The sequence below is a fragment of the Methylobacterium oryzae genome (assembly GCF_021398735.1).
Lineage (GTDB): Bacteria > Pseudomonadota > Alphaproteobacteria > Rhizobiales > Beijerinckiaceae > Methylobacterium.
Window position 1 is genome coordinate 1445791 of the sequence record NZ_CP090349.1, and the last position, 112626, is coordinate 1558416.

Below are 112626 nucleotides of genomic sequence, written 5' to 3' on the forward strand. Positions count from 1 at the left end.
CGGCGAGGTAGACCGAGAAGATCATCCCGATCACCGCCTGGCTCAGCGCGTAGGGCGGCTCGAGCAGGCGAAAGCCGATGTAGTTGTAGATGCAGACGAAGCCGCCCATCAGCAGGAACGCCTCGGCGAAGAGCCAGGGCAGGCCGGCGTCGCGGAAATGATGGGCGAAGCTGCCCGGGACTTCCGCCCAGGCGAGCCGGCGCGGCACGAAGCGGCGCGAGGGCGGCAGCCAGCGCCAGAACGCCAGCGCGGCGGCGAGCGCGAGGCCGCCGATGACCGCGAGCCCGGCGCGCCAGCTGACGAAGTCCGCCATCACGCCGCTGATCAGGCGGCCCGACATGCCGCCCAGCGCGTTGCCGCCGACGAGCAGGCCCATCGACAGGCCGATGGCCTTGGCGTCCATCTCCTCGGCGAGATAGGCCATGGCGACGGCCGGGAGTCCGCTGGCCGTCAGCCCGGTGAGCGCGCGTAGCGCCAGGAAGCCGTACCAGCCGGGGACCAGGGCGGCCACGACCGTGAGCACCGCCGAAGCGACCAGCGAGGCCAGCATCACCGGCTTGCGCCCCCAGATCTCCGAGAGCGGGCTGACGACGAGCAGCGCCACCGCCAGCAGCCCGCAGGGCAGCGACAGGGCGAGGCTGCTCGCGGCCGGCGAGACGCCGAAATCCTCCGCGTAGATGGGCAGGAGCGGCTGGACCGCGTAGAGCACCGCGAAGGTCGAGAAGCCGGCCGCCGCCAGGGCCAGAGCCGTGCGGCGGAAGACCGGTGTGCCCGACCGGATGAGCCCGTCCTCCGCCTCGCTGTTCATGACCGTCCCGCGCCGCTGTCCTCAACCGGTGGTGAGGCGCTGTGGCCGCACGGTCAACTGCCGCGCAGGACAGGCCCGCGCGGCGACCGCCCTAGCGCGGCGGCGGAGGCGGCGGAGGCGCTGCCTGGCCCTGCCCCTGACCTTGCCCCTGCTGCAGCAGCGGCGTGATCCGCTGGACGACGACGCGGCGATTCTCCCGCGACGGGCCCTGCGTGTTCACTTTCAGGTACTGCTCGCCGTAGCCCTGGGTGGTCAGGTTCTCCGGCGGCACGCGGAACTGCTCGGTCAGCACGGTCGCCACCGACTGGGCGCGCCGGTCGGACAGCGACAGGTTGTCAAGCGCGGAGCCGACGGCGTCGGTGAAGCCCTCGATCAGAAACACCTCCCGCGGGTTGGCCTGGATGGCGCGGTTCATCGCGCCGGCGATCACCGACAGCTTGGCCGCCTGATCGGGCGTGACGGTGAACGAGCCGGTGTCGAAGGTGATCGTGTTGATGTCGACCGAGCGCAGGCGGGCGCGGAGGTCCGGGCTGTAGCGGATCTGGTCCAGCGTGTACCGGCGGTCGACCTGCACCACGGGCGGCGCCGTCAGCGCCTCGTAGACCTCCGCCTCGTCGGCCTGGGCGTAATCCACGATGTAGCGGTCCCGCGGGATGCGGATCTCCGGCGGCGGCAGCACCACCACGTCCTCGTAGATCGGGCGGAGCGGGCCGGCGTAGCTGTTGTCGATCAGGACGAGCTCGCGACCGTCGCGGTAGCGGAGGTAGCGGCGCAGCATCCGACCGTCATCGTTCGTGACGGTGACGATCTGCTCGCCGCCGGGCCGGTCGACGTAGCTGTAGAAGTCCGCGCCCTGCCGCTCGAACCGGTAGCCGCGCGGGTCGAGGGTGCGGAAGCGCTCGTTCTCGTCGTGGCGGATCAGGTAGCCGTCGCGGTCCTGCACGATGATGCGGCCCGGCTCCCGGTAATAGGTCCGGCCATCCTCCCGGAACTCGCGCCGGTCTGTGCGGACCTGATCGAAGTCGCGCACGCCGTCGTTCTGGCGGAAACCGCCGGGGACGTAGCCGGGCTGTCCCGGCCGGTTGAAGGCGTTCGGGTCGGCCGGACCGCCCGGGCCGCCCGCGGGCGGCTGTCCCGGCTGTGCCGGGGCCGTCCCGGGCTGCGGTCCGCCGGGCGGTGGGGCCTGTCCGGGGGCGGGCGCCTGGCCCGGCGGCACGAACGGCCGTCCCGGAATCCCGGGGGCCATGTTGGGCGGCACCGGCCGTCCGGGCTCGGCGCCGGGAGCACCGTTGGGCTGGGCCGGCGCCCGTCCCTCGGGCTGGGCTCCCTGCGGCTGGAACGGCCGTCCCGGAACGCCCGGAGCGGCGTTGGGCGCCTGCGGCCGGCCGGACTCGGCGCCGGGACCGCCATTCGGCTGGGCGCGGTTCTCGGGCAGGCGGTTGTCGGGCTGCGCGTCTGGGCGCTGGGCCGGTCGACCGGGTGCGCCGGGGGGCGCGTTCGGCGGCTGAGACCGGTCGCCGGGCGCACCCGGACCGCCCGGACGCTGACCCGGCGGTCCGCGATCCGGCGCGGACCGGTCGGGGGCCGCGTCGCGCTGCGCGGGACGGTTCGGCTGGTCGTCGGGACCGGGGCGATCCCGGTCGGGCGCCTGGCGCTGCTGCGGCGGGGCCGGCGGACGCTCCGGCGCGGGCCGCCCCTGGGGCGGCGGAGCCTGTTCGCGATCCGGCGCCTGCTGACGCTCGGACCGCCCCGGGCCGGGCCGATCCTGCGGCCCGCGGTCCGGACGGTCCGGCTGCTGATCCCGCCGGTCTTGCTGTCGGTCCTGCTGCCGCTCCGGTTGGCGGTCCTGCCGGTCCGGCGCCGGGGGACGGGCCGCCGGCGGCTCCGGCCGGCGCTCGGGCGCGCGCTCCCGCGGAGGCGGTTCGGCCTGCGGCTGGCGCTGGGCGGGCGGTTCGGGCCGCTCGCGCGGGGGCGGCGGCGCCCGCTCCGGCCGGGGTTCGGGCCGCTCGCGCACGGCCGGTGGGCCCGGCGGCGGGCCGGGACGCTCCTGCGGCGGCCGCTCGGGGCGCGGGCCGCCGTGCGGGGGTTCGCCGCCGCGGGGGCCGCGCTCCTCCGGTCCGCCCTGCGCCACCTGGATCCGGCCCGGCGCGGCGTCTGCGAGCTGCACGAGCGTCAGGCCCGGCAGCACCGTGCCGGTGAGGAGGATCAGGCGGAGCAGGCGCATCGCGGTCTCGTGTCGGTTCAGGCCGAGCCGAACACCGGACGTCGCGTATGGTTCCGCGCCCGTCGGCGCGAAACAAGTCTCAGGGGGTGAGGCGCTGGGGCACCGCGATGACGTCGGGCGCGATGATGCGCACGGCAACGTGATCCGGCTTGGCTTCCGCGGCCTCCGCGGCCTTCGTGCCGTCGGCCGCGGCAGGTTGGATCTTCGCCGCATCGTCGCGGCCGGGTCCCGCGCCGCCCTTCGTGTCGACGCCCGCGCGGCCGGCGGCGTCGGCGGCGAGCTCCGCCGCGGTCCGGTCGGCCCGGCCGACAAGGGTCAGGCGCACCTTCGGCCGGGACAGGGCCTCGGCCTGCATCGGCGTGACGAAGATGTCGCCCTTGTGCCGGACCAGCATGCTCTCGGCCTTCACCAGAGACTGCGCCCAGGACTTGCCCTCCGGCTTGCAGGAGCAGTTCGGCACGAATTCCTTGCGGAATTTGAAGGCGTTGGCGAGGTTCGTGTAGGCTCGGCTGCCCTTCACCGTGGCGGCGTGCTTCAGGGCGTCGTCGCCGTACGGCATGGAATAGGCCTGCGCCTCGGTTCCCGGGCAGAGCGCCTGACACATCTCGTCGGCGCCGCCGCGGCCCTCTGGCAGGTTCTTCATCGGGAAGTAGCCGCCGTCGCAGGTCCGCACGCAGACCATCTGCGGGCCGCCCCGGCCGTAGGCCTCACCGGAGCCGGCATAGGCCTCGCGCGGCGGGCAGGTGGACGCGACCAGCCCCTGGAGCTCCCGCTTCCGGGCGCCGCTGTCGTCGATCACGGCGCCGCCGTAGGTGGCCTTGAGCGCGCGGATGCGCTGCTCCACCGCGCCGCACTGGGGCGGCCGGGTGTCGAAGAACAGGAACTTGCCGCCCTCGCAGTTCAGGCCGCGGAAATAGGCTTCGAGCCGACCGATCTCGTCGTTGAGCGCGCGCGTCGTGCTGGCGCCGCTCTGGAGCGAGGCCAGTTCAGCCCGGTAGCGCCGGCACTGCGGCGACGGCAGTTGCGGCGCCGGCCGCGCCTCGGCGGGCGCCGGGGCGGGCGCGGCCTCCTGCGCGCTGGCGGAGGTCGCGAGCGGAGAGGACAGTCCGAGGGCTATGGCCGCGCTCAGGATGAGGCGGCCGAGCGTACGGACGATCGGGCGGTGAGGCATAGGCTGCATCGCGTTGATCGGGTGCGCGGCGATCCGGAGTATCCGGAGCCCGCGCGCATCCGCGCTTCGGGACGGAAGCGGGGCCATTCTACGCCCCCTCGCAAGACCGCGACACCCCTCCTACATCCGGCCCGCAAGCGTGAGGGGGAATTGACCGGCGATGTTGTTTCGGAGTCTCACCTATGTTGGGCTTCTCGCACTGGGCCTGGCAGCGGCCGGTCCGGCCGCGGCGCAGGAGCCGGACCGGATCTTCGACAAGTCGACGGTCTGGCGCCCGCTGACGCCCAACGACAAGCTCGTGGTCTACGGCGTCGACGATCCGGCGGTCTCGGGCGTGTCGTGCTGGTACACCCAACCCGAGAAGGGCGGGATCAAGGGCACGCTGGGGCTGGCCGAGGATGTCTCGGACATCTCGCTGGCCTGCCGGCAGACCGGCCCGATCGCCTTCAAGGGCAAGCTCAGCCAGGGCGAGGTGGTGTTCAGCGAGCGCCGGTCGCTGATCTTCAAGTCGATGCAGATCGTCCGCGGCTGCGACGCGAAGCGCAACACGCTGATCTACATGGTCTACTCGGACAAGGTCATTCAGGGCTCGCCGAAGAACTCGACCTCGGCGGTGCCGCTGGCGCCCTGGGGCACCGAACCGGCGCAGAAATGCGCCGACTTCATGAAGTGAGCGGCACCCGGTGACGCGAGCTTTCCGCGCGGCGGCCCGGCGACGGGCCGTCCGCGGTCGGCTCAGTCCTGGCAGGTGATCCGGATCGGGCGCTCGGACGGCGCCGGGACCGGCTGGCTGATCGCGCCGGTATACTCGTCGGCGGCGGCGACGCCGTAGGAGTTCGCCGCGGCGTAGCCCTGGGCCTCGCACCACGCGTTGGCGACCACCTGGCCGCAGGCGCTGCCCGGCGTCGTCAGGCACTCGCCGACGCCGTAGCCGTCGCTCGACGGGATCAGGAAGGTCTTCTCGACACGGACCGGCGCCTTCGCGGGCGTCTCGCCGTCGGTGCCGGCCAGCGCGGCGTGGGTCAGGCCCGCGCAGGCGAGAACGGTGGCGAGAGCGAGGGAACCAACGGCCGAGCGTCGCATGGATTGTCCTTGGGCACAGGATCTGTGGCGTGAGGATCGTGGCCCGGACGGTCCGACGGCGCGGTTAAGGAAGCCTTACCCGCATGGCGCGCAAGCCATCTCGAATTCCTCACGCTTTTGGGTTAGCCCCATCGCGCGGGCCGCGCCGTCGCCGCGATGCAACAGGGTGCCGTGCCGGGGCTGGCCGATCCGCCACGTTTCGGCCGCTCTTCGCCGCGCGGGGCCCTCAGGTCGTTGAAGGCAGGGCCGGATTTCCGGCCACGGCTCCGGGCCGGACGTCATCCCCGGCGCCGGAGAAGGGAAGGGTTTCATGGCGCCGATGTTGCGGCTCTACAACACGCTCACCGGCGCCAAGGAGGCGTTCGCGCCGATCGACCCGCAGCATGTCCGCGTCTACGCCTGCGGACCGACGGTCTACGACGCCGCCCATATCGGCAACGCCCGGCCGATCATCGTCTTCGACCTGCTGTTCCGCCTGCTGCGCCACCTCTACGGGCCGGAGCACGTCACCTACGCGCGCAACGTCACGGACGTGGACGACAAGATCAACGCCCGGGCGGCAGAGCGCGGCATCACCATCCGCGAACTCACCGACGGGACGCTGGCGCAGTTCCACCGCGACGTGCGTGACCTCGGCGTGCTCATGCCGGAGGACGTGAACGTGCCGGGCGCGCGAGCCCGCTTCGTCGAGCCCCGCGCCACCGACCACATCGCCGAGATGGTGACGATGATCGAGGCCCTGGTCCGGGCCGGCCACGCCTATGTGGCGGAGGACCACGTGCTGTTCGACGTCCCCTCGATGCCGGATTACGGCGGCCTGTCGAAGCGGCCCCTCGACGAGATGGAGGCGGGGGCCCGGGTCGAGGTCGCCCCCTACAAGCGCTCGCCCCTCGACTTCGTCCTGTGGAAGCCGGCGAAGCCCGGCGAGCCGTCCTGGCCGTCGCCGGCCGGCATCGCCGCCGCCGGCCGCCCGGGCTGGCACATCGAGTGCTCGGCCATGTCGGCCAAGCATCTCGGCCGGACGTTCGACATCCACGCGGGCGGCATCGACCTGATCTTCCCGCACCACGAGAACGAGGTGGCGCAGTCCCGCTGCTGCTTCGGCACGCCGGTGATGGCCAACGTCTGGCTGCACAACGGCTTCCTCCAGGTGGAGGGGGAGAAGATGTCGAAGTCGCTCGGCAACTTCATCACCATCCGCGACGTGCTGAAGGACTGGCCGGGCGAGGTCGTGCGCCTCACCATGCTCAAGACCCAGTACCGGCAGCCGATCGACTGGACCCTGCGCGGCCTCGAGGAATCGGCCCGCGTGCTCGACCGCTGGTACAACGCCGCCGGGGACGCGCCCGCCGCGCCCGACATCCCCGCCGGGGTCGTCGAGGCGCTCTGCGACGACCTCAACACGCCGGCCGCGATCAACGAGTTGCACCGGCTCGGGAGCGGTGCGGAGGCGCAGCCCGGGGCGCTCCGCGCCGGCGCGAACCTGCTGGGCTTCCTCGCGCGCACCCGCAGCGACCGCGAGCAGGATCAGGTCGCGGCGTCCGGGGTCGACGTCGCGGCGGTCGAGGCGCTGATCGCCGAGCGCCGGGCGGCGCGGGCCGCCAAGGACTGGCCCGCCTCGGATCGGGCGCGCGACGCCCTCGCGGCGATGGGCGTCGCCGTGAAGGACAACAAGGACGGCACCACGACCTGGACGGTGGCGCGCTGATCGCTGAGGCGGCCGTCGATGACACGGACGTGACGGCGGCCGCGTCCTCGCGCCCGCTTGCGCGGCGCGGCGCGGGCGGCATCTGTGGTCCGGGGGCTCGCGGCGGAGATGAGCAGCACGTGACCAGCTTCGGGACCACTTTCGCGACCATCGGGGCGCGACGCGCCGCCGCCGCGTCGGCGCTCACCCTCGGTCTTGGCCTGTCGGGCCCGGCCGCCGCGATCGACGGCGGCTCGGCCGCCGGCCGGGATGCCCTGGCGCAGGCCACCGTGGCGATCGGCACGATCACCCAGCCCGAGGAGGCGCTGAAGCTGACCCGCTGCACCGGCGTGCTCATCGCGCCGGATCTCGTGCTCACCGCGGCCCATTGCGTGAACGGCGATCCGCTGGGCGCGCTCGTGGTGTTCTTCCGGGGCAGCGAGCCGGCGCGGCCGGTCTACGGGGCGCGGGTCGCGGCCCGCTACAGTCCCGATCCTGGTGAGATGCTGCCGAATGAGGCGTCGGGCGTCAGCCTCTCCGACCTCTCCCTCGACCTCGCGGTCCTGCGCCTGACCGAGCCGGTGCGCGACCGGCGGCCGGTTCCGTTGGCGGCGGATCCCGGCCGGGTCCCCAAGAGCCTGCGCATCGCCGGCGCCGGCCTCTCCGGCCGGACGGTCGGGCGCCTGCGCACCGCCACGCTGACGCCGGTGGCGGCGAGCAGCACCGGGCTGACCATCGCGCGGGCCAACGGTGCCCGGGTCTGCTTCGGCGATTCCGGCGGCCCGGTCGTCGCGCAGGATCGCCGCGGCACGTACATCTGGGGTGTCGCCAGCGCGGTGATCAGCCGGGCCGCGCCCTGCGGCGGCTACGTGGTGATCGCGCCCGCCGCGCAGGTCTTCTCGGCCACCGGGACGCGGTGAGGGCTGCGGACACCGCCGGAACGCGAAAACCCCGCGCGGCCGGACCGCGCGGGGTTTTTCACGAGACGGTGCGACCGGCGGATCAGACCGCCATGCGCTCCTCGCCGTCCATCGGCTCGCGCAGCACGTAGCCGCGGCCCCAGACGGTCTCGATGTAGTTCTTGCCCTGGCTGGCGTTGGCAAGCTTCTTGCGCAGCTTGCAGATGAAGACGTCGATGATCTTCAGCTCGGGCTCGTCCATGCCGCCGTAGAGATGGTTCAGGAACATCTCCTTGGTGAGCGTCGTGCCCTTCCGGAGCGAGAGGAGCTCCAGCATCTGGTACTCCTTGCCGGTGAGGTGCACCCGGGCGCCGCCGACCTCGACGGTCTTCTGATCGAGGTTCACGATCAGGTCGCCGGTGGTGATGACCGACTGGGCGTGGCCCTTCGAGCGGCGCACGATGGCGTGGATGCGCGCCACCAGCTCGTCCTTGTGGAACGGCTTGGTGAGGTAGTCGTCGGCGCCGAAGCCGAGGCCCTTCACCTTGTCCTCGATGCCGGCCATGCCGGAGAGGATCAGGATCGGGGTCTTCACCTTCGCCACGCGCAGCGAGCGGAGCACCTCGTAGCCCGACATGTCGGGCAGGTTCAGATCGAGGAGGATGATGTCGTAATCGTACAGCTTACCGAGATCGACACCCTCTTCCCCGAGGTCGGTGGTGTAGGTGTTGAAGTTCTCGGACTTGAGCATCAGCTCGATGCTCTGCGCGGTCGCGCTGTCGTCCTCGATCAAAAGTACCCGCATCGTCGGTCCCCAGCCCCGCCGGCCGCATCAGCGCGCAGACACGTCCCAGCCTTCGCCCGCCACCGGCCTGTGGACGGGCGCTCCGTCGCTCTTGACGTGGAACGCTATGGATTAATCGTTAACAAAACCTGATTCCTGCCCGCAAGCGTCTCGTTCGAAGTTCCGCGAGCTTGACAGGAGAAACACCGTTCCTCCGGCCTCGCCCTCGGCCCCGATTCCGATCCGCCCCCGTCCAGGCCGCTCGCCCCCTTCGGCGTAAGTACTTCCTGCGCAACGGTTCGATCCCCGGTGTTGTCCGTCGGACACACCGGTACGACTTCGTCGGGCGCGATTGTGGTCGCGCCCCGGATCGAGCCGCTACGAGCCCGTGACCCGCAGTGTTAAGGAGGCCGGTAAACGAAGCGTTGAGAGCCAGGCCGATGACACAGGATCCGGCAAGATCCGTTGCTTCGCTCGCGTCGGCGCAGGCCGCCCTCGAGCGGATCGAGGTGCTGGAGACGTTCGGGCGGGTCGTGGCGATCCGCGGCCTGCTGGTGGAGGTCGCCGGACCTGTGGCCGCGATGCGACTCGGTGGCCGGGTCGACGTCGAGGGTGCTAACGGCCACGGGCTGGTGCCCTGCGAGGTCATCGGGTTCCAGGGCGATCGGGCGCTCGCGATGCCGTTCGGCTCGCTCGAGGGCGTGCGGCGCGGCTGCCCCGCCTATGTCCGCGACGAATCGGCCGGCGCGATCCGGCCCTCCGGCGCTTGGCTCGGCCGGGTGATCGACGCCCTCGGGCGGCCGGTCGACGGGCTGGGCCCCCTTGTGCAGGGGCCCGACGTCTACCCCCTGCGCGCGGACCCGCCCCCCGCCCACGCCCGCACACGCGTCGGCGGACCGCTCGATCTGGGCGTCCGGTGCATCAACACCTTCCTGACCATGTGCGCGGGCCAGCGGATGGGCATCTTCGCCGGGTCCGGCGTCGGCAAGTCCGTGTTGCTGTCGATGCTGGCCCGCTACACGGCCGCCGATGTGGCGGTGATCGGCCTCGTGGGCGAGCGCGGCCGCGAGGTGCAGGAATTCCTCCAGGACGATCTGGGCGCCGCGGGGCTCGCGCGCTCGGTGGTCGTGGTGGCGACCTCCGACGAGCCGGCCCTGATGCGCCGGAACGCGGCCTACGTGACCCTGTCGGTCGCTGAGCACTTCCGCGATCAGGGCGCCAAGGTCCTGTGCATGATCGACTCGATCACGCGCTTCGCCATGGCCCAGCGCGATATCGGCCTCGCCGCCGGCGAGCCGCCCACCGCCAAGGGCTACACGCCGACCGTCTTCTCGGAGCTGCCGCGCCTGCTCGAGCGCGCCGGTCCAGGGGTGGGGCAGGGCACGATCTCGGCCCTGTTCACCGTCCTGGTCGAGGGCGACGACCACAACGAGCCCGTGGCCGACGCGGTGCGGGGCATCCTCGACGGTCACATCGTCATGGAGCGCGCCATCGCGGAGCGCGGGCGCTACCCGGCGATCAACGTTCTGCGCTCGGTCTCGCGCACCATGCCGCGCTCCTGCGACCCGGCCTACCTCCCGGTCGTGCGGCGGGCGCGGCGGCTGCTGTCGACCTACGCCGACATGGAGGAGCTGATCCGGCTCGGCGCCTACCGGGCGGGCTCCTCCCAGGAGGTCGACGAGGCGGTCGCGCTCATGCCCGATCTTGAGGCTTTTCTGGGGCAGGGTAAGGAAGAAGCAACGTCCATCGGCGATGGTTACGCACGGCTCACCGAGATCGTCGGCAGGGCCTAGGCACCATGGGCCGGGGCGTTAACGCTTCGGCGCGATCATGGTGCACGTGGGGGATCCGGGCGGGTTTGCCGTGGGCAGGCTCGCACACAGGCTCGGTCCGGGCACGATCCCGGGCGCGGCCTCAAGCGTTGCGTGGAGTGAGCGTCCTGATGAAATCGCGTGACACGCTGATCCGCCTGCGCCGCTTCCAGGTCGACGAGAAGCGCCGGCGCGTGACCCAGATCGAGATGATGATGGCCGACTTCCAGCGCATGGCGGTGGAGCTCGATCGCGAGGTCGCCGTCGAGGAGGCCCGGGCCGGAATCACCGACGTCGGTCACTTCGCCTACCCGACCTACGCCCGGGCCGCGGCGACGCGCCGGGACAACATGATCCAGTCCGCCCAGGCGCTCGAGGGTCAGCTCGCCGAGGCGAAGGCCGAGCTGGGCGAGGCGTTCGAGGAGCTCAAGAAGGTCGAGATCCTGAACGACCGCGAGCGGACCGCCGAGCGCGCTGCCGAATCGGCCCGCGATCAGGCCGCCATGGACGGGATCGGCCTCAACCGCGCCCGGGGCTGACGCGGCCCGTCGGACCGCTCGGCCGGCTTCCGCGGCACGAAACCGTCACGATCACCTGACAAGGGGGATCGCGGCGGCGCCATGCCGCTTGCAGCGCGTCGCGTGCCGGCGCATCAGGGGCTCTCCCCAGGGCGTCGGTGTTCATGAAGAAGATCAGCGAGTTCATCTGGCCCTTGATCGGCCTCGCGGCCGTCGTGATATCGGGCTACTTCCTCTACCAGGAATTGAAGACGACCTCGCTCGCGGCGATCTGGGCCGCGATCCTCGCGATCCCGCCCCACCGGATCCTGCTGGCGGCCCTGTCGACCCTGGTCGCCTACGCGGCGCTCGCCTGGTACGACCGGATCGCCCTGCTGCATCTGGGCGTGCGCCACATCTCGTGGCTCTTCGTCTCGCTCTGCTCGTTCACGACCTACGCGCTCTCGCACAATATCGGCGCCTCGGTCTTCTCGGGCGCCCTGGTCCGCTACCGGGCCTACACGGCCAAGGGCCTGACGGCGGCGCAGGTCGCCGTGCTGGTGGCGCTCTGCTCGTTCACGTTCTTCCTCGGGACCGTCCTCCTCGGCGGCTTCACGCTGGTGGTCGATCCGAACCTGCTGACGCGCCTCGAGGGCAAGCTCCCGGGCTTCCTCACCGATTCCAAGACCGCGCTGATCGTCGGCATCGGCATGCTGGGCTTCGTCGGGCTGTACGTGATCGGCTCGATCCTGCACCTGCGGCCGCTGCACATTCGGTCGTTCAAGCTCGAATATCCCCGGCCCGGCATCATGGGGCGCCAGCTGCTCGCGGCGCCGCTGGAGCTCCTGGGCGCGGCGGGCATCATCTACTTCGCCCTGCCGGAGGCGATGAACCCGGGCTTCATCCCGGTCCTGGCGATCTTCCTGGCCTCCTTCTCGGTGGCGCTGGCCTCGCACGCGCCGGGCGGCCTCGGCGTGTTCGAGATCGTGTTCATCACCGCGATGCACATCACCGACGAGGCGCAGAAGGACGCGATCATCGCGGCGGTGATCATCTTCCGGATCTTCTACTTCTGGCTTCCGGCCCTGGTCTCGGTGATCGTGGTGATCGCCTTCGAGCGCTCGCGGCTGGCCGCGGCGATCGGCTCGGCCGCGCACGGGCCCAAGGCGGCCGCCGTGCCGGAACCGCCCGTCGTCGTTCCCGGTCTCGACGCGCACGAGTTGGAGCGGGAGCTCAAGCAGAAAGCGATCTGAGGGCCTGACCGCCGTCTCGACGCGGGGGTGACGCCGCCGCCTCGGCCCCCGCGCGCCACACCGCGAAACCCGGGATCGCTTCGCCCGCGCGCTTCGTCTGCGCGCGGCGCGCGCCGATCCCGTAATTGCTCCCTCGGCCCGTGCGCCGGCACGAGTCTGCCCACGCCGGTGTCGCGGCCCCTGGGTCCTCAGATCGAGTTCACCGTCCGCAGCCGCGCCCGCGGGTGGATCTCCGCCTGGCTCATCACCGGCGTCTCGCGGCGGAAGCGCTCGATGATCGAGCGCACGAAAGGCCGCGTCTGGGCGGAGGTGACGAGCACCGGCATCTCGCCCTGGCGCGCCGCCGTCTCGAAGCGGTCGCGCACGGTGTTGACGAACTCGCTGAGCTTCGAGGGCTGCATCGCGAGGTAGCGCTCCTCGCGCTCGCCGACGATCGACTCCATGAACGCCTGCTCCCAGGCCGGCGACAGGGTGATGATCGGCAGCATGCCGTTCGGGTCCTGGTACTGTGCGCAGATCTGCCGGCCGAGGCGCGCCCGGACGTGCTCGACCACGTCGCGGGGGTTCTTCACCGCGCCCGCCACCTCGGCGATCGCCTCCACGATCGCCCCTAGATCGCGGATCGAGACCCGCTCGGCGAGCAGGAACTGCAGCACGCGCTGGATGCCGGTGGTGGAGATCTGCGACGGCACGATCTCCTTGAGCAACTCGGCGTGCTCCTTGGGCAGCTCGCGCAGCAGCTTCGAGACCTCGACGTGGTTGAGGAGCTCGGAGACGTGGGCCTTGATGATCTCGGTCAGGTGCGTCGACACGACGGTGGCGGCATCGACCACGGTGTAGCCTTTGAGCTGCGCTTGGTCGCGCAGGGCCGCGTCGATCCAGGTTGCCGGCAGGCCGAAGGTCGGCTCCAGCATGTGTTGTCCGGGCAGCTGGACCTGACCGCCCATCGGATCCATCGCCATGAACTGGCCCGGGAAGATCCGGCCGGTGCCCGCCTCGATCTCCTTGACCCGCACCACGTAGGCGTTGGCGTCGAGCTGGACGTTGTCGAGGATGCGCACCGACGGCATCACGAAGCCGAGTTCCGCGGCGAGCTGGCGGCGCAGGGCCTTGATCTGGTCGGTGAGCCGGTCCTGGCCCTCGCCGTTGACCAGGGCGAGGAGCGCGTAGCCCATCTCGAGCTTGAGGTCGTCGAGCTTCAGCAGGTCGGTGACCGTCTCCTCCTTGGCGGCGCTCGCCGCGGCGACCGCGGCCGCATCCATCGGGGCGCCCAGGGCGTCGAGCGGCGGCGCGAGCTTGGCGGTCTTGTTGATGCGCCACGCTGCGTAGCCGGCCCCGCCGCCCAGCAGGACGAAGGGCAGCATCGGCATGCCGGGCAGGAGGGCGATCAGCAGCATCACCGCGGCTGACATGCCCAGCGCCTTGGGATAGTGCGCGAGCTGCTTGCCGAGCGCCTTGTCGGCGGCGCCGCGCACGCCGGCCTTCGAGACCAGCAGGCCCGCCGCCGTCGACACGATCAGCGCCGGGACCTGGCTCGCGAGGCCGTCGCCGATCGTCAGCAGGGTGTAGCTCTTGGCGGCCTCGCCGAAGCTCAAGCCCTGCTGCGCCACCCCGATGATGATGCCGCCGACCACGTTGATGAAGGTGATCAGCAGGGCCGCCACCGCGTCGCCGCGCACGAACTTCGAGGCACCGTCCATGGCGCCGAAGAAGGAGGATTCTTCCTCGAGCGCCGCGCGCCGCGCCTTCGCGGTCTTCTCGTCGATCAGGCCGGCCGACAGGTCGGCGTCGATGGCCATCTGCTTGCCGGGCATCGCGTCGAGGGTGAAGCGGGCCGCGACCTCGGCGATGCGGCCCGAGCCCTTCGTGATCACCACGAAGTTCACGATGATCAGGATCGCGAACACGATGATCCCGATGACGAAGTTGCCGCCCATCACGAAGTGGCCGAAGGCCTCGATGACGTGCCCGGCCGCCGCCGTGCCCTCGTGCCCGTGCCCGAGGATCAGGCGCGTCGAGGCGAGGTTGAGGGCGAGCCGCAACATCGTGGCGATGAGCAGCAGCGTCGGGAAGACGGTGAATTCCAGCGGGTTGTCGATCGACAGGCCGGTCATCATGATCAGGACCGACAGGATGATCGACACGGCCAGCAGCAGGTCGAGCAGGATCGCCGGCAACGGGAAGATGAGGACCGCCAGGATCCCCAGCACGCCGGTCGCGAACAGCAGGTCCGACCGCTTCGACAGCGCCTGGAGATCGCCGCGCGTCGGCAGCGCGAGCTGGCCGAGGACGGCCGCCGCTCCTGTCTGTGCCGGCACGCTCGCCGTCTCTGCCATCGCTGCCATCCGCTGCCGTTCGCCCGGGACAGGCCCGGGACGTACCCGGCAAGATCTGCCGAGCGGATGGTTAGCGCGGCGTTAAGATGGGGCCGGCGCTCGCGGGAACCCGGGCCGCCGCGATCGCTTGATCGGTCGGCGAGAGCGTCGATCCGGCATCCGACCGCGCCCGCGTCCGGGCCGCCCGCGCCGCCGCCACGTCTCCGGGCCCAGGCCCGGACATACCGGGAGAGCTCGATGGCCCTGCGCGCCCTGACCGCCCTGTTCGACGATTACGACGCCGCCGCGGGGGCGGTGGACCGGCTGGAGGCCGCCGGCATCCCCCACGCGGACATCAGCATCATCGCGAATCGCAACGAGCCCGCGGTCCCGCCGCGGGCGCCCGGGACCGCCGTTCCCCGACCGGTGGACGCGGCGGATTCCGCCGGCACCGGAGCCACGGTCGGCACGGTCCTGGGCGGCGGCGCCGGCCTGCTCGCTGGGCTGGGCCTCCTGGCGATCCCGGGGCTCGGGCCGGTGGCGGCGGCGGGCTGGCTCGTCGCCACCGTGACGGGCGCCGGCGTGGGCGCCGCGGCCGGCGGCCTGATCGGCGGCCTGACCGCCGCGGGCCTCAGCGCCGACGAGGCCGAGACCTACGCCGAGGGCGTGCGTCGCGGCGGTACCCTGGTGACGGTGCGCGCCGACGAGTCCCGGGCCGAGCGCGTCCTGTCCATTCTCGACCAGGCAGGGTCGATCGATCTCGACCAGCGCGCCGAGGGCTGGCGCGCCCAGGGCTGGACCGGCGGCACCATCGGCCCGGCGGCGGATGACCGGGGCACCGGGGCCGGCCGCTGAGGATACCGGACCGTCCCGGGCGAACCCGGCGGGACGCGCGTTAGGTCATCATCTTCCGGGCGAACATCGCGGCGCCGAACAGGACGCCGGCGCCCGCGGTGATCAACGCGATCATCAAGAGCCGCCGCGGTTCGGTGGAGGATTCGGCCTTCACCGGCTCGACGATCGGGCTGAAGAACTCGATCTGCCGGGCCGCGATGATGCGCGCGCGCTCGTGGGCGGTCAGCACCTGCTGATAGTACTTCTCGGCGTTCTTGCGGTCGTTCTCCAAGACCTCGAACTTGGTCAACGCGTCGGAGAGCAGGCGCTTCTGCTCCGGATCCTGGCTGGCGGATTGCCGCTCGATCCGGGCGATGTTGTCGTCGAGGTCCTTCATCTGCTGCTTGATGTCGATGATCCGGCGGGCGTCGGGACCGAGGTCCCGCTGCCCGATCGCGAGCTGGAGCGCGAGGTTGATCCGCGAGGCCCGCATCTCGGCGATCATCTTGACGTTGATGTCGTTCGTCTTCTGCGCGTCGAGCACGCCCTCGCGGTTGCGCAGGTCGCGCGTCGCGAGGCGGATCTTGGTCATGCGCTCCTCGGCGAGCCGCAGCTCCCGCGTGCTCTCGGCGACGGCATCCTCGCGCGACTTGACGCTGAGGTCGTTCACCTTGCGCTCGGCCTCCTTCATGATGGCCTTGGCGATGGCGAGGGATTCCTGGGGATCGAAGGCCTCGACCTCCACCGACAAGATGCCGGATCCGGCCTCGACCTCGACGCCGACGCGCCGCTTCCAGTAGCGGACGAACTTCTCGATCGGCTTCTCCGGATCGAAGCGCGAGAAGTAGTCGATGGACTCGCTGCTGAACCACTGGCGCAGCGGAAGCTGCGCCTCGAGGAGCTCCAGCATCGGACGGCTGAGGATGAACTCGCGCGTGATCAGCGTGTCCTGCGCCACCATCTGGTTCGCCATGCCGGAATTCGTCCCGCCGGTCTCCGAGGACGTCTTCTCGGCGGAGCCGATGGCCGGCCGGATCGCGAATCGCGCCTCGCTGACGTAGCGGTCCGAGGCGATCAGGCCGTAATAGGCCGCCCCGGCGAGCGTCGGCAGCAGGAAGCAGACGACGAACAGGATCGGGATCCAGGGATCGTTCTTGGCGTCGGCCTGAAAGGACCGGATGCCCTTCTTGCGGTCGGCGAAGCGCGACATGCGCGCGATCTGCCGCAGCGACTCGCTCACCGCCTGCTGGCGGTCCGCGGGCGTGACCGGCTGCCCCTCGGCCTTCCGGATCTCCATGTTCATGGTCTGATTCCCGGCCTCCCCGGCCTCGAAGGTCGACCCGTTACCGGGATCCCGCGCGCGCCGCACCCGGCGCCGCGACCGTCTCTCGCACGGCGAGGCGGCAAAAGCATGTCGTCGCGGTCCGGCCGCCGCCGGCGCGGTCAGGCGTTGAGGCGCCGGTACACCTCGATGGCGTCGTTCACGTCCTCGTAGATGATCGCGCGACCGTTCAGCAGGACCAACCCCTGCGTGCACCACTGCCGGATGGTCTCCATGGAGTGCGAGACCATGATGATGTCGGCGTTCTTCCGGCGCTGCGAGAAGACCTCGTCGCAGCGCTTCGAGAACCGCGCGTCGCCGACCGAGGTGATCTCGTCGATCAGGTAGCAGTCGAACGGGATCGCCATGCTCATGCCGAAGGCGAGCCGCGCGCCCATGCCCGACGAGTACGTGTAGATCGGCACGTCGAGGTAGCTTCCGAGTTCCGAGAAGTCCTCGACGAAATCGAGCACCTTGCGCGGGTCCTCGCCGTAGATGCGCGCCACGAAGGTGACGTTGTCGCGCCCGGTCATCTTGGGATGGAAGCCGCCCGCGAAGCCGAGGGGCCACGAGACCCTGAGGCCGCGGTGGATCCGGCCGCGCGTCGCGTCCTCGGTGCCGGCGATCAGCCGCATCGTGGTGGATTTTCCGGCGCCGTTGATGCCGAGGATGCCGTAGGACACGCCCGGCTTCAGGGTGAACGACACCTGTTCCAGGATGGTCCGCCGGTGGCCTTCCGTCCGGTAGACCTTGCTGACTTTCTCGAAACGGATCACCGAAATGGTCTCCCGGGCGGTGTGCCGAACCGCCGGTCCGAGCTGCCTGACGGGCGGAGTCCTGCTCGCTGAAAGCGGCAAATCTGAGAAGGACATGAGCGCCTTGCCGCGTCGCGCGGCGGCGGTCGAACGGCGCGCGTCGGCCGACGGCTTCGCCCGGAAAGCTCCACCGGCCGCTTGAAGAAAAGTGCCACCTGTCACCCCGTCGGTTGACGCCATTCTCCATTTGGCATACCAAATACCAACCGAAGAGGGCGGGTGACAGCCCTTCAAGGATGCGGGACCGGAATTTTACCGCCGTTTCCGCGCGTGACGTTCAGGAAGGGCCGCCCCATGACAAGGCGCCGGACTGCCGCGATCCACCTCTCATCCGCGCCGCCGACCGGGTGGCGCCCATGACGGCGACCGGGCCGACCCTGGCCGCGCCCGGTTCCCTCGAGATCCACGGTCTGGCCGAGGCGATCGGCGACGCGGTGGTGGTGTCCGATCCGGACGGCGCCATCACGGTCTGGAACCCGGCCGCGGAGCGCATCTTCGGCTTCACCGCCGCCGAGGCTCTGGGCCAGACCCTCGATCTGATCACACCCGAGCGGCACCGACGCCGCCACTGGGACGGCTACGCCAAGACCATGCGCACCGGCGTCACCCGCTACGGGGCAGAGACCCTGAGGGTGCCGGCGCTCCACAAGGACGGCCGCCAGCTCTCCATCGCCTTCACGGTGGGGATGGTGCGGGACGCCTCCGACCGGGTGACCGGGATCGTCGCCGTGATCCGCGACGAGACCGAGCGCTGGGCCGAGGAGAAGCGCCTGCGCCAGCGCGTCGCCGAACTCGAAGCTTCCTCGGATCCGGCCCGTCGGGCGCCTTGAGCCCGCCGGACGATCCGAAGGACCCGATCACCGAACCGCACAGGGAGAACGCCCAATGAGCAAGCCGCTGGAAGGCATCAAGATCATCGACTTCACCCACGTCCAGGCCGGCCCGGCCTGCACGCAGCTCCTCGCCTGGTTCGGCGCCGACGTGATCAAGGTCGAGCGCCCCGGCGCCGGCGACGTGACCCGCACGCAGCTGCGCCACGTCGAGGACGCGGACGCGCTCTACTTCACGATGCTGAACTCCAACAAGCGCTCGCTCACCCTCGACACCAAGACCCAGGCCGGCAAGGAAGTCCTCGAGAAGCTCATACAGGACTCCGACGTCATGGTCGAGAACTTCGGACCCGGCGCCCTCGACCGGATGGGCTTCTCCTGGGCCCGCATCCAGGAGCTGAACCCGGGCATGATCCTCGCCTCGGTGAAGGGCTTCTCGGACGGCCACCACTACGAGGACCTGAAGGTCTACGAGAACGTCGCCCAGTGCGCGGGCGGTGCCGCCTCGACCACGGGCTTCTGGGACGGGCCGCCCACCGTCAGCGCCGCCGCGCTCGGTGACTCCAACACCGGCATGCACCTCGCCATCGGCATCCTCACGGCGCTCCACCAGAAGAACAAGACCGGCAAGGGCCAGAAGGTCGCCGTGTCGATGCAGGACTCGGTGATCAACCTCTGCCGCGTGAAGCTGCGCGACCAGCAGCGCCTCGACGCGCTCGGCTACCTCGAGGAGTACCCGCAGTACCCCCACGGCGAGTTCTCCGACGTGGTGCCGCGCGGCGGCAACGCGGGCGGCGGCGGCCAGCCGGGCTGGGTGCTGAAGTGCAAGGGCTGGGAGACCGACCCGAACGCCTACATCTACTTCACGATCCAGGGCCACGCCTGGGCGCCGATCTGCAAGGCGCTCGGCAAGGAGGAGTGGATCACCGACCCGGGCTACAACACGCCGCGCGCCCGCCAGGACAAGATCTTCGACATCTTCAAGACGATCGAGGAGTGGCTCGCCGACAAGACCAAGTTCGAGGCGGTCGACATCCTGCGCACCTACGACATCCCCTGCGCGCCGGTGCTGTCGATGAAGGAGATCGCCGAGGACAAGTCCCTGCGCGAGAGCGGCACCGTCGTCGAGGTGGCGCACCCGAAGCTCGGCAAGTACCTGACCGTCGGAAGCCCGATCAAGTTCTCCGACATGCAGGTCGAGGTGAAGGCGTCGCCGCTGCTCGGCGAGCACACCGATGAGGTGCTCGCAGACCTGGGTTACACCCAGGAGCAGATCCGGGCGATGCACGAGGCCCGCGCGGTCTGATAAGGACCGCCCGACTTCAGCGACCCTGAGACAGGACGGCGCTCCCCGGGGCGCCGTCCTTTTCACGTGCGAGCCCCGGATCCGATGCGCGCATTCCTCAGCCGTTTCCTGCCGGAGCTGACCCCGGTCAGCAAGCGCGAGCGCCTGCGCTCGGCGGCCGGTGCCCTCGTGGGCATCCTGGCGACCGGCTTCGTCTGCCGGGTCTCCGTCCCGGCCGAGGCCCTGCCGGTGCTGATCGCCCCGATGGGCGCCTCGGCGGTGCTGCTCTTCGCGGTGCCGGCAAGCCCTCTGGCGCAGCCCTGGTCGATCCTCGGCGGCAACATCGTGGCGGCGCTCGTCGGTGTCACGGCGGCGGCCTGGATCGGCGACCCGTTCGTGGCGGCGTCCTGCGCCATCGGGGTGGCGATCGCGCTGATGATGGCCCTGCGCTGCCTGCACCCGCCGAGCGGGGCCGTGGCGCTGACGGCGGTGCTCGGCGGCCCGGCGATCCGGGAGCTGGGCTACGGCTTCGTGCTGTGGCCGGTGGCGGTCAACTCGCTGCTGCTGCTGACCACCGCCCTGCTGTTCAACAACCTCACCGGGCGCGCCTACCCGCACCTGCGCCCGGCCGGGCCCCGGACCGCCGATCCGCCCTCGGACGCCCGGGTCGGCTTCCGGGCCTCGGACCTCGACGCCGCGCTGGAGGATTTCGACCAGCTCCTGGACGTCGATCGGGGCGACCTGGAGCAGATCCTGCGGCGCGTGCAGATGCGGGTCTACGGCCGCCGCTCGGGCCCGATCACCTGCGCGGCGATCATGTCGCGCGACGTGATCGCGGTGGCGCCGGACGCGCCGCTCTCCGAGGCCATGCGGCTGCTGCGCCGTCACCGCATCAAGGCGCTTCCGGTCACCGACGAGGGCGCGCGCGTCCTCGGCATCGTCACGCAGACCGACCTGCTCGACAAGGCCGCCTGGGACCGGAACGGGCCGCGCCTCGGTCTCGGCCGCCGCCTGCGCCTCACCGCCGAGCGCGGCCGCGCCCCCCACGGCTGCGCGGCCGACATCATGAGCGCGGTCGAGCCGGTCGGTCCCGACACGCCCGTGGCCGCCCTTGTGCCGCGGATGTCGGAGGCGGGGCTTCACCACCTGCCGGTGGTCGACGACGACGGCCGCCTGGTCGGGATCGTCTCGCAGACCGACCTGATCCCGGCGCTCCTGTCCGAGGCCGACGCGCCCGAGGCGCCGATCCGCGCCCGCGCGCCGGCCCGGGCCGCGCTGGCCTGACCCTCAGCGCTCGGCGGGCGGATCCGCCAGGAAGAACCTGACCGCCTGCGCCACCACGGCCGGCTGGTGGGCGTGCGGTCCGTCATACTCGACGTAGGTCACGGGATAGCCGGCTTCGCGCAGGGCCGGCACGTGGACCCGGGCGCTCCGGTCAATCGGGATCTGCTCGTCCTGGGTCCCGTGCGACAGGAAGATGCGCGGGGCGCCGACCTGCAGGTGCACCGACAGGAACCCCGCCGACGAGACGATCAGGTGGCTCGCCACGTCGCCGTTCGCGAGCCCCGACGAGAGCGTGTAGCTGCCGCCGTCGGAATGGCCGGCGAAGCAGAGCCGCTGCGGATCGAGCAGGAACCGGTCGGCGACGTGACCCAGCGCCGCCGCGACGCGCTCCCGGTCGGGCCCGTGGCCGGCGATGACGATGTCCCAGGTCGGGAACAGGGATTGCGGCGCGAGGAGCAGGAAGCGCTCGGTCCGGGCGTGCGCCTCCAGCATCGGCAGGATGCGCTCGGCGCTGCCGCCGCCGCCGTGGAACAGCACCACGAGCGGGCAGGGCCGGCGCGGATCGAGGCCCTCGGGGACCACCAGCACCGCGTCGCGCTCGGCGAAGAGGCCGAGGTCGTGCCGGCCCGGGGGGAGGGGCTCCTCGGTGGGGAGCCGGTGGCGGAAGTGCAGGCGGCCGGCGAGGTCGGGATCGATCATGGATGCACCGTCACCGAACGGATGACGGATCCGGCGCCGTCACTGCGGGCGCGGCGAAGCCATCCCCGCGCTCCGCGCGGAACTGGACCGCGCCGGCCCGGGCCGCTTCGCTTCGCTCGCGATGACGGTGCGGGGAAGGTCTCCCGGGGGCCGGGAGCTTCAGCGGAACACCGTCCCGCGCGGATCCGCGACGCCGTTCTCGTCAAGGCAAAGAGCCGGGCTCGACACGCGAGCCCAGCTTCGATGGTGTGGGATCAGAGATCTCGCGAGGGGCTCGCCCTCACTTCTTCTTCTTGATCCCGCTCTGCGGGTTGAGGCTGCCGATGTTGCCGCTCTCGCTGCCGGCCGCCGGGTCGATGACGGCGTTGACGAGGGCCGGGCGGCCCGAGTTCATCGCCTCGTTGACCGCGCGGGTCAGCTCGTCCGGCGTGGTGACGTGGTAGCCGACGCCGCCGAAGGCCTCCATCATCTTGTCGTAGCGGGAATCCGGCACGAACACGGTGGTGGCCGGGTCGCGGCCGGTCGGATCCGTGTCGGTGCCGCGGTAGATGCCGTTGTTGTTGAACACCACGATGCAGACCGGCAGGCCGTACCGGCAGATCGTCTCGACCTCCATGCCGGAGAAGCCGAAGGCGCTGTCACCCTCGACGCAGAGCACTGGCTTGCCGGTCTCGACGGCGGCCGCGACGGCGAAGCCCATGCCGATGCCCATGATGCCCCAGGTGCCGACGTCCAGGCGCTTGCGCGGCTGGTACATGTCGATGATGCCGCGGGCGAGGTCGAGGGTGTTGGCGCCCTCGTTGACGAGGATCGCGTCCGGCCGCTCCTTGACGATGGTGCGCAGCGCGCCGAGCGCCGCGTGGAAGTTCATGGGCGAGGCGTTGCTCATGAGCTTCGGCGCCATCTTGGCGACGTTCGCCTCGCGCTTCGACTTGAGCGTCTCGATCCAGTCGGACGGGGGCTGCTGCCAGCCCTGGCCCATGCCGTCGAGCAGCGCCTGCACGCAGGAGGCGATGTCGCCGACCACCGGCGCCATGATCTCGACGTTCGAGTCCATCTCGCGGGGCTCGATGTCGATCTGGATGAACTTGGTCGAGCCCGGCTCGCCCCAGCTCTTGCCCTTGCCGTGCGACAGCAGCCAGTTCAGCCGGGCGCCGACCAGCAGCACCACGTCCGAGTCCTTCAGCGCCGTCGAGCGCGCCGCGCCGGCCGAGAGCGGGTGGGTGTCGGGCAGGAGGCCCTTGGCCATGCTCATCGGCACGTAGGGGATGCCGCTGGTCTCCACGAGGGCGCGGATGGCGTCATCGGCCTGGGCGTAGGCGGCGCCCTTGCCGAGCACGATCAGCGGCCGCTTGGCGGATTTCAGGACCTCGAGCGCCCGGGCGATCGCCTCGGGGGCGGGGTGCTGGGCAGGCGCCGGATCGATCACCTTGACCAGCGACTTCTGGCCGGCCTCGGCGTCCATCACCTGGGAGAACAGCTTGGCGGGCAGGTCGAGGTAGACGCCGCCCGGCCGGCCCGAGCAGGCCGCGCGGATGGCGCGGGCGACGCCGATGCCGATATCGGCGGCGTGCAGCACCCGGAAGGCCGCCTTGCACAGGGGCTTGGCGATGGCGAGCTGGTCCATCTCCTCGTAGTCGCCCTGCTGCAGGTCGACGATCTCGCGCTCGGAGGAGCCCGAGATCAGGATCATCGGGAAGCAGTTGGTGGTGGCGTTGGCGAGGGCGGTCAGGCCGTTGAGGAAGCCCGGCGCCGAGACGGTGAGGCAGATGCCCGGCTTCTGGGTGAGGAAGCCCGCGATCGCCGCGGCGTTGCCGGCGTGCTGCTCGTGGCGGAACGAGATCACCCGCATCCCCTCGGCCTGGGCCATGCGCCCGAGATCGGTGATCGGGATGCCCGGGACACCGTAGATGGTGTCGATGCCGTTCAGCTTGAGCGCGTCGATGACGAGGTGGAAGCCGTCGGTCAGATCGGGCTCGGCCTCGACCTCGGGGGTGGTGTGGACGATCTTGGCGACTGCGGTCATCACGGTATCTCCCGGAGGATCGGTTTGTACGGGCGGCTCTCGGCGCCGGCTAGCTGGAGGATCCCCCACACTCCCGAGGAGGGGGAGGGCGGGAGATCCGCGAAGGTCGGGCGTCGCTTGCGCGACGTCGTGGGGCGGGGGGCCTATCAGGCCGCCCGGATCGGCTGGGCGCCGAGCGCCGCGGGCTGGTCCTCCGAGGCGAGGTAACGGGCCCGCATCGGGCGCAAGACGAACATCGCCAGCGCCGCCGCCGTCACGTTGAGGACGATGATCAGCGTGAACACCGCCGACCAGCCGTAGGCCGCCGACAGGATGCTGGCGAAGGGGACGAGGAAGGCCGCGGTGCCCTTGGCGGTGTAGAGCAGACCGGCGTTGCTGGCGGCGTACTTGGAGCCGAACGTGTCGCCGCAGGTCGCCGGGAACAGCGAGTAGATCTCGCCGAAGACCCCGAAATACACCGCGGTGGCCAGGACGAAGACCATCGGGACGTGACCGTAGGTCAGCAGCACGATCACCGCGAGCGCCGCCGTCGAGAAGGCGATGAACATCGTGTTCTCGCGGCCGATGTTGTCGGAGACGTAGCCGAAGAACGGCCGGCCGAACCCGTCGAAGACCCGGTCGAGCGAGATCGCCAGCGTCAGCGCCGCCATCTGCAGGCCGAACAGGCTCACCGGCACGCCGGCCACCTGGAAGTCGTGGGCGATCGGGGCGATCTGCGCCGCCGCCATCAGGCCGCCGGAGGCGACCATCACGAACATCACGTACATGACCCAGAAGACCGGGGTGCGCACCGCCTCGCGGGGGCTGCGGTCGACCTTGGTCTGCGGCAGGCGGGTCTTCTTGCGCTGGACCGGCGTGTTGGTCGACGGCTTGCGCAGCAGGAAGGCGAGGGCCAGCACCACGGCGCCCTGGCCGATGCCGAAGTACAGGAACGCGTCCTGGTAGCCGCTCGACGCGATCATGCGGGCGATCGGCACCACCGTGATGGCGGCACCCGCGCCGAAGCCGGCCGCGGTGGCGCCGGCGGCGAGGCCGCGGCGATCCGGGAACCACTTGAGCGCGTTGCCCACGCAGGTGCCGTAGACCGAGCCCGCACCGATGCCGGCGACGACGGCGCCGAGATAGAGCATCGCCAGGCTGTCGGCGTAGGCGTTGATGGTCCAGGCGAGGGCGATCATCACGCCGCCGAAGGCGACGACGATCTTCGGACCGTAGCGGTCGACGAACCACGCTTCGACCGGCACCAGCCAGGTCTCCGTGGCGACGAACAGCGTGAACGCGAGCTGGATCGCCGCGCGGCCCCAATGGTAGCGCTGGTCGATCGGGTCCACGAACAGGGTCCAACCGTATTGAAGGTTGGCGATCATGGCCATGCAGATCACGCCGAAGGCGAGCTGCCACCATTTCGCCGAAGGCGAATCCTGGCGTTCCATCCCTGAGCCTCTCTCTTGGGCGGCGCGGCCTTGCTCTGGCGGCGTCTCTCGTGCCCCGACGATCATGCACATCCGTTCTAGGTATGCAATATACCAGGGTGAGACGGACCGGGTGAAGTGTCAGGACGGCGATATTATTCCGTTTGCCCGGCCGGAGGAATCGGTCCCCAGGCACCGAGCGTCGGTGCCTCCGCGGGGCTCAGAATCTCGTCGAGGGCGGGGATCGAGGCCGGGTCGGCCGGGAAGCCGATGAGGGCGCAGGCGGCCTCCCAATCGGGCCCCGACTTCACCGCCGCCAGGGTTCCCGGATCCAGCGCCGTGATCCGACCGCGGTCGAGACGCATGAAGGCCCGGCCGGTCTCGGCCTGAACGAAGCGGACGACCGCCATCCGGCGCAGGCATTCGCGCAGGAAGCTGGTGTTGGCGGAGGCCGAGAGGTCGGCGCCGTCGAACACCGCGTCGGGCCCGGGGGCGAAGATGTCGACCTTGCGGAAGCGGTCGATGTCGATCAGCCCCTTCACGTCGAGGATGTTGAGAGTTCCGTCCGCCCAGAACGCGATGGTGCGCGGGCGCTCGCCCAGCGGCACGCTGTTATCGAGGAACTCGCAGACCACCTGCTTGTCTCGTGCAAGCGCCCAGTTGAAGAACAGGCGCGGCATGCCGGTATAGGCCTCGACGTTGTGGGCCAGCAGGTCCTCGACGGCCTTGTAGCGGCCGAACAGCTCGCCGCGCTTCCAGGCGCGCTCCACGGTGTCGGCCGGAGGCGTGACCATGAACTGCATGTAGACGCGGTCGCCGAACCGGGTGAGCAACTGGCCGCCGCCGTCCGAGCCCGCGTCGGCCTGGAAGCTGTCGAACCGGAACCGGTCGATCAGCAGGTTCGAGATCCGCCGCTCCGCCGCCTTGCGGGTGACGTAGCGGTCGAGCTTCATGTCGATGATCTCGACCTCGTAGCCGGTCAGCGTCCCGGCGTACCGCGAAGCTTCGCCCAGGCTGTCGTAGTCGAGGAGGTACTTGCGCCAGACGTCGGGGGTGATCACCGCGAAGTCCGACCACGCCATGCCCAGCCGCCTGGCGAGGCCGAGCTGGTAGGGGCGGATCGTGCTCTTTCCGGACGCCGAGGCGCCCTTCACGTTCATCACCACCGGATGATCCTGCGGCGCCAGCCGCCGGTAGCGCTGCGCCTCGACGACGGCGTCGATCCAGGGCTCGATCTGCTCGCCGACGCGCCGGCTGCCGTAGCCGTTCGAGACCAGCGTCCCCGCGATGGTCCGCAGCAGCGCGGCGTCGCGGATGACCGCATTCTGCCGCGCGATGAGGCCCGACACCACGGCGCGCAGGGCCTCGCAGGCGGCCATCTCCAGGGCGTCGCCGGCTTCGGCAGCGCGTCGCTGCCAGCTCTCGAGATGGCGCAGGGCCCGGGTCGCGAGATCCTCGCGCGGCGCCTGGACCGTCGGCGGGCGGCGCCCGAGCAGGCGGTCGAGCCAGCGCGGCTCTGGCGGCGGCGGGGGAGGTCTCTCCTGCAGGATGGCGGCGATCTCGCGGGCGAGCACCGCGTCGGCCTCGGCGCGGATTCGGTCGAGGGCGGACTCGACCTCGGCGAGGCGGGGCTCGATGCCCTCGCGCAGGATGGTCGCGACGATGGCGCGGAAGTTCACGCCGAGATCGGCGTAGACTTCGCCCACCGGCACGGAGAGATCCGACATCACCCGGATCAGGACCTCGTGGACGACGAGGCGCCCGGCCCGGAACCGGGTGAGCTGGCGGGCGGGCAGCCCGCAGAGGTCGCTCAGGTCCAGGGCGTCGCGGAGCGGCGTCTCGACGTGCTCCGGCCGGTAGACGGTCACGAGGGGCAGGAAGGCGGACGGCAGATCGGACCGGACGACCGGGTTCCAGGGGCCGATGGGCGGCTCGGGAGAGTGGACCGACGCGTCCGTCACGCGCGCGGCAGCCGTATCCGTCACCGCGCGCCCCGCTGAAGACCGCCCGAAACGTCCGCAACGCCCGCCGCGACCTCGGGACGAGGGCGTGGACCGGGCAGACGCCTGCCCGGTCCTCGCGGCGAACCCGGCAGTCCCGACCCCGACCACACGGCCGCGGGCGGACGCCGGTTCTCAGAAGATCTTCTGGAACCAGCCGTGGGCGTCATTGGAATTGCCCCGCTGGATGTCCACCAGCAGGCTCCGCAGCCGCTGGGCCACGGGGCCGGCCTTGCCGTTCCCGATGGTGAAGCTCTCCTCCCGGCCCTTCACGGTGCCGATCGGCGTGATCACCGCGGCGGTACCGCAGGCGAAGGCCTCGGTCAGGCGCCCCTCCCGCACGTCGGCGCGCCACGCGTCGATCGTGTAGGGCTCCTCCTTCACGGTCAGGCCCGCCTCCCGCGCCAGCGTGATCACCGAGTCGCGGGTGATGCCGGGCAGGATGCTGTCCGAGAGCGGCGGCGTCACCAGCGTGCCGTCCTCGAAGACGAAGAAGACGTTCATGCCGCCGAGCTCCTCGACGTAGCGGCGCTCGGCCGCGTCGAGGAACACCACCTGCTCGCAGCCCTGGGACGCCGCCTCCGACTGCGCCGCGAGGCTCGCCGCGTAGTTGCCGCCGCACTTGGCCGCGCCCGTGCCGCCCGGGGCCGCGCGGGTGAAGTGCTCCGAGACCCACACCGTCACGGTGCCGGTCGGATCCTTGAAGTAGGAGCCGACGGCCGAGGCGATCGTCACGAACAGGTATTCCGAGGCCGGCTTGACCCCGAGGAAGGCCTCGCTGGCGATCATGAACGGGCGCAGGTAGAGGCTGCCGTCCGGCGTGTCGGGGATCCAGGCGCGGTCGATCTCGACGAGCCTGCGCATCGCCTCGACGAAGGCGTCCTCCGGGAAGGGCGCCATCGCCATCCGCTCGGCGGAGCGGCGGAAGCGCAGGGCGTTGGCCTCCGGCCGGAACAGGGCGGCGCCGCCGTCCGCGGTACGGTAGGCCTTCAGGCCCTCGAAGATCTCCTGCGCGTAGTGCAGCACCGCGGCGGCGGGATCGAGGGGGATGGCCTCGCGCGCCTGAATCCGCGCGTCGTGCCAGCCGCGGCCGGCGGTGTAGCGCGCCACCACCATGTGGTCTGTGAACACCTTGCCGAAGCCAGGATTCGCCATCAGCGCGGCCCGCTCCTCGGCGGTCCGCGGGGCCGGATGACTTTGGATCTCGAACGTCAGGTCGCTCACGGTGTGGTCCTCATCGACTGAGGCCCTTATGGCGCGCTCCGGCGCGCGAATCTACGGAGCCGGCGCATGACGGCGTCGCCGCACATGCGAGTCACTCGGCGAGTCACTCGGCGCCTCACTCGGCGGTCGCGGGCTCCGACAGCTGCAGACGGTGCAGGCGCGCGTAGGCGCCGCCGGCGGCGAGCAGGTCGTCGTGGCGCCCGGTCTCGATCACACGGCCCGCCTCCATCACGGCGATCTGATCGGCGTCGCGCACGGTCGAGAGCCGGTGGGCGATCACCAGGGTGGTGCGGCCGCGCATCAGCCGGGTCAGCGCCTCCTGGACGAGCCGCTCCGATTCGGAATCGAGGGCCGAGGTCGCCTCGTCGAGGAGCAGGATCGGCGCGTCCTTGAGGAAGGCGCGGGCCAGCGCCACCCGCTGCCGCTCGCCGCCCGAGAGCCGGCCGCCGCCCGGGCCGACCCGGAACCCGTAGCCTTCCGGGAGGGCCGAGACGAAGGTGTGGGCCGCGGCGGCCTCGGCCGCCGCCTCGATCTCCGCGGGCGTCGCCCCGGGTCGGCCGAAGCCGATATTGGCGGCGATCGTGTCGTCGAACAGCACGACCTCCTGCGAGACGACCGCCACCGCGGCGCGCAGGGAAGCCAGCGTCACGTCCCGGACATCCTGGCCGTCGATGGTCACGGCGCCGCCGGTGACGTCGTAGAGGCGCGGAACGAGGTTGAGCAGCGAGGACTTGCCCGAGCCCGAGCGCCCGACGAGCGCCGTCACCGATCCGGCCGGGACCCCGAGGTCGATGCCCTCCAGCGCCGGCGCGTCCGGCCGGTAGCGGAACCGGACGTCGGCGAAGCGGATCGCGCCGCCGGTCACCGCCAGCGGCCGGGCCTCCGGCGCCTCGCGGATCGTGGCACTCTCGTCCATGACGTCGAAGTAGCGCCGCAGCGCGGCGGCGGCCTCCTGCAGGATGGCGTTGAGGTTGCCCAGCGCCCGGGCCGGCTGGGCGGCGAGGAGCAGGGCCGCCACGTAGCCGGTGAAGTCGCCGACGGTCTTCTCGCCGGCCAGGACCCGCTGGCCGACCAGCACCAGGACGCCCGCCACCGCGATGCCGCCGCCGATCTCCAGCAGCGGGTCGAGGCGGCCGCGGGCATTGGCGGCCTTCATCTTGAGGCGCCGCACCTCGTCGAGGGCCTCGGCGGCGCGGCCCTTGAGGTATGTCTCCATCGCGTAGGCCTTGGCGACCCGGGCCCCCTGCAGGCTCTCGGAGATCAGGCTGGCGGTGGCGCCCATCTGTTCCTGGGTCGAGGTCGAGACCCGCCGGAGCTTCCGGCCGATCCGCCCGATCGGTCCCGCCACGAACGGGACCGTGACGCCGGCCACGAGGGTCAGCACCGGATCCATCCAGATCAGCGCCGCCACGAGCCCGATCAGCATCGCGATGTCTCGGAGCAGGACCGTCGAGATGCGGGTCAGCGCCTCCTTGATGAAGGCGAAGTCGGTGGTGAAGCGCTGGGTGAGCGCCGCCGGGCTCTCGCGGTTGAGCTGGGCGAGGTCCGAATCGATGAGATGCCCGTAGAGCGCCGCCTGCATGTCGGTCTCGACCCGGGTCACCACCCGGTTGGTCAGCACCGTCTGGCCGTAGAGGGCGAAGCCGCGCGTGGCCGTGACGACGATCACCACCAGCGGTCCGTACGCGATGGCGACAGCGTCCTTGCGGTCGAAGGCGTCGAAGGCGGCCTTGATCAGCGCCGGGTAGAGCCCGGTCGAGCCGCCGACCAGGGCGATCAGCACCAGCACCACCGCCAGGGTGGCCCGGTGCGGGTACAGCCACGTGCGCCAGAGCCGGGCGAGGAGGGGAGCCGTGTCGCCGGGAAGGCGCGCCATGAGACCTACCGGGTCGGATCAGTGCCGCCCCGGGGCAGGATGCGCGGCGGCTGCGGTTTGCCGCCGCCGCCGCCGCGGATCAAGGCTTTTGCTCAGCGGCCGTCGCCGCGCGGCCCGTGATCGTCGCCGCGATCGTCACCGCGGTCCCGGTGCCAGCCGCCCCGCATGCCGTGACCGCCCATCGGGCCCATCGGTCGGGCGAGGATCATGGCGCGCCGCTTCTGGTCCTGGTCGAGGCTGGCGTAGAGCGGCTGGGACGCGTCGGCGAGCTTGCGCAGGGCGTCGCCCCGCGCGCTCGCCGCGTCCGCCATCGCCCGCAGCGCCGCCGGGGCGTCGTCGCTGAATTTCGGCCGGTCGCGCATCGCCTCGCGGCGCTGCTGGCGCAGCTTGGCCATGTCGCGGATCGCCGTCTCCACCGGCGGCCACAGCTTCTCCTGGTCGGCGTTGAGCTTCAGACCGGCATGCAGGGCGGCGATGCGGGCATCCGTGAAGGCCGCGCGGTCCTCGGGGGTCAGCGCGCTCCAGCGGCCGTGCCCGCGGAAGCCCTCAGGTCCGTGATCGCGCGCGACCGCCGCGCCGGCGAGCCCGAGGCCGAGCGCCCCGGTCACCAGGATGGCCGCCGTCAAAGGTCGGGTCATGGAAATCTCCGTCTCACGCTCGGGACGTCGCCGCGGCCCGCGGCGGCGCCCAACGCCGCGCATAGGGCACCTTCCGTGTATCCCGCTTGTGTATGTAACAATGTTACATTAGTGGCAGGCGCGACGGGGTTGCGGCAGGTGGAGCGGTGCGGCGCGTGGCGAGAACATTCCGGATCGCGGCGCTCGCGATCCTGTCCCTGTGGTTCGGGTCGGCGGGGCCGGTCTCGGCCGCACCGCAGGAGCGGCCGGTGCGGGCGGTGGCGACCTTCTCGATCCTGGGCGACCTCGTCCGGCAGGTCGGCGGATCGCACGTGACGGTGGCGACGCTGGTCGGTCCGGACTCCGACGCGCACGGCCTGAGCCCGTCCCCGGCCGACGCGCGCAAGCTCGCCGAAGCCGACATCGTGTTCGTCAACGGCCTCGGGCTGGAGGGCTGGTTCGACCGGCTGATCCGGGCCTCCGGCACGCGCGCCCCCGTGGTGGTGGCCTCCGCGGGCGTGAAGCCGATCCCCGCGCAGGACGAGCACGCCCACGAGGACGGCGACCACGGACACGGACACGGCGACCACGCCGTGGACCCGCATGCCTGGCAGGACGTCGCCAACGTGCGGACCTACGTGGCGAACATCCGGGACGGCCTCGCCAAGGTCGATCCGGCCCATGCCGACGCCTACCGGGCGGCGGCGGCCGCCTACCTCGCCGAGCTCGACGCGCTGGAGCGGGACGTCCGGGCGGCGATCGCCCGCATCCCCCCGGAGCGGCGGCGGATCATCACGACCCACGACGCCTTCGGCTACTTCGCGGCGGCCTACGGCCTGCGCTTCATCGCGCCGCAGGGCGTGTCGACGGACAGCGAGGCGAGCCCGCGGGACGTGGCCGCGATCATCCGCCAGATCCGGAAGGAGCGCGTGCCGGCGGTGTTCCTCGAGAACATCAGCGACCCGCGCCAGATGCAGCAGATCGCCCGCGAGAGCGGCGCCCGCGTCGGCGGCAAGGTCTATTCCGACGCGCTCTCGGCGCCGGACGGCCCGGCCGCGACGTATCTCGACCTGATGCGGTCGAACCTGAAGGCGTTCGACGCCGCGCTGATGCCGGGCTAACCCGCCGGGAGGGCGCGCCGCCGCGATCCTTCGCCTTCACGGCGTCGGACATGACATAGCGTAAACCGCCGGTTAAGAGGCCCCCACTAGCCTTACGAAACGGGTGCCAGCCGATCCTCGTGCGCGAGGGCTCAAGGCCTTGGGGCCTTCAGAACGCGTAGCTCGGAGATCGCGTGGCTTGGGGGCCTGACCGCTGGCGCTTCTATCGGCTCGTCGCGCGCGAGACCGCGCGCGCGGTCCGCGCCGCCGGCGCCAGCGTCACAGCCCCGCCCGACATCCTCGCCCGGATGCGGGTCGCCGGCTTGGTGATCGCGCCGCAGGACCTGCGCACCTCCGACGCGACCTTCGCGGACGACATCTACGCCGGGTTGTTCGTCTTCGCCGGCCGGTCGCTCGCGGCGAGCGGCGGCTCGCCCTTCGACTACGCGGCACCGTCGCCGGAATGGGCCGACGAGCTCTACGGCTTCGGCTGGCTGCGCCACCTGCGCGCCGCCGACACCGCGCTGGCCCGCGCCAATGCCCGCGCCTTCGTGGCCGATTTCATCGCCGGCCGCGGCGACGCGGCGCTCGCCCGCCAGACGCCGGTGGCGGCGCGCCGGCTGATCTCGTTCCTGTGCCAGTCGCCCCTCGTTCTGGAGGGTGCCGACCACGGCTTCTACCAGAACTTCCTCAAGGCGATCGGCCGCAACGCCCAGCAGCTCGAGCGCGACCTCCGGCGCGGTGTGCCGCCGCAATGGCGCCTGAACGCCGCGGTGGCGCTCTGCTACGCCGGCCTGTGCTGCGACGGCATCCAGCCGATCCTGCGCCGGGCGACCCGCATCCTGACGCGGGAGCTCGACCGGCAGATCCTGACCGACGGCGGCCACCGCTCCCGCGACCCGCGCTACGCCATGGAGCTGCTCCTCGACCTCCTGCCGCTGCGGCAGAGCTACCTGAGCCGCAGCGTCGAGCCGCCGCTGGCGCTCCTGCGCGCGGTCGACCGGATGCTGCCGCTGCTGCGACTGCTCCGCCACCCGGATGCCTCGCTGAGCCACTTCAACGGCATGGGCGCCACGGACGCGGACCATCTCGCGACCCTGCTGGTCTACGACGGCGCGCTCGCCCGCCCGCTGATGCACGCGCCGAACTCGGGCTACGAGCGCCTGGAGGGCGGCCGGGTGGTGATCGTCGCCGATGTCGGTGCCAGCCCGCCGCTGCCCTACGCGGTGAATGCCGGTGCGGGCTGCCTCGCCTTCGAGATGTCGAGCGGGCCGCAGCGCATCGTGGTCAATTGCGGCCTGCCGGCCAGCGGCGCGGATCTGCGCCTCCTTGCCCGCTCGACGCCGGCCCATTCGACGGCCTCGGTGGCCCACGCCTCATCCTGCCGGTTCCTCACCCGCACCGGGTGGTGGGGCGAGCGGCTGCTGGCGGACTGGCTGATCGGTCGGCGCGGGCCCGTGGTGCTGAGCGGTCCATCTGCGGTGGCGGCCGAGCGGGCCGAGGAGGCCGACAGCGTCGTCCTCGCTGCCCGGCACAACGGCTACGCCCCCGAATTCGGCATCGTGCACGAGCGCCGCTGGCAGCTCTTCCACGCGACGGCGCGCCTGGAGGGCCGCGACGCCTTCCTGCGCCAGGGCAAGGGGCTCAGCCGCGGGCGGCGGCTGCGCCCGCAGGACGTGGCGATCCGTTTTCACCTGCATCCCGGCATCGCGGTGCGCAGCGTCCCGGAGGGGCTGGAACTCGCCTCGGCGCTCGGGGAGGTCTGGGTGTTCAGCGCCGAGAACGCCGAGATCGCCATCGAGGAGAGCGTCTACTTCTCGGGCCTGACCGGACCGCGCCGGACCGACCAGATCGTCCTTCATCTGCGGGTATCCGACGATGTGGAAGTCCGGTGGAACTTCGAGCGTCGGGCCTCCGCGCCCCTGCGCGGCGTGGCGCCCTGACGGGTCTCCGGACAGGGCCGGCTGGCCGGGCTCACCGTTTCCATGCTACCGCGCCGGAAAATCTCGAACTTTCGGCACGAAGCTATGGCGCACGATCAGGTGCGGGTCTCCCGCGCGCTCCTCTCGGTCTCGGACAAGACCGGCCTCGTCGACTTCGCCCGGGCGCTCCACGCCCGCGGCATCGCGCTGGTCTCGACCGGGGGCACCCACCGGACCCTGCAGGAGGCCGGCCTGCCGGTCACCGAGGTCGCCGACCTGACGGGGTTCCCGGAGATGATGGACGGCCGGGTCAAGACGCTGCACCCGGCGGTCCACGGCGGCCTGCTCGCCATCCGCGACAACCCGGAGCACCAGGCCGCGCTCGCCGCCCACGGCATCGGCGCCATCGATCTCCTCGTGGTCAACCTCTACCCGTTCGAGGCGACCATCGCGGCTGACCGGTCCGACGCCGACTGCATCGAGAATATCGATATCGGCGGCCCGGCGATGATCCGCGCGGCGGCCAAGAACCACGCGGACGTCGCCGTCGTCACCGACGTTTCGGACTATGCCGGCGTCCTCGCCGCCCTCGAGGCGCAGGACGGCGCACTCGGCGCGGATCTGCGCCGGAGCCTGGCGCAGAAGGCCTTCGCCCGCACCGCGTCCTACGATGCCGCCATCGCCAACTGGATGGCGGGCCGCTTCGGCGCCGAGGCGCCGGCCCGCTTCCGGGCCTTCGGCGGTTCCCTGGGCCAGGAACTGCGCTACGGCGAGAACCCCCACCAGTCGGCCGCCTTCTACCGCGCCCCCGGTAAGGTCCGGGCGGGCGTGGCCACCGCCCGCCAGCTCCAGGGCAAAGAGCTGTCCTACAATAACTTCAACGACACGGACGCCGCCTACGAGTGCGTGGCCGAGTTCGACCCGGCCCGGACCGCCGCCGTGGCCATCATCAAGCACGCCAACCCCTGCGGCGTCGCCGAGGGGGCGAGCCTGCTCGAGGCCTACGAGCGGGCCCTGAGCTGCGACCCGACCTCCGCGTTCGGCGGCATCGTCGCCCTGAACCGGACCCTCGACGCCGAGGCGGCCCGCCGGATCGTCGAGATCTTCACGGAGGTGATCATCGCCCCCGACGCCACGCCCGAGGCGGCGGCCATCGTGGCCGGCAAGAAGAACCTGCGCCTGCTGCTGGCCGGCGGCGTGCCAGACCCGCGGGCCGGCGGGGAGACCGTGCGGACCCTCGCGGGCGGGCTGCTGGTCCAGAGCCGGGACGCGGCGGTCGTCGACGACATGCCGCTCACGGTCGTGACCAAGCGCGCGCCGACCGAGGCCGAGCTGGCCGATCTCCGGTTCGCCTACCGGGTGGCCAAGCACGTGAAGTCGAACGCCATCGTGTACGCGAAGGCCGGCGCCACGGTCGGCATCGGCGCGGGCCAGATGTCCCGGGTCGATTCCTCGCGCATCGCCGCCTGGAAGGCCGCCGAGGGGGCGAAGCGTCTCGGGCTGGCCGAGAGCCTCGCGGTCGGCTCGGTGGTGGCGTCGGACGCGTTCTTCCCGTTCGCGGACGGCCTCATGGCGGCCGCCGAGGCGGGCGCCACCGCGGTGATCCAGCCCGGCGGCTCGATGCGCGACGCGGACGTGGTCGCGGCGGCCGACGAGGCCGGTCTCGCCATGGTCCTGACGGGGCACCGCCACTTCCGGCACTGAGCCGGCGGGCCGTCTCCCGCCCTCCGGGACGGCGCGCCACCTCGGGGGCGGCCGCACCGGTCAAGACGCCCCGGAACGCCCGCGCTCGCGCCGCCGCGCCGCGTTAACGATACGCCGCGATCGGATCGGCCGGGTCGATTGTTTGCCGAGCGGCCGCTTCCGCCCAGCATTGCCTTGAACAGACGCGGTGCTCGACCAAGCTCGGCAATGAATGGTCGGCGTCCGGGAAAACTATCTTTGGTGCAACATTACGGGTGTAATATTCCAAACTTGTCGAATAGGCGCGGTGTCTGCGCCGTGGGTTGAAATTTTCTCGGCCGCACGCCATCATCGCAGGGAAATGCGCCGGAAGCTCGCGTGAAGAACTTCCTGGAACAGCTCCGGGTCGAGTGACGAGATGGTGGTCGCAGCGCTGTTGTTTCTCGTGGGATGGCTTCTCGGCCGATCCTACTCGGTGATCATCCTCGCCCTGACCTCGTCGGTGATCCTGTTCACCGCCACGACGATCTTCGTGTCGGTCTACGGGATCGACCTGCTGCGCGTCCTGATCGTGTTGGGATATCTCACCGCGCATCAGGCGGGGTATCTCCTCGGCGCCTATCTCACCGGGTATCCCGAGAGCGATCGGGGGCGGTGAGGCGCATCACCACCACCAGACCAGCCGTCCGGCGTACCCGTTGATCAGGATCCAGAGCCCAGCGGCGACGAGGGACCAGGTAATCACAAGGAGAAGCGGTGGCTTCGTGCCGGGCTGACTGCGCAGAAGTGTCAGGACGGTGTTCACGTTCGATATCCCAGGAGCCCGGTGCGGAGGGAAAGCCGATACGGGCTCGTACCGCATCGGGTTCCACCGGGCCGATTGTCGGCAGGTTAAATCTTGTCCAGGCTCGGGTGACGGGCGCGCCCTCGATGAGCTCAGGGGCGCCGGTCAGATTACTTGCAGTTGCAATAAGTCGCCTCTCGCAACATCAAAAGTTTGAACCAGGACAATTGACGCTCCGGATCCGTTCGGTGGAGGCCTGTTTCCGCCGGGCCTCGATACTTGACACATCCGTATAGGATCAGACGAAACGCAATCCGTGAGGAACCGCACGGGTCGCTATTTCGCCCCCGCGTTGCAGGCTCGACACAAGGGGGACGGCCGCGTCGTGCCGTACGAACGAGAACGCCCAGGCAGCGCGAGCTGCCTGGGCGTCTCTGACACGCGCCGGACCTCGGTCCGGCCGGCTCGCGCCGATCAGGTGTCGGCGAAGATGTCGCGATCCTTGGTCTCCGGAACGAAGAACACGCCGATGATCACTGTCGCAACCGCGATGACGATCGGGTACCAGAGGCCGAAATAGATGTCGCCGGTCTGGGCCACCATGGCGAAGGCGGTCGCCGGCAGGAGGCCGCCGAACCAGCCGTTGCCGATATGGTAGGGCAGCGACATCGAGGTGTAGCGGATCCGGGTCGGGAACAGCTCCACCAGCATGGCGGCGATCGGGCCGTAGACCATCGTGACGAAGAGCACGAGGATGAACAGCAGGCCGATCACCTGCGCGACCTGCGGCCGGAAGATGTCGAACGGGTTCGACATCTTGACGATCTCGGGGTCGCCGGCCTTCGGGTAGCCCGCGGCCTGCAGCGCGGCGGTCGTGGCCTTGTTGGCCTCGACGTTGCCGCCCTGCGGGTACGGGATCTCGGTGTCGTTGACCCGGATCGTGGTGGGCTGGCCGGCCGCGCCGGGGGCGGTCGAGTAGCGGACCGACGACTTCGACAGGAAGTCGCGGGCGAGGTCGCAGGGCTGGGTGAACACCCGGGTCCCGACCGGGTTGAACAGGGTTCCGCAGGCGGCCGGATCGGCCGTCACCGTCACCTTCACGTTCTCGATCGCCGCCTCGAGCTTCGGGTTGGCCGTCGAGGTGATCCCCTTGAAGATCGGGAAGAACGTCGCCGCCGCGATCGCGCAGCCCGCCAGGATGATGACCTTGCGGCCGATCTTGTCGGACAGCCAGCCGAAGACCACGAAGAAGCCGGTGCCGAAGAGCAGCGACCACGCGATCAGCAGGTTGGCCGTGTAGCCGTCGACCTTCAGGATCGATTGCAGGAAGAACAGCGCGTAGAACTGGCCCGTGTACCAGACCACGCCCTGGCCGGCGACGAGCCCGAACAGGGCGATGATCGCGAATTTCGCGTTCCGCCACTGGCCGAACGCCTCGGTGAGCGGCGCCTTGGAGGTCTTGCCCTCCTCCTTCATCTTCTGGAAGGCCGGCGATTCGGAGAGCTGGAGGCGGATCCAGACCGAGATGCCGAGCAGCAGCACCGAGACCAGGAACGGGATGCGCCAGCCCCACTCGGCGAAGGCGGCCTCGCCGGTGATGGTCCGGGTCGCCAGGATCACCATCAGCGACAGGAACAGGCCCAGGGTCGCGGTCGTCTGGATCCAGCTCGTGTAGAAGCCGCGCCGGCCGTTGGGGGCGTGCTCGGCCACGTAGGTCGCCGCCCCGCCGTACTCGCCACCGAGCGCGAGGCCCTGGGCGAGGCGCAGGACGATCAGGATGATCGGGGCCGCGATGCCGATGGTCGCCGCGTTGGGCAGGATGCCGACGATGAAGGTCGACAGACCCATGATCAGGATCGTGACGAGGAAGGTGTATTTGCGGCCGACGAGGTCGCCGACGCGGCCGAACACGAGGGCGCCGAACGGGCGGACGATGAAGCCGGCCGCGAAGGCCAGCAGGGCGAAGATGTCGCGCGTGGCCGGCGGGTAAGCCGAGAAGAATTGCGCGCCGATGATCGCCGCCAGCGAGCCGTAGAGATAGAAATCGTACCACTCGAACACGGTGCCGAGCGAGGACGCGAAGATCACCCGCTTCTCGGCCGACGTCATCGGCCTCGCGGCGTCCCCTGTCCGCGCACTCGCGGTTGCCACAGCCATGAAACAGGTCCTCCCAGACGCATTTGGGCGGCCCGCGACACGGATCGCCCGCTCACCGGCCCGATTCCCGGGCGGTTCTGCGCACGGCGCAGATCACCTATGCGTTATCGCACCGATCGGAGCGGTCAACCGGTAAAGCGATCGTGAAGACCCCCATCAACATGGGCGCGTACGCAGTTGTCACCGGAACGACGAAGGGCGCGGCTCGCGCCGCGCCCTCCGCCTGTTCGATGCTTCGGAAGGCCGTCAGTGCGCGTGCGCGCCGGCCGCCCCGATGCCCGTCTCGGAGCGCACGTACTGCGCCTCGAAGGCGGCCCGCTCGCGCTGGGCCCGGCGGGACTTGTCCATGAGGGAGACGATCCAGATCGTCGCGAAGGCCAGCGGCATCGAGAACAGCGCCGGGTTGTCGTAGGGGAAGAGCGGGGCGGGATTGCCCAGCGTGGTCACCCACACGGCCTTCGACAGAACCACCATGATGACCGCCGCGAGCAGGCCGACGAGGCCGCCGGCGAGCGCGCCCCAGGTGGTGGTGCCGCGCCACAGGATCGACATGGCCAGCACCGGGAAGTTGCAGCTCGCCGCCACCGCGAAGGCGAGGCCGACCATGAAGGCGACGTTCTGGTTCTCGAACACGTAGCCGAGGTAGATCGCCACGATCCCGATCACCACGGCCGAGATCTTCGACAGGTTGACCTCGTGCTTCTCGGTGGTGCGCCCGCGGGCGATCACCTGGGCGTAGAGGTCGTGGCTGATCGCCGAGGCCCCGGCGAGCGTGAGCCCGGCGACGACCGCGAGGATCGTCGCGAAGGCCACCGCGGAGATGAAGCCGAGGAAGTACGGCCCGCCCACCGCGTTGGCGAGGTTCACCGCCACCATGTTGGTGCCGCCGATCATGTCCTTCAGCTTGTCGAACGCGCCGGCCGGACCGAGCTTGAAGTAGACCGGGTCCGACATCAGCAGCGCGATGCCGCCGAAGCCGATGATGAAGGTCAGGATATAGAAGTAGCCGATCAGGCCGGTGGCGTAGAACACCGACTTGCGGGCGGCCTGGGCGTCCGAGACCGTGAAGAACCGCATGAGGATGTGCGGCAGCCCGGCGGTGCCGAACATCAGGCCGACGCCGAGCGAGATCGCCTCGACCGGGTTCGACACCAGACCGCCCGGCGCCATGATCGCGTCGCCCTTCGGGTGGACCTGAACGGCGTTGGCGAACAGCGATTCCGGGTTGAAGCCGTACTTGTACAGAACCGCGCCGGCCATGAAGGTCGCGCCGCCGAGCAGCAGGCAGGCCTTGATCACCTGCACCCAGGTGGTCGCCTTCATGCCGCCGAAGGCGACGTAGACGATCATCAGGACGCCGACGATGATCACCGCGTAGAGGTAGGGCAGGCCGAACAGGAGCTGAATCAGCTTCCCCGCGCCGACCATCTGGGCGATCAGGTAGAAGGCCACCACCACCAGGGTGCCCACCGCCGAGATGATGCGGATCGCGGTCTGGTCGAGGCGGAAGCTCGCCACGTCGGCGAAGGTGAACTTGCCGAGGTTGCGCAGGCGCTCCGCGATCAGAAACAGCACGATCGGCCAGCCGACCAGGAAGCCCGTCGAGTAGATCAGCCCGTCGAAGCCCGAGGTGTAGACGAGGCCGGAGATGCCGAGGAACGAGGCCGCCGACATGTAGTCGCCGGCGATCGCCAGCGAGTTGGTGCCGGCCGAGATGCCGCCGCCCGCCGCGTAGAAGTCGGCGGCCGACTTGGTGCCCTTGGCCGCCCGGTAGGTGATGCCGAGCGTCAGCAGCACGAAGAACAGGAACATCAGGATGGCCGGCCAGTTCGTGGCCGATTGCGCGACGGCACCGAGATCCGGGCCGGCCGCGTAGGCGGCGCTCGCGACGATCGTGGCGAGCGTCAGGCCGAGGAGGAGGCGGTTCATCGGGCCACGCTCCGCTTCAGGGCTTCGCTCAGCGCGTCGAAGCGCGTGTTGGCCCGGGCGACGTAGACCCCCGTGAGCGCGAAGGCGAACAGGATCACGAACACGCCCGCGAACAGGCCGAGGGAGGCGGTGCCGCCGACCTTCACGGCGAGGAGCGACTTGTCGAAGGCGATCAGGCCGATGAAGCCGAAATAGACGACCAGCATCAGGATCGTCAGGATCCAGGCGAAGCGGGTGCGCTCGTGAACGAGCTGCTGGAACTCGGGTGTCCGGGCGATCCGCTCGACCTGCGGATCGGCGGCGGTCTCGCGTGGGCGTGGTCCCGGGGGCGCCGCGCGCCCTCGGGTGTTCAGTGTCGTGCCGCTCATGGGTGTTCCTCCCGCGAGGGCCTGCTCTGGCCCCCCGGTTCTTCGCGTTGAGACTCGTGGTTCTTGTTGGGAGCGGGCGCCGCCCCGGCACCCGCCCCGGTCCGAACCCGCGCCGCCGGGGCGGCGCGGGTGCGATCAGCCCCGGTTCTGCCGGTTCTCGATCAGGTCGTCGACGACGGCCGGCTCGGCGAGCGTCGAGGTGTCGCCGAGCGAGCTGAAATCGTCCTCGGCGATCTTGCGCAGGATCCTGCGCATGATCTTGCCCGAGCGGGTCTTGGGCAGGCCGGGCGCGAACTGGATCAGGTCCGGCGAGGCGATCGGCCCGATATCCTTGCGGACCCAGGTCACGAGTTCCTTGCGCAGGGCGTCGTCGCCCTCCTCGCCGTCGTTCAGGGTCACGTAGGCGTAGATGCCCTGGCCCTTCACGTTGTGCGGGTAGCCCACCACCGCGGCCTCGGCCACCTTCGGGTGGGCGACCAGGGACGACTCGACCTCGGCGGTGCCCATCCGGTGACCCGAGACGTTGATGACGTCGTCGACCCGGCCGGTGATCCAGTAGTAGCCGTCCGCATCGCGGCGGGCGCCGTCGCCGGTGAAGTACTTGCCCGGGTAGGTCGAGAAGTAGGTCTGCTCGAAGCGCTCATGGTCGCCGTAGACCGTGCGCATCTGGCCCGGCCAGGAATCGGCGATGCAGAGATTGCCCTCGCAGGCGCCCTCCAGGACCTTGCCCTCGGCGTCGACCATCTCGGGCTTCACGCCGAAGAACGGCCGGGTCGCCGAGCCCGGCTTCAGGGCGGTGGCACCCGGCAGCGGGGTGATCAGGATGCCGCCGGTCTCGGTCTGCCACCACGTGTCGACGATCGAGCAGCGCTGGTCGCCGACGACGTTGTAGTACCACTCCCAGGCTTCCGGGTTGATCGGCTCGCCCACGGAGCCCAGCACGCGGAGCGATTGCCGCGAGGTCTTCTTCACCGGCCCCTCGCCGCCGCCCATCAGCGAGCGGATCGCGGTCGGCGCCGTGTAGAAGATGTTGACCTTGTGCTTGTCGACCACTTCCCAGAACCGGGAGGTCGACGGGTAGGTCGGGATGCCCTCGAACATCAGCGTCGTGGCGCCGTTCGCGAGCGGCCCGTACACGATGTAGCTGTGGCCCGTGACCCAGCCGACATCGGCGGTGCACCAGTACACGTCGCCTTCGCGGTAATCGAAGACGTACTCGTGCGTCATCGACGCGTAGACGAGGTAACCGCCGGTGGTGTGCACCACGCCCTTCGGCTGCCCGGTCGAGCCGGAGGTGTAGAGGATGAAGAGCGGGTGCTCGGCCTCCACCGCCACGGCGGGGCACTCGTCCGTCACCTGCTCGGCGGCCTCGTCGTAGTAGACGTCCCGGCCCGCCTCCATGGCGACGCTGCCGCCGGTGCGGCGCACGACGATCACGTGGTCGACGAGGTCGGTCCCGAGACGCTTGATCGCCTCGTCGACATTGGCCTTCAGCGGCACCTTGCGGCCTCCGCGCAGGCCCTCGTCGGCGGTGATCACCACCTTGGAGCCGCAGCCCTGGATGCGCGAGGCGAGGGAATCCGGCGAGAAGCCGCCGAACACGATGGCGTGGATCGCCCCGAGCCGCGCGCAGGCGAGCATCGCGTAGGCGGCCTCCGGGACCATCGGCATGTAGAGCGTGACGCGGTCGCCCTTGCCGACGCCGCGGTTGCGCAGGACGTTGGCCATCCGGCAGACCTGCGCGTGCAGCTCGCGGTAGGTGATGTGCTTGGATTCGTCGGGGTTGTCGCCTTCCCAGATGATCGCGGTCTGGTCGCCGCGGGTCTCGAGATGGCGATCGATACAGTTATGGGCGACGTTGGTCTTGCCGTCCTCGAACCACTTGATCGAGACCTTGCCGGGCTCGAAGCTGGTGTTCTTCACCGTCGAGAACGGCTTCATCCAGTCGATGCGCTTGCCGTGCTCGGCCCAGAACGCGTTGGGATCGGCGACCGAAGCCGCGTACATCTCCCGGTACTTGGCATCGTCCACGTGCGCACCCTCGCGCCACGCGGATTGAACCTCGATCACCTTGCCTACCATGGCGTCCCATCCCTGTTTTGGCGCCCGATCGTATCGCGGTCTCCGCCGCGCAGCCAGGACTTCCAAAGTAACGTAGCCGCCAATCTACGAGGACGATATCATCGCAGTTTGGCGCGCTCCTGCGCAGCTCAATTCCCGTGAATAGATTGGGCGCAATGTAAGGGCTGATTGGGGCTTCGATGCTGCGCTGTCAAGCGCGCGCGCCCGAGCCCGCTGTCACCGGCGGCCCTCTGTTTCCGCCCCGCGGGGGTGGGGGGCGCTCACCCCTAGCCGTTGGCCGCCCGCCGCGCGGGCATGATGATCTCCACGAGCGTGCCGTCTTCCGGTCGGGCGGAGAGCTGCAGGCGCCCGCCATTGGCCTCCACGAGCGCCCGCGGCAGCGCCAGCCCGTCCTCGACATCGCCCTGCGGCGCTGCCGCCCGCGGCGCGTGGCCGGCGCCGGTCTCGCGCACCCGCACGGCGATCCCCGCCCGCTCGGCGGACCCGGTGGACACGATGATCTGGCTGCCGGCCGTGGAGCGTCGGATCGCGTTCTCGATCACCAAGCTGGCCGCGCGGCTGACCGAGCGCTCGTCGGCCTCCAGGTCGCCGATATCGGTCGAGAAGCTCGTCCGCATCACGATGCGCCCCCGCGCCGCCTCCGCCTGGAGCTGGGCGACACAGCTCGCCACGACGTCGTTGAGGTCGAGGGCGCGCGGCTCCAGGTGGAGCGCGCCGGCCTCGACGGCGGCGAGGTCCAGGAGTTTCCCGACGCGCTCCAGCATCGCCTCGCCCGAGGCCTTGATCTCGGCGAGGCAGCCCCGGTAGCGCGCGTCGCCGAGGGGGCCGAACGGTTCCTTCAGCATCGCGCCGGCCAGGTCGACGATCCCGGACACGGGCTCGCGGACGGCGCAGCCGAGCCGGTCGAGGGCATCGGCGCGGCCCGGCGCGGGCTCCGGGCCGCCCTCCGCGCTCCGCGCGAGGGCCTCGTCCTCGGCTCGGGCGATCTGGGCCACGCGCCGGCTCGCCGTCGCCGCTACGGTCAACGACATCGGAGCGCCGTCGATGCGCACGATCCGCCGCCCCGGGGCGGTGCCCCTCAGGGCATCGGCGACCGTCAGGACGCTCTCCCGGTCGAAGAGCGTGACGAAGCTGCTGCCGACGATCTCGCGCGGATCGCAGCCGAACAGGCCGGCCGCCGCGCGGTTCAGCGCGACGATGCGCCCGGCCCCGTCGACCGTGACGACGCCCGTCTCCAGCGCGTCCAAAGTCGCCTCGGCGCTGGCCGTCCGCTCGGTCTCAGCGGCGCGGGCGAGGCGCTCGGCCGTGAGGGCGTCGGCGACGTCGGCGTCCTCGACCGGGCGCACGACCAGGCACGTCGCGGTCGCGCCCGACCAGGGGAGGGCGCCGGCCCGGATTTCGACGGGACGGGCGCCGCCGTCGGCCGTCGCGACGGTCGTCCGGCGCGCGGATGGGTCGACCGTCTCCGCCGGGGGGAGGCCGGGCAGCAATCCCGGAAGACCGAGGCGCGCGAGGCTCGGCAGGTCGGGGTGGCCGGTCAGATCGAGGAAGGCGCGGTTCGTCGCGACGATCGCTCCGTCGCGATGGACCAGCACCGGCACCGGCAATCCGCCGAGGAGATCGGATTCCGGGGACGGCGGCGCGTCGGCGACCGGCTCGGCCTCCGCCGTCCCGGTCTCGACATCGGGATCCGCGGCGGTCGCGCTGGTCTCCGCCGGACCGGCCTGCGGCGCCGGGAACGGCATCACCGCCCCTCCCGCGGTCCGGGGCGACCCCGATCCGGCCTCGTCACCGGCGTAGCGGGCGCCCAGCGCGCGGGCGATCTCGCGGAACGCGGCGTGCTCGTCGTTCGACAGTGGCGCGGCGACGGGATCCGCGTCGACCGCGACAGGAATCGCGACAGGGATCGCGGCGTCGCCGGTCCCGGCCGGGACGGCAGCGGGCTTGATAACCTCGGACCTTGCCGGCTCCGGCGTCGCGGAGGGCACGGGCTCGGGAACGCGCTCGGGAACGCGCTCGGGCATGGACCCCGGGATCGGCTCCGGCGTCGCGACTGGTCTCGGGCTGCCGGGCGGGGCGCTGCGGATCAGGCCGAAGCCGCCGAAGCCCGAGAAGGCCGCGTCGCCCCGCCCGAGCGGGGCTCCGGACAGGTCGACCCGGAACGCCCCGGTGCCGGCATCGAGGACCGCCGGTTCCCCGCGGAAGGTGCGCCGGTCGCGCAGGGCCGCCAGCACGGCGTCGGCGCCGGAGAGGCGCCCGCTCTCGGCCAGATCCCGCCAGCGCTGCCCGACCAGCCCGGCGAGCGCCTCCGGGCCTGTGAGGGTCGTCAGGACACCCGCGGCATCGAGGCGCCAGAGGAAGCGGTCGTCGCGCCGGAGCGGCGTCGCCGGAGGCGATTGCGGCTCCTGGGGAAGCGCCCGCGCTGCCACCGGATGCCCGGCGGGCGCGTCGACCGGTGGATCGAGCGGGCGGATCGGACGCGCGCGGCCAGCCGCCACTGGCGCGGTCGGCACGACGAGGATCGCGGGCCGGCCGTCGTCCTGCGCGCCGCGCGCCAGCCAGCACAGGACCGGCGGCGCGATCCGGCGGACATCGAGGCGCAGGCGCGCGAGGCGGGGCGCGGCGTCGCCCGCCACCGCGGTCGCGATCTGCCGGGTCAGGTCGGCGAGGGCCGGGCCGTCCAGAACCGTGGCGAGACCCGCCGCCGCTTCGGACGCGGACAGGATCCGGGCCTCCGACGGATCGATCACGAGATGCACGGCGTCGCGCGCGCCCAGCGCGGCCGCCAGCGCGGGCAGGCGCTCCCAGGTCGCGAAGGCAGTCCCCAGCCCGGGCGGGGCTGCAGCGGCCGTCGGTGTCACTGTCGTCTCCAAAGCCCGCGACCTCGAACCCTAACGCGATCCTGACGCTCAACGGTCCCGCTTTGCCCGAGAAACGCGCGCGACCGTAGCCCTATTGTAAACTCCCCCGCGCCACGGCGCTGGACTCTCGGCGCAACCGTCACACGTTTACGTTATGTCAACCTTAACGCCGTGAGCGCGGGTGGCATATGGCGGCGAATCAGTTATTGTGCACCGCACAAAGCGCCATCCACAGGCCAATGAAGAGAGGAGACGACGTATGAGCAACCCCCCGAACTACGAAGTTCCGGCCGAGATGCGCGACTTCGCCGAGAAGAGCGTCGAGCAGGCCCGGAAGGCGTTCGACAGCTTCATCGGCGCGGCTCGCCGCACCGCCGACACCGTGCAGGGCTCGGCCGAGCTGGCGCGCTCCAACGCGCTGGACGCGTCCTCGCGCGGCTTCGAGTATGCCGAGCAGAACGTGAACGCGGCCTTCGACCTCGCCCAGAAGCTCGTCCGCTCCAGGGACATGCAGGAGGCGATGCAGCACCAGGCCGAGTTCGTCCGCAGCCAGTTCGCCGCCATCCAGGCCCAGGCGAAGGAGTTCAGCGGCCTCGCGCAGAGCGCGATGCAGCAGGGCGCCGAGCGCGCCAAGTCGGCGATGCAGCAGGGTGCCGACGAGGCCCGCAAGGCCATGGAGCAGGGCCAGGACGCCGCGAAGCAGACGGCCCAGAACGCCCAGGACGCCGCCGAGCGCGCGTCGCACTGACGCTCGCACCGACGAACGGGGCCGCGGCCCGCTCCCGATCCGGGGGCGGGCCGTCTCGTTTTCGCCGGTATTGCCGCCGAGAGCCGCCGGGCGGACGCGTTGGGTCCGCGCCGAGTGAAGGGTTCAGGGATGCGCCTCACTGTTTCCGGCCGATCCGGCCTGCGTGGACCTCTCCGTCTGGCGGTCGCCGCCCTGGCGCTCGCCGCCGTCGCTCCGAGTAGCGCGGCCTTCGCCCAGTACTACGACGATCCGGGCTACGACGGCGGTTACCGGCCGGTCCCGCGCCGGGCGCAGCGCGCCCCGGTCGGCTACAATTGCGACGCCGTCCAGCAGGGAATCACCGGCCCGAAGCCGTATTCCTGCCCGCTGCCGGGGCCGCGGCCCCTCGGCGTGCGCTGCTTCTGCGACATGCCGATCGCGTCGTTCAGCCCGCCGCAGACGGCCGTCGGCCGCGTCGTTCCCTGAGGCGCAGCCCCGCGCAGGCGACCGCACACGCGACGGGCCGCGCCCCCGGGTGGGATGACGCGGCCCGTGCGGCACAGGCGGGCTAGGGGCGCGGGTGATCCCGCGCCGCGCGCTCAGTTCAGGACGACGACCTTGGCGCCGACCTTCACGCGCTCGTACAGGTCGGTGACGTCGTCGTTGGTCATCCGGATGCAGCCCGACGAGACCGCCTGACCGATCGTGTCCGGCTCGTTGGAGCCGTGGATACGGTACTCGGTGCTGCCGATATACATGGCCCGGGCGCCGAGGGGGTTCTCGATGCCGCCCGCCATGTAACGCGGCAGGTCGGGACGACGGGCGATCATGGCCTTCGGGGGCGTCCACGACGGCCACTCGCGCTTGGCGGTGATCTTGTTGGTGCCGCTCCAGCTGAAGCCCGGACGGCCGACGCCGACGCCGTAGCGGATCGCCTCACCGTTGCCGAGCACGTAGTACAGGCGCCGCTCGGCGGTGGAGACCACGATCGTGCCGGGCGCGTAGGGCGCGTTGAACGCGACGATCTCGCGGGGGATCGGCTGGACCTGCGCCTGCGGCGCGGCTTGCACGCCCTGGCCGTAGCCCGGGGCGTAAGAGCCCTGGTAACCGTACTGTCCCTGATCGGAGTAGTACTCGTCGGCACTATCCGTGCCGAAGGGATCGTACGACGAAGCGGCGAGGACGGGCGTGGCGGCAAGAACAGACACGCCGAGGAGCGCGGCGAGTGCGGTGACCGTGGTCTTCATGAGTGGCCTACCTGTGCAATAACCTTTGCCATTACAAGCGTGAGCATAGGCTGGCAGTTCCATACTTCCGCCCGGAATTTGCTGCCCGGCGGAATACGCAGGCCGGCTTGGCCGTGCGGTGCGCGATATCACGAACGCGTGCGCGGCTCAGGGGGCCTCGTCCGTGTGGACGTCGAAGCGCGCGAGGTGGGCGTAGCCGAAGTTGGTCGAGATGGCGCAGTCGGTGGCGTCGCGGCCGCGGGCCATGACGATGCGGCCGATGCGGGGCCGGTTGTGGCGGGCGTCGAACGTGTACCAGCGCGGCCCCTCTGGGCCCGCGAGGAAGACCTCGAACCACGCGGAGAAGTCCATCGGCGCCGGATCCTTTGGCACGCCGATATCGCCGAGGTATCCGGTGGCGTAGCGCGCCGGGATGTTCATGCACCGGCACAGGGTGATCGCCAGGTGCGCGAAGTCCCGGCACACGCCCTCGCGCTGCATGAAGGCGTCGTGCGCGCTCCGGGTCGCGTCGGCGCGCTGATAGTCGAAGCGGATCCGCTCGTGCGTGTAGTCGACGATCGCCTGGACGCGGGCCCAGCCCTCCGGCGTGCCGCCGAACAGGGACCACGCGGTCTGCGAGAGCTTGTCGGTGTCGCAGTAGCGCGAGCCCAGGAGGAAGATCAGGACGTCGTCGGGCAGGTCCTGGACCGGGATCTGCCGGGCGTCCGGCACGACCGGATCGGGCTCGCCCGAATCCTCGACCGTGAAGTCGGCCGCGATGGTCAGCTGACCGGGCGGCGCGACGATGCGGTGGCAGATGTTGTCGAAGCCGTCCCGGTACGTCCGCGCCTCGAGCGGCGGATCGAACCCGATCGCGTGCGGGGTCAGCACGTCGTTGATCCGCGAGGGATGGACGCTCAGCATCAGGATCATCGGTGTCGGCTGCGACAGCGTGAAAGCGATATCGAAACCGGTCCTGATCTTCATCGGGGCCACCTTGCTCTGTCGCCGTCCGCGCGGAGTCGCCACGCACGCTCGTTCCGGGTCCGGGTGCGCGCGAACTCAACGCGCCAGGGACGTCTCCGGCCCCTGCACGGTTCGGGCCGCCGGCCCGTCGGCGGGCAGCTCCACCACGTCGACGTCGACGCGCATGCCGAGATCGTCGCTGGCGAGGCCGAAGAATGAGCCGTGCAGCGGCACGGCCTGGGCCGGATCGCGGGTCACCGCCACGCGGATCAGGTCGCGGTTGCCCACGATGCCGTTGGTCGGGTCGAACTCGACCCAGCCGGCGCCCGGCAGGTAGACCTGCAGCCAGGCGTGGGTGGAGCCGCCGCCGACGTGGCGCGCCCGGTCGTTGCGCGGGTTGTAGAGGTATCCGGAGACGAAGCGGGCGGCCATGCCGAGCGCCCGGACGCCCTCCATCATCAGCACCGCGAAGTCCCGGCACGAACCGAGCTTCGTGCGCAGGGTCGTGAGCGGGTCCTGCACGCCCTTCTCGGAGCGGGCGAGGTAGGTGAAGTTCGCCCGCACGCTGCGCGTCATCGCGGCCAGCAGCTCTTGCGTCGGGATACGGCCCTGCGGCGGCAGGAAGCTCCGCGCCCAGGCATCGACCTCGTGCCGCGGGTCCGGCCATTGCCGCTCGATGGAGCGGGCGAGGTCCGGCATGTCCTCGGCGCCGTAGCCGAACGGGTAGTGGGTCGCGTGCGGCGCCAGGGGGAAGACCGGCGCGTGCTCCGGGGTGTGGTCGAGGGTGATGCCGCAGTCGAAGGTCAGGGTCTCGGCGCGGGTGTCGAAGGTCGCGACCGCCACGCAGTTGCCGAACACGTCGAACAGCCAGCGCAGGGCGGCCGGCTCCGGGGCAATGTCGAGGGTCGCCGCGATCAGCCGCTGATCGTAGCTGTCGCGCGGCCGGAACATGATCCGGTGCTCGCCGAAGGCGACCGGACGCCGGTACCGGTAGACCGTGCGGTGGCGGACGGAGAGGATCGGCAAGTCGCAGGCTCCGGGCTCGCGCCGACGCGGTCACCGGCGATGCAAGGGCCGGGCCCGGCCGCGCGGAACGCCTCAGACCACCGGCGGGGCCGGGTCGGCGGCGGCGCGCTCGGCCTCGACCAGCACGTCGAGGGGGCGCCACGGCTTGGCGATGAAGACGGCCTCGGCCGGCAGCTCGGGGCGGGGAATGCCGTGGCCCGAGGTGATCACCAGACGGGCCCGGGGCCACAGGGTCGCCACCGCGCGGGCGAGCTGGAGGCCGTCCATCTCGCCGGCCAGCCGGACGTCGGCGAAGACGAGGGCGACGTCGCCCCCGCGCGCCTGGAGGACCGACAGGGCGGCCTCGGCGCTGTCGCACCCGACCACGTCGAGTTCGGTTTCCTCCAAGAGGGTCTCGGCGAGCGCGCGGATCTCGGGATCGTCCTCCACGACGAGCGCGAGACGCGGCGGACCGGCCTCGGCCGCCACGACGCTCGGCGCGCCCAGGGCGGCCTCGTCGCCCTCGTTCTGCCGCACGCGGCGGACCAGGGCCGCGAGGTGTTCGGGCACACCCTCGGTGACCAGATCATCGTAGAACGACGCCAGTTTCTGACCGATCTGATCGAGCGGAATACCCGGTGACAGCGTATCGGTGAGCGGCAGGGGTGCGCTCGTCTGGTGCTTTTTCAAGGACTCCCCCCGAAGTCGACTTCCGCGCCGCCCGAGGATGCGGCGCTCGAAGGAGGAAAGTCGGCAATCCGCCGCTGGTTGCGCCGGGCGTTCGGAATCCCGCCCGGCGTCACAGAGCCGTTACTGCGTGGCGAGCCCGGCGTCGGCGTCGGCATACGCCATGATTCCAGAGACTTGGCGGACGTTCTGGTAGCGCGTCCCGCGGGTGCTCATCATCGCCTCGAACTTCTCGTGCACCTGTGCGACCGACAGGCTCAGGGGCTTGCGGTGGCGGCCGCGCCCGACGAAGCGCCCGGCGGCGAAGAAGATCGAGCGGTTGGCCCGGGCCGGCCCCGGGAGCAGGGCCGCCGCGGCGGCGGCCGGCTTGTTCACGACGTTGGCGAGGAACTCCTCGGCGTCGTCCGGTCCGAGGAAGTGGGCGAGGTAGACCTCGCCGAGGGTCAGCTCGCGGCCGATGCGCAGGGCGATGCGGGCCGCGTCGCGCTTCAGCATCTCGCCGGCCATCAGCGCCGAGAGGTACGGGTCGCGGCGCAGTTCCAGCACCCGGGCGCGCTCCGCCGGATCGGTGATCACCGGCCGGTCGTTGGCGTCGGAGGTGATCAGCGCCGCGTCCTTCTCCAGCCCGTACTTGGCGCCGAAGTCGCGAACCACGCCGAGCCAGGTCCGCTCGATGAACTGGTAGAGGCCCGTCGCCGAGGACGTCTTGGCCTGGACCGCCGTGACGAAGCTCGATTCCTTGTCGGCTACTGCCATCAGCAGCACCGGATCGGTCTGGACCGCCTGGGCCGCCCGGACGATCGTCTGCACGAGGTGGCGCCGGATCTTCATCGGGCCGAACTCGAGGATGTCGTTCGGATCGCCGACGGCGCTCTCGGAGAGCAGGAAGTCGTACGACACGCGGTCGACCGTGTTGGAGCCGAGTTCGGTGTCGAGGTCGTGCACCGGGGCGAAGCTCGCGGCGGCGCGCAGCGGCGTCTGCTCCAGCGGGGTGGTGAGGGCGACGGTGTGGATGCGCGGGCGCGGCATCGGGAGCTCGGTGGCGGCCTCCGCGACCGACACGGCCGGCGACAGGCCGACCTTGGCGAGGTCCACGCCCGACCCGATCAGCGCGGCGCTGAGGCCGCCGGCGATCATCGAGACGGTGAGCAGGGAGCGGAACAGCGCGGGGCGGCTGCCATGGGCACGGCCCAGCATGGGCTGTGCGGCGATCACGTCGGCGCGGCCCGAGCCGAAATGGCCCTGCTTGCCGGTGATGGTCCTCGGCGATCCGACCGTGCGGCCCTGCATCGTTATCCCGACTCTCCACACGCCGCTGTGGCGCTACGGACTCACCATCGCTTGACAGATGTGGCGACAACACGGCCGCGCTTGTGGCCGAGTTGCGGCGTCCCGTGGAGATTTCGGGGCAGGCCGCCCGTGACTCGCGCGGCATCCCTCCTTAAGAGGGCGCCATGCGGGCGCCGGGCGGATGACGCGCGGCCGCCCTTTCCCGTCCGTACTGCCAGAGTCAGCCCCGATGAGCGGCGTCAACGAGATCCGGTCGACCTTCCTCGACTACTTCGCCAAGGCGGGCCACGAGGTCGTGCCGTCCTCGAGCCTCGTGCCGAAGAACGACCCGACGCTGATGTTCACGAACGCCGGCATGGTGCAGTTCAAGAACGTCTTCACCGGGATGGAGAAGCGCGCCTACGACCGGGCGACGACGGCGCAGAAATGCGTGCGGGCTGGCGGCAAGCACAACGACCTCGACAATGTCGGGTACACCGCGCGCCACCACACCTTCTTCGAGATGCTCGGCAACTTCTCGTTCGGCGACTACTTCAAGGACCGCGCGATCGAGCTGGCCTGGACGCTGATCACCAAGGAGTTCGGCCTCAAGCCCGACAAGCTCCTCGTCACCGTCTACGCCGACGACGACGAGGCCGCCGGCCTGTGGAAGAAGATCGCCGGCTTCTCCGACGACAAGATCATCCGGATCGGGACCTCCGACAATTTCTGGCAGATGGGCGATACCGGCCCCTGCGGCCCCTGCTCGGAGATCTTCATCGACCAGGGCCCGGCGCTGCAGGGCGGCCCGCCCGGCTCGCCGGACGAGGACGGAGACCGCTTCCTCGAGTTCTGGAACCTCGTGTTCATGCAGTACGAGCAACTGGAGCCGGGCGTCCGGAACCCGCTGCCGCGGCCGTCGATCGACACGGGCATGGGCCTGGAGCGCATGGCGGCGATCCTCCAGGGCGTCCACTCGAACTACGACACCGACCTGTTCCGCGCCCTGATCGACGCCGTGGCCCACGCGGTCTCGCGGGCGCCGGAGGCGGCCACGATGGCGTCCTACCGGGTGATCGCCGACCACCTGCGGGCGGCCTCCTTCCTGGTGGCCGACGGTGTGCTGCCGGGCAACGAGGGCCGCGGCTACGTGCTGCGCCGGATCATGCGCCGCGCCATGCGCCACGCCGAGATCCTGGGGGCCCGCGAGCCCACCATGTTCCGCCTCGTGCCGACCCTCGTGCGCGAGATGGGCCAGGCCTACCCGGAGCTGATGCGGGCCGAGAGCCTGATCGCCGAGACCCTGAAGCTGGAGGAGACCCGCTTCCGCCGCACCCTCGAGCGGGGCCTGTCGATCCTCGACGCCGAGAGCCGCGACCTCCGGGAGGGCGACAAGCTCTCCGGCGAGACCGCCTTCACCCTCTACGACACCTACGGCTTCCCCCTCGACCTGACGCAGGACGCCCTCAAGGCCCGCGGCATTGGCGTGGACACCGACGCCTTCGCGGCCGCGATGCAGCGCCAGAAGCAGGCGGCCCGCGAGGCCTGGAAGGGCTCGGGCGAGGCGGCGACCGAGACGGTGTGGTTCGGACTGCGCGAGCGCGTCGGCGCCACCGAATTCCTGGGCTACGAGACCGAGACCGCCGAGGGCATCGTGACCGCGCTCCTGCGCGACGGCGCCGAGGTGAAGGCCCTCGAGGCTGGTCAGACCGGCCTCGTCCTCGTCAACCAGACGCCGTTCTACGGGGAGTCGGGCGGCCAGGTCGGCGATACCGGCCTGATCCTGGCGCCGGGCGTGCGGGCGCGGGTGACCGACACCCAGAAGAAGCTCGGCGACGTGTTCGTCCATCACGTCACCGTGGAGGAGGGGACGGTGGGCCTCGACCAGCCGGTCGAGTTGAAGGTCGACAACGCCCGCCGCAGGGCGATCCGGGCCAACCACTCGGCCACCCACCTGCTCCACGAGGCCCTGCGGCAGGTGCTGGGCGACCACGTCGCCCAGAAGGGCTCGCTGGTCAGCCCCGACCGGCTGCGCTTCGACATCAGCCACCCGAAGCCGATTGAGGCCGACGAGCTCGGCCGCGTCGAGGACATCGCCAACGCGGTGCTGCTGCAGAACGCGCCCGTCGTCACGAAGCTGATGGCCGTGGACGACGCGATCGCGTCGGGCGCCCGCGCGCTGTTCGGCGAGAAGTACGGCGACGAGGTGCGGGTGGTCTCGATGGGGCTGCCGGTCGACGGCGACGCCGCGCAACCGCGCGCCAAGAACTTCTCCGTGGAGCTCTGCGGTGGCACTCACGCCGCGCGCACCGGCGATATCGGGGCGATCACCATCGTGGCCGAGAGCGCGGTGGGCGCGGGCGTGCGCCGGATCGAGGCGCTGACGGCCGACGCGGCGCGCCGTCACCGGGCCGAGGAGGCCCGGACGCTGGCGGCGCTCGCCGGCATCCTCAAGGCGCCGGTCTCGGAGGCGCCCGACCGCCTGACCGCGCTGATGGAGGACCGGCGCCGCCTGGAGCGCGAACTGGCCGAGACCCGTCGCAAGCTCGCCATGGGCGGCGAGGGCGGCCCGGGCTCGGGCGCGCAGCAGACCGAGATCGGCGGGGTGGCCTTCCGCCGCTCCGTCATCGAGGGGCTCGACATGCGCGACCTCAAGCCGATCGTCGACGAGGAGAAGAAGCGCCTGGGCTCCGGCATCGTGGCGGTGGTCGGCGTCGGACCGGACGGCAAGGCCGGGCTGGTGGTCGGCGTCACCGACGACCTGACCGCGCGCTACGACGCGGTCGGCCTGGTCCGGGCCGGGGCCGGGGCGCTCGGCGGGAAGGGCGGCGGCGGCCGCCGCGACATGGCGCAGGCCGGCGGCCCGAACGGAGCCGGGGCCGAGGCCGCCCTCGACGCCGTCGCGCAGGCCCTCACCGAGGCCGCCTGAGCCGCGACGGGCCGCGGAAGGGCCGCACCGTCACGGGTGCGGTCCGATCGTCCTCCGCGAGACCGGCGCGGTCGGCCCGACAGGCTCCCGCGTCCGTTCCGGCCCCGGGTGAACATCGCGGCCCCCTCGCGGGTCCTGCGCCGCTCGGGTCACCGGGGATCAGGCGAGATCACCGGCTGCCGCCGCCGCCACCGCCCTGCGGCGCGACCCGCGACGGCTGGTTGGCGTTGCCCGCTGCCGCCGAGTTGTTGGAGATCGTGTCGGCCGGCCGGCCGGTGGGCGAGTAGCTCACGGCGGCTTCGTTCCCGGTGGCGTCGATCTGCTGGCTCACCACGCCCGGCGCGCCGGGAGCGGGCGCGACGGGCCGGGCCTCGACCTGGGCGCTGGCCGGCGCGACGGTGGCGAGGGCGAGAAGGGCGGCGAGACATGTCCGGGTCATGAGAATCCTTGCTGGTTCCAGGCTCAGGCAACCTCAGTCGCGCGCGATCGATCCCGCGTTGTTGCGACGCGGCACCGCCTCGCCCCGGCGCCCGCCGCGCGCGATCACTTCACGCGCGTCCAGGTCTGCCGCTTGCAGAACACGCTCATGACGCAGCCGGAGACCTCGAGCGAGTCGGGTCCCGTGAGCTTCAGCGAACCGGAATAGGTCTTGCCGTCGTTCGGGTTGTAGAGCGACCCTGAGAAGCCGCCGCCTTCGGGCTGTCGCGCGTCGAGGATCTGGACGCCGACGACGCTGCGGCCGCGCAGGGCCGGATCCGGGTTCTTCGCGTCGAGCCCCTTCCCGGGTGCGCTGATGATCGTGCCGCAGAAGCCGCCGCCGCAGGGCGCGATGCGGACCTTCGAACTGCCGGTTTCCGTCAGCCATACGCCGGCCGGATCGGCCGCCAGGGCCGGCGCGCACGCCGCGCCCGTCGCGAGCAGGGCCAGAACCGCGCGACGAAACCTCGAACCCATACCTGTTCCTCCCAACCGAGAACGCGGCCGGGTTCTACCGCGATGCCTGCGGCAGCGCACCGCCCAGATACGTCTCGACGACCTCGCAGAACGGCTGCCCGGCCCCGGTCGACAGCACGGCGTCGATCTCGAAGAGCGGATCGTCCGGTCCGGGCGCGGCGCTCCGGACCGGCGCGCGCACCTCGACGGTGCTGCGCACCGGGGCGAGGGGACGCACGACCCGGCCGAAGGGCGTGCGGGTGGTGTCCAGCGTCGCGTTCATCTCCGGCGTGAGCCGGGCCGGCACGTACCAGTTATCCGCCTCGGACAGGACGCGGTCCCCACAGGCGAGACGGACGCGGCGGTAGCGCACCGGCTCGTCCGGGCCGATCGCGAGACGGGCGCGCTGCGCGGCCGTCAGGGGCTTGTCGGCGACGGCCACGCGCTCCGCCACGAGGTGCGGGTCTCCGGCGAGCTTGTAGTCGGCACACCAGCTCTCGAGAGCGAAGGTCGCGCTGTGCGCCGCGAGGATACGGCTCCGCAGCGAGGCGATGAGCGCCTGCGGCCCGTCGGCGGCGGACGGCGTATCGGCCGGCTTCGGCGCCTCGGCGGCATCGCGCGCCCAGCTCGGCGACCCGGTCACCGCGACCGACCCCAGCAGCACCGCGAGGGCCAGGGGCGGTACCCGGAACGCCTGTGCGGCCGTTGCGGGCCGCGGGGCCCCGCGCGCCGATTGATCCCGTGCCAGTAATGGCAAAATGCGGACGGCATGGCGGAAAGACTTTCCGGTGTGCCACAGCATCTCGGATCATATCCTCCCAGCTGAACCACCAGATCTTCGCTACGTGCCGCCGCATCGAGGCCCGGCAGAACGCTCCGACCGGACGGCTTCCCGGCCGAGCCGGCGACGCGGGCCGAGATCTATACAAGACGCGGCGATCCGTCGAGCCGCCGGGCGGACGGGCCCGGCGCCGATGTCGTGTCTACCGACGGGCGACCGGCGGCAGGTCGGTGCAGAGGCCGAGCCCGGCCTCTGCCGCGAGACCGATCGTCTCGCCGAGCGTCGGGTGGGGGTGGATCGTCCGGCCGATATCGGTGGCGTCGGCGCCCATCTCGATCGCCAGCGCGACCTCGCCGATCATGTCGCCGGCGCTCGGGCCGACGATGGCGCCGCCGACGACGCGCCTGGTCTGCGCGTCGAACAGCAGCTTGGTCAGGCCGTAATCGGCGCCGTTGGCGATGGCCCGGCCCGAAGCGGCCCAGGGGAAGCGCGCCACCTCGACGGCCCGCCCGGCCGCCTTCGCGGCCGTCTCGGTGAGGCCGGCCCAGGCGATCTCCGGGTCGGTGTAGGCGACCGAGGGGATCACGGCGGCGTCGAACCCGGCCTTGTGGCCGGCGGCCGCCTCGGCGGCGACGTGGCCCTGATGCACCGCCTTGTGGGCGAGCATCGGCTGGCCGACGCAATCGCCGATGGCGAAGATGTGCGGCACGTTCGTGCGCATCTGGGCGTCCACCGGCACGAAGCCGCCGTCCAGCGCCACGCCGGCCGCGTCGAGGCCGAGCGTCGCCCCGTTGGGCCGGCGGCCGGCGGCCTGGAGAACGAGGTCGTAGGTTCCGGGCTCGGCCCCGCCCGAGAAGGTCACGGCGATCCCGTCCGGTTTCGCCTCGGCGGAGACGACCTCGATCCCTGTCAGGACGCGGTCGAAACGGTGGGCGTTGCGCTTCGTCCAGACGCTGACGAGATCCCGGTCGACGCCCTCGAGCAGGCCGGGCAGGCGCTCGACCACGTCGACCCGCGCGCCGAGGGCGCTGTAGACGGTCGCCATCTCCAGGCCGATGATGCCGCCGCCGATCACCAGGAGCCGGCGCGGCACGGCGGGCAGTTCCAGCGCCCCGGTGGAATTCACGATCCGCGGATCGTCCGGGAGCATCGGCAGGGCCACCGGCGCGGAGCCCGCCGCCACGACGGCGCCCGTGAAGGTGACGTCCCGCGTGCCGCCGTCGTGCAGCGTCACCGAGACCGTGTCGGGCCCGGTGAAGCGGGCTGTCCCGCGGACCACCTCGACCTTGCGCTGGCGCGCCATCTGGGCGAGCCCGTCGGTGAGGCGGCGTACGGTGCCGGCCTTGAAGGTCCGCAGCTTCTCCAGATCGACCGTCGGCGCGCCGAAGCTGATCCCGTGCGCGGCCAGCCGGACGGCCTCCTCGGTGACCGCGGCCACGTGGAGCAGCGCCTTCGAGGGGATGCAGCCCACGTTGAGGCAGACGCCGCCGAGGGTCGCGTGGCGCTCGACCAGGATGACCCGCTGCCCGAGATCGGCGGCCCGGAAGGCGGCCGAGTAGCCGCCCGGTCCTCCGCCGATCACCAGGAGATCGCAGCCCGCGCCGGCCTGCGGCTTCGGCGGCGGCGCGGCGGGCGTGGGCGCGGGGGTCGGAGCCGAGGCCGGCGCAGGGGTCGGTTCGCCGCGCGCGTCGGTCGCCTCGACCGCGAGGCGGGCGACGAGGGTGCCGGCCGAGACCGTGTCGCCGAGGCCGACCAGCATCTCCACGAGGCGGCCCGCCGCGGGGGAGGGGATGTCCAGCGTCGCCTTGTCGGATTCGACCACCAGCAGGGTCTGGTCCTTGGCGACCGGCTGGCCGGGCGCCACCGGGATCTCGATGACGGGCACGTCGGCGTAGTCCCCGAGATCGGGGACGCGGATGTCGAGGGTCTCGGGCATGGCGGCGGTCACAGGAGGGCGCGGCGCAGGTCCGACAGGACCGAGGCCACGTGGCCGAGGAAGCGGGCGGCGGCGACGCCGTCCGCGACGCGGTGGTCCCAGGACAGGCTGAGCGGCAGGATCAGGCGCGGCTGGAAGGCCTTGCCGTCCCAGACCGCCTCGGTGCGCGAGCGCGCCGCGCCCAGGATCGCGACCTCGGGGGCGTTGATGATCGGGGTGAAGCCGTCGCCGCCGATGCCGCCGAGCGACGACACCGAGAAGCAGCCGCCCTGCATGTCGGAACCCGGGAGGGTTCCGGCCCGGGCCTTCTCGGCCATCGCGGCCATCTCGGTGGCGATCTCGATGAGGCCCTTGCGGTCGCAGTCGCGCACCACCGGCACCATCAGGCCCTTCGGCGTGTCCACCGCGAAGCCGACATGGACGTAGTCCTTCAGGACGAGGTCGCTGCCCTCCAGGGAGGAATTGAAGCGCGGATAGGCGCGCAGCGCCGAGGCCGCCGCCTTGATCAGGAAGGCCACCATGGTGACCCGGGCGGGCGGCGTGCGTGTCTCCGTGTTGAGGCCGACCCGGAACGACTCGATCTCGGTGACGTCGGCCCGGTCGAAATTGGTCACGTGCGGGATCGTCAGCCAGTTGCGGCTGAGATTGGCCCCAGAGAGACTCTGGATGCGCGAGAGCGGCTCGCGCCGCACCGGCCCGTACTTGGCGAAGTCGACCTCCGGCCAGGGCGGCAGGCCGGCGCCGATGCCGGACGCGGCGGCGGGCGCCTGGACCGGCGCGTTGAGGGCCGCCTTGACGAAGGCGTGCACGTCCTCGCGCAGGATCCGCCCCTTCGGGCCGGTGGCGGCGACGCGGTCGAGCCCGACGCCCAGCTCGCGCGCGAGCTGGCGGACCGACGGGCTGGCATGCACGTCGCCGCTCGTCGCCTGGATCGGGTCGGCCCGCATCGGCTCCGGCGAGGCGCGACCGGCTCCCTCTCCCGTGCGGGCGAGGGCTGGGGTGAGGGGGGTGCCGTCTCCGGACAACCCGGATCCCTCACCCTGTCCCTCTCCCGCACGGGAGCGGGGACCCGCGCCCTGCCCGGAAGCCGACGGCGCTGCGGCCGCGGCAGGCGGTGCCGCCGCGGTCTCGACCCCGCCGCCCTCGGCAGGCTCCACCGTCAGGATCGGCGTGCCCTCGGACACTTTCGTCCCCACCGACACCAGCAACTCGCGCACGATGCCGGCGACCGGGGAGGGGACCTCCATGGTGGCCTTGTCGGACTCGATGCTGAGGATCAGGTCGTCCACCGCGAGGCGGTCGCCGGGCTTCACCAGAAGCTCGATGACCGGCACGTCCCGGTAGTCGCCGATATCCGGGAGGGCGATCTGCAGCGCGGCGCTCATGCGGTCGGGTGTCCGTGGGTCGGGCGTTCGGAAAAGGGGTGGGGGCGGGCGGCGCCCCTCGACGGGGCGCCCGGCCTCAGATCGTCCAGGGCGCGGGCGCGTCGGCCGCGACGCCGTAGCGGCGGATCGCGTCCGCCACCGCGGCGCGCGGCACCGTGCCGGCCTCGGCCAGAGCGTGCAGGGCGGCGATGACCACGTGCTGCCGGTCGACCTCGAAGAACCGGCGGAGCGCGTTGCGGGTGTCGCTGCGCCCGAACCCGTCGGTGCCGAGGGTGACGAAGCGCGCGCCGACATAGGAGGCGATCAGCTGCGGGTAGGCCCGGACGTAGTCGCTCGCCGCGACGATGGGCGCCGTGCCCGGCAGCAGCGCCGCCACGTGGCTGACCGGCGCCTCGGCCTCCGGGTTGAGCATCGCCTGCCGCTCGGCCTCGCGGGCGTCGCGGGCCAGCTCGCTGAAGCTCGTCACGCTGAACACCTCGGCCGCGACGCCGAAATCCTGCGCGAGCATCGTCGCCGCTGCGATCACCTCCGGCAGGATCGCCCCGGAGCCCAGGAGCCGCACAGCGGCGCCCGTCCCTTGTCCGGCCTCCGGCCCCGACAGGCGGTACATGCCCTTCAGGATCCCGGCCTCCGCCCCCTGCGGCATGGACGGCTGGGCGTAGTTCTCGTTCATCGCCGTGAGGTAGTAGAAGGCGTCTTCGCCTTCCTCCATCATCGCCCGGGCGCCCCGGTCGACGATCACCGCCATCTCGTACGCGAAGGCCGGATCGTAGGCCCGGCAGTTCGGGATCGCGGCCGCCTGCATGTGGCTCGAACCGTCCTGGTGCTGCAGGCCCTCGCCGCCGAGCGTCGTGCGGCCCGCCGTGGCGCCGATCAGGAAGCCGCGGGCCCGCTGGTCGGCCGCCGCCCAGATCAGGTCGCCGACCCGCTGGAAGCCGAACATCGAGTAGTAGATGTAGAACGGCAGCATCGACAGGCCGTGGACGCTGTAGGACGTGGCCGCCGCCGTCCAGGACGAGATCGCCCCGGCCTCGGTGATGCCCTCCTCGAGGAGCTGCCCGTCCCGGGCCTCGCGGTAGTAGAGCATGGAGCCGGCATCCTCCGGCTCGTAGAGCTGCCCCTGCGGCGCGTAGATCCCGACTTGCCGGAACAGGTTGGCCATGCCGAAGGTCCGCGCCTCGTCGGCGACGATCGGCACGATGCGCGGCCCGAGATCCTTGTGCTTCAGGAGGTTGCCGAACAGGCGCACCACCGCGGTGGTGGTCGACATCTCCTTGCCGCCAGCCTCGAGGGCGAAGGCCGCGTAGGTGGAGAGCTCCGGAACCGGGACCGTCGGCGCCGTGCGGCGGCGGGCCGGCAGGACGCCGCCGAGCATCTCGCGCCGCTCGCGCAGGTAGCGCATCTCGGCGCCGTCCTCGGCCGGCTTGTAGAAGGCCAGGCCCTCCACCTGCGCGTCCGACAGCGGCAGGGCGAAGCGGTCGCGGAAGGCGCGCAGCGCGTCGACGTCGAGCTTCTTGGCCTGGTGGGCGGTCATGCGCGACTCGCCCGCGCCGCCCATGCCGTAGCCCTTCTTGGTCTTGGCCAGGATCACCGTCGGCCGGCCCTTGGTGGCCTTGGCGGCCGCGAAGGCCGCGTAGAGCTTGCGGAAGTCGTGGCCGCCGCGCTTCAGCCGGTCGACGTCGGCATCCGACATGTGGGCGACGAGCTCGCGCACCTCCGGATCCTCGCCGAAGAAGTGGGCGAGGTTGTAGGCGCCGTCCTTGGCACCGAGCGTCTGGTACTTGCCGTCCACCGTCTCGGCGAAGCGGCGCAGCAGGGCGTGGTTGGTGTCGCGGGCGAAGATCCCGTCCCACTCCGAGCCCCACAGCACCTTGATGACGTTCCAGCCGGCGCCGCGGAACAGGCTCTCCAACTCCTGGATGATCTGGCCGTTGCCGCGCACCGGCCCGTCGAGCCGCTGCAGGTTGCAGTTGATGACGAAGGTTAGGTTGTCGAGATTCTCGCGCGCGGCGAGCGCCAGGCCGCCGATCGACTCGGGCTCGTCCATCTCGCCGTCGCCGAACACGCCCCAGACGTGCCGGCCGGTGGTGTCGGCGAGGCCCCGGTCGCCGAGGTAGCGCATGAACCGCGCTTGGTAGACCGCGTGAATCGGGCCGATGCCCATGGAGCCGGTGGGGACCTGCCAGAAATCCGGCATCAGCCAGGGATGCGGGTAGGAGCACAGCCCGTCGCCGGCGATCTCCTGGCGGTAGTGCTTCAGCTGCTCCTCGGACAGCCGGCCCTCGAGGAAGGCCCGCGCGTAGACGCCCGGCGCGGAGTGCGGCTGGAAATAGACGAGGTCGCCGTCCGTGCCGCCCTTGAAGAAGTGATTGAAGCCGACCTCGAACAGCTCCGCCGCCGAGGCGTAGCTCGCCACGTGGCCGCCGAGCTCGCCGTAGGCCATGTTGGCACGCACCACCATGGCCAGCGCGTTCCAGCGCATGATCGAGGTCAGGCGCTCCTCGATGTCGAGGTCGCCGGGGTAGCGCGGCTGCTTCTCCAGCGCGATCGTGTTCCGGTAGGGCGAGTAGGGCAGGGCCTCGTCGAGGATGCCGATCTCCTTCGAGCGCCGCTCCAGGCGATCGAGGATGAAGCGCGCCCGGGCCGCACCCTCGGTGCGGAAGACGGATTCCAGCGCGGCGAGCCAGTCCTGGGTCTCGGCCGGATCGTGATCCACCTCGGCGGACCGCGCGATCGTGGCTTTCGGCGGTATGGCGTTCATCGGCGCGGCCTCCCTGGTCGGCGCGATCATACGAGGATCGCGGCGGCGGGACATGCCGGATATTTGCCGCGATGCCGGGGCTCGCGGATTGATATTCCGAGATGCGGGCTGTAGGCGGCAAAACATGCCGCATCCTGCGCCCCGGACCGCGCACGCGGCTCCCGACCGGAGACCGATCGCATGCCCGCCCGACCGGCCGCCCTCGACGCCGCGAGCCTGCGCATCCTCGAGTGCCTGCAGCAGGACAGCGAGATCAGCATCGCGGATCTCGCGGAGCGGGTCGGCCTGTCGACGTCGCCGTGCTGGCGACGCGTCAACGACCTGAAGGAGGCGGGGGTGATCCGCGGCTGCGTGGCGGTGGTCGACCCGCTGAGCCTCGGGCTCGCGGTCAACGTCTTCGTCCACGTGTCGCTTGAGAAGCAGACCCAGGCCGCGCTCCAGGCCTTCGACGAGGCGGTGCGCAGCCGCCCGGAGGTGATGGAGTGCTACCTGATGAGCGGCGAGGCCGACTACATGCTGCGCGTCGTCGTCGAGGATCTGGGCCAGTACCAGAAGCTCGTCCTCGACCACCTCACGCGGATCCCCGGCGTGGCCAACATCCGCTCGAGCTTCGCCCTGGGGCAGGTGAAGTACACGACCGCGCTGCCGCTCGGTCACCTGACCCGCTGAGCCGGATTGATACAGCGAGGAGTCCCGATGCGGGCCTGGTCGGCCGGGACGGGTTCCGCCTGAAACCCTCGGGCGATGTCCTCTCCGCCATCACGAGCAACGCGTGGTGACTCAGGACCGCGCGACCTCAGTCGTCGCGCCTACGGGATCGCTTCGCTGCGCGCAGGGACGGTGCTGTGGGGATCTGCCTGATAGCGCGGAAGGCCGGGACGGCCGCGTCGCGCACGCGAGGAATGGTGGAGCCTAACGGGATCGAACCGATGACCTCTTCCATGCCATGGAAGCGCTCTCCCAGCTGAGCTAAGGCCCCATATTTTTAAACGCGGTCCGCGTCCCCGACAGGGCCGCGTCGCGCGAGGGTGGGATGGTGGAGCCTAACGGGATCGAACCGATGACCTCTTCCATGCCATGGAAGCGCTCTCCCAGCTGAGCTAAGGCCCCACTTTTTACATCCACCGCGGTTTGGGTACCGCGGGGTCTCGCCGGTCCGGGTCGCGGTCGGCGAGGCCGGTTCTATAGGCGGCTCGCATCGCGGACTCAACCCCCTTTTTCGCTGCCGCCGGGGGTTTTTGGTCGGGAGAGACGGAGGCCGCCTCAGCCCTCCTCGTCGTTCTCGATATCGCCGTCGATCAGGTCGGAGACGTCGTCGTCGCCGGAATCCTCTTCCTCCAGGAAGGTATCGTCGTCGGAGGATTCCCCGTCCTCGACCGAGTCGTCCTCGGGCGTGGGATCGGCGTCGTCCTCGGCGGCCTCGACCTCGTCGAGGGAGACCATCTCCGGGCCCTTCTCGTCCGTCTCGTCCTCATCGTCGGTGTTGGCCGGGCCCCGCGACAGCGCCGGGGGGGCCGCACGGCTGGAGGTGGCCACCGCCTGATAGACCGCGCCGCATTTCGGGCAGACCGCGGGATCGCGGGCGAGGTCGTAGAACTTCGCGCCGCAGCTCATGCACTGGCGCTTCAAGCCAAGTTCCGGTCGGGCCACGGGCGGACACCTCGTCGTCAGTACTGTCTCGGGGGAGGCGCCCCGTTAGTCGCGGTGAAAGCGCCTGTCAATCGAGCCCGCGCAGGGCGTTTCGGGCGGCGCGCCCCCGCGTGCGGCGCCCGGGATCGGCGCGGGCAGCGGATGGATGACGGCGGGCGGTGCCCGTGTTAACGGCGCGGCGATTTCACCGTCCGATTGCAGCGCCGCGGCAGGGCCGCGCGACGCGCCGGATCCAGGCCCACGTCTCAGAGCCCGAACGGACGTCCCGTGTCGCACGATTCGACCCCCCAGCCCCTCACAGCCGCGCCGGGCGCCCCGCTGCGCGGACGCCTGCGCCCGCCCGGCGACAAGTCGATCTCGCACCGGTCGATGATCCTCGGCCTGCTCAGCCAGGGCGAGACGCGGGTCGAGGGCCTGCTGGAGGGCGACGACGTCCTGCGCACCGCCGCCGCCGCGAAGGCGCTCGGGGCAGGGGTCGAGCGCCTCGGGGCCGGGAGCTGGCGGGTCCGGGGCGTCGGGATCGGCGGCCTCGGCGACCCGGCCGAGGTTCTCGATTTCGGCAATGCCGGCACCGGTTCGCGGCTGATGATGGGCGTGGTCGGCGGGCAGCCGGTGACCGCGACCTTCGACGGCGACGCCTCCCTGCGCTCGCGGCCGATGCGCCGCATCCTCGACCCTCTCACCCGGATGGGCACGCAGGTCCTGGCCGAGGCCGAGGGCGGACGCGTGCCCCTGACCCTGCGGGGTCCCAGGGAGGCGATCCCGATCACCTACGAGACCCCGGCGGCCTCCGCGCAGATCAAGTCGGCGGTCCTACTGGCCGGCCTCAACGCCCCCGGCGTCACGACCGTGATCGAGGCGGCCGCGACCCGCGACCACACCGAGCGGATGCTGCGCCTGTTCGGCGCCGCGGTCAGCGTCGAGCCGCACGGTCCGGGCGGCCACGGCCGCAAGGTCGCGCTGACGGGCCAGCCGACCCTGCGCGGCACCGACGTGGTGGTGCCGGCCGACCCCTCCTCGGCGGCGTTCCCGCTGGTGGCGGCGCTGATCGTGCCCGGCTCCGACGTGGTGATCGAGGGCGTGATGATGAACCCGCTGCGCATCGGGCTGATCACGACGCTCCTCGAGATGGGCGCGCAGATCGAGCGCGTGGCCGAGCGGGAGGAGGGCGGCGAGACCGTAGCCGACCTGCGCGTGCGCGCGAGCCGCCTGACCGGCGTCGACGTCCCGGCCGAGCGGGCGCCCGCGATGATCGACGAGTACCCGGTGCTGGCGGTGGCGGCGAGCTTCGCCGAGGGCCGGACCCGGATGAACGGCCTGCACGAGCTGCGGGTGAAGGAATCGGACCGCCTCGCGGCCGTGGCGGCCGGGCTCGCCGCGAACCGCGTCCGCCACGCGGTCGAGGGCGACGATCTCGTGGTCGAGGGCGACGGCACCGCGGCGCCGGGCGGCGGGACGGTGGCGACCCACCTCGACCACCGCATCGCCATGGCGTTCCTGGTGATGGGGCTCGCGGCGCGGAACCCGGTCACGGTGGATGACGGCGCGATGATCGCCACGAGCTTCCCGAGCTTCCTTCCGACCATGCAGGCCCTCGGCGGCCAGATCGGGGCGTGACCGCCATGCCGCTCGTCATCGCGATCGACGGACCGGCCGCGTCCGGCAAGGGTACCCTCGCCAAGCGTCTGGCCGACCATTACGGCCTGCCGCATCTCGACACCGGGCTCCTCTACCGGGCGGTGGCGCTTGCCCTGATCGACGCCGGTCTGTCGCTGGACGATGCCGCCGCCGCGGCGCGGGCGGCCCAGGCCCTCGACGCCGGTCGGCTCGACGATCCGCGCCTGCGCGAGCGGGCAATGGGCGAGGCGGCCTCCCGCGTCTCGTCGGTGCCGGAGGTCCGCGCCGGGCTGCTCGCGTGGCAGCGCCGCTTCGCCGCCGACCCGCAGGGGGCGGTGCTCGACGGGCGCGACATCGGCACGGTCGTGTGCCCCGAGGCCGCGGTGAAGCTGTTCATCACCGCCTCGTCCGAGGAGCGTGCCCGCCGCCGCCACCGCGAGCTGGCCGGCCGCGGCGAGGCAGCGACCTTCGCGGCGATCCTGGCCGACATCGAGGCCCGCGACGCCCGGGACGCGTCGCGCAGCGCCGCCCCCCTGCGCATGGCCGAGGACGCGGTCCGGCTCGACACCACCGAGCTCGACGCGGACGCGGCCTTCGACGAGGCCCGGGACATCGTCGAGCGGACCCGCGGCGACGCGGCCTGAGGGTTGTCCACCTCCGTCGTGTTGACCCCCCGGTCCCGCTCACCTATTGCGGACGCGCCGTCCCCGACGGGCCGCCGCGCGGCCCGGGACGCGAGCGCGTAGCTCAGCTGGTAGAGCAACGGACTTTTAATCTGTAGGTCCTGGGTTCGAGTCCCAGCGCGCTCACCACAGATTTCACCCGCTAGGTCAGCGACTTAGCGGGTTTTTCATTGCCTGAAACACGCTGCCTGTGGACTGCAACACGCTGCAACACCACCTGAGGTTTTACAACGGGTTACCACCCAGCGTAGGCTGCTCCGAGCAACACGGATCGAACACGTCCGCATCTACCCGAGCAGCTTCCGAGAGGCAGGATGTTCAACCATTTTCCGCACTCTGATGTGGATATCGTAGCGCCCGACGGGACCGTTCGTTCTCGCATCAGTGCCATGGTTGATTCGAAGCAGGTCACCATTCCCGATCCAACAGTGGTCATTCACGCTGGCGACGAAATCAGGCGCACTATACCAAACGGCACTGAGGAGGTTTTCGAGGTACTCGAGGTAAATTATCAGGAAAAGTTCCACGTCATTCCGGCGCACCTCATAATTAAAACCCGCAGGAAGGGCGCGTTCAAGGCAAAGACGGGCGGCAATTACAGTTTTCACGTTCATGGACCGAATGCTAGAATAAATTTCAACTCCGTGGACAATTCTCAAAATTATGCAGGTGAGACAAATATCTTCAAAGATATACGCGCGGCGTTCAGGCGTGAGCTACATGATGTGGAAGAGCTACGGCGCGTCGAATTGCTACTCAGTGACCTTGAGGCTGCAAAGGGCGAAGACCGAAGGCTGAAGTTCAACAACTTTGTCCAGCAAGCAGCAAATTATATGACGATCGCCGCCCCGTTTATCCCCGCACTGACAGATTACATCAAGTAGGTTTTGTTGATGCCTGATAAAATGTTTCTCGAGTCATACCCATTGTACAGGCCTTTTAAATTTGCGGCCCCAAGTATGTTGCATCAACTCCCTAGGCCGGCCATTAATTTCGAATGCCCTCAATGCAAGTCAAATCAGACGTATAATATTCGGCACGGTCGATACGTAGGTCAAGAGCACGGCCATAGAGATTGTACAGGAACTGCCGTGCATGCAGTTTATGTATGCAATGGCTGCGGAAAAGATCTTCGTGAGTTTTTTCTGCATTTTTCTGACGACCGGAATAAAGTTACAAAAATCGGACAGTTTCCACCGAGAACTATAAAATCTAATGTAGACGTTGAGAAATTACTTGGCGAGCATCCGGAGTATTTGCGTAGAGGGCAAATTTGTGAAGAGCAGAGTTATGGAATAGCAGCATTCGCATATTATCGTCGTATTGTGGAAGAAGTCATTGACGAGCTTCTGGCGAAGGTTTCAGGCCTGATTGATCCGGCTGAGCTCGCGACATACCAGGAGGCTCTCGATCGCGTCAAAACCACTCGTGTTGCCGCAGAAAAGATTGATCTAGTAAAGGATATGCTCCCTTCGATTCTTAGGCCCGACGGCATCAATCCTCTGAGGGCGCTACACGAAGCCTTGAGCGAAGGTCTGCATTCGCAGACAGATGAGGAATGTCTCGAATTGGCGGAAATTGTTCGTGATAGCTTGGTGTTTCTTGCAACGCAGATTAATATCTCGACTGCAGCATCTGCTAATTTTACATCTGGCATGAAAAAGTTGCTTGAAAAGAAAGCAGCGCGGAATGCGAGTCAGGAAGGAGCCGCTTAGCTTAAGCCTGCGCAATGTCGGTTAGTCCCATTCTCCGCGCCGCAGCCTGAGCCTGCCGGATCATGTTGAGGTGACGGTTCCGGACGCGGGACGCTGCGGTGTCGAGCCGGGACCGGTAGAACGCGACCAACGCACGAAGGCGCGGGCCGCTTTCACCGGCCGGCATCCGCTCCAACTCCGCCACGTCGGGAATGGCCTGGTGTTGGCGCATCAGCCGAAGCTCTTCCGTGCGAGGGCTTGCCGTTCAAACTGCGTCCGGTCGCGCTCCGAGTTGCTCTGAGCCGTGACGGCAGTAGCGACCCGCGCCGCGATGTGCTCCGCGTCCGCCCGGGTCAGGTTCGATCCTCGGAAGTCGTAGAAGTGGGACACGCCGCTCGACTGGCCGCCGCTGTCGTTGGCTGCTGGAGCCGGAGTGAGCGGCGCCGGGTTGCTCGGCATCGGTACGAAGCCGCCCTCCGCGAAGCCACGCAACCCGCTGATGCCGTCGAAGAATCCGGTGCCGTACTGCCGCACGACGTGAGCGGGCATGACGTATTCTCCGGCGTGGACGATGCCTGCCGGCTGGTACTTCCCGCCGTCGCCGGTGTACCCGCCCTCCGCGAAGCCGAAGAGCGAGCCGAGGCCACCCAGGAGGCCGCCACCGCCACCGCGGAATGCCGAGCCGATGATGGAGTCCAGCGCGCCGCCGATCAGCTTGTCGCCGATCCGGGAAAGGGAATTGCCGAAGGCGCTTGCCGCCGAGGTGCCGTGGCTGAGCGCCGTGGCGAAGCCGGTTGCGGCGTCCGTGAGAGTCGACCGCGCATCGCTGAGCATGGCGTTCTGGCGGGCCTCGCCGATGAACGCCTGAGCCTGCGGGCTGGTGGTGTCTCCGAAGGCCGAGCGCGCCCGGCTGTAGGCACTCTGGTCGTACCGGTCGCGTCCGAGCTGATCCCGCTCAAATTCCAGATCCCGGCCGGCCCGGGTGCCCGCGAGGGCGCGCGTTGCGCTGGCCATCGCCGCGGCCGTCTTGGCGAATTCGTCCCGGAGCTGTGGGGTGATCTCCCGACCCTGGCTGATCGCCTCGTTCAGAAGCTGCTGCTGGCGCGTGGCGGCGTCGAGCGCCTCGCCGTTCCGGCCGAGGAACTGGCTGTTGAGTTGAACGAGCCGGTTTTCGTTATCTAGCGCCCGGGACCGGGCATCATCGCCAGCGATCTCCTGTCCGGTGGTCGGCATATTCCGAAATCGTTGGACCTCGGCGAAGGCCCTGCGCGCCGCGGCCGAATTGCCGGAGGTGCCCGGTCCGTCGTGATAGAGCCCATACGCGAGCGCCTCGTCCCCGTTGGCCTGGTCGAGCCGATCGCGGAGGTAGCGCGCACCGCCGAGCACGTTCTGGCGGGGATCAGTCGGGTCGACCCCCAATTCCCGCGCGGTCCCGGGCTGGAGCTGCATCAGGCCGTAGGCGTGCGAGGTCGGGAAATTCCGGTTGGCCGCCGCAGTCGGGTTGAAGCGGGACTCGGCGTAGGAGACACCCAACAGAAGGTCGAGGGGGACGCCGGTCTGTGACGCCGCATCGAGATAGTGCTGGCGAAGGTTCTCCGGCACCCTGTTGATCAGCCCGCTGCGCCCCGTCTCCGAGAACGTGGCCTCGCGCTGCGCGGTCTGGAGCCGGGTGACCCGCTCGAGCTCCATGGACTGCATCTGCTCGAAGCGCTTGGACGGCTCAAGGTTCTGCGCCTCGAGCATGCGCTGGCGGTTGGCGAATTCGAACTCGATCTCAGCCGAGGTCCGGCCGAGACCAGAGCGCCCGACCTGGCTGGCATCGAACTGCGCCCGCCGGAGGCTGTCTGCCATGGCTGAGCCGCCCGACCGCAGATCCTCTGCAATCCGGCGCGCCGAAGCCTCGAAGCCCTCCATGGTCCGCCGGCTCTCGCCGTTCGGGTCAATCACGCCGGCGGCGAGCTCGGTCCTGATCCGCGTGGCCGCGTCCTGGGCCTTCTTGAGCGCCTCGCTCTCGGGATTGGCGCCCTGGACGAGGCGGTTCACCGCGAGGCTGCGCTGTCCCAGATCCTTTGCACGCCCTTCCGCGGCTGCCTTGTCGATCTCGGCCTGGACCTTCGCGATGTCCGACCGGATCTGGTTTTCATCGAACCCAAGGAGCGAGTCGAACAGGCCGCCGGCCGTGCCCCTGTTCCGCTGGCGAAAATCGAGCTGCCCCTGGAGCGCCTTCAGCCGCTCCTCAGCAGCACCGCCGCCGAGTCCGCGATCGATGAAGGCGCCGATCTGGTCGAACTCGTTCGAGGTGTTGCGGCTGAATTCCTGCCACTGCCGGGAGAAGAACCCGAGGCGCGCGTCCGCCTTCTCCACGCTGCCGGCGAAGGCGTCGAACAGGGCCCGCTGTGCACCGAGTCGGTTGCCCTGTGCGTCGAGGCGCTGAATGGTCTCCTGCGATGTGGCGTCTAGGAAGCCAAGCTGCGCATTCAGTTTTTCCGCGCCGGCCGTGGGATCCGCAAACGCCGCCGCCAGCGCCTTCGTGGCGTCGGGAAGGTCCTGTCGGGTGGTGGCGGCATAGTCCTTCGCCGCACCGAGGAGGCGGGCATACATCTCCGAGCCGATGCGGCCGGTCGAGGCGAACTCGCCCGCCATGTCCCGGGCCGCCGACACGCTGAGCCCCGCCGGGCCGGCCGACGCCGCGGCGATGGCGTTGATTTGGCCGACGCTGGTCCCGCTCGCCCGGCCCATGCCGGCGAGGGACAGGGACAGTTCCTTCTGCTGGTCGCGGTAGGCGCTCAGCGCCGCGATGCCGGTCCCCACGACGGCCGTAGCCGCACCGATCGCGCCGCCAACAACACCGACCCGTGCCGCCAGCGCTGAGGCCGCCTCGCTGGCCTGTGCGAACGCGCCCCGCACGCTCGCGCCGCCCGGCCCGCCGAAGACCTGGGCGATTTGGGGGCCCTGCTGAAAGGCAACGGTGGAGAGGTTGCTGCCACTTCCGAGGGACGAGACCACATCGCTCGCCTGGAACGCGAGGTTCTGGACCTGATCGGCACGGAGTCGACGGTTCTCGTTAGCCGCGGAAGGAGAGCCCGAACCGCCAAGCGATCCGAGCCGACGACCCGCGTCGATATTCTCAAGCGCCCGAGATCCTTGATCGCCGAGCTCACGCCAAGCCTGCCGCTGCGCCTGCGCGGCTCGCATCGCCGCCTGTTCGATGCCGTTATAGCGCGCCTGTACGAGGCTCATCGTGCGCTCGTAGGCAGCCGCATCCGTCACACCTTGTTGGAAGGCGCGATCCACCGTCCGCGTGGCGCGCTCCAGCATCTGCTGCTGCCGAACCATCGGGTCGATCTTGGCGAGCAGCCGGTCATATGCGCTCGCGGCGCTCAGCGTGCGGCGGCTGGCAACCTCCGTCGTGACGCTAGCGGCCTCCGCGGCAGCGCCCAGGCGGGTCTGCGCGGCGGCAACGGAGTCCGCGTCCGAGCGCACCTTGTCGGCGCCCTCGGACCGGTACTGCACCGTGACACGGCGGATGGACTCGATCGTCGGCATCGGCGAGCCTATGCGTTGCCGGCAGCCGGACGGGCTGCAAGCGAGTGATGGGCAAGGCGGGCGCTGGCCGCCCGCTGGAAGCTGCTTAGGAAGGCCTTCACCCACGCGGGTGGAGTCCCGGCTTCGAGATAGGTTCGGCCCACGCTGGCCGCCGCGTCGAGCATGCGAGCGGTCGCGGCGTCGATCCGGGCCTCGTCCAACATCTCGACCTCGGAAAGCTCCGCGAAGTGCTTCGCGGTCGCGTCCACGGCTTCGATCGCCATGGCCCGGCCAGCGGCCTTCAGATCGGATCGGGTGCGGAGCGGGATCGTCATGGCCAGTACCGCACGAACGGCACCAGGAGCTGCTCGGCCTCTGGGGATGGCAGGCTGTCACCCGCACCCGGGACCCACCACGAGGTCTGGCCAAGGCCGTCGTTGCTCTCGCTCTTCACGGTCGGATCCCGGCCGCGCAGGCTGAGATACGTGGCCACGATCATGATCGCGGCTCGCTCGACGGAATCGGGGAGCGTCTGGGCCGGGGCATTCGCGCCGTCCTGCGGCAGCACGTAGCCCGCCCGGTAGTCCACCGTCAGGAAGCTGCCCCACCATGGCACCACGCGGCCGTCGGGCTCGATGCGCTGAAGCCGACCCGCCTCTGAGACGCGATACTCACTCGGGTCGAAGGTGACGCCGATACTGCGGACGGCGATCACTTCCACGACGGGCCCGCGGGACAGCAGCGGACCATCCTCACCGCAATCGCGGTCGCTGAACGTTTCACGATAGGAGGCGACCCCGAACGGGCGCCGGCAGTGCTCCGCAATCACGCGGGACGCCTGTCCGATCAGCACCGTGGCGGCCGCATCATCGGCGCTGCCGAAGCCGAGCAGCGCCTTTGCACGAGCGAGGGTCGTCAACGCGGTGGACGTGCCAGGAGTGATGACAGTCAGCATGGCGCTACCGGACCTTCCGCGGGCGGCCAAGCGGCTTCCGGCCGGGCTTCGCGGCGGGCGCCGGGCTCGTCTTGTTGGCCGGGGTTGGCGCGGGCTTCGTGTCCGGGATGGGGGCGGCCTTCTCGACGTCGCAGGGCTCGACAAGGTGGTTGCGGATCAGGTCCGTGGCGCGATCGTCGCTCACCGTCAGCACATCGCCGGGGCGTGCGAAGGCGTGGTGCGATCCGTTGTTGAAGGGTCGAAGGACGCGGACGTGAGGCATGATCGCCCTCCTGGCAGGATGGAGGGGCCGGCACGGAGCGCCGACCCCGTTCTCGCGGTCGGGGGCGCTACTCGGCGTCGAAGGTGCCGTGCACGAAGCTCTCGGGACGGTAGACGGCGAGCGCAAGCCGCTCTTCCGCCCGGATCGCCACCATGTTGCGGGTGAAGAAGTCCGCGTGCTCCGTCGACACCTCGACGTTGGCGATCTCGCGATCGAACACCTGCGCGGCGATGTTGAAGGCGCCGACCATGAAGTGGTCGTCCGCCATCGCGTTCGTGTCGACGACCGGCAGGCCCCAGAGGTTGCGGCCGTTGTTGATCGCCGGGTTGCTCCAGATGTACCCGCCGGTGGTGTCCTTCATGAGCTCGATGTCGGCCCAGTCGGCCGGGCTCATGACGATGCCGGAGGCGCGGAACTCCGCGATCCGCACCTGGAGGATGGCGCGCCGGATCGTGTCGATCTTGGTGTCACCCGTCTTGCGCAGGCCGGCGCTGAACGGGGTGGCCTGCGGCAGGAGACCCAGCAGGTTCTGCCCGGTGCCGTCGCCGGCCAGGAGCTGCTGCTCCTCGACGAACAGGAGGCCGTAGGTCGCCCGCGCATCGATGTAGCTCTGGAGCGCGGGCACATCGTCCAGCACCTGCTTCGACGCGGCAAACCAATGCGCGATCGTCCGCACGTTGGCGGTCTTCACGCCGAGCGCGAGATCCGACTGCGGCTTGAGCGCCATCTCGGCGACGGGCGCTGCGTTGTTCTGGAATCCGGTCTCCTGGACGTATTCCAGCGCGTTGCTCGCCGTGCGGCCCGCCGCCAGCAGGTCGCGAATGGTGAAGGGCCGCTCGGCTGGAACCAGGATGCCGGGAAGGCGGTCCGGCCGGATGGCGCTGCCCGCGGCGCCGGTGCCGGTGGTCCCGCTGTTGATCGTGGTGACGGCCTTCACCTGCATGCGGGCGACGCCGCGGCCCTTCTCGGCGAGAGCCTTGAAGTCGGCCGTGTCGGTGAACTGCTCGCCCACCGACTTCCGAGCGGGACCGTCGCCGGGGCGGCGGGCCGACTTCTGTTCCAGCTCCAGGAGGCGCGCGGCGAGCTGGCCGGACTCGGAGAGCACCTTGTCGAGAGCCGCCTTCGTGTCGTCCAGGATCTTGCCGTGCGACTTGATCTCGGAATCGGCCTTGTCGGCGAAGCTCTTGATCTCGCGATCGCGGGTCTCCAGCGCCGTCATGATCTCGCGGAAGCCGCCGGCCTCGCCGCCCTGACCGCCGCCGGCATCCTTCCGGCCGTATTCGCGGTGTCCCGCGACGATGGGGGTATGCATATTCATTGTGCTGCTCACTTCGGGAGGGAGAAGCTGCTCAGGCGCGCCACCAGGGCCGCCGCTGCAGCAGGATCCGCCTGTGGGTGGTCCGTCTCCCGACGGCTCCACGCCTTGAAGCCGCGGTCGGCGATGTCCGCGGCCTCCGAGCGCGAGAACCCCACCTTCTCCCGAAGGACGGTCTCGAACTCGCGATCTGTGATGCGCTCGCCTGCCGCGAGCTTCGCCTTCACCACGTCGACCCGGGCATCATCGTGCGCGGGGTCGGTGACGACGCTGGCTTCCCGAAGGTCCAGGGCGGTCAGCGTGCGGACGCGCTCGGCTTCGTTGAACGTGTCGGCGACGACGTAATAGCCGATGGACAGGCCGGAGATTGCGCCGGCGGCCATGCCGCGCTGTGCAATCCGGGCGTACGGCGCCACGTCGGTCCAGAGCGTGCCTTCGCCGTAGAGGCCCTTGGCATCCTCTTCGAGCTTGTCCCAGACACCGATCGGCTCGTCCATTCGGTGCTGCCAGCAGATCGGCACCTTGCGGCCGGCGGCCTTGGTCGCAGCGAGGCTCGCAGCAAAGGCCCCGGGGGCGACCACCTCGCGGTAGACGTCGGGCGTGCCGAACACGCTGACGTAGCCGGAGAAGTGGCCCTCCGCGTCGGGGGCGGCTTTGATTGCGAGCGGGAAAGCGCGGCGCTTCACGTTCACTGGTGCTCTCCGTTGTTGGCGGGCGGCACCTCGCGCGTCGGCGCGATGATCGTCCCCAGCTTCTCGAGCGGCACGAGATTCGACTGCGCGGTGAGCACATCTCCACCGGGCTCCGGCGGTAGGTTCTCCAGGCGGCGGATCTCGTTCCGCTTCATCCACCCATTCTGTGCAGCCGAGGCGTAGAGCTTCGCCCGCGCGTCGCTGTCCGCCCGCAGCAAGCCTTCGAGGCTGAACTCGGCCCACACGGTGCCGCGCTCGCCGGGCGCGATGAGCGCCTTGTTCATGCTGGCTTCGATCCGGCGCAGCAGCGGCCCCAGCGAGGTCGTGAGCCACGACAGCACGATGGTCTCGATGCCAGTACCCCAGGCCGTGACGCCGTTCGCCGCATGACCCACCAGGATGGGCGGGATGCCGAAGAGCCGGCAGATTTCCTCGATGTGCAGGCCGCGGGTGGCCAACAGCTCCGCGTCCTTCAGCGGCATTGTGATCGGCTGCCAGGTGAAGGCGTCACCCTCTAGGATGCCGATGCGCCCGGCATTTTCGGCCCCCTGCATCGGCTCCACGAGCACCTTGCGGGCCTGCGCACGCTGCGGCTCGGTGAGCTGATTCTTGGACAGGAAGAAGCCGCCGGGCTTCATGCCGTTGGCGAAGGTGCGCGCCGCCGCCTCATCGGTCGCCATGGCGAGGCCGAGCGCCTGGCGCCCGTACTGGATCGGTGACAGGCCGAGGTCGCCACCAACGCCGAAGGCCCGCAGATGCCAGATCTCGGCGGCGCTGTAGGTCTCGCGGCCGCGCGGCTCGCTGTAGATGTACTGCAGCTCGTAGGTTTCCGGATCGCGCCGGACCGTCATCCGCTCCGGTGACAGGAAGGTCAGAGCGCGAATCTGCCCCGCCGATTCCGTCTTCAGGGCGAAGGCATTGCCCCAAAGCATCAGGGCGGACAGCATCCCCTCGAGGAACTCGACGGGCGTCTGATCCGCGTTCGGCGATTGCTTGAGGACAACGGCGAGGGGGTGGGAGGGCTGCCGCTCGTGCGCCCCACCACTGCCCTCGCGATAGACGTTCACCGGGAGCGTCGAGATGGTCGAGGCCGTGAGGCGGATGCAGGCGAGCGCCGTCGCGATCTGAAGCGTCGACTCCGCCGTCACCGGCTTCCCGGTCCACGTGCCCATTCCGGCCCAGGTGGACCACGCCGCGGTGTCCCGAAGGCCGAGAGCCCGGCCGATGCGCGAGATGATGCTCATGCCCACACCATCCCGCTCAGGATCTCGTTGACGTCGATCCGCGGAGCGCCCTGGAACCGCTTGGCGAGGCTCAGTGCCATCAGCAGCGCCACCGCGCCGTCGATCCGGACGGGCCCACGCGCCTCGCTCTTCGGCTTGTCGATCTTCAGATTGCCGGCGGGGTCGCTGACCGTGATCGCGCTGACCACGCTGGCCGTCAGCACCGGGTGTCCGCCGTGATGCAGCCGGCCCGTCAGAGCCAGTTCGGCGAACCACTCGATCGCCGGCGACATGCTCGCGTAGCCTTGGCCGAACGCCTCCAGCGGGGCCGGGAACTCGGCATCGAGATCGGCGAGGTCGGCCTTGAAATCGTCGATCCGCCAGCGGTCATAGGCGACCGCCTGGATATCGAACTCACGGGCGAGCCGCCCCATCGTGTCGGCGATGTAGCGGTAGCGGATGGTCGGGCCCGGAATCGCTGTCATGTGGCCGGCCGCGATCCACTCCCGGAACCGCTGCTGCTCCGCAGGGCGGCGTGCGCCGAGCTGATCCGCAGGCGTCCAGAAGAACGGCAAAACCGCGAAGGGCCCCTCGTCCTCATCCGCCGGGAACACCAGCACCAGGGCGGTGAGGTCGTGCTTCCCAGACAGATCCAGGCCGGCGAAGCACTTCCGGCCGGCGAGCGCCGCCCGATCAACCGGCACGCTGCCGCGCCGCCACGTCCCTACGGTCACGATGCGGGCCTCTTCGTTGGCGTCGACCCGCTGATTCAGGCGAAGGTTTCGGAACGAGGGCTCGAAAGCGGGCATCCGCCGGGCCCGGGCCGCCGCCTCGCGCATCTCCTCCAGGCTCAGGTACTTTCCGAGCGCCGGATTGCAGTGGAACCACGTCTCCTCCGACCAGGGATCGGCCTCCGGCGACGCGGCGAGGAGTTGGACGAAGATGCTCCGGTCGTCCCGGCGCAGGCCGTCGTCGATCAGCTGCGAGAGGGCGTGCGTGTCGCTCGGCGCTTGGGTCGAGATGATGAGGCCCAACCCCTCAGCGCGCTTGCCAAGCCCGTTGATGAGGTTGTCGAGGAGCTCGCGGTCCCGGGCTTGCGCCAACTCATCGTAGACGAACAGCGTGGGGCTGAGACCGTGCGCGCGGCGGGCGTCGGCGCTCAGCGCCTCGTACACCGAGCCCGCGCCCTGGCCAGACAGCACCTCGATCTTCTTCTGGAAGCGCTGGATGTTCACCCGGGCGGCGAACTCGGGCACCTGCAGGATGATCGCCTCGGCCTCTGCGAAAATGATCGCGGCCTGCTGCCGGTCGATCGCGCCGGAATAGACCTCTCCGCGGACCTCGCTTTCGGGTCCCAGCAGGTGCGCCAGCACCAGCCCGGCCACGAGACCGGACTTGCCGTTGCCCTTCGGCATGCTCTGAATGCCGATGCGCCGCCGCCGCCGGCCCTTCGCGTCGAGGTCGCCGTAGATCGCAGTGACGAATTCGACCTGCGCCGGCAGGAGGCGCATCCGCTTTCCGGCGAGCGGCCCCTTCGTGATGGGAAGCCATTGCAGGAACGCGATTACGCGCGCTGCCCGGCCGAGCCCCTTCCGGAGCCACGGCAGGCGCCGCCGCGTGGCCGCGACCGCCTCGCGCGCCGCCTTCAGCCGGCCGGCTCCTGGTCCGCGAGCGCCCATCAGTCGGCTGCTCCAGTGCCGCAACGCTTGACCGGCCGCTCGGAACGTGCGGTATGCGCCGCCTCCTCCTGCGGAGCAAAGCCATGGATATTGCTAAGATCATCGGCAAGCTGGACGCCGAAATCGCAAGCCGCTCGGATCTTCGTTTCGGCATTAAGGTCGGCTCTGACGTTTATCATGAGCTCGCCAGGGCCGGAAAACTTAAGGTTTCGACCTTTACCGCACTCGGTCTCGGCGCCTTCCCGATGGAATTCATGACCTACGACGGGAAAGTTCACATCTTCGAAGACCCCTTCGTATCTGGCGACGACGTCGTCATCGGTGCGCCGCGCAGCAATTCCTGAGGAAACTAATTCTGCGGGCGGGTCCCCATGCGGTCCACGCTCCCCTGCGCGTCGACTTCCAACCCGCCCCCCCTCTCTCGCATCGGAGAGGGTCATCAGGTCGTCGGGATGGCGCTGAGGATCCATCATCGCTCAGCTCCACATGCGAGCGACGAAGACGGAGCCGGGCTTCACGGCACGCACCTCGATCGAGCGCCCGCCGTTCAGCGGCTGCGCTGCGGGCACGACGATGCGTGGCACGTCATCAGCGTCGTACAGGGCTCCGGTGCCAGCGTTGGGCGTGGTCCCCTGCTCGCCGACGGTCACGATCCATCCCTGCCGGCTCATGGCCTCCAGGCGCAGGAGCACGAGCGGGCCGGTGCCGGGCGCGGCGGGAATGGTGATGGGATCGCTGGCCGTCCGGTTTTCCGGAGTGTCAGCGTCCTCCCGTGCGATGATGCCGGATGCGATCGGCACACCGAGGATCGTCTCGGTGCCGAGCGAAAACGAGCGCAGGAGCGGGATCACCTCCCATCGCAGGTACTGCATCACCGCACCTCCGCCCGGTTGAAGGGATGGTTCGGATCCACCGGCAGGCCGTCGCTGCCCAGCCGGTTGCTGTAGCCGCGGGTCTCGCGCTGCTGAGCGTCCCGGTTGTGGTGCTCCGCACAGAGGCCGCGCCACGTGGAGCGATCCCAGAACTTGGCGCCGTCTCCACGATGCCGTGTGCCGTGATGGACATGGCAGGCCGGGCGCAGGCAGCCGGGCTCGGTGCATGTCGGGTTAGCACGGAGATGCGCTTCCCGGGCTCGCCGCCACCGGGCATCGTAGCCGCGCTGTGCTGCTGAGGGACGGCCGGTCATCCGCGCACCGTCAGATCGATGCGGACGGGCTGGCTATCCTCGAGCGTGGTCTCGGCGGCCTGGACGTTGCGCAGGCGGCCGCGGGCGATGATCTGGTCGTTGAGCTTCGGATAGACGTCGCCGCCTGCTGCGCCCGGCCAGACGCTGGTGTTGGCCAGGATCGAGCTCGGCGACATGATCACCTTGCTGTCGCCCTGGACGATGCCGCCGCTCAGTTCGTGCGGCTCGTAGCCCCGAACGCGGGCACGGCAGGTGATCGAGACGAAAGTGCTGCCCGAGCCGATTCGACGGCGCAGGGTGATATCCTCGCCGCGGGTGACGAGCGATCGATCCAGACGGGCGCGGGTGGCGGCGGGCGTCATGCTGCGCCTACCTCGCGGCGGGCATCCCGCATCCGCTCCCGGATCGCATCGAGCTCGCGGCGCATGTCGCGGGCCTGGCGTTCAGCGCGATCGACCTGGAGCTCTGCGCGATCAGCGCGCTGAGTTTCCGCATTCCGATCAGCCCGCATGGCCTCGAAGGCGCGGGTCAGGCGCAAATTGTCCCGCTTCAGGCGGCGATTCTTTTCCAGGAGCTGCGCAATCGAGGCGTGCCGGTGCTGAACCTGCACAGCCTCGCGTGCCGCATCGAAGGTCTCGGCGGCGTTCATGCGCTCGCTCCCGACGACAGGGCGCGCATGGCCGATCGCACACACGCGGTGGTCGCCCGGTGTCGCTCCTCCAGATCGAAGGCCATGAACGAGCGCCCGCACCGCAGGACGGTCCCAATCATCGTCCGGCCCGCGTAGGCGTGCATCTCGGCGGCGGCGATGGACCGGCAGGCTTCCAGGTCCAGGCGGACCGGCGCGCTCATCGGTCGACCTCGACGGTATCGCGCGCGAGAAGGTCACCGAGGGCGAAGATCGTCCGCTGTGAGATCGCGGCCGTCAGCCGCCGATCTTCTCCGGCCTCAGCCCCCGCCACCGAGGCACGCGCGCCATGCCGGCGCACGTCGACCACCCACTGAGCGATCATCCGGCGCCGACCCGACGCATCGCGCAGCAGGAGACCCGCAGCCGGCACCGTGCGGCTGATCTGAAGCTCGATGCCCGAGTCGCCGAGCTCGCGCCGTAGCGTGCCCGCATAGTCGAAAGCGCCGGCCAGGAATTCACCGAAGCTGGGGAGGCGGATCAGCAGGCCGAGCGCTCGCGTCACACCTTCCGGCTCGGGCTCCGGCAGGCGGACCAGGGCGCGGAACGTGTCGACCACACGTGGGGCCGCCGTCGGGCTGTCCGTCGCCATGATGCCGATGACGAGGTTCGCAACGTCGTCGGGCGTGGCGTGCGGCGCGGCTGTGCCTCGACCGCCATGCGAGAGAAATCCGCCCGAGCGCAGAAAGCGGCCGAACGTATCGATCGACGGAAAGGGCCGGCCGTCCAGCCGCGCCAATGCTTCGATGATCGCCGGCATCCGAGCCATGGCCGCCGTTCCCATTCTGTTCGATAGACAGAACCTATCGGATCGATAGACGATGTCAATGATGTGGGCATGCGACATTGATGGGGGCGATCACGACCCGCCGTGGGCGTTGTCGGATTTTCCGATATTGCGTGGGCTCACTCGCCTCGGCTGAGGGCCCGGTAATCAATTGGCTTGGCGGGCTGAGGCTGCTCGACGGAATGCGCCTCAATCGGCTCCGGCCGCTTCGCAAGCCATCCGTGCTTTCGGCAGTAGGCGCCTTCGAAAACACCGCACCGGATCACGGCCGGCTGATCGCATTCATCGCAGGTCGGGACGACCCGGGTCCCACCCCCCTCACTCTCGGGGGAAAGGGGGATCTCGCCGGTTTCGGGGTCGAAGCCTAGAGCTACATCCTGAACCGCCGGAGGAGAGACCGAAGGTGAATCTCTAAGGTGAAAGGGAGGGTAAAGATCCCCTTCACGAGAGGACGTTTGCCCTCCGGTCGGGGCTGAAACTAGGGGACGTTTACCCCCCTGTGCCGACATTGCGCGCCGCTCCAGATCTTCGGCCGCGCGGCGTTCTTTGCGAGCCTCGCGCAATTCGGTCCGTCGATCCAAAAGGGAATTCGCAGGTTTGTCCGTAAGGAAATAGACGGTCGCCTTTCGGGCCTCCCCTTTCCTTGAGCTGCCCGGAATGAAGGTGAGCCATCCTGCGGCGGCGAGTGCCTTCCGGTGATCACGGATCACTTGGCGATCTTTCAGCCCGGGCATTTCCTCGGCGATCACGTCGTCGCCGATCCGAGCTGTGCAGACGCTCGCAGCTCGGTCCCAGGTGTCCTCGTCCAGCGCCTCTACCAACCGGAGTAGGAAGCGCACGCTGACGGGTTTCAGCGCGGGATCCATGCCGGCCGCGTTGAGCAGGTCGAGCTTCCAGCTTGTGAAGGTCTGAGAGGCCACGGCGCCAATCCGAGACAGACAGAAGCCGCGCGGCAGGATCACCACCGCGCGGCGAGGGTCAGGCGAAGCGGCGGAGCGCTCGCATCAGGTGGCCGACGATCGGCCGGCCGAGCCGGGTCCGGTAGGCGTAGTGCAGCGGGATCCCGATCAGGATCAGCAGGAACAGCTTGAGGCGACCCATTAGGCGGCGTCCCCGGTGAAGGGCCGGTCGAGGAGGGCGTTGATGACCTTCAGCCGTCTCCAAACCTCGCCGAATGCGAAAGAGACGAGCTCAATCTCGCGCTCACTGAAGTGCACGCCAGGGCGCCCCAACGGCGTCCCGTCATGCTTCTCGATGTGCATGTCCCACCACTGCATCGCCATATCGGCGAGCCGCTGGACCTCATCCATCGGTCCCTCGAGCTCCATCATCCGCTCGTACCAGTGCTTGAGACGAGCCTCTTGAATCCGCTCTTGCTCGATGCTGCCCGGCGTCTTCATGCGCGGCCTCCCAGCGATGCGGAGGCCTCGCGCAAGGTGACGAACACGCCCACGCGCTCGCCGGTGATCCGGAACGCCGCCCAGGCGCCGCGGCGGCGGTACAGATGGCCGACGCATCGCCGGCCGTCGTGAACGTCGACCACGTTCACACTTTCTTCAGTTCTGGTGCTATAGGTACGGCACGTCATCGAATGCCCTCGCAGGGTTGGTGATGAGGCCGAGGAGCGGGTTCCAGCCGCTGCCTCGGCCGTTGTATTTCCGGCATGGGCGTCCACTCAACGGACACCCTTCGCGGCCGGCGCGCAGCACACGCCCAAGCGGGCGGGTGATCTCAGTGAGCGGTGTCGATCGGGACGGCGGAGAGCACAGCGGCGACGTGCTGGCGGTTGTTCTCGCGGACTATCAGAGCCGCGAACATCGAGGCGCCCGACAGCTCCTGATGCTGGCCCATGTAGGCGAGCACCGCATCGAAGGTGATCGGCGTGCCGCCTGACCTCACGATATCCAGCGCAGATCGCACCATCCGTGAGCTGTCTGGATCCGCCTCCAGCGCCTCGAGTTGCTGAAGCACGCTTCGGGAGGCTTCACTATCTTCGATCATGAGTCCTCCCGGCCGCGCTCGGCCTTCTGCAGTTGAGCCACAGCTCCGCAGAGATCCTGCGCGAGGAGCAGCGCCGTCTCACGATCGAGAGAGAGGTTGAGGCTGGCGGGTCCCACCGGCAGATCGGCCACCAGCTTCACGTGACTCTCCGCCGGATCCTCACGGCACACAGCCGCGAAGACCTGGACGCCGGTCGGGGCGACGATTGCGCCCGTCATGCTGCGCTCTCCTGCCGCTCGATCCACGCGAGGATCGTCGAGCGCCGGGCGCAGAGTGTCGCGCCCATCCGGAACGTGGGCAGGCCGAGCTTCTGCGCGGCGTGGTAGACCTTGCGCTTGTTAGCCTCGCTCGCCTCTCCGAACATGAAGAGGGCGATTGCCTCGGCGCCCGACAACAAGTCCTGAGCGAGAGGCAAGCCGGTATCGTTCGCGCCGGACGGGCGCGTTGCAGTCGAGCCAATCATGGATTGTGTCCTTTAGCTGAAAAGTACTTCGGCAACTGCTCTCAGAGTTTTGTCTGAGATGGTTGTCGTGTCGCGTCTATCGGCAGATGAGAAGTTGCCGGTGCCCATGAACCAAAACGTCGCGTAATCTTTATTTGTGTCCCGAAGTCGATACGTTGCTTCTGCGTATGGCTCCGGCTTGCTGAACGCGATCTCCACGCTCAGCTGATGGAGCTCGCCCTGCGCTTCGTTGGACAGAATCCGGTCACTGATCGAGTCCGGATTGCCAAAAGTATCGATCAGGAACTCGAGATAAGATCCGAGATCTTCACGTAGAGCCGGCGCTTTGAAGATCCGTCCGCTTTCATCGTCACGAAGGTGTACACGGTCAGTGAGCTGCAGGTCCCTATAACTCTGCACAATGGAACCGGCAGACCGAGCTACGCTGCTGGCGTTCACTCCAATAAGAAGGTTCGCTGCATCGCGAATAGACATCTTGGCCGCGGAAAGGCCTCTTCCTCCTTTGCTGACATGTCCTGCATCGCGAACACTGAGGCAGATGCCGCGAACGGTCATTTCCTCCATTCCTTCGACCGACGCGATTACTCGCACGAGGTCGTTGAAGAAGGCCATTCCGGTTACCTCATGTCGATATTAAGTACATGGAGCGATGGACACGTCAAGGTGCCATGTCGTAGTTTCGTACATGCGATCGGGTTTCAGAGTCCCTTATGGGTCGACCAATCGCCATTCTGTAGGAGGTACAACGACATGGCGTCGATCCGAAAGCGAACGCTTCCATCGGGCAAGGTCCGATGGCTGGCCGGGTATTCCGATGGCGGAGGGAAGCGCCGCTTCCGCCAGTTCGAAACGAAGAAGGAGGCGGACGCCTTCCTCGTCCAGGCGCGCAACCAGGTCGCGACCGGCGTGCACACGCCCGACTCGGTTTCACCCACCGTCGCAGAGGCCGCCGAGCTCTGGCTGAAGCGTTGCGAACGCGACAGGCTCGAGCGGACCACGCTGCTGCAGTACCGCGGGCACCTGACCCACCACATCGGGCCACGGCTCGGCGCGGTGAAGCTCTCGCGGCTCACGGTGCCGCTGATCAACGAGTTCGCCGATCAGCTCCTTACGGCCGGCCGCTCGCGGGTGCTGGTCTCCCGGGTGATGGTGAGCCTGTCGTCTATCGTGACGGAGGCACAGCGGCGCGGGCTGGTGACCGCGAACAACGTCCGGAGCGCAAAGCCGGTGCGGCGTTCGTCCCGGGAGGACAAGCGGCCGGAGATGCCCAGCCGGGACGAGCTGAAGGCGATCATCAAGGCGACGCCCGACCAGTGGCGGCCGCTCATACTCACGGCGATCTTCACCGGCCTGCGGGGATCCGAGCTGCGCGGGCTGACGTGGGGCGATGTGGATCTGAAGCGCGGCGTGCTGAGCGTCCGCCAGCGGGTCGACCGCTTCAACAGCTTCGGGCCGCCGAAGTCGAAGGCTGGGACTCGGGACATCCCGCTACCGCCGAATCTGCTCACCACCCTGAAAGCCTGGAAGCTCGCATGCCCGAACGGGCCGCTAGGCCTCGTTTTCCCGACGGTCGAAGGAACGGTCCAGGGCCACGCCAACATCCTCCACCGATGCTTCTGGCCGCTGCAGGTGAAGGCCGGCGTCACGGTGCTGAAGGATGGCCAGGACGAGCAGGGGAGGGCGATCAAGATCCCCGAAGCGAAGTTCTCGCTCCACGCCTTGCGTCACGCCGCGGCGGCGCTCTGGATCGAACAGGGGCTCTCGCCGAAGCGGATCCAGACGCTGATGGGCCATGCCTCGATCGCCCAGACCTTCGACCAGTACGGCTATCTGTTCGAGGCCCGAGACGACGAAGCGGCCATGATGGCGGGCGTGGAAAAGGGCCTGCTCTGAAAACCGCCAGCAACGTCAATGCAACACGGAACCCATAAGCCGTTGTCACCTAACGAATATTTTTGGACTTTTAATCTGTAGGTCCTGGGTTCGAGTCCCAGCGCGCTCACCACATCCTCGATCCTCACTTTTGACATCCGGCGCGGTCGGCGCCCTGCCCACATGAAAATCGGAACCCCTGGTTGCGCTTTGGGTTGGGGTCCCAACGCAACTGCGAAGGAGTCACCGATGCGCAAGCTCGCTCTCATCTCCGCCGTCACCCTGTCCCTCGGCGCGCTCGGCGCCACCGGCGCCCAGGCGCAGGGTTATGGCTACGGCTACGGCGGCCACCACGGCTACGGCTACGGCCGCGGCTACGATCGCGGCTACGGCCACCGGCGCGATTTCGGCTACCGCCGTCACCGCGGCCTGTCGACCGGGGCCGCCATCGGTCTCGGTATCGCGGGCGCGGCCGCCGGCGCCGCCGCGGCGGGCGCCTTCGACCGGGGCCCGGGCTATTACGGCCGCGGTTACTGAGCCGCCGCGCACCTGAGGGAGCAGAGCCCCGCCGCCACCGCGGCGGGGCTCTCGCTTTTAGAAGCGGCCGGGTTCAGCGCAGCCAGCGCCGGATCCGCTCCCGGAGCGTCGGGCGGACGGCCCGCCGCGCGCGCGACGCCGCGAAGCGATCGATGCGGATCCGGTCGTTCGGAACCTGCCGCAGGAACCGCTCGGCGATCTCGAAGACGACGATGTCGGGCCGGACATCCTCGACGTAGGCCCAGTCGATGTTCGCCGACCAGATCGCGTGCACCTCGGCGAAGGTCTCGGCCAGCATCGCCGTGAGCCGGGCGCCCGGGCTGTAGATGTAGGAATCGCCGAACAGCACCACGCGGCGCGGATCCGGCGCCTCCGGGTTCCTCAGAACGACGCGGGATCCGACGAACAGTCCGCGCGGCCGCACGGCCCGGCCGGATTCCCGCACGGCTACCAGGGCGTTCGCGTCGATCCGTGCCGCGTGGCGCGGGAAGTCGTAGGCGACGTAGGCCTCGTCGACCGGCGGGACGAGCTTCTCACCGAGATCGAAGGTGAAGCGCTCGGTCACGCTGGTTCCGGCGAAGACGTGCGCCGCCACCGGCACGTCCAGGGCCTCGCAGAGCGCGCGGTACGCCGTCAGGTAGCCCCGGTAGGTCCAGTGGGTGTCCGTCCGCAGGTAGACGGGCTCCTCGACTCGCGCCGCCAGTAGCGGTGCTTGCAGGTCGACCATCGGGGCCCCGCTGTCCCCGGCGACCAGCCGGGCGAGCCGAACCACGGGCGGATCGTCGAGCCCCGGGAAGGGGCGGCCGAGCAGGTCCGGATAGATCGCGAGCTTGTCGGGGACGACGGTGTGCACGTGCCGGATCCCGAGGTCGTCGAGGCGCCGCGCGCGCCGCCCGATGAGCCGCGTCCAGCGCTTCAGGATCCGCCGCGAGGTCGCGGTGTCGCCGTAGAAGGCTTCGACCTCGCGGGCGCGTCCGACCCAGTACAGCCAGCCATCGTGTCCGACGGCCACGCCGTTGCCGCTCGTCTTCAAAGCTTCCGGCCTCCCGCCGCCCGCGACAATCCCGTCGATGACGCTGGGCTTCCGCCTCGACGGATCCGCGCGGGATTGCAACCCCTTCGTCCCCGGGAGAGGCGGGAACGCGCCGGCGGCGTTCCCGGCGCGCCGCCGCTTTCGCCGGCGTATCCGCGCCGCGGTGAAACTTTATGGCCGCGCCGCGGGTACTCCCGTCAGGCGCATCACACGGCGCGGCGTTGCGAAGAAGGGTCGACCCATGTCCGCGCTTGTCACGTTCGTCGGCTGCGGCCTGGTCCTGTCCGGGTTCGCGGCCGAGAAGTTCGCCGAGCGTCGCTGGCTCGCGGCGAGCCGGCCCGCACCCCTCGACACCCTCGCGGTCCTGGCGCTGGCGCTGCCGGCCGTCGGGCTCACGCTGATGGCGACGCTCGCGGTCTGAGCCCGCAGGGTCGACCTCTCACACGGCCTCGCCGCAGAACAGGACGCCGACCGTCCGCTCCTTCCGCCAGACGAGCTGGACCGCGTAGCGCATCTCGGCGCTCGCCAGCACGAGGTCGAACACGTCCTCCAGCAGCACCGCCTGCGAACCCAGGAACTCCAGCATCGCGCCGCGATCGGAGATGTTCATGACCTGGCAGGGATAGCGCGCGCCGTCCCGTTGCTGGGCGAAGGCCAGCAGGGCGGTGGGTCTCCGCTCGGTCGCCCGGCGTTCCGCGACGGCGGCAGGGGTGCTGGCGTTGCGGGACACGGCCGAAGTTCCTGCCCTGGTCGGCCGGTATGGCGCGATATCAGTAAAAATGCGCCGGATTCGCTAACATGTTATTGATGATCGACATCCGAGCGTCAGAATAGCAAGTCGCGCCCTGTCTATCGGACCGGTCTCCGGTAATCACCGCCGGTCTCGTCTCGGCGGCCCTTCGCCGGCCTTGATGAACCGGCCGATCAGGAGGCCGAGCGGGATCGACACCAGGAACCAATTGCGCAGGAATCGCAGGGCGGTCATCGGCTCGCTCCCATGGCGCGGCGGGTGCCGCATCCGCGGGCGCCCGTGGCCGGCGTCGCCGATGCGATGCTGTAACCTATCTGGTCCCGCGGGCGGGTTCTGCCAGTGCGATCCTGGGCGAGGCCGCGCCGAGAGGATATCCGGAGACGATCATGCGCATCCGCCCCGGCACCGCCCTGATGGCGTGCTTCGCGATCGGCGTTCCGACGGTCGCGGCCGCCGAGGCGCCCGGACAGCCGCCGCGCGCCGCGCCGGCGACGGATCCGGCGTCCGCACCGCAGCCGTGGCCGCCGAATTTCTCCCGCAGCGTGCAGGGGACCGGGGTGATGGGCCTCGATGGCGGCCACGTCTTCCTCTGGAACCGGCCCCAAGGCTTCGATCCGGTCTCGACCCTGCGGGTCGACCGGCACGTGCCGGAGGGGTCGGGTGAGGCCACCCACACCTACAAGGCGCTCTGGGCGCTCGGATCCACCGGCCCGCACAATGCCGGCTACGAGTGGACGATCACGGGCGAGTTGCACAACCGCGCCCTCGCGAGCACCGGCGCGCAGAACGTCGCGGTCAACGGCACGATCTTCAAGGAGCCCAACGGGCTGGGGCCGGTCGGGCCCTCCTGGGCCGGCAATTTCAACTGTGTCGACATGACCGACGAGGCCGATCCGGTCGCCTCCTGCATCGGCGCCGAGATCGACGTCTCGGCGCAGTCGCCGACCACCGACCGCAACCGCCAGCGGGTCGGACTGCAGATCTCCACCGGCGGCGTTCCGGGCGCCCATACCGGCTACGGGATCCTGATGGGCAACCTCACCGGCTCCATCACCGACCGGGCGATCTCGTTCCAGGGGGAGGGGACCTACGGCATCGGCATCGACGCCGCCGCCGCGCGCTTCACCGGCGTCCCGATGCTGCTCGCGGCCGGGCAGGCGATCGGGCTCGACGGCAACCGCGAGGGCGGCTTCTCCCGCAGCCTCGGCTTCGACGGGCGCGATCTGGTCTACGGCACGGCGGCCGGGCCGGTCATGCGCGTGAGCGACAACGGGCAGATCGAGGCCGCTTCCCTCCGCGAGAGCCTGCCGCGGCCGCCCTCGAGCAGCCGCGCGCCCTGCACCCCCGGCGACCACGCTTGGGACGAGGCCTACGAGTACCGCTGCGTCGCGCCCGACCGCTGGAAGCGCGCGGTGCTCAGCGACTGGTGAGCGCCGCCGCCGGCCGTCAGCGGTCCAGGATGCGCACCACCGCGCGGGTGTCGGGATCGACGACCACGATCTTGTCGCCCGGCGCCACGAAGTAGCCGAAGCGGCGCAGACGCGGGTTCGGGGCCTCCGTGAAGGGCGCGAGCCGCACGTCGGGCGGCACGATGCTGCCGGGCCGCAGCGGGATCGATCCGACGATCGGGCCCGGACCCACCGGCCGGCGCACGATGTAATCGCGCACCACCACGTCGTCGTCGGGGCCGAACTCGTCGGGCGTGACGATTACCGCCTGCGCGAGGGCGGAGCCGGTGAAGAGCGCGGCGAATCCGAGGGCTGCGGCGAGGCTGGCGCGGGTCGACATGGCGGACTCCCGTGGGGCCCCGGCGGAGTGCCCGGGCCGCCGGAAACATCGGGGTCGGCGTTCGAGTTCCCGGACGGGCCGGTCAGCGGCCGATCTGCCCGGCCTCCGCGAGGGGAACCGGCGACCAGCGGGTCAGCTGGACGTACCCGTCGAGGGCCGCCACCACGACGTGGCGGCGGTGGCGGTGCACCACCGCTCCGGGCGTGTGCGCGTGGCGCTCCTGCCACCCCTGCGCCTCCGCCACGTAGACCCGGGCATCGCCGAGCCGCGCGATCGTCTCGACCGTGCCGAAGGCCCGCACCCGGCGCAGGACCGTCTCGACGTCCTGCCGGAAGTCGAGTGTCCGGTCGGCGTCGGTCGCGCGCGGCCAGTAGGAGCCGTCCCCCTGCGGCTCGGAGCGCCGCCAGCGGTTGGGCAGGTCGCGGCCGAGGGGGCCCGCGGCGAGGCGGCGCGCCGCCATCTGGCACTTGGCGAGCAGCGTCTCGTGGCTCTCGCGGGGGCTCAGGCCGAAGATCTCCTGCGCCAGGATATCGCCGGTGTCGAACCCGTCGGCGAGCACGTGCGCGGTGACGCCCCAGGTCTCGTAGCGGTCGAGGACGGCCCGGAACAGCGGGTAGGGGCCGCGGCCCGTCGGGAGCGGGGAGGGGTGGAAGTTGAGGCCGTAGGCGGCGCGGCCCTTCCAGCCCTTGATGAGCCAGGGATAGCCCGCGACCACGAGTGCCCAGTCGCGGCCGTGCTCGGCCTGGAGCGCCTCGATGTCCCGCTCGCGGATCCGCGAGAGCTGGATCGGCAGCCGGAGGGACCGGGCGCGGGCCACGACGACCTCGTTGTGGTCGTAGACCCCGTCGCAGGGGCGCGTGAACAGTTTCACCGGCGTCCAGCCGGCGTCCAGCAGACCCTCGAAGACCCCGCCGAGGAAGTCGATGCCGGCGAACGCGAACTTCATGCTTGCCGCCTGCGACCTTGTGCACGTGGAGGGCGCGGGTCCGCCGCCTGCCCGGCCGCGTCCCCGGGCCTACCTTGATTGGGCCGGCGGCGGTGGCAAGGGGGAACGGCGTGGTTCGGGTGATCTTCGACGGCGGGACCGGAGGGTTCGGCCGCGCCGCGGATGGCGAACGCTCCGCTCCGGACTGGAAGGTCTAGGCATGGCTGGGAAACGCCGCGCCGCGCCGTCCGGAACCCTGCGCTTCGTCCTCGGCGATCAGCTGACCCGCCGGGTGTCGAGCCTCGTCGACCTCGACGCCGAGCGCGACGTCGTCCTGATCGTCGAGGTCCGCGACGAGGCGACGTATGTCCGCCACCACAAGCAGAAGATCGCCTTCCTGTTCGCCGCCATGCGCCACTTCGCGGCCGAGCTGGAGGCGGAGGGGATCACGGTCGCGTACGTGCGCCTCACCGACGCGGGCAACACCGGCAGCTTCACCGGCGAGCTGGAGCGCGCCGTGGCGCGCCACCGGCCGGAGCGGGTCGTGGTGACCGAGCCGGGCGAGTGGCGCGTCTGGGAGATGATGCAGGACTGGCGCGAGACCCTGGCGATCCCGGTCGAGATCCGTGCCGACAACCGCTTCCTGTGCCCGCGGGAGGATTTCGCCCGCTGGGCGGAGGGCCGGCATCACCTGCGGATGGAGACCTTCTACCGGGGCATGCGGCGCCGGACCGGCCTCCTGATGGACGACGGCGAGCCCGCGGGCGGCCGCTGGAACTACGACCCCGAGAACCGCAAGCGCCTGCCCAGGGGGCATCGTCCGCCGGACCGGATCGGCTTCCAGCCCGATTCCGTCACGCGCGCGGTCATCGCCCTCGTGGAGGCCGAGTTCGGCGACCATTTCGGTGATCTCACCGGCTTCTCCTGGCCGGTGACCCGGGCCGACGCCCTCGCGGCGCTCCGGCACTTCCTGGCCGACGCCCTGCCGACCTTCGGCGACTATCAGGACGCGATGAAGACCGGCGCGCCGTTCCTGTACCACGCGCTCCTGTCGCCCGCCCTCAACGCCGGGCTGCTCACCGCCGAGGAGGTGTGCTGGGCCGCCGAGCGCGCCTACCGCGACGGCGCGGCGCCGCTCCACTGCGTCGAGGGCTTCATCCGGCAGATCCTCGGCTGGCGGGAATACGTGCGCGGCCTCTACTGGGCCCGGATGCCCGCCTACCGCGACAGCAACGCCCTCGGCGCGGGCCGCGACCTGCCGTGGTTCTACTGGTCCGGCGAGACGGCGCTGAACTGCGTCGCGCAGGTCGTCGCCGAGACGCGCGCCCACGCCTACGCCCACCACATCCAGCGCCTGATGGTGACCGGCAACTTCGCCCTCATCGCCGGCCTCGACCCGGCTCAGGTTGAGGAATGGTACCTGATCGTGTTCGCGGACGCCTACGAGTGGGTCGAGCTGCCCAACGTCCACGGCATGGTGCTGTGGGCCGACGGCGGCGTCATGGGCTCCAAGCCCTACGCGGCCTCGGGCGCCTATATCGACCGGATGTCCGATTACTGCGCGTCCTGCCCGTACGACGTGAAGGTCAAGGCCGGGCCGGAGGCGTGCCCGTTCAACTATCTCTACTGGAACTTCCTCATCGAGAACGAGGACCGGCTGGCGGGCAATCAGCGGATGGCCATGCCGTACCGGACACTCCGCGGGCTGGGCGACAGGCGCCGCGCCGAGATCCGCCGCGACGCGGCCGCGTTCCTCGACGCCCTCGAAGCCCGGCCGAGCGCCGATCAGAGGGGCGACCAGACGGACAGGCTCAGGTAGGGGCAGGCGCGGCCCCGGCCGCTCTCGGACTGGAGGCCCGCCGACGCGCGGAAGCTGTACCGGCCGAGGGCGAAGTCGGTCCCGTGCAGGCCGAGGCTCCACTTCGCGTAGCCGGTCCCGTCCGTGTAGAGGGCGGCCTCGGGCCCCAGATAGGTCTCCCAGAGCCGGTAGCCCCAGGCGAGGCGCGCCCACAGGCTGTCGCGGGACGACCCCGCGACGGCGCTCGCCTGGAGCAGCGTCGCCTCGCTCGGGCGTGCCCAGACCTCGCCGTGGAGCCGGAGCCCGAAGCGCGTCGGCAGGGCGTCGAAGAGCGGCCCCGCGATCAGCATCTCCCGCGCGATCTCGGGCCCGGCAAAGGCCGCGACCGCGCCCCAGTCGAAGACCCACTGGTACCCGGCCAGGGCGGCGGCGGCGACCGTGTAGCGCGTGCGGGGGCCGTCCGGACCGGACTCCGCGCGCCGCCCGCCACCGACGCTCGCCAGCGCGGTGAACCCGTCCTGCGCGAGGGAGGTGAGGCCGGCCTTCGCCCCGACGGTCAGGAAGGTGTCGCCGCCGGCGTCGAGGCTGCCGAACAGCAGCGTGTCGATCTCGCTGCCGCCGGCGGGGTGCGAGACGGCCGCCTGTCCCGCGAGCAGAACCGCGAGAACGGGCGCGCGTCCAGCGATCTTCGGGCGAGGGCGCTGGTTCGGCACAGTCGAGCCTCCGACGTTTACGGACGAAGGTAAGAGAAAATTAACCGCGTTTCATCGCGATCCGCTCGCGATCCCCCGGAATTGTCGGATTCGCGCGCCGATCTTCGGGTCGCAGGGACGAGGTTGCTTCGGAAAGGTGCGTCGGCGCGCGCGCTGTGCTGGCCGGGACTTCGCGGGCCGTCCGCCGCGCGTCCGCCCGCGGGACGCCATCGCGCTGTCGCGAATCTGCCGTGCTTGGCGTGCCAGATGTTCTCGGCTAGAGCCCCCGCGGGAAAGCGAAGGTTGGCAGATCCTTGACCTCCGGTGCACGAACGTCGGACGTCCTCACCGTGCTGGCGAGCCAGGAGGGCGAGCGCCTCACCGTGGGCGACATCGTCGCGGTCCTGCGGGACCGTGCCTTCGCGCTGCTCGTGGTCCTGCTCGGGCTGCCGAACTGCCTGCCCATGCCGCCGCCGATCCCGCTGATCTGCGGCCTGCTCCTGCTCCTCGTGGCGATCCAGATCGCCGCCGGGATGTCGGCGCCGTGGCTGCCGCGGATGCTCCTCGGCCGCTCGATCGCCCTAACGGATGTCCGGCGCGCCGTCACCCGCGCGGTGCCGATCCTGCGCCGCCTGGAGCGCTGGTCGCGCCCCCGCGTCAGCGTGTTCGAGACCGCGCTCGGCATGCGCGGCATGGGGATCGTCCTGCTCGCCCTGGCGCTGGCGCTGATCGTGGCCGCGCCCATCGTCGGGCAGATCCCGCTGGGTCTCGCCGTCTGCCTGGTCGGGCTCGGTCTCGTCGAGCGCGACGGTCTGGTCGTGCTGGGCGGTCTCGTGATCGGGATGTTCGGCGTCGCCATCAACGCCGGCTTCGCCTACGCGGTGATCGCCGGGATCATCGGCCTGCTGAACCTCTGAGGGCGCGCCTCAGAGGCGGTAGCGGATCTGATCGGTCCAGAAGCGCTCCAGGCGGGTGAGGGCCTGGTTCAGGCGAATGAAGTCCTCCTCCGAGATCCCGCCAATCGGCGTGATCGTCCGGGCATGCTTGTCGTAGAGCCCCTGGATGATCTCGTGAACCTGGCGGCCCTTGTCGGTCAGGCTGATCCGGACGGAGCGCCGGTCGGTCTTCGAGCGGGCGTGGTGGAGATAGCCGGCCTCGACAAGCTTCTTCACGTTGTACGAGACGTTGGAGCCCAGGTAGTAGCCCTTGGTCCGCAGCTCGCTCGCGGTCAGCTCCTTGTCGCCGATGTTGTACAGGAGCAGCGCCTGGACGCTGTTGACGTCCTCGCGGCCGCGGCGCTCGAACTCGTCCTTGATCACGTCGAGCAGCCGGCGATGCAGCCGCTCCACGAGGTGCAGCGCCTCGAGGTAGGAGCCCTTGGTGGAGGCGGCTTCCTCGGGGGCCTCGACCTGCGCGACTCGGGCGTTCTGGGTCTTCATCTCTGCCTCGCCATCCGATGATCCGGCACCCGTTGGATGCGGCGCCGTTGATGATGGCTAAGCTAGGGCTCGGGAATGAAAGGCGATTTAAGCGACAGGATGAATTCGCGATTTACTCTTCGCGGTAAAGACAAACTGAATGAAGACAAGAACGGTTCGTTCACCGTGCTTCCTGCGCGGCCAGCCAGGACAGCAGGAAGTACAACGTCACAACACAGCCTCCGAATACGAGCAGCGGCACCGATAACGGCAAGAGTTGCGGTGTCAGGACAGCGAGCGTCATCGCCGACGTGACGGCGAGCAACCAGATCACGCCGCCCCAGGCGCTCGTCAGCCACAATCCGATCGCCGCCGCGGCGTCGATCACCGCGAAGTAGACGATCGCGGATTGGCGGCCGAACGGCTCGGCCTCGAAGGGGCGCACGCCCGGCAGGACGTCGAGGATGGTCGCCCAGGCGAAGACGCTCTTCAGCAGCCAGACGAGGGCCGTGAGCCGCATGAACCAGATCAGCACTGTGTCCCACGTGCCGGACGCGGGGCCCTGGGCCCGCTCGATGCGGTCGCTCGGGATGCCGCCCGGCCGCGGCGTCCTGCGCCGGATCGGAAAGTAGCTGGGCACTATCGAGCGCTCGCGGATGGTGGGGGCCGGTTCATGGCGAAGGGCCGGGATCCTGATCGATCGGGCGGGGGTCGCCGGGTTGAAGCGGTTCCGCCGTCCGGCGTCAACGGTCGGGTTTCGTTGCGCCGGCCCGGTGTGGTAGTCGATCGCCTCCGGCGCACGGGCGCCGCACGATCCGCGGCGTGGTCCGCGCGAACGGTAGCGAAGCCGCATGTCAGACACCCTGCCAGAGCCGCGCCCTCTCGCCGTGGAGGCCGCTCGCGAGGGCGCCCGCGTGGAGGGTCTGAAGATCACCCAGCGCCCGCGCCGGAACCGGAAAGCCGACTGGTCGCGCCGCCTCGTCCGCGAGCACACCCTGACGGTCGACGACCTGATCTGGCCGATGTTCGTGATCGACGGCGAGGGCCGCCGCGAGCCGGTCGCCTCGATGCCGGGCGTCGAGCGCCTCTCGGTGGACGAGATCGTCCGCGACGCGGAGCGCGCCGCGAAGCTCGGCATCCCGGCGGTGTCGTTCTTCCCCTACACGGAGGTGTCGCTGCGCGACCCGACCGGCTCGGAGGCGCTGAACGCCAACAACCTCGTCTGCCGGGCGGTCCGCGCCGTGAAGCGGGCCGTGCCCGAGATCGGGATCATGACCGACGTGGCGCTCGATCCCTACACGAGCCACGGCCACGACGGCCTGATGCGGGACGGCGCGATCCTCAACGACGAGACGGTCGCGGTCCTCGTCGAGCAGAGCCTGATCCAGGCCGAGGCCGGGACCGACATCATCGCGCCCTCCGACATGATGGACGGGCGCGTCGGCGCGATCCGCGCGGGCCTCGACAAGGCCGGCTTCCTCGACGTGCAGATCATGGCCTACGCGGCGAAATACGCCAGCGCCTTCTACGGGCCGTTCCGGGACGCGATCGGCACCAAGGCGGCGCTGGTCGGCGACAAGCGCACCTACCAGATGGATCCCGGCAACTCGGCCGAGGCCCTGCGCGAGGTCCGACTCGACCTCGACGAGGGCGCGGATTCGGTGATGGTGAAGCCGGGCCTGCCCTATCTCGACATCATCCGCCGGGTGCGGGACGAGTTCCAGGTGCCGACCTTCGCCTACCAAGTGTCGGGCGAGTACGCGATGATCGAGGCGGCCGCCCGCAACGGCTGGCTCGACGGCGACCGCGCGATGGTCGAGGCGCTCCTCGCCTTCAAGCGGGCCGGCGCCGACGGCGTCCTCACCTATCACGCGCCGCGGGTCGCGGAGCGCCTGCGCAACCATCCGTGAAGCGCGGGCACCGCTGGCTCCTCGGGGCCGCGGTCGTGGTCGGCTTCCTCGGGGGGCTCGTCGCCTGCCAGGACACCCTGCGCCGGGATCGCGTCGCCACCTGCCGCCGGGCGCTCCCGGCGGTCGCGCCGCAGGACGGGATCCGGCTCCTTCGGGCGGCGCCGGGGCCGTCGGCGAATTCGGTGCGCGTCGACTACGCCGACGGGAACCGGCAGCACTGGCTGACCTGCCGCTTCGATGCCGGCACGACCCTGGTCGCCCTCGCCACCGAGGCGAGCACCCTGTCGGGCCCGTCCCTCTACATGCTCAAGCGCTTCTACCTCGACACGCCCGACGCCGCGGCCGGAGACCCGGCCGGGCGCTGAGGCGCGCCCACGCCCGCGTCTCCTCGCGGATCCCCTTGCGGCATCAGGCGTGCGCACCCACCTTCACGTCCGCAGCCTCGCTTGCAGGACGCGACACCATGCAGAACCCACAACCCGGATACGCGCAGCGCTTCGAAGCGCCCGGCTACGCCACCGCGTTGCCGATCCCGTTCGTGCGGGCGAGCCTGGGTGGCCGGACGGTCGCCTATCTCCTCGACATCCTGTTCATCTTCGGCTTCACGGCCCTGCTGACCCTCGCGATCACCGTGATCGGGGTGGTCACCTTCGGCCTCGGCTGGACGCTGTTCGCGGTCCTTCCGGCGAGCGGCATTATCTACAGCGCGATCACGGTGGGCGGGCCGAAACAGAGCACGATCGGCCAGCGGATGATGGGCCTGCGGACCGTCGCGCCCGAGAGCGGCGCGCGGGTCGACGTCATCACGGCCGCGGTCCACGCGCTGCTGTTCTACGTGGCGATCTCGACCTTCCTGCTCTGGTGCGTCGACATCGCGTTCGGGCTCATGCGCTCCGACCGCCGCCTCGGGCACGACCTGCTCCTCGGCCTCGCCGTCGTCCACGCGCGCTGAGCCGCGATTCCGCTGATGAAAATCTGACGGTGCGACCGGCCGGGCCATTGAGCCCCGGCCGGTCGCCTGTACACTGTCACGCCGGCGCCGCGAGGATGAACCCGGCGCAGGGTCTGTGAGAAGCGTGACCAGCCACCCGCGCGACACACCGCAATTCTACCTCACCGCCCCCTCGCCGTGCCCCTACCTGCCGGGGCAGGAGGAGCGGAAGGTCTTCACCCACTTGGTCGGACGGCGCGCCCGCGACCTGAACGAGATCCTGACCCAGGGCGGTTTCCGCCGCTCGCAGACCATCGCGTACCGGCCGGCCTGCGAGACGTGCCGGGCCTGCGTCTCGGTCCGCGTGGTGGTCGACGAGTTCGAGCCGAGCGCCAGCCAGCGGCGCATCCTGGCGCGCAGCGCCGACTGGGTCGGTACGCCGGAGCCGAACCGGCCCGCCTCCGAGCAGTACGCCCTGTTCCGCCGCTACCTCGACGCCCGGCACGGCGACGGCGGCATGGTCGACATGACCGTGCTCGACTACGCCATGATGGTCGAGGACAGCCACGTCGACACGCACCTCGTGTCGTATCGCCGGCACGGGCCGGACACGGCGATCACCGGCCGCGGCTCCGGACCGCCGCTCGCGTTCTGCCTGACGGACGTCCTCTCGGACGGCCTGTCGATGGTCTACTCGTTCTACGATCCCGCGGAGGCCGCGCGCTCGCCCGGGACCTTCATGATTCTCGACCACATCCGCCGGGCTCGCGCGCTCGGGCTGCCCTACCTCTATCTCGGCTACTGGGTCGAGGGCTCGCGCAAGATGGACTACAAGTCCCGCTTCCGGCCGCAGGAACGGCTGATGGGCCAGGGCTGGGTGCGGATCGACTGAGCCCGGTGCGGCGCGCGTTTCACGTCGGTTGCCGTCCCGGCATGCCCGATGCGCATTGAGCGGCCGGCCCGGCGCATGCTACCGGCCACGCACGCAATCCGGACCGTGCCGAGGCCCCCATGATCCCCCGCTATAGCCGCCCCGCGATGACGGCGATCTGGTCGCCCGAGAGCCGCTTCCGGATCTGGTTCGAGATCGAGGCCCACGCCACCACGGCGCTCGCCGAGATCGGTGTCGTGCCGAAGGCGGCGGCCGAGACGATCTGGACCAAGGGCAAGGACGCGGTCTTCGACGTCGCCCGCATCGACGCGATCGAGGCGGTGACGAAGCACGACGTCATCGCCTTCCTGACCCACCTCGCCGAGATCGTCGGTCCCGAGGCGCGCTTCGTCCACCAGGGCATGACCTCTTCGGACGTGCTCGACACCTGCCTCAACGTGCAATTGGTGCGGGCCGCCGATATCCTGATCGCCGACGTCGACTCGCTGCTCTCCGCCCTGAAGACCCGGGCCCTGGAGCACAAGCTCACCCCGACCATCGGCCGGTCGCACGGCATCCACGCCGAGCCGGTCACCTTCGGTCTGAAGCTCGCCCAGGCCTACGCCGAGTTCGAGCGCAACCGCCGCCGCCTCGTCGCGGCCCGCGAGGAGGTCGCCACCTGCGCGATCTCGGGCGCGGTCGGCACGTTCGCCAACATCGACCCGCGGGTGGAGCAGTACGTCGCCGAGAAGATGGGCCTGACCGCCGAGCCGGTCTCGACCCAGGTGATCCCACGCGACCGGCACGCGATGTTCTTCGCGACCCTCGGCGTCGTCGCCTCGTCGCTGGAGCGGCTGGCGATCGAGATCCGGCACCTCCAGCGCACCGAGGTCCTCGAGGCGGAGGAGTTCTTCTCCGAGGGCCAGAAGGGCTCCTCGGCGATGCCGCACAAGCGCAACCCGGTCCTCACCGAGAACATCACGGGCCTCGCCCGGATGGTGCGCGGCTACGTCACCCCGGCCCTGGAGAACGTCGCCCTCTGGCACGAGCGCGACATCTCCCACTCGTCGGTGGAGCGGATGATCGGCCCCGACGCCACCGTCACCCTCGACTTCGCCCTGGCGCGGATGACCGGGGTGATGGAGAAGCTGCTGGTCTACCCGGCCAACATGCAGAAGAACCTCGACCGGCTCGGCGGCCTGATCCACTCGCAGCGCGTGCTGCTGGCGCTGACCCAGGCCGGGGTCTCCCGCGAGGATTCCTACCGGCTGGTCCAGCGCAACGCGATGCCGGTCTGGCGCGGCGAGGGCGATTTCCTGGCGCTGCTCAAGGCGGACCCGGAGGTCGCCGCGGCGCTCCCGGCCGAGCAGATCGAGGCGTGCTTCGATCTCGGCTACCACTTCAAGCACGTGGACACGATCTTCGGGCGGGTCTTCGGCGACCGCTGAGACTCCGCACGATTCCTGCTTCGACCCGCGCTCGCGGGCCCGCGTTTCCGGGCCCGCGCCGAACACAGGACAGCTCCCCGTGACCGCTCCCCGCATCGTCTACCTCAACGGCCAGTTCCTTCCCTACGAGGAGGCGCGCGTGCCGATCATGGACCGCGGCTTCCTGTTCGCCGACGGCATCTACGAGGTCTCGGCGATCATCGACGGCAAGCTCGTCGACAACGCCGCGCACCTCGTGCGCCTCGACCGCTCGCTCGGCGAGATCGGCATCCGCAACCCGCACGACGCGGCGGGCTGGGAGCGCCTGCAGACCGAGCTCGTCGCCCGCAACGGCGTCAGCGAGGGGCTCGTCTACATGCAGGTGACCCGCGGGGTGGCCGAGCGCGACTTCGCCTTCCCTAAGGCCGGCACCGAGCCCACCGTGGTGATGTTCACGCAGGCCAAGACCGTGCTCGCCAACCCGCTCGCCGAGAGCGGCGCCCGGGTGATCACCGTCGAGGACCTGCGCTGGAAGCGGCGGGACATCAAGTCGGTGGCCCTGCTGGCGCAGGTGCTCGCCAAGCAGCAGGCGGCCGAGGCCGGCGTCGCTGAGGCCTGGATGGTCGAGGACGGCGCGGTCACCGAGGGCTCCTCCTCGACCGCGTTCATCATCGGCCGCGACCGCGTGCTCGTGACCCGGCCGCTCTCCACGGCGCTCCTGCCGGGCATCACCCGGGCCTCGGTGTTGCGCCTCGCGCAGGAGGCCGACCTGCGCATCGAGGAGCGGCTGATCCCGGTGGACGAGGTCTACGCGGCCCAGGAGGCCTTCTACACCAGCGCCTCCGCCTTCGTGATGCCGGTCGTCGAGATCGACGGGCGGTCAATCGGCGAGGGGCGGCCGGGCGCGCTGACCCGGCGCCTGCGCGAGCTCTACATCGAGGCCGCCCGCCAGGGTTGAGGCCGCCGGATCCGGTCCACAGGACGGGACGTCGGACCCGATCGCGGACAGGAACGGATCCCGTCTCCGACTGTTCCTCCCCGAATTCGTGTCTCGAACCGGGGAGGCCCTCGTGCCGAACAAGACCCTGCTCGCCGCCCTCGCGACGACCTTGGCGGCGACCGTCGCGGCAGTACCCGCCGGCGCCCAGACGACCAGTCCGGCCCCGGCGCCGCCCGAGCGCGTTCGCCCGAACGCGGACGCGCCGCCGCAGGACCAGTCGCTCAGCGACAAGCTCCAGAAGAACGACGGCGTGATCAAGCCGCCGGATTCCGGCACGACCGGCACTGTGGTGAAGCCCGATCAGTCCGGCTCCATGCCGGTGATCAAGCCGCACGAACTGCCCGGTCGCGACCCCGGTACCGAGGCCAAGTAAGCCGGTCGTGACCGGCTCCGGCCGACCGCCATGCGGTCCGAACATGCGGCCCCTTGCTTGATTTCGTTGCCCGGATCGCGGAAACGGCTCACGACGTACGTTGCCTGCACCCGTGGGCGGCGCCGTCCCGGTTTCCGTCGCGGGTAAGCAGGCAGGCATGGCCAACGTCGTCGTTGTGGGCGCCCAGTGGGGCGACGAGGGCAAGGGCAAGATCGTCGACTGGCTCTCCGAGCAGGCCGACATCGTGGTCCGTTTCCAGGGCGGCCATAACGCCGGCCACACGCTCGTCATCGACGGCGTGACCTACAAGCTGGCGCTGCTGCCGTCGGGCGTCGTCCGCGGCGGCAAGCTCTCGGTCATCGGCAACGGTGTCGTGGTCGATCCCTGGCACCTGATCGACGAGATCGAGCGGATCAAGGCGCAGGGCGTGGACGTCTCGCCGTCCTCCCTGCGGATCGCCGACAACGCGACGCTGATCCTTCCCCTCCACCGCGAGCTGGATCATTTCCGCGAGACGGCCAATGCCGGACTGAAGATCGGCACGACCAAGCGCGGCATCGGGCCGGCCTACGAGGACAAGGTCGGCCGCCGCGCGATCCGGGTCGTCGACCTCGCCGACCCCGACGCGCTGCCGGCCAAGATCGAGCGCGTGCTGACCCACCACAACGCCCTTCGGCGCGGCCTCGGGATCGACGAGGTCAACGCCGAGGCGCTGCTGACCGAGCTGAAGGCGATCGCGCCGAAGATCCTGCCCTTCGCCGACACCGTGTGGTCGCTGCTCGACGAGGAGCGCCGGGCCGGCAAGCGCATCCTGTTCGAGGGCGCGCAGGGCGCGCTGCTCGACGTCGACCACGGCACTTACCCGTTCGTGACCTCCTCCAATATCGTTGCCGCGCAGGCGGCGACGGGCTCGGGCCTCGGCCCGGGCGCGATCGGCTACGTCCTGGGCATCGCCAAGGCGTACACGACCCGCGTCGGCGAGGGACCGTTCCCCACCGAGCTGTTCGACGAGATCGGCGAGACCATCGGCAGCCGCGGGCGCGAGTTCGGCGTCAATACCGGGCGCAAGCGCCGCTGCGGCTGGTTCGACGCCGTGCTGGTGCGCCAGACGGTCCGGACCTCCGGCATCCACGGCATCGCGCTGACCAAGCTCGACATCCTCGACGGCTTCGAAGAGATCCGCGTCTGCACCGGCTACCTGCTGGACGGCCAGCCGATCGACCATCTGCCGGCGAGCCAGGCCGCGCAGGCCCGGATCGAGCCGGTCTACGAGGTGATCCCGGGCTGGTCGGAGACGACCGCGGGGGCCCGGTCCTGGGCGGATCTGCCCGCGCAGGCGATCAAGTACGTGCGCCGGATCGAGGAGCTGATCGGGGCGCCGGTGGCGCTGCTGTCGACCTCGCCCGAGCGCGACGACACGATCCTCATGCACAACCCGTTCGAGGATTGACCCTTCGCGCGCTATCCCGTTGACGACGCGTGTTTTCGGCGGCCCTGCCTGTATCCAGTCCGCGCGGGCTTGATCTAGAACGGGCTGGCGGCCGGGCGGTCCGTATCGCGATCCGCCCGCCGTCTCGAAGGCAACCGGCGCGCGGGCCCTGATCCCGCGCGGCGGGATACGACAAACCGGCCGACGGCCGCGACCGGACCTGTCGGGCGGGCGCGGACCTCGGTCCCCGGCCTCCGACCGGCTTTGCCGGACGGCGGCCGAAGGGGCGGACCAGAGTATCATGGCCGATTACTACCCGCTTCTGGCGCGCGCGCTCGACGCGCTGCCGGACCGAACGCCCGCCCTGCGCAAGGCGGTCTACGACCGCGCGCGCAACGCCCTGATCAGCCAGCTGCGCTCCCTCGATCCGCCGCTGTCGGAGGCCGATATCGATCTCGAGCGTCGGGCGCTCGACGCCGCGATCGAGCGGCTCGAGGTCGATCACGGCGGCCTCCCGGCCCCCGCCAACGATGCCGCGCAGGCGCCCGGGGCGCCCGCTCCGGCCACGGTTTCGGCGCCGCCATCAGCACCGGCCGTGCCCGCACCCGCCGCGCCAGAGCCCGCCATCCCAGAGCCGATCGTCCCCGCGGCGACGGAGCCGGAGATCCCGGAGCCGTCCCCGCCGGAGCCGGGATCCGGTCCCGCGCTGGCGCCCATCCTCCCGTCGGCGAAGCCGCCGTTCGCGGTGGCGGCCCGCGACGGGGATCGGGAGGCCGCGGACGGGCCGCGCGAGGCACCGATCCCGATCGCGCCGCCCCGTCCGGGCACGCCGCAGACGGCCGCGCCCGACACGGCCCCGCTGGTCGCCGAGACGTCCGGCGCCGAGGTGCCCGCCGTCGAGGACCCTGACGCCGAGGCGGCCGAGGGCGCGGGCGGGCGTCAGCGTCCGCGGATCGAGGTGGTCCCCCCGCGCACCGGTCGGTCGCGCGTGCTGCGCAACGTCTTCGTGGGCGGTGTCCTGGCTGTGGTGATCGGCCTGATCGCCGTCGCGGCCTTCCTGCTGCGCGACCGGCCGCAGAACCTGCCGTCGAGCGGCACGGAGACCGCGGACACGCAGCAGCCGGAAGGCGAGACCAAGTTCGGCGACCGGGTCGGCGGCGACGCCGCCCCGGCCCCCAAGGCCCCGACGCGCGTCGAGAACGGTGCGCCGGCACGGGCCGCGGCCACGCCCGCGCCGGCCGACGCGGGCGTCGCGGTCGCGCAGAGGGCGGAACTCGTCGAGGAGGCGACGGGGGCCGAGGGCGGTCAGCCGACCGTGACGCCGGGGCGGGTGACGTGGCGGCTCGAGACCGTCAACGGGGATCAGGGGCAGCCGGTCCAGAACGCCGTCGTCGCCACCGTGACCATCCCGGATGCCGGCCTGACGCTGGTGATGACCATCCAGCGCAATCTCGACGCGACCCTGCCGGCCTCCCACACGGTGAGCTTGGCCTTCAGCCAGAGCGGCAGCAACGCCGCGTCCAGAACCGTCCAAGATGTCGGGTTGCTCCAGGCCAAGGACGAGCAGAGCGCCCGCGGCTCGCCGGTCTCGGGCCTGCCGGTTCGGGTACGCGACAACCTGTTCCTGATCGGCCTGTCGTCGCTGCAGAACGACGTCGAGCGCAACACCGACCTGCTCCTCCACCGGAACTGGTTCGACATCGCCCTGCGCTACACGTCCGGCCGCCGGGCGGTCCTGACCTTCGAGAAGGGCGCCGCCGGCGCCCAGGTGATGCAGAACGCCTTCGACGCCTGGCAGTGATCGCTCGACGGCACCCGCCGTCCGAGCCCCGACCCGAACCGGCGGGCCCGGCGCGTCGCTCGCCGGGCGCGCGGCTCAGCGGGCCTCGATGCCGGTCCGGGGCAGCTCGCGGCTCGCGATGTTGCGCTTGACCGCTTCCTGCACCTTCTCGAAGGCGCGGACCTCGATCTGCCGGACGCGTTCGCGGGACACGCCGAACTCGCCGGAGAGATCCTCCAGGGTGATCGGGTCCTCGGCGAGGCGCCGGGCCTCGAAGATGCGGCGCTCGCGCGGATTGAGCACACCGAGGGCGTCCTTGAGCGCGGAGAGGCGGTTCTGACCCTCCTGCTCCCGCGCCAGCACGGTCTCCTGGCTCGGGCTGTTGTCCACGAGCCAGTCCTGCCACTCGCCCTCGCCCTCCTCGCGCAGGGGCGCGTTGAGCGACGTGTCGCCGGACAGGCGCCGGTTCATGTCGATCACGTCCTGCTCGGGCACGCCGAGACGGGTGGCGATCTGCTTCACCTGATCGGGCTTGAGGTCACCCTCGTCGAGGGCCGAGATCTTGCCCTTCGCCTTGCGCAGGTTGAAGAACAGCTTCTTCTGGTTCGCGGTCGTGCCCATCTTCACGAGCGACCACGAGCGCAGGATGTATTCCTGGATCGCCGCCTTGATCCACCACATCGCGTAGGTGGCCAGACGGAAGCCCTTGTCGGGATCGAAGCGCTTGACCGCCTGCATGAGGCCGACATTGCCCTCCGACACGACTTCGCCGATCGGCAGGCCGTAGCCGCGGTAGCCCATGGCGATCTTGGCGACCAGGCGCAGGTGCGACGTCACGAGCCGGTGCGCGGCCTCGCGGTCGCCGGCGTCGCGCCAGGCCTTCGCCAGCGTGAACTCTTCCGACGGCTCCAGCATCGGGAACTTGCGAATCTCGTCGAGGTAGCGCGAGAGGCCACCTTCGTTGGCGAGCACGGGCAGCGTACCGGCCATGGCATTCTCCTGGACCTTATGTCCCCCTGTCGGGCGGACGCGACGGACAACAGTGCCGTCCACTCGGGCCGCTCTTGAGCCGACCCTGCCGGCCCCCCATCTCGTACGGGACGCCGGGGAGCCGGTCGCGGTCGATGACACCCACGTCGTCAACAACGCGCCACCGGCGATTTTGGTCGTACCATGTCACGATGTGACGCGGTACGGCGTGATCTTTCGCACGCCGCGACGCGGCGGTTACGGGCGCGGCGGCCCGTCCTCTTCCGCCCTCAGCGCCTGCACCAGCGCGGCCATATCGGGCGGTAGCGGGCTCTCGAACCGCAGCGTCGCGCCGGTCCGCGGGTGGCTGAAGCCGAGCAGTTCCGCGTGGAGTGCCTGGCGCCCGAGCGCCGCGAGGGCGGCGCGGGCCTCCGGCGTCAGGCGGGCCGCCTTGGTCCGGAAGGCGCCGCCGTAGACCGTGTCCCCGAGCAGGGGGTGTCCGCGATGGGCGAGATGCACGCGAATCTGGTGGGTGCGGCCCGTCTCCAGGCGGCACCTTACGAGGGCGGCCTCGCGATACGCCTCGGCTACGGCGTAGTGGGTGACGGCGTGGCGCCCGCTCGCGTCCGAGACGACGGCGATCTTCTCCCGGTGGAAGCGCGACCGCGCGAGGCTTGCCTGGATCGTCCCGGCCCGCGGCTGGGGCAGGCCCCAGACCACGGCGGCGTAGGCGCGTTCCAGCGGTCCGGACCGGCCGTGATCGGCGAACTGGGCGGTGAGGCCCTGGTGGGCCACGTCGTTCTTGGCGACGACGATCAGGCCGCTCGTGTCCTTGTCGAGGCGGTGGACGATGCCGGGCCGGCGGACGCCGCCGATGCCCGACAGGCTGGCCCCGCAATGGGCGATCAGGGCGTTGACCAGCGTGCCGCTCTCGTGGCCCGGGGCGGGATGGACCACGAGGCCGGCGGGCTTGTCGATGACGATCAGGTCGTCGTCCTCGTGGACGATCGGCAGATCCGCGGCCTCGGCCACCGGCTCCGCCGGGGCTGCCGGGGGCACCGTGAGCACGATGCGCGCGCCCGCGGCGACCTTGGCGGCCGGGTCGAGCGCCGGGAGACCGTCCCGCTGAACCCTGCCGGTGCGGATCAGATCCTGCAGCCGAGCCCGGGATAGATCCGGGAACAGCGCGACCAGCGCCCGGTCGAGCCGCACGCCTCCCTCGGCCACGATCCCGGCCCGCTCGTCCTGCACGTTGTCCACCACGACCGCTATTCGCCCCCGATCTGACCCGCCGCGGCGGATTTCCTGACGAAGGCACTTGCTCCCCCGCCGAGTGGTGGCTATAGCAGCCCCGCGCCGCCGGAAAGCTCCCATCGTCTAGCGGTCTAGGACGTCGCCCTCTCACGGCGAAAACAGGGGTTCGATTCCCCTTGGGAGCGCCACCGGCGCATTTTTATTCATCTCTGCCAGTGGTTTACCGGAAGTGGGACCTTCACCCGCCTCCGCGGTGGGACCACGACGCCCCGCGGCGAAGCGCTTCCAGGCACTGTCGGCGAGCCCCGCACGCTGGGCCTCGCGCGTGTACCGCTCCACCTCTTCCAGCGTCTGATGGCCCGTGACCGCCATGATCTCGTGCGGCGTGCACCCGCGCTCGGCGAGTCGCGCCGCTGTCGCTTTTCGCAGGCCGTGTGCCGAGCAGTGCGGGAGCCCGGCCTGATCGCACCACTCGCGGAAGCGGTTGCCGAATCCCGCCACCGAGAACGGCTTGCCGTAGTCCGTGACTAGGAAGGTCAGGTGCGAGGAGGGCAGGGCGGCGATCGCCTCGGCCAGATCGGGAAACACCGGCACGTCGACCGAGATGGGCTTGCGGTGCTCGTTCTTGGCCTGGATGTAGCGCAGGCGGCCATCGCGGATGTGCTGAGGGCCAAGGCGCGTCGCGTCCTCGCGCCGGCAGGCCGTGTAGAGCAGTAGCGCGAAGGCTAGCCGTGGCTTCGAGCCGAGCGGGTGCCGACGCTCAAACTGGTCGACCTCGTCCAGTGTCCAGGTGTGGTGCCCTTTGGTGACGTACTGAGCGCGCTTCACATCCCGCGTTGGATCTGCGTCAACGATGTCCTCCTCCATGGCCCATTGGAACATGGCCCGGAGCGCCTTGAGCATCGTGTTGGCGGCGGCCGGTGTCTCGGCCTTCTCGTCGCGCAGGCGCCGCACATGGCGCGGCTGCATCAGCGCGACCGATGCCGTGCCCTTGTCGCTGGCGGCGATCTCGTTCAGTGCGCGCTTCTGCCAGCCCTGTGTCGAGGCATCGAGCTTCTTGAAGGTCGGGCTTGCGATGTAGCGCTGCGACACGTCGATGAACGAGCCAGCGGCCGGGCGGCCGCCCTTCGCCGGCGTGACCTCAGACGCCCGGTCGCGAGCTGCCTCGTAGGCCTTCTGGAACTCGGCGGAGCCGGGCTTGCCATGGAGGCGCACCTTCTTCTCAGGCCGTCTGCGGAAGTAGTACCGGACGTTGCCGTGTCGATCGGTGTCGGCGACGACGAACGGCAGATCGATGCTGACCACGGAGTTCAGTCCCACGGGTTGTGGCCTGCATCATCGCCGCCGAGAGCGTCCCACGCCAAGTCGAGACGCCGGAGGTCCCAGACCACGCACCCGTCGATCCGTTTCGGCTTCGGCATTCGGCCGTCCCGGACCATCTCGTCGAATTTCGAGGGGCTGACGCCGACGTAGCGGGCCGATTCTTCGCGGCGCAGGCCGCGCCGGGGGCTGATCTCGAACCGAGCCGCCGGTAGAGGTGTCGCGTCATCCTGGCGGCCGCGTAGGCTCATCGCTTCGCACCCATCGCCACCGCCCATTCTGGGTTCTGGCCGGCTGAGCCGAACAGGACCGGCAGCACGTCCTCAATGACAGTGTGCAGCTCGGTCAGCCGGCGGCAGGAAGCATCGCTCGCCTCGCCGCGGATCGTCTGCGCCCGCTTGCTACGGCCCGGCACCGGCTGATCCTTCGGGCCGAAGGCGTCGCCGGACACGAAGGCTTGAAACACCATATCGGTGGCGACGACGCCGATCCGGTCTTGGGTCTCGTCCGACAGACCGCGCCAGGGTGATCCGCCCCCACTGGAGTGGTCTGCCCTGAAGTATGGCCTTCGGGCCAGTTTGCCGGGTTAGGGGCAGCCGGTTTCGACCCCGAGCGGACGGCCCGCATGCGACCCAACTGGGCCAGTGGGACTGCCGTCGGAGCTTCTCCAAAGCGGCCGTCAAACGCCGATGTCACCGATGGCCAGCTTACGATCTCGCTCTGCCATTTCGCCATCGTCGCCGGGAAATAGCATCTGTATGCTGTCGATCGCGGCCCGTTCTTGTACTTGCTCAACGAACGGCCGTAGCCCTTCCTCATAATCCTGAAATGCGGCGGCATGGTTGTCCGGATGCCGCGCCAGGGCGTCGGCCAGCCTTCCTGCGCCGATGATGGCCATCGAGCCACCGAGGCCTGCGAACGGGGACACGCAATAGCCTGCGTCGCCGACAAGAACGATGCGCCCGTGAGACCACGTCGGCATCCTGATCTGGCTGATACGATCAAAATAGAAGTCGTTGTCCTCGCCCATACGAGCGAGCATATCCGGTACTTTCCACTTCAGACCGGAAAAATTTTTCCTGATCAGGCGACGTTGCTGATCCTTGTTCCGGTAGTCGTATTCGATCTCGCCGGCTGTGCGAAACCCGAAGCCAATATCCGTGCGATCGTCATAGCCGGTCAGCATCGCCATCCGCCCAGGAACGGCAAAAAGCTCCGAGCTGTTCGGTTCGAGCAGTCCGGTGTCTGGCACGACTTTGAGGTAGAAATATCCGCCCATGAAATGGGCGAACTGCTCACCGTCGCCGAACACCAGTCTGCGCGTATTGGAGCGGTTTCCATCGCAACCACATATCAGTGCGAATTCGTGCTGACTGCCGTCGCTGAACGTCGCCGACACCGCCTCCGGACGCTCTTCAATCGCCACGATCGAACGGTTGAACCGCAGTTCCACATCCCCCTCGATCGCGCCGCACAGAACATCCAACAGGTCGTCGCGGTGGATCTCGTAGCGCGGCCCCCCCTCATCGTCTGGGTGGTGGGCCATATCGCCCAGCGTTGCGTTTTCCGCATCCTTGAAGGCGAAGCGTCGAGGGGGAAGCGTTCGAGCGCTAACAGCGTCCATCAAGCCCATGCGTGTCAGGATTGCGATTGTCTCGCCCTCGATGTCGACGGGCGTCCCGCCGCGCCGCAGACCCGGTGCGACCTCAACTACCGTGACGCGGTATCCAAGCTGGTTCAGCCAGAATGCTGTGGCCAAGCCGGCGAAGCTCGCGCCGCTGACGAGTGCGGCTTGCGTTTCGGTGGAGGACGCACCGGATATCACGGTTGACGCTGGCATGCCGCCACCTCAGAATGATCTCGATATGAAAATATACTGAGTATATATATAGACGTGCAGGATCAGGCAAGCCCCATGCTGGACAGGCGCACCCGGAAGCGGCTGGCGACGCGCCAAGCCATCTCCGATGCAGCCACGCGTCTGTTCATGGAGCACGGCTTCGACCGGGTGACGGTCGACGAGATCGCGGAGGCCGCCGATGTCGGCCGCATGACTGTATTCAATCACTTCCCTCGCAAGGAGGACATGTTCTTCGATCGTGAGGATGAGGTACGCGGAATGGTGGCCGCGGCCATCCACGGGCGGGATGAGGGAGCAAGCCCGGTCACGGCACTGCGCTTGCTCGCTCATCGTTGTATCGAGGACCGGAACCCTCTCCTCCCGCTTTTCGGTGCGTCGCTGAGCTTCGTGGCGACGGCACTGGCCAGCGAGGCGCTGAAGGCGCGCGCCCGCCAGATGTGCAGCGAGTTCACGCGCGTTTTGGCAGAGATGATGGCAGAGGCGGTTGATCGACCCGCGGACGATCCCGACGCGCATCTGGTGGCGGGCTTGCTCGTGGCGACGTGGAGCGTCGCCTTCTTCGAAGGGTACAAGGTGGCTGAAACGCCCGGCGACGCCGCGGCTGCCGGACGCGTCTTTCTTCGTCTGATCGATCGTGGTTTCCAAGCCGCCGCGGGCGCGGCAGCGGGAACTCCCTATGCCGAAGCGGGATGAGAATATTTGAAGGCGCAATGACTGGCAGCAGATATTGTGGGGGGTTGCTCAGGGCTGTGCGCGGTTTCCGCGATTATATTCGCTACAACGAATCCGTTGCCCTGAAGCCGATCTGACAAATAAGTGGACGGCCGGCTATCGACCCACCATCGCCAAAGGGACGGCACAACAGCCTTCTTAAAAGCGGTCGCTTGAACCTGTGGATGCAGGCCCTTCTACAGTCCCGAAATCGAGATGCTTGAACGGCAAGCGGTTCGCTCGATTGCATCGGCAATGGTCCGGTACAGGAATGGCGGCAGATCGTGCCCCATCCCGGGGATCAACATCATCTCCGCATTCGGGATCGCGGCCGCGGTGTCCTCGCCGCAGGCAGGCGGGAACAGAGGATCCTCTGTCCCATGAACAACAAGGGTGGGCGCCGTGATCGCGGCGAGCCCTGACCGGCGGTCGCCAGCTAACCCAACCGCTGCGATCTGGCGTCCGAACCCACCCGGCGCACGTCCTCGCCGAACTTCTTCCCAGAGGAGAGCACGGTGGGCCTCTTCGTCGAATGGATGTGCCGTACCCGCAATGCGCCGCGCGAAGGCAACGCCGTGATCGAGGAAACCAGCCTCGTCCAAGGCGGGATCGGGGGCGGGGCGCATCAACATCGTCATGACGTCAGGCCCTGCCGACGGCAGGTCAGGATTTCCCGTGGTCGACATGATTGAGGCGACCGAGAGCACACGAGACGGGTGCTCGCGCGCCAGGATCTGGGCGATCATGCCGCCCATCGAGCGGCCGACAATGTGGGCTCGGCGGATGGACAGGGCATCGAGCAGACCGAGCGCGTCCGAGGCCATGTCGTCGAGCGTGTAGGCGAGTTCCGGCCGCCGTCCCTCAGTGAGCGCCGAGGCCAAGGTCGCAAAGTCCATCGCGCCATGCTCAGCGAAGTGGGTTGAGCGTCCCGTGTCCCGGTTGTCGAACCGCACGACGCGGAAGCCGCGCGTCACCAACTCAAGGCAGAAGGCGTCCGTCCAGCGGATCATCTGCGTACCGAGCCCAGCGATCAGGAGGATCGTCTCAGCCGCCCCGTCGCCGAAGCTGTCGTAGGCCAGGGTGATGCCGTTGGCCGCCACATGGGCTGACCTAAGTTCCGAGCTCATATCCGGACGGCCCGGAGTTGCTCCGCCCACTGGATAAGGCGCTCCCTCATCACCCGGTCACGGACGTACGCGATCTCTTCAGCGTCCAACCGCTCGACGATCTCGAAGCTGAACGCCTCGGCTCCATGCGCATTCCACGCGGTTTGGAGCGAACGGTGCGTGTTCGTGCCCTGCCGGAGCGTGAACCAGAGGCGGTTCTGGATCTTGGACAGGTCGGGCGCGCCGCCGACCCAAACCTCACCGGAGGCCATGCAGTGGACAGCGTAGATGCCGCTGTCGACGTCTCGCTTCTTGTAGGCGCTCACGGCCGCCTTTCGGTCTTCCATTCTCATCATGTGCCCTCACAGCTTGGCGGCGACGCTATCGAAGGCACCCCGGTGACGCAATATCACCCGGGTAAAATTGACATCAAGTGGTCGATCCGGCTAAGGTGGAGAGGATGGAGGCGCCATGCCTGAAGACCCAATCAGGACGTTCACCGCGTTCGCGGGTGTGAAGCGGCTCGCCAGCGGTCGCTTGATCGACGTGGCTCTCGCCGTGAAAGCGCGGGCGGCGGAACAAGGCGATCCGATCCTGACCTTCGACGACAGGTCGGGCTCCGTCATCGACCTCGATCTGCGCGGAACAGAGGCGGACATCACCGCACGGTTCGCCGAACTCGCGAATGCGGGAGACGCTACGAGCACCGTTGAGGGCCGAACGGATCCTGATGGTGCGCCAAGAAGCCGAGGTCGCCCGAAACTCGGGGTCATCGCCCGCGAGGTGACGCTGCTTCCCCGTCAGTGGGAGTGGCTTGCATCCCAGCCAGGAGGTGCATCGCAAGCGTTGCGGCGCCTCGTTGATGAAGCGCGGCGGGCAGATGGTAGGCAGACCCTGATGAAGGCCGCGAGAGAGGCCGCCTACCGCTTCCTTTCGGCGTTGGCTGGCGATCTGCCCGGGTTTGAGGAGGTGATCCGGGCGCTTTTCGCCGGGGATGCCAACGGCTTTGCCGCGCGCATGACGGCATGGCCACCGGACATCCGAGACCATGCGCTGAAGCTCGCAGCCCTCACCTGAGCCAGCGAACGACGGCCGATGGCTGAGGTCCGCCCCGTGCAGCGGCAGCTTTTCCAGATCCGCGTCAGAAAGCTGACATTCCGGAAACCACCCACCTCGGCCACTCTGCGGCTCTCACCAACTCCTTGAACCGGCGGCTTGCCGCGCAAGACTCAGGTCGGCCTCCACCACTATGTCATTGAAGGTTTACCGGGGGATCGTGCGCATCGGAGCGAGATCCGCGAAGACACCCGCGAAGCCGCCTTCCGGGGCATCGCTGTCGGTGAGGGCGTCCAATTCTCGGCCAAACCCCCTGAAGCTGGCGGCATCGACCTCGCAAAGGTGGATCTGGTTCCGCCCCGTTCTGAGGGCGGGGTCCTGAAACAGCACGACAGCCGTCTCCATGGCCCGGAACGTTCTGAACCGGCCGGACGCGACGAGCCTGCCGGCGGCGGGTCCGATATGGCGCCTCATGACGTCCCGGTAGCCGGCCAGATCTCCCGGCCGAACGTCTATGAATCCAAGCGAAGCCTGCCGGTTGGACTGACCTGACCGGCTGGCTTTGGACCGGCCTGATTGAGAGGATCAGTTGGGACCGAGGGAGTTGAACATGGGGCGAGGCCAGAAGACGAGTGCGGAGCAGGTGGTGCTGAAGCTGCGCCAGATCGAGGTGCAGACGACCCAGGGCAAGAGCTTGGCGCTGGCGTGCAAGGAGGCGGAGATCTCCGAGCAGAGCTATTACCGCTGGCGCAAGGAGTACGGCGGTCTCCAAGTCGATCAGGCCAGGAAGATGAAGAGCCTGGAGCGCGAGAACGCGCGGCTGCGGCGGCTGGTAGCCGATCTATCCTTGGAGGATCAGGTGCTGGCGGACGTCGCCTCGGGAAACTTGTAGCCCCCGAGCGACGCCGGCAGGCGGTGGACGGGATCCGGGAGAAGTACGGTCTCTTCCGAACGTCACGCCTGCCGGATCGTCGGTCAGCACCGCGGCACGCAACGCTACGTGCCGACCTTGTTGGCGGACGAGGATGAGCTGACCCGCGCCATCATCGCCCTGGCGTCCGAGTACGGGCGCTATGGCTATCGCCGCGTCACCGCGCTGCTGCAGGCGGCAGGGTGGCAGGTGGGCAAGGACCGGGTTCATCCTTCGA

110 protein-coding genes, 4 tRNA genes and 1 pseudogene (2 of these 115 cut by a window edge) are annotated in these 112626 nt (G+C 70.0%); 45 read left to right on the forward strand and 70 right to left on the reverse strand.

What is annotated here, in order from left to right; genetic code table 11:
- From LXM90_RS06940 to LXM90_RS06950, 3 genes are all read right to left on the reverse strand, one after another.
- On the reverse strand, positions 1-808 hold the 5' portion of the coding sequence (locus LXM90_RS06940) for an MFS transporter (RefSeq protein WP_103984871.1). 401 nt of this gene lie to the left of the window's left edge; only the first 808 of its 1209 coding nucleotides appear in the window; the start codon lies at positions 806-808; the stop codon falls past the left edge of the window.
- A gap of 91 nt (positions 809-899) precedes the next feature.
- Positions 900-3032 (reverse strand): OmpA family protein, encoded by a 2133-nt coding sequence (locus LXM90_RS06945; RefSeq protein WP_020092912.1) that lies wholly within the window; start codon positions 3030-3032, stop codon positions 900-902.
- Between the two features lie 79 nt (positions 3033-3111).
- Positions 3112-4203, reverse strand: coding sequence for a DUF2865 domain-containing protein (locus tag LXM90_RS06950; RefSeq protein WP_091682036.1), 1092 nt, complete (start codon positions 4201-4203; stop codon positions 3112-3114).
- 160 nt (positions 4204-4363) lie between these two features.
- On the opposite strand from LXM90_RS06950, the gene LXM90_RS06955 reads away from it, so the two are divergent.
- Positions 4364-4876, forward strand: coding sequence for a CreA family protein (locus tag LXM90_RS06955; RefSeq protein ID WP_020092910.1), 513 nt, complete (start codon positions 4364-4366; stop codon positions 4874-4876).
- Positions 4877-4938: 62 nt separating this feature from the next.
- On the opposite strand, the gene LXM90_RS06960 is transcribed toward LXM90_RS06955, so the two are convergent.
- Positions 4939-5286, reverse strand: a complete 348-nt coding sequence (locus LXM90_RS06960) for a hypothetical protein (RefSeq protein ID WP_020092909.1) — start codon at positions 5284-5286, stop codon at positions 4939-4941.
- Between the two features lie 310 nt (positions 5287-5596).
- Here LXM90_RS06960 and cysS point away from each other — a divergent pair, with 310 nt between their 5' ends.
- Together cysS and LXM90_RS06970 are read left to right on the forward strand one after the other, a co-directional pair.
- Positions 5597-6994, forward strand: coding sequence for a cysteine--tRNA ligase (gene cysS / locus LXM90_RS06965; RefSeq protein ID WP_091682054.1), 1398 nt, complete (start codon positions 5597-5599; stop codon positions 6992-6994).
- A gap of 119 nt (positions 6995-7113) precedes the next feature.
- Entirely contained in the window at positions 7114-7893 is a 780-nt protein-coding gene (locus LXM90_RS06970; protein WP_234082160.1) for a trypsin-like serine protease, read from the forward strand.
- A gap of 82 nt (positions 7894-7975) precedes the next feature.
- On the opposite strand, the gene ctrA is transcribed toward LXM90_RS06970, so the two are convergent.
- Positions 7976-8677, reverse strand: coding sequence for a response regulator transcription factor CtrA (gene ctrA / locus LXM90_RS06975; protein ID WP_010683835.1), 702 nt, complete (start codon positions 8675-8677; stop codon positions 7976-7978).
- 419 nt (positions 8678-9096) lie between these two features.
- Here ctrA and fliI point away from each other — a divergent pair, with 419 nt between their 5' ends.
- From fliI to LXM90_RS06990, 3 genes are all read left to right on the forward strand, one after another.
- The gene (gene fliI / locus LXM90_RS06980) at positions 9097-10449 is read left to right on the forward strand and encodes a flagellar protein export ATPase FliI (RefSeq protein ID WP_020092905.1); all 1353 of its coding nucleotides are present in this window, start codon (positions 9097-9099) and stop codon (positions 10447-10449) included.
- A gap of 149 nt (positions 10450-10598) precedes the next feature.
- Positions 10599-11006, forward strand: a complete 408-nt coding sequence (gene fliJ / locus LXM90_RS06985) for a flagellar export protein FliJ (RefSeq protein WP_012322462.1) — start codon at positions 10599-10601, stop codon at positions 11004-11006.
- 143 nt (positions 11007-11149) lie between these two features.
- Positions 11150-12217 carry a lysylphosphatidylglycerol synthase domain-containing protein gene (locus tag LXM90_RS06990; RefSeq protein ID WP_020092903.1) on the forward strand — a complete coding sequence of 356 codons (1068 nt, stop codon included), beginning with the start codon at positions 11150-11152 and terminating at the stop codon, positions 12215-12217.
- A gap of 188 nt (positions 12218-12405) precedes the next feature.
- Here the strand turns inward: LXM90_RS06990 and flhA are convergent, their stop codons facing one another.
- Positions 12406-14553, reverse strand: coding sequence for a flagellar biosynthesis protein FlhA (flhA, locus tag LXM90_RS06995; RefSeq protein ID WP_020092902.1), 2148 nt, complete (start codon positions 14551-14553; stop codon positions 12406-12408).
- A 237-nt stretch (positions 14554-14790) separates the two neighbouring features.
- Here flhA and LXM90_RS07000 point away from each other — a divergent pair, with 237 nt between their 5' ends.
- Entirely contained in the window at positions 14791-15387 is a 597-nt protein-coding gene (locus LXM90_RS07000; RefSeq protein ID WP_020092901.1) for a hypothetical protein, read from the forward strand.
- 40 nt (positions 15388-15427) lie between these two features.
- On the opposite strand, the gene LXM90_RS07005 is transcribed toward LXM90_RS07000, so the two are convergent.
- Together LXM90_RS07005 and LXM90_RS07010 are read right to left on the reverse strand one after the other, a co-directional pair.
- On the reverse strand, positions 15428-16669 hold the full coding sequence (locus tag LXM90_RS07005; protein ID WP_026604889.1) for a capsule biosynthesis protein: 1242 nt from the start codon (positions 16667-16669) through the stop codon (positions 15428-15430).
- Positions 16670-16809: 140 nt separating this feature from the next.
- Complete coding sequence (locus LXM90_RS07010) at positions 16810-17463, reverse strand: ABC transporter ATP-binding protein (protein WP_012322467.1); 654 nt, start codon at positions 17461-17463, stop codon at positions 16810-16812.
- Positions 17464-17858: 395 nt separating this feature from the next.
- Between LXM90_RS07010 and LXM90_RS07015 the strand changes: the two genes are divergently transcribed.
- From LXM90_RS07015 to LXM90_RS07025, 3 genes are all read left to right on the forward strand, one after another.
- A complete protein-coding gene (locus tag LXM90_RS07015) occupies positions 17859-18332 on the forward strand; it encodes a PAS domain-containing protein (protein WP_020092899.1) in 474 nt (157 codons plus the stop codon).
- Between the two features lie 55 nt (positions 18333-18387).
- The gene (gene frc / locus LXM90_RS07020; protein ID WP_020092898.1) at positions 18388-19638 is read left to right on the forward strand and encodes a formyl-CoA transferase; all 1251 of its coding nucleotides are present in this window, start codon (positions 18388-18390) and stop codon (positions 19636-19638) included.
- A gap of 84 nt (positions 19639-19722) precedes the next feature.
- Positions 19723-20901, forward strand: a complete 1179-nt coding sequence (locus LXM90_RS07025) for an HPP family protein (protein ID WP_020092897.1) — start codon at positions 19723-19725, stop codon at positions 20899-20901.
- 3 nt (positions 20902-20904) lie between these two features.
- Here the strand turns inward: LXM90_RS07025 and LXM90_RS07030 are convergent, their stop codons facing one another.
- From LXM90_RS07030 to LXM90_RS07060, 7 genes are all read right to left on the reverse strand, one after another.
- The gene (locus LXM90_RS07030) at positions 20905-21600 is read right to left on the reverse strand and encodes an alpha/beta hydrolase (RefSeq protein WP_042675230.1); all 696 of its coding nucleotides are present in this window, start codon (positions 21598-21600) and stop codon (positions 20905-20907) included.
- A gap of 280 nt (positions 21601-21880) precedes the next feature.
- Positions 21881-23626 carry an oxalyl-CoA decarboxylase gene (gene oxc / locus LXM90_RS07035; RefSeq protein WP_020092895.1) on the reverse strand — a complete coding sequence of 582 codons (1746 nt, stop codon included), beginning with the start codon at positions 23624-23626 and terminating at the stop codon, positions 21881-21883.
- Between the two features lie 146 nt (positions 23627-23772).
- The gene (oxlT, locus tag LXM90_RS07040; RefSeq protein WP_020092894.1) at positions 23773-25059 is read right to left on the reverse strand and encodes an oxalate/formate MFS antiporter; all 1287 of its coding nucleotides are present in this window, start codon (positions 25057-25059) and stop codon (positions 23773-23775) included.
- Between the two features lie 134 nt (positions 25060-25193).
- Positions 25194-26999, reverse strand: a complete 1806-nt coding sequence (locus LXM90_RS07045; RefSeq protein ID WP_234082961.1) for a zeta toxin family protein — start codon at positions 26997-26999, stop codon at positions 25194-25196.
- 174 nt (positions 27000-27173) lie between these two features.
- Positions 27174-28262: a branched-chain amino acid aminotransferase gene (locus LXM90_RS07050; protein ID WP_020092892.1), complete on the reverse strand. Its 1089-nt coding sequence runs from the start codon at positions 28260-28262 to the stop codon at positions 27174-27176.
- A gap of 115 nt (positions 28263-28377) precedes the next feature.
- On the reverse strand, positions 28378-30138 hold the full coding sequence (locus LXM90_RS07055; protein ID WP_234082164.1) for an ABC transporter ATP-binding protein: 1761 nt from the start codon (positions 30136-30138) through the stop codon (positions 28378-28380).
- A gap of 92 nt (positions 30139-30230) precedes the next feature.
- Positions 30231-30776: a Spy/CpxP family protein refolding chaperone gene (locus LXM90_RS07060; RefSeq protein ID WP_042673169.1), complete on the reverse strand. Its 546-nt coding sequence runs from the start codon at positions 30774-30776 to the stop codon at positions 30231-30233.
- A 155-nt stretch (positions 30777-30931) separates the two neighbouring features.
- Here LXM90_RS07060 and LXM90_RS07065 point away from each other — a divergent pair, with 155 nt between their 5' ends.
- From LXM90_RS07065 to LXM90_RS07080, 4 genes are all read left to right on the forward strand, one after another.
- Complete coding sequence (locus LXM90_RS07065; RefSeq protein WP_234082167.1) at positions 30932-31876, forward strand: metal ABC transporter solute-binding protein, Zn/Mn family; 945 nt, start codon at positions 30932-30934, stop codon at positions 31874-31876.
- A 173-nt stretch (positions 31877-32049) separates the two neighbouring features.
- A complete protein-coding gene (locus LXM90_RS07070; RefSeq protein WP_020092888.1) occupies positions 32050-33798 on the forward strand; it encodes a heparinase II/III family protein in 1749 nt (582 codons plus the stop codon).
- 84 nt (positions 33799-33882) lie between these two features.
- On the forward strand, positions 33883-35481 hold the full coding sequence (purH, locus tag LXM90_RS07075; RefSeq protein ID WP_020092887.1) for a bifunctional phosphoribosylaminoimidazolecarboxamide formyltransferase/IMP cyclohydrolase: 1599 nt from the start codon (positions 33883-33885) through the stop codon (positions 35479-35481).
- 397 nt (positions 35482-35878) lie between these two features.
- Positions 35879-36118, forward strand: coding sequence for a hypothetical protein (locus tag LXM90_RS07080; RefSeq protein ID WP_020092886.1), 240 nt, complete (start codon positions 35879-35881; stop codon positions 36116-36118).
- 600 nt (positions 36119-36718) lie between these two features.
- Here LXM90_RS07080 and LXM90_RS07085 read toward each other — a convergent pair.
- The 5 genes from LXM90_RS07085 to LXM90_RS07105 all read right to left on the reverse strand — a co-directional run bounded on the left by LXM90_RS07085 (position 36719) and on the right by LXM90_RS07105 (position 45641).
- A complete protein-coding gene (locus LXM90_RS07085; RefSeq protein ID WP_020092885.1) occupies positions 36719-38353 on the reverse strand; it encodes an MFS transporter in 1635 nt (544 codons plus the stop codon).
- Between the two features lie 294 nt (positions 38354-38647).
- Positions 38648-40330 carry a cation acetate symporter gene (locus tag LXM90_RS07090; RefSeq protein ID WP_234082170.1) on the reverse strand — a complete coding sequence of 561 codons (1683 nt, stop codon included), beginning with the start codon at positions 40328-40330 and terminating at the stop codon, positions 38648-38650.
- A complete protein-coding gene (locus LXM90_RS07095) occupies positions 40327-40698 on the reverse strand; it encodes a DUF485 domain-containing protein (RefSeq protein WP_020092883.1) in 372 nt (123 codons plus the stop codon). The genes LXM90_RS07090 and LXM90_RS07095 overlap by 4 nt, the downstream gene beginning before the upstream one ends.
- A gap of 135 nt (positions 40699-40833) precedes the next feature.
- Positions 40834-42780 (reverse strand): acetate--CoA ligase, encoded by a 1947-nt coding sequence (gene acs, locus LXM90_RS07100; RefSeq protein ID WP_020092882.1) that lies wholly within the window; start codon positions 42778-42780, stop codon positions 40834-40836.
- A gap of 266 nt (positions 42781-43046) precedes the next feature.
- Entirely contained in the window at positions 43047-45641 is a 2595-nt protein-coding gene (locus LXM90_RS07105) for a PAS domain-containing protein (protein WP_234082172.1), read from the reverse strand.
- A 259-nt stretch (positions 45642-45900) separates the two neighbouring features.
- Between LXM90_RS07105 and LXM90_RS07110 the strand changes: the two genes are divergently transcribed.
- Both LXM90_RS07110 and LXM90_RS07115 read left to right on the forward strand, forming a co-directional pair.
- Positions 45901-46389 carry a phasin gene (locus LXM90_RS07110; protein WP_012322487.1) on the forward strand — a complete coding sequence of 163 codons (489 nt, stop codon included), beginning with the start codon at positions 45901-45903 and terminating at the stop codon, positions 46387-46389.
- A gap of 129 nt (positions 46390-46518) precedes the next feature.
- A complete protein-coding gene (locus LXM90_RS07115; RefSeq protein ID WP_020092880.1) occupies positions 46519-46854 on the forward strand; it encodes a hypothetical protein in 336 nt (111 codons plus the stop codon).
- A gap of 113 nt (positions 46855-46967) precedes the next feature.
- On the opposite strand, the gene LXM90_RS07120 is transcribed toward LXM90_RS07115, so the two are convergent.
- The 5 genes from LXM90_RS07120 to LXM90_RS07140 all read right to left on the reverse strand — a co-directional run bounded on the left by LXM90_RS07120 (position 46968) and on the right by LXM90_RS07140 (position 51542).
- Positions 46968-47615 carry a L,D-transpeptidase gene (locus LXM90_RS07120; protein ID WP_020092879.1) on the reverse strand — a complete coding sequence of 216 codons (648 nt, stop codon included), beginning with the start codon at positions 47613-47615 and terminating at the stop codon, positions 46968-46970.
- 147 nt (positions 47616-47762) lie between these two features.
- Positions 47763-48581 carry a transglutaminase-like domain-containing protein gene (locus tag LXM90_RS07125; RefSeq protein ID WP_020092878.1) on the reverse strand — a complete coding sequence of 273 codons (819 nt, stop codon included), beginning with the start codon at positions 48579-48581 and terminating at the stop codon, positions 47763-47765.
- Between the two features lie 75 nt (positions 48582-48656).
- Entirely contained in the window at positions 48657-49586 is a 930-nt protein-coding gene (locus tag LXM90_RS07130; protein WP_042672246.1) for a transglutaminase family protein, read from the reverse strand.
- Between the two features lie 72 nt (positions 49587-49658).
- Positions 49659-50255, reverse strand: a complete 597-nt coding sequence (locus LXM90_RS07135; RefSeq protein WP_020092876.1) for a NepR family anti-sigma factor — start codon at positions 50253-50255, stop codon at positions 49659-49661.
- A 120-nt stretch (positions 50256-50375) separates the two neighbouring features.
- Entirely contained in the window at positions 50376-51542 is a 1167-nt protein-coding gene (locus LXM90_RS07140; protein ID WP_020092875.1) for a transglycosylase SLT domain-containing protein, read from the reverse strand.
- A gap of 229 nt (positions 51543-51771) precedes the next feature.
- Here LXM90_RS07140 and alaS point away from each other — a divergent pair, with 229 nt between their 5' ends.
- Positions 51772-54450: an alanine--tRNA ligase gene (alaS, locus tag LXM90_RS07145; protein ID WP_020092874.1), complete on the forward strand. Its 2679-nt coding sequence runs from the start codon at positions 51772-51774 to the stop codon at positions 54448-54450.
- Between the two features lie 169 nt (positions 54451-54619).
- Here alaS and LXM90_RS07150 read toward each other — a convergent pair whose 3' ends face one another.
- From LXM90_RS07150 to mdeB, 6 genes are all read right to left on the reverse strand, one after another.
- Positions 54620-54889 (reverse strand): hypothetical protein, encoded by a 270-nt coding sequence (locus tag LXM90_RS07150; RefSeq protein WP_012322495.1) that lies wholly within the window; start codon positions 54887-54889, stop codon positions 54620-54622.
- 104 nt (positions 54890-54993) lie between these two features.
- Positions 54994-55404 (reverse strand): DUF2147 domain-containing protein, encoded by a 411-nt coding sequence (locus LXM90_RS07155; protein WP_020092873.1) that lies wholly within the window; start codon positions 55402-55404, stop codon positions 54994-54996.
- Between the two features lie 34 nt (positions 55405-55438).
- Positions 55439-56185 (reverse strand): hypothetical protein, encoded by a 747-nt coding sequence (locus tag LXM90_RS07160; RefSeq protein ID WP_026604883.1) that lies wholly within the window; start codon positions 56183-56185, stop codon positions 55439-55441.
- Positions 56186-56366: 181 nt separating this feature from the next.
- The gene (lpdA, locus tag LXM90_RS07165) at positions 56367-58100 is read right to left on the reverse strand and encodes a dihydrolipoyl dehydrogenase (RefSeq protein WP_026604882.1); all 1734 of its coding nucleotides are present in this window, start codon (positions 58098-58100) and stop codon (positions 56367-56369) included.
- An 8-nt stretch (positions 58101-58108) separates the two neighbouring features.
- Positions 58109-59485, reverse strand: coding sequence for a 2-oxo acid dehydrogenase subunit E2 (locus tag LXM90_RS07170; RefSeq protein ID WP_234082174.1), 1377 nt, complete (start codon positions 59483-59485; stop codon positions 58109-58111).
- 76 nt (positions 59486-59561) lie between these two features.
- Positions 59562-62246, reverse strand: a complete 2685-nt coding sequence (gene mdeB, locus LXM90_RS07175) for an alpha-ketoglutarate dehydrogenase (protein ID WP_234082177.1) — start codon at positions 62244-62246, stop codon at positions 59562-59564.
- 180 nt (positions 62247-62426) lie between these two features.
- Between mdeB and LXM90_RS07180 the strand changes: the two genes are divergently transcribed.
- Positions 62427-62915, forward strand: coding sequence for an Lrp/AsnC family transcriptional regulator (locus tag LXM90_RS07180; RefSeq protein ID WP_020092868.1), 489 nt, complete (start codon positions 62427-62429; stop codon positions 62913-62915).
- A 234-nt stretch (positions 62916-63149) separates the two neighbouring features.
- Here the strand turns inward: LXM90_RS07180 and LXM90_RS07185 are convergent.
- The 3 genes from LXM90_RS07185 to LXM90_RS07195 form a co-directional block, all read right to left on the reverse strand.
- Positions 63150-63225: transfer RNA gene (locus LXM90_RS07185), tRNA-Ala, on the reverse strand.
- Positions 63226-63280: 55 nt separating this feature from the next.
- Positions 63281-63356: transfer RNA gene (locus LXM90_RS07190), tRNA-Ala, on the reverse strand.
- A gap of 153 nt (positions 63357-63509) precedes the next feature.
- Positions 63510-63896, reverse strand: a complete 387-nt coding sequence (locus tag LXM90_RS07195) for a TIGR02300 family protein (RefSeq protein WP_026604880.1) — start codon at positions 63894-63896, stop codon at positions 63510-63512.
- Between the two features lie 267 nt (positions 63897-64163).
- Here LXM90_RS07195 and aroA point away from each other — a divergent pair, with 267 nt between their 5' ends.
- The 5 genes from aroA to LXM90_RS07220 all read left to right on the forward strand — a co-directional run bounded on the left by aroA (position 64164) and on the right by LXM90_RS07220 (position 67911).
- Positions 64164-65513: a 3-phosphoshikimate 1-carboxyvinyltransferase gene (aroA, locus tag LXM90_RS07200; protein WP_020092866.1), complete on the forward strand. Its 1350-nt coding sequence runs from the start codon at positions 64164-64166 to the stop codon at positions 65511-65513.
- Positions 65514-65518: 5 nt separating this feature from the next.
- Positions 65519-66157 (forward strand): (d)CMP kinase, encoded by a 639-nt coding sequence (gene cmk / locus LXM90_RS07205; protein WP_051123743.1) that lies wholly within the window; start codon positions 65519-65521, stop codon positions 66155-66157.
- Between the two features lie 92 nt (positions 66158-66249).
- A tRNA-Lys gene (locus LXM90_RS07210) sits at positions 66250-66325 on the forward strand.
- A 185-nt stretch (positions 66326-66510) separates the two neighbouring features.
- Complete coding sequence (locus LXM90_RS07215) at positions 66511-67080, forward strand: hypothetical protein (protein ID WP_234082180.1); 570 nt, start codon at positions 66511-66513, stop codon at positions 67078-67080.
- A 207-nt stretch (positions 67081-67287) separates the two neighbouring features.
- Positions 67288-67911, forward strand: a complete 624-nt coding sequence (locus LXM90_RS07220; protein WP_234082182.1) for a hypothetical protein — start codon at positions 67288-67290, stop codon at positions 67909-67911.
- A gap of 210 nt (positions 67912-68121) precedes the next feature.
- Here the strand turns inward: LXM90_RS07220 and LXM90_RS07225 are convergent, their stop codons facing one another.
- The 8 genes from LXM90_RS07225 to LXM90_RS07260 all read right to left on the reverse strand — a co-directional run bounded on the left by LXM90_RS07225 (position 68122) and on the right by LXM90_RS07260 (position 77541).
- Positions 68122-71436, reverse strand: coding sequence for a phage tail length tape measure family protein (locus LXM90_RS07225; protein WP_234082183.1), 3315 nt, complete (start codon positions 71434-71436; stop codon positions 68122-68124).
- Between the two features lie 8 nt (positions 71437-71444).
- Positions 71445-71750 (reverse strand): hypothetical protein, encoded by a 306-nt coding sequence (locus tag LXM90_RS07230; RefSeq protein ID WP_234082186.1) that lies wholly within the window; start codon positions 71748-71750, stop codon positions 71445-71447.
- Complete coding sequence (locus LXM90_RS07235; RefSeq protein ID WP_234082188.1) at positions 71747-72370, reverse strand: hypothetical protein; 624 nt, start codon at positions 72368-72370, stop codon at positions 71747-71749. Before LXM90_RS07235 ends, LXM90_RS07230 begins: the two co-directional genes overlap by 4 nt.
- A gap of 4 nt (positions 72371-72374) precedes the next feature.
- Positions 72375-72632 carry a hypothetical protein gene (locus LXM90_RS07240; protein ID WP_234082190.1) on the reverse strand — a complete coding sequence of 86 codons (258 nt, stop codon included), beginning with the start codon at positions 72630-72632 and terminating at the stop codon, positions 72375-72377.
- 67 nt (positions 72633-72699) lie between these two features.
- A complete protein-coding gene (locus LXM90_RS07245) occupies positions 72700-73950 on the reverse strand; it encodes a phage major capsid protein (RefSeq protein WP_234082192.1) in 1251 nt (416 codons plus the stop codon).
- 8 nt (positions 73951-73958) lie between these two features.
- Complete coding sequence (locus LXM90_RS07250) at positions 73959-74639, reverse strand: HK97 family phage prohead protease (protein ID WP_234082194.1); 681 nt, start codon at positions 74637-74639, stop codon at positions 73959-73961.
- Positions 74636-75811: a phage portal protein gene (locus tag LXM90_RS07255; RefSeq protein ID WP_234082197.1), complete on the reverse strand. Its 1176-nt coding sequence runs from the start codon at positions 75809-75811 to the stop codon at positions 74636-74638. Before LXM90_RS07255 ends, LXM90_RS07250 begins: the two co-directional genes overlap by 4 nt.
- A gap of 68 nt (positions 75812-75879) precedes the next feature.
- The gene (locus LXM90_RS07260; protein ID WP_234082199.1) at positions 75880-77541 is read right to left on the reverse strand and encodes a terminase large subunit; all 1662 of its coding nucleotides are present in this window, start codon (positions 77539-77541) and stop codon (positions 75880-75882) included.
- 53 nt (positions 77542-77594) lie between these two features.
- Here LXM90_RS07260 and LXM90_RS07265 point away from each other — a divergent pair, with 53 nt between their 5' ends.
- Complete coding sequence (locus LXM90_RS07265; protein WP_234082202.1) at positions 77595-77885, forward strand: hypothetical protein; 291 nt, start codon at positions 77595-77597, stop codon at positions 77883-77885.
- A 132-nt stretch (positions 77886-78017) separates the two neighbouring features.
- Here the strand turns inward: LXM90_RS07265 and LXM90_RS07270 are convergent, their stop codons facing one another.
- The 13 genes from LXM90_RS07270 to LXM90_RS07325 all read right to left on the reverse strand — a co-directional run bounded on the left by LXM90_RS07270 (position 78018) and on the right by LXM90_RS07325 (position 83278).
- Complete coding sequence (locus LXM90_RS07270; RefSeq protein ID WP_234082205.1) at positions 78018-78413, reverse strand: hypothetical protein; 396 nt, start codon at positions 78411-78413, stop codon at positions 78018-78020.
- 310 nt (positions 78414-78723) lie between these two features.
- On the reverse strand, positions 78724-79089 hold the full coding sequence (locus LXM90_RS07275) for a hypothetical protein (protein WP_234082209.1): 366 nt from the start codon (positions 79087-79089) through the stop codon (positions 78724-78726).
- Positions 79086-79376 (reverse strand): hypothetical protein, encoded by a 291-nt coding sequence (locus LXM90_RS07280; protein WP_234082212.1) that lies wholly within the window; start codon positions 79374-79376, stop codon positions 79086-79088. The genes LXM90_RS07275 and LXM90_RS07280 overlap by 4 nt, the downstream gene beginning before the upstream one ends.
- Entirely contained in the window at positions 79373-79579 is a 207-nt protein-coding gene (locus tag LXM90_RS07285; RefSeq protein ID WP_234082215.1) for a hypothetical protein, read from the reverse strand. Before LXM90_RS07285 ends, LXM90_RS07280 begins: the two co-directional genes overlap by 4 nt.
- Positions 79576-80175, reverse strand: a complete 600-nt coding sequence (locus LXM90_RS07290) for a hypothetical protein (RefSeq protein ID WP_234082217.1) — start codon at positions 80173-80175, stop codon at positions 79576-79578. Before LXM90_RS07290 ends, LXM90_RS07285 begins: the two co-directional genes overlap by 4 nt.
- A gap of 146 nt (positions 80176-80321) precedes the next feature.
- Positions 80322-81122, reverse strand: a complete 801-nt coding sequence (locus tag LXM90_RS07295) for a hypothetical protein (protein WP_234082220.1) — start codon at positions 81120-81122, stop codon at positions 80322-80324.
- A 58-nt stretch (positions 81123-81180) separates the two neighbouring features.
- On the reverse strand, positions 81181-81303 hold the full coding sequence (locus tag LXM90_RS31880; protein WP_267965785.1) for a hypothetical protein: 123 nt from the start codon (positions 81301-81303) through the stop codon (positions 81181-81183).
- Positions 81303-81602: a hypothetical protein gene (locus tag LXM90_RS07300; protein ID WP_234082222.1), complete on the reverse strand. Its 300-nt coding sequence runs from the start codon at positions 81600-81602 to the stop codon at positions 81303-81305. The genes LXM90_RS31880 and LXM90_RS07300 overlap by 1 nt, the downstream gene beginning before the upstream one ends.
- Positions 81599-81745, reverse strand: a complete 147-nt coding sequence (locus LXM90_RS07305) for a hypothetical protein (protein WP_234082226.1) — start codon at positions 81743-81745, stop codon at positions 81599-81601. Before LXM90_RS07305 ends, LXM90_RS07300 begins: the two co-directional genes overlap by 4 nt.
- A gap of 188 nt (positions 81746-81933) precedes the next feature.
- Entirely contained in the window at positions 81934-82203 is a 270-nt protein-coding gene (locus LXM90_RS07310; RefSeq protein WP_234082230.1) for a hypothetical protein, read from the reverse strand.
- Complete coding sequence (locus tag LXM90_RS07315) at positions 82200-82421, reverse strand: hypothetical protein (RefSeq protein WP_234082233.1); 222 nt, start codon at positions 82419-82421, stop codon at positions 82200-82202. The genes LXM90_RS07310 and LXM90_RS07315 overlap by 4 nt, the downstream gene beginning before the upstream one ends.
- Positions 82418-82666 (reverse strand): DNA-binding protein, encoded by a 249-nt coding sequence (locus LXM90_RS07320; RefSeq protein WP_234082236.1) that lies wholly within the window; start codon positions 82664-82666, stop codon positions 82418-82420. Before LXM90_RS07320 ends, LXM90_RS07315 begins: the two co-directional genes overlap by 4 nt.
- A 12-nt stretch (positions 82667-82678) precedes the next feature.
- Entirely contained in the window at positions 82679-83278 is a 600-nt protein-coding gene (locus LXM90_RS07325) for a hypothetical protein (RefSeq protein WP_234082239.1), read from the reverse strand.
- A 138-nt stretch (positions 83279-83416) separates the two neighbouring features.
- Between LXM90_RS07325 and LXM90_RS07330 the strand changes: the two genes are divergently transcribed.
- Entirely contained in the window at positions 83417-84559 is a 1143-nt protein-coding gene (locus LXM90_RS07330; protein WP_234082242.1) for a tyrosine-type recombinase/integrase, read from the forward strand.
- A 228-nt stretch (positions 84560-84787) separates the two neighbouring features.
- The gene (locus tag LXM90_RS07335; protein WP_012322505.1) at positions 84788-85075 is read left to right on the forward strand and encodes a hypothetical protein; all 288 of its coding nucleotides are present in this window, start codon (positions 84788-84790) and stop codon (positions 85073-85075) included.
- A 73-nt stretch (positions 85076-85148) separates the two neighbouring features.
- Here LXM90_RS07335 and LXM90_RS07340 read toward each other — a convergent pair whose 3' ends face one another.
- Positions 85149-86087, reverse strand: a complete 939-nt coding sequence (locus tag LXM90_RS07340; RefSeq protein ID WP_234082244.1) for an alginate O-acetyltransferase AlgX-related protein — start codon at positions 86085-86087, stop codon at positions 85149-85151.
- Positions 86088-86349: 262 nt separating this feature from the next.
- Here LXM90_RS07340 and LXM90_RS07345 point away from each other — a divergent pair, with 262 nt between their 5' ends.
- Positions 86350-86529, forward strand: coding sequence for a hypothetical protein (locus LXM90_RS07345; RefSeq protein WP_020092863.1), 180 nt, complete (start codon positions 86350-86352; stop codon positions 86527-86529).
- An 18-nt stretch (positions 86530-86547) separates the two neighbouring features.
- On the opposite strand, the gene LXM90_RS07350 is transcribed toward LXM90_RS07345, so the two are convergent.
- Complete coding sequence (locus LXM90_RS07350; RefSeq protein ID WP_020092862.1) at positions 86548-86838, reverse strand: PilZ domain-containing protein; 291 nt, start codon at positions 86836-86838, stop codon at positions 86548-86550.
- Between the two features lie 407 nt (positions 86839-87245).
- Between LXM90_RS07350 and LXM90_RS07355 the strand changes: the two genes are divergently transcribed.
- The gene (locus LXM90_RS07355) at positions 87246-88289 is read left to right on the forward strand and encodes a hypothetical protein (protein ID WP_234082246.1); all 1044 of its coding nucleotides are present in this window, start codon (positions 87246-87248) and stop codon (positions 88287-88289) included.
- A gap of 16 nt (positions 88290-88305) precedes the next feature.
- On the opposite strand, the gene LXM90_RS07360 is transcribed toward LXM90_RS07355, so the two are convergent.
- The gene (locus LXM90_RS07360; protein ID WP_020092859.1) at positions 88306-88647 is read right to left on the reverse strand and encodes a hypothetical protein; all 342 of its coding nucleotides are present in this window, start codon (positions 88645-88647) and stop codon (positions 88306-88308) included.
- A gap of 82 nt (positions 88648-88729) precedes the next feature.
- On the reverse strand, positions 88730-89593 hold the full coding sequence (locus LXM90_RS07365) for a formyltransferase family protein (protein WP_020092858.1): 864 nt from the start codon (positions 89591-89593) through the stop codon (positions 88730-88732).
- Between the two features lie 199 nt (positions 89594-89792).
- On the opposite strand from LXM90_RS07365, the gene LXM90_RS07370 reads away from it, so the two are divergent.
- A complete protein-coding gene (locus tag LXM90_RS07370) occupies positions 89793-91391 on the forward strand; it encodes a cryptochrome/photolyase family protein (RefSeq protein WP_020092857.1) in 1599 nt (532 codons plus the stop codon).
- Here the strand turns inward: LXM90_RS07370 and bcsS are convergent.
- On the reverse strand, positions 91358-92083 hold the full coding sequence (gene bcsS / locus LXM90_RS07375) for a cellulose biosynthesis protein BcsS (RefSeq protein ID WP_020092856.1): 726 nt from the start codon (positions 92081-92083) through the stop codon (positions 91358-91360). The genes LXM90_RS07370 and bcsS overlap by 34 nt on opposite strands.
- 293 nt (positions 92084-92376) lie before the next feature.
- Here bcsS and LXM90_RS07380 point away from each other — a divergent pair, with 293 nt between their 5' ends.
- Positions 92377-92979 carry an exopolysaccharide biosynthesis protein gene (locus LXM90_RS07380; protein WP_267965786.1) on the forward strand — a complete coding sequence of 201 codons (603 nt, stop codon included), beginning with the start codon at positions 92377-92379 and terminating at the stop codon, positions 92977-92979.
- Between the two features lie 9 nt (positions 92980-92988).
- Here the strand turns inward: LXM90_RS07380 and ldtR are convergent, their stop codons facing one another.
- Both ldtR and LXM90_RS31990 read right to left on the reverse strand, forming a co-directional pair.
- The gene (gene ldtR / locus LXM90_RS07385) at positions 92989-93501 is read right to left on the reverse strand and encodes a transcriptional regulator LdtR (protein WP_020092854.1); all 513 of its coding nucleotides are present in this window, start codon (positions 93499-93501) and stop codon (positions 92989-92991) included.
- 160 nt (positions 93502-93661) lie between these two features.
- A complete protein-coding gene (locus LXM90_RS31990; RefSeq protein WP_026604878.1) occupies positions 93662-94120 on the reverse strand; it encodes a DUF6163 family protein in 459 nt (152 codons plus the stop codon).
- 211 nt (positions 94121-94331) lie between these two features.
- Between LXM90_RS31990 and hemB the strand changes: the two genes are divergently transcribed.
- The 9 genes from hemB to LXM90_RS07435 all read left to right on the forward strand — a co-directional run bounded on the left by hemB (position 94332) and on the right by LXM90_RS07435 (position 103222).
- A complete protein-coding gene (gene hemB / locus LXM90_RS07395) occupies positions 94332-95390 on the forward strand; it encodes a porphobilinogen synthase (RefSeq protein WP_026604877.1) in 1059 nt (352 codons plus the stop codon).
- Positions 95387-95755 (forward strand): hypothetical protein, encoded by a 369-nt coding sequence (locus tag LXM90_RS07400; protein WP_020092850.1) that lies wholly within the window; start codon positions 95387-95389, stop codon positions 95753-95755. The genes hemB and LXM90_RS07400 overlap by 4 nt, the downstream gene beginning before the upstream one ends.
- A 98-nt stretch (positions 95756-95853) precedes the next feature.
- Entirely contained in the window at positions 95854-96342 is a 489-nt protein-coding gene (locus tag LXM90_RS07405; RefSeq protein WP_042672022.1) for an RDD family protein, read from the forward strand.
- Positions 96343-96466: 124 nt separating this feature from the next.
- A complete protein-coding gene (locus LXM90_RS07410) occupies positions 96467-97213 on the forward strand; it encodes an arginyltransferase (RefSeq protein WP_020092848.1) in 747 nt (248 codons plus the stop codon).
- Between the two features lie 119 nt (positions 97214-97332).
- Positions 97333-98640: an adenylosuccinate lyase gene (gene purB, locus LXM90_RS07415; RefSeq protein ID WP_026604876.1), complete on the forward strand. Its 1308-nt coding sequence runs from the start codon at positions 97333-97335 to the stop codon at positions 98638-98640.
- Positions 98641-98719: 79 nt separating this feature from the next.
- Positions 98720-99577 carry a D-amino-acid transaminase gene (locus tag LXM90_RS07420; RefSeq protein ID WP_020092846.1) on the forward strand — a complete coding sequence of 286 codons (858 nt, stop codon included), beginning with the start codon at positions 98720-98722 and terminating at the stop codon, positions 99575-99577.
- Between the two features lie 112 nt (positions 99578-99689).
- Positions 99690-99992, forward strand: coding sequence for a hypothetical protein (locus LXM90_RS07425; RefSeq protein ID WP_020092845.1), 303 nt, complete (start codon positions 99690-99692; stop codon positions 99990-99992).
- Between the two features lie 157 nt (positions 99993-100149).
- Positions 100150-101442, forward strand: coding sequence for an adenylosuccinate synthase (locus LXM90_RS07430; RefSeq protein WP_020092844.1), 1293 nt, complete (start codon positions 100150-100152; stop codon positions 101440-101442).
- Between the two features lie 280 nt (positions 101443-101722).
- A complete protein-coding gene (locus LXM90_RS07435) occupies positions 101723-103222 on the forward strand; it encodes a histidine kinase (RefSeq protein ID WP_234082250.1) in 1500 nt (499 codons plus the stop codon).
- A 75-nt stretch (positions 103223-103297) separates the two neighbouring features.
- On the opposite strand, the gene rpoH is transcribed toward LXM90_RS07435, so the two are convergent.
- Both rpoH and LXM90_RS07445 read right to left on the reverse strand, forming a co-directional pair.
- Complete coding sequence (rpoH, locus tag LXM90_RS07440; protein ID WP_042672026.1) at positions 103298-104191, reverse strand: RNA polymerase sigma factor RpoH; 894 nt, start codon at positions 104189-104191, stop codon at positions 103298-103300.
- A gap of 237 nt (positions 104192-104428) precedes the next feature.
- A complete protein-coding gene (locus LXM90_RS07445; RefSeq protein WP_020092841.1) occupies positions 104429-105433 on the reverse strand; it encodes an RluA family pseudouridine synthase in 1005 nt (334 codons plus the stop codon).
- Between the two features lie 103 nt (positions 105434-105536).
- Between LXM90_RS07445 and LXM90_RS07450 the strand changes: the two genes are divergently transcribed.
- Positions 105537-105612, forward strand: a tRNA-Glu gene (locus tag LXM90_RS07450).
- On the opposite strand, the gene LXM90_RS07455 is transcribed toward LXM90_RS07450, so the two are convergent.
- Entirely contained in the window at positions 105572-106393 is an 822-nt protein-coding gene (locus LXM90_RS07455) for a tyrosine-type recombinase/integrase (protein ID WP_307188509.1), read from the reverse strand. The genes LXM90_RS07450 and LXM90_RS07455 overlap by 41 nt on opposite strands.
- Between LXM90_RS07455 and LXM90_RS07460 the strand changes: the two genes are divergently transcribed.
- Positions 106320-106505, forward strand: coding sequence for a hypothetical protein (locus LXM90_RS07460; RefSeq protein ID WP_234082252.1), 186 nt, complete (start codon positions 106320-106322; stop codon positions 106503-106505). The two genes, LXM90_RS07455 and LXM90_RS07460, sit on opposite strands and share 74 nt — an antisense overlap.
- A gap of 229 nt (positions 106506-106734) precedes the next feature.
- On the opposite strand, the gene LXM90_RS07465 is transcribed toward LXM90_RS07460, so the two are convergent.
- The 3 genes from LXM90_RS07465 to LXM90_RS07475 form a co-directional block, all read right to left on the reverse strand.
- Positions 106735-106995 (reverse strand): helix-turn-helix transcriptional regulator, encoded by a 261-nt coding sequence (locus tag LXM90_RS07465; RefSeq protein ID WP_020092840.1) that lies wholly within the window; start codon positions 106993-106995, stop codon positions 106735-106737.
- On the reverse strand, positions 106992-107213 hold the full coding sequence (locus LXM90_RS07470; protein WP_020092839.1) for a hypothetical protein: 222 nt from the start codon (positions 107211-107213) through the stop codon (positions 106992-106994). Before LXM90_RS07470 ends, LXM90_RS07465 begins: the two co-directional genes overlap by 4 nt.
- A 210-nt stretch (positions 107214-107423) precedes the next feature.
- Positions 107424-108584 (reverse strand): FAD-dependent monooxygenase, encoded by a 1161-nt coding sequence (locus LXM90_RS07475; RefSeq protein ID WP_234082254.1) that lies wholly within the window; start codon positions 108582-108584, stop codon positions 107424-107426.
- Positions 108585-108659: 75 nt separating this feature from the next.
- Here LXM90_RS07475 and LXM90_RS07480 point away from each other — a divergent pair, with 75 nt between their 5' ends.
- Positions 108660-109298 carry a TetR/AcrR family transcriptional regulator gene (locus LXM90_RS07480; protein WP_042672028.1) on the forward strand — a complete coding sequence of 213 codons (639 nt, stop codon included), beginning with the start codon at positions 108660-108662 and terminating at the stop codon, positions 109296-109298.
- 215 nt (positions 109299-109513) lie between these two features.
- On the opposite strand, the gene LXM90_RS07485 is transcribed toward LXM90_RS07480, so the two are convergent.
- Both LXM90_RS07485 and LXM90_RS07490 read right to left on the reverse strand, forming a co-directional pair.
- Positions 109514-110416, reverse strand: a complete 903-nt coding sequence (locus tag LXM90_RS07485) for an alpha/beta fold hydrolase (protein ID WP_234082256.1) — start codon at positions 110414-110416, stop codon at positions 109514-109516.
- Between the two features lie 23 nt (positions 110417-110439).
- Positions 110440-110775, reverse strand: coding sequence for a GIY-YIG nuclease family protein (locus tag LXM90_RS07490; RefSeq protein ID WP_026604874.1), 336 nt, complete (start codon positions 110773-110775; stop codon positions 110440-110442).
- A 118-nt stretch (positions 110776-110893) separates the two neighbouring features.
- On the opposite strand from LXM90_RS07490, the gene LXM90_RS07495 reads away from it, so the two are divergent.
- The 3 genes and pseudogenes from LXM90_RS07495 to LXM90_RS07505 all read left to right on the forward strand — a co-directional run.
- Complete coding sequence (locus tag LXM90_RS07495) at positions 110894-111499, forward strand: DUF2239 family protein (protein WP_042672030.1); 606 nt, start codon at positions 110894-110896, stop codon at positions 111497-111499.
- A gap of 138 nt (positions 111500-111637) precedes the next feature.
- Complete coding sequence (locus LXM90_RS07500; protein ID WP_128083336.1) at positions 111638-112030, forward strand: hypothetical protein; 393 nt, start codon at positions 111638-111640, stop codon at positions 112028-112030.
- 58 nt (positions 112031-112088) lie between these two features.
- A pseudogene (locus LXM90_RS07505) lies at positions 112089-112626 on the forward strand (IS3 family transposase); it runs 627 nt beyond the window's last position.

Bases quoted from the DNA above. Each gene is read 5' to 3' on its own strand.
- LXM90_RS06945 (WP_020092912.1), bottom strand. From the start codon at position 3,032: ATGCGCCTGCTCCGCCTGATCCTCCTCACCGGCACGGTGCTGCCGGGC.
- LXM90_RS06950 (WP_091682036.1), bottom strand. From the start codon at position 4,203: ATGCCTCACCGCCCGATCGTCCGTACGCTCGGCCGCCTCATCCTGAGC.
- LXM90_RS06955 (WP_020092910.1), top strand. From the start codon at position 4,364: ATGTTGTTTCGGAGTCTCACCTATGTTGGGCTTCTCGCACTGGGCCTG.
- LXM90_RS06960 (WP_020092909.1), bottom strand. From the start codon at position 5,286: ATGCGACGCTCGGCCGTTGGTTCCCTCGCTCTCGCCACCGTTCTCGCC.
- cysS (WP_091682054.1), top strand. From the start codon at position 5,597: ATGGCGCCGATGTTGCGGCTCTACAACACGCTCACCGGCGCCAAGGAG.
- ctrA (WP_010683835.1), bottom strand. From the start codon at position 8,677: ATGCGGGTACTTTTGATCGAGGACGACAGCGCGACCGCGCAGAGCATC.
- fliI (WP_020092905.1), top strand. From the start codon at position 9,097: ATGACACAGGATCCGGCAAGATCCGTTGCTTCGCTCGCGTCGGCGCAG.
- fliJ (WP_012322462.1), top strand. From the start codon at position 10,599: ATGAAATCGCGTGACACGCTGATCCGCCTGCGCCGCTTCCAGGTCGAC.
- LXM90_RS06990 (WP_020092903.1), top strand. From the start codon at position 11,150: ATGAAGAAGATCAGCGAGTTCATCTGGCCCTTGATCGGCCTCGCGGCC.
- flhA (WP_020092902.1), bottom strand. From the start codon at position 14,553: ATGGCAGAGACGGCGAGCGTGCCGGCACAGACAGGAGCGGCGGCCGTC.
- LXM90_RS07000 (WP_020092901.1), top strand. From the start codon at position 14,791: ATGGCCCTGCGCGCCCTGACCGCCCTGTTCGACGATTACGACGCCGCC.
- LXM90_RS07005 (WP_026604889.1), bottom strand. From the start codon at position 16,669: ATGAACATGGAGATCCGGAAGGCCGAGGGGCAGCCGGTCACGCCCGCG.
- LXM90_RS07015 (WP_020092899.1), top strand. From the start codon at position 17,859: ATGACGGCGACCGGGCCGACCCTGGCCGCGCCCGGTTCCCTCGAGATC.
- frc (WP_020092898.1), top strand. From the start codon at position 18,388: ATGAGCAAGCCGCTGGAAGGCATCAAGATCATCGACTTCACCCACGTC.
- LXM90_RS07025 (WP_020092897.1), top strand. From the start codon at position 19,723: ATGCGCGCATTCCTCAGCCGTTTCCTGCCGGAGCTGACCCCGGTCAGC.
- LXM90_RS07030 (WP_042675230.1), bottom strand. From the start codon at position 21,600: ATGATCGATCCCGACCTCGCCGGCCGCCTGCACTTCCGCCACCGGCTC.
- oxc (WP_020092895.1), bottom strand. From the start codon at position 23,626: ATGACCGCAGTCGCCAAGATCGTCCACACCACCCCCGAGGTCGAGGCC.
- oxlT (WP_020092894.1), bottom strand. From the start codon at position 25,059: ATGGAACGCCAGGATTCGCCTTCGGCGAAATGGTGGCAGCTCGCCTTC.
- LXM90_RS07055 (WP_234082164.1), bottom strand. From the start codon at position 30,138: ATGGCGCGCCTTCCCGGCGACACGGCTCCCCTCCTCGCCCGGCTCTGG.
- LXM90_RS07060 (WP_042673169.1), bottom strand. From the start codon at position 30,776: ATGACCCGACCTTTGACGGCGGCCATCCTGGTGACCGGGGCGCTCGGC.
- purH (WP_020092887.1), top strand. From the start codon at position 33,883: ATGGCGCACGATCAGGTGCGGGTCTCCCGCGCGCTCCTCTCGGTCTCG.
- LXM90_RS07080 (WP_020092886.1), top strand. From the start codon at position 35,879: ATGGTGGTCGCAGCGCTGTTGTTTCTCGTGGGATGGCTTCTCGGCCGA.
- LXM90_RS07085 (WP_020092885.1), bottom strand. From the start codon at position 38,353: ATGACGTCGGCCGAGAAGCGGGTGATCTTCGCGTCCTCGCTCGGCACC.
- LXM90_RS07090 (WP_234082170.1), bottom strand. From the start codon at position 40,330: ATGAACCGCCTCCTCCTCGGCCTGACGCTCGCCACGATCGTCGCGAGC.
- LXM90_RS07095 (WP_020092883.1), bottom strand. From the start codon at position 40,698: ATGAGCGGCACGACACTGAACACCCGAGGGCGCGCGGCGCCCCCGGGA.
- acs (WP_020092882.1), bottom strand. From the start codon at position 42,780: ATGGTAGGCAAGGTGATCGAGGTTCAATCCGCGTGGCGCGAGGGTGCG.
- LXM90_RS07110 (WP_012322487.1), top strand. From the start codon at position 45,901: ATGAGCAACCCCCCGAACTACGAAGTTCCGGCCGAGATGCGCGACTTC.
- LXM90_RS07115 (WP_020092880.1), top strand. From the start codon at position 46,519: ATGCGCCTCACTGTTTCCGGCCGATCCGGCCTGCGTGGACCTCTCCGT.
- LXM90_RS07120 (WP_020092879.1), bottom strand. From the start codon at position 47,615: ATGAAGACCACGGTCACCGCACTCGCCGCGCTCCTCGGCGTGTCTGTT.
- LXM90_RS07125 (WP_020092878.1), bottom strand. From the start codon at position 48,581: ATGAAGATCAGGACCGGTTTCGATATCGCTTTCACGCTGTCGCAGCCG.
- LXM90_RS07140 (WP_020092875.1), bottom strand. From the start codon at position 51,542: ATGCAGGGCCGCACGGTCGGATCGCCGAGGACCATCACCGGCAAGCAG.
- alaS (WP_020092874.1), top strand. From the start codon at position 51,772: ATGAGCGGCGTCAACGAGATCCGGTCGACCTTCCTCGACTACTTCGCC.
- LXM90_RS07150 (WP_012322495.1), bottom strand. From the start codon at position 54,889: ATGACCCGGACATGTCTCGCCGCCCTTCTCGCCCTCGCCACCGTCGCG.
- LXM90_RS07155 (WP_020092873.1), bottom strand. From the start codon at position 55,404: ATGGGTTCGAGGTTTCGTCGCGCGGTTCTGGCCCTGCTCGCGACGGGC.
- LXM90_RS07160 (WP_026604883.1), bottom strand. From the start codon at position 56,185: ATGCTGTGGCACACCGGAAAGTCTTTCCGCCATGCCGTCCGCATTTTG.
- lpdA (WP_026604882.1), bottom strand. From the start codon at position 58,100: ATGCCCGAGACCCTCGACATCCGCGTCCCCGATCTCGGGGACTACGCC.
- LXM90_RS07170 (WP_234082174.1), bottom strand. From the start codon at position 59,485: ATGAGCGCCGCGCTGCAGATCGCCCTCCCGGATATCGGCGACTACCGG.
- mdeB (WP_234082177.1), bottom strand. From the start codon at position 62,246: ATGAACGCCATACCGCCGAAAGCCACGATCGCGCGGTCCGCCGAGGTG.
- LXM90_RS07180 (WP_020092868.1), top strand. From the start codon at position 62,427: ATGCCCGCCCGACCGGCCGCCCTCGACGCCGCGAGCCTGCGCATCCTC.
- cmk (WP_051123743.1), top strand. From the start codon at position 65,519: ATGCCGCTCGTCATCGCGATCGACGGACCGGCCGCGTCCGGCAAGGGT.
- LXM90_RS07215 (WP_234082180.1), top strand. From the start codon at position 66,511: ATGTTCAACCATTTTCCGCACTCTGATGTGGATATCGTAGCGCCCGAC.
- LXM90_RS07225 (WP_234082183.1), bottom strand. From the start codon at position 71,436: ATGCCGACGATCGAGTCCATCCGCCGTGTCACGGTGCAGTACCGGTCC.
- LXM90_RS07230 (WP_234082186.1), bottom strand. From the start codon at position 71,750: ATGACGATCCCGCTCCGCACCCGATCCGATCTGAAGGCCGCTGGCCGG.
- LXM90_RS07235 (WP_234082188.1), bottom strand. From the start codon at position 72,370: ATGCTGACTGTCATCACTCCTGGCACGTCCACCGCGTTGACGACCCTC.
- LXM90_RS07240 (WP_234082190.1), bottom strand. From the start codon at position 72,632: ATGCCTCACGTCCGCGTCCTTCGACCCTTCAACAACGGATCGCACCAC.
- LXM90_RS07245 (WP_234082192.1), bottom strand. From the start codon at position 73,950: ATGAATATGCATACCCCCATCGTCGCGGGACACCGCGAATACGGCCGG.
- LXM90_RS07255 (WP_234082197.1), bottom strand. From the start codon at position 75,811: ATGGGCACGTGGACCGGGAAGCCGGTGACGGCGGAGTCGACGCTTCAG.
- LXM90_RS07260 (WP_234082199.1), bottom strand. From the start codon at position 77,541: ATGGGCGCTCGCGGACCAGGAGCCGGCCGGCTGAAGGCGGCGCGCGAG.
- LXM90_RS07265 (WP_234082202.1), top strand. From the start codon at position 77,595: ATGCGCCGCCTCCTCCTGCGGAGCAAAGCCATGGATATTGCTAAGATC.
- LXM90_RS07270 (WP_234082205.1), bottom strand. From the start codon at position 78,413: ATGCAGTACCTGCGATGGGAGGTGATCCCGCTCCTGCGCTCGTTTTCG.
- LXM90_RS07275 (WP_234082209.1), bottom strand. From the start codon at position 79,089: ATGACGCCCGCCGCCACCCGCGCCCGTCTGGATCGATCGCTCGTCACC.
- LXM90_RS07280 (WP_234082212.1), bottom strand. From the start codon at position 79,376: ATGAACGCCGCCGAGACCTTCGATGCGGCACGCGAGGCTGTGCAGGTT.
- LXM90_RS07285 (WP_234082215.1), bottom strand. From the start codon at position 79,579: ATGAGCGCGCCGGTCCGCCTGGACCTGGAAGCCTGCCGGTCCATCGCC.
- LXM90_RS07290 (WP_234082217.1), bottom strand. From the start codon at position 80,175: ATGCCGGCGATCATCGAAGCATTGGCGCGGCTGGACGGCCGGCCCTTT.
- LXM90_RS31880 (WP_267965785.1), bottom strand. From the start codon at position 81,303: ATGGGTCGCCTCAAGCTGTTCCTGCTGATCCTGATCGGGATCCCGCTG.
- LXM90_RS07300 (WP_234082222.1), bottom strand. From the start codon at position 81,602: ATGAAGACGCCGGGCAGCATCGAGCAAGAGCGGATTCAAGAGGCTCGT.
- LXM90_RS07310 (WP_234082230.1), bottom strand. From the start codon at position 82,203: ATGATCGAAGATAGTGAAGCCTCCCGAAGCGTGCTTCAGCAACTCGAG.
- LXM90_RS07315 (WP_234082233.1), bottom strand. From the start codon at position 82,421: ATGACGGGCGCAATCGTCGCCCCGACCGGCGTCCAGGTCTTCGCGGCT.
- LXM90_RS07320 (WP_234082236.1), bottom strand. From the start codon at position 82,666: ATGATTGGCTCGACTGCAACGCGCCCGTCCGGCGCGAACGATACCGGC.
- LXM90_RS07325 (WP_234082239.1), bottom strand. From the start codon at position 83,278: ATGGCCTTCTTCAACGACCTCGTGCGAGTAATCGCGTCGGTCGAAGGA.
- LXM90_RS07330 (WP_234082242.1), top strand. From the start codon at position 83,417: ATGGCGTCGATCCGAAAGCGAACGCTTCCATCGGGCAAGGTCCGATGG.
- LXM90_RS07335 (WP_012322505.1), top strand. From the start codon at position 84,788: ATGCGCAAGCTCGCTCTCATCTCCGCCGTCACCCTGTCCCTCGGCGCG.
- LXM90_RS07345 (WP_020092863.1), top strand. From the start codon at position 86,350: ATGTCCGCGCTTGTCACGTTCGTCGGCTGCGGCCTGGTCCTGTCCGGG.
- LXM90_RS07355 (WP_234082246.1), top strand. From the start codon at position 87,246: ATGCGCATCCGCCCCGGCACCGCCCTGATGGCGTGCTTCGCGATCGGC.
- LXM90_RS07360 (WP_020092859.1), bottom strand. From the start codon at position 88,647: ATGTCGACCCGCGCCAGCCTCGCCGCAGCCCTCGGATTCGCCGCGCTC.
- LXM90_RS07365 (WP_020092858.1), bottom strand. From the start codon at position 89,593: ATGAAGTTCGCGTTCGCCGGCATCGACTTCCTCGGCGGGGTCTTCGAG.
- LXM90_RS07370 (WP_020092857.1), top strand. From the start codon at position 89,793: ATGGCTGGGAAACGCCGCGCCGCGCCGTCCGGAACCCTGCGCTTCGTC.
- ldtR (WP_020092854.1), bottom strand. From the start codon at position 93,501: ATGAAGACCCAGAACGCCCGAGTCGCGCAGGTCGAGGCCCCCGAGGAA.
- hemB (WP_026604877.1), top strand. From the start codon at position 94,332: ATGTCAGACACCCTGCCAGAGCCGCGCCCTCTCGCCGTGGAGGCCGCT.
- LXM90_RS07405 (WP_042672022.1), top strand. From the start codon at position 95,854: ATGCAGAACCCACAACCCGGATACGCGCAGCGCTTCGAAGCGCCCGGC.
- purB (WP_026604876.1), top strand. From the start codon at position 97,333: ATGATCCCCCGCTATAGCCGCCCCGCGATGACGGCGATCTGGTCGCCC.
- LXM90_RS07430 (WP_020092844.1), top strand. From the start codon at position 100,150: ATGGCCAACGTCGTCGTTGTGGGCGCCCAGTGGGGCGACGAGGGCAAG.
- LXM90_RS07435 (WP_234082250.1), top strand. From the start codon at position 101,723: ATGGCCGATTACTACCCGCTTCTGGCGCGCGCGCTCGACGCGCTGCCG.
- rpoH (WP_042672026.1), bottom strand. From the start codon at position 104,191: ATGGCCGGTACGCTGCCCGTGCTCGCCAACGAAGGTGGCCTCTCGCGC.
- LXM90_RS07455 (WP_307188509.1), bottom strand. From the start codon at position 106,393: ATGCAGCCGCGCCATGTGCGGCGCCTGCGCGACGAGAAGGCCGAGACA.
- LXM90_RS07465 (WP_020092840.1), bottom strand. From the start codon at position 106,995: ATGAGCCTACGCGGCCGCCAGGATGACGCGACACCTCTACCGGCGGCT.
- LXM90_RS07470 (WP_020092839.1), bottom strand. From the start codon at position 107,213: ATGGTGTTTCAAGCCTTCGTGTCCGGCGACGCCTTCGGCCCGAAGGAT.
- LXM90_RS07475 (WP_234082254.1), bottom strand. From the start codon at position 108,584: ATGCCAGCGTCAACCGTGATATCCGGTGCGTCCTCCACCGAAACGCAA.
- LXM90_RS07480 (WP_042672028.1), top strand. From the start codon at position 108,660: ATGCTGGACAGGCGCACCCGGAAGCGGCTGGCGACGCGCCAAGCCATC.
- LXM90_RS07490 (WP_026604874.1), bottom strand. From the start codon at position 110,775: ATGAGAATGGAAGACCGAAAGGCGGCCGTGAGCGCCTACAAGAAGCGA.
- LXM90_RS07495 (WP_042672030.1), top strand. From the start codon at position 110,894: ATGCCTGAAGACCCAATCAGGACGTTCACCGCGTTCGCGGGTGTGAAG.